Source organism: Halobacteriovorax sp. RT-2-3 (assembly GCF_047085075.1).
In the GTDB taxonomy this organism is placed as follows: Bacteria; Bdellovibrionota; Bacteriovoracia; order Bacteriovoracales; family Bacteriovoracaceae; genus Halobacteriovorax_A.
Genome location: NZ_JBKIYF010000003.1, coordinates 1 through 115,343 on the forward strand (window position 1 = coordinate 1; position 115,343 = coordinate 115,343).

Sequence of the window (115,343 nt, forward strand, 5' to 3'; positions counted from 1 at the left end):
TGGTCTTGTCAGTTCTATTTAAATCAAGGTTATAGTCAAAGTAGCGCTGAAGTGAATGGTTACTGCCCAATGGCCCGAGTATGGGATAATGACTGTGTAGGCTTCGATCTTCAATTTTCAACTGACTATACAAAAGACTTTCCGGCTTCAGCTCCAAGAATGTAATTATCTAAATAATTCAAGTGCGAGGTTTCTTTTCATAGCAGAAGAAACCTCCACCATTAATCCCGGACACGTTACGTTTACTTCCGAAATCTTTCCACCAAGAATATCAAAAGCAATTAAATCAACTCCGTCGGCCATAAGCTTTTCGCAAATATGCTGACACTCTGCTTTTACTTCAGGATCTAATTCGACGGCAGAATACTTTGCTCCTTGAGCAATATTGGCAAGGAACTCGCCTTCTTTTGGGACCTTTAGAATTGTTCCCAGTTCGTTAGCACGATAGAAAATTGTGCGAATTTCACCTTCAATAACAGAAGCATCAAACTCTTGTACAACAACTGGCCCTTTAAACTCATCGCATTTGGCCTTAAAATGCCCTTCAAATCCGTCCAAGCCTACTTTTTGCACACCAATACCCTGATAAAGATCAAGAGGCTTTAAAATCAATTCTTGGACCCCACGAGAAGCAAGAGCTGCAACAAACTTTTTAGCACCAGCAAGAGAAGTTCCTACATAGCTATCAAGGCTAAGCTCTCTTGTATAGGCCGAAAGCTTTTCATTATGTTTCATAATTCCTAATGGATTATTTAAAACCTGAACACCATACATCTCAGTTAAGAAATTAAGCATCCAAAGGTAGCGCTGATAGCGCGAATCATATGGTGGATCAATTCTCATATGAATTGCTGTATTTGAATCAATTGAAACAACTTGTGAATCATCTTCTACTTCGAAATCTTCAACATAGAAACTTTCATTGATCTTTCCACTAATGCGGTAACAGTCAAACTGAATGCCATTAGCATTTTGGACAAAGAAGTCTTTTTCAAAAAGAACATAAACATCCTCGCCTCTTTCTTGCATCGTTAGAGCAATTAAGATTGTCGAATCTTTCTTTGTGACAAGTTTTTCAATTGGATCAATAAAGAATAAGTGTTTCTTGTTTTTCATATCAAGAAAGATAACATTAATTCAGCGATTTGAAATTAAAAAGATAGTCCTCAAAGCTACCTTCCACGTCATCTTCAAGGTACTTTTGATAGCGTTGTTCAATATTTGCAAAGAGTGCTTTTAGATCACCATTAAATCTCTTAGCATATTCGCCAATTTGAGACTGACTTTTCTCATAAGTCATAAAAGCTGCCAAAGATGCTGTGTTCCACTCCATTTTTGCAGGCCAACAATTTGTGACCTCAAGACTAGAACAAAGCATACTTAGTTCTTTGGGCATTGTTATCGTAAGATAATCTTTCTTCTTACTCTCCCAGGCATCTTGTTTAAGAATTTCCTTGAGGTTTTTAGCGTGAATCGTAACGGCCTTCTTGAGCTTTGCATTTAACTCGAGATTCTTGAAATATTTGACCAGTTCTTTATCATTCTTGTAATACTCAATAAGCATTTGCTCACCAAAGTAGTTGGCAAGGTTTTCATTTAGGTCGACTTCATTCTTAGCAAAGAAGATTGTATGAAATAGTTCATGAAAGACTGTTTCAGTTAAGCTGTACTTTCCATATTCAAAAAAAGAAGAAAGAATTGGGTCATTGAAGTTTCCAAGTGTCGAATAGGCCAGTACATCTCTTGTATAAGTTTCATATCCGTCTCTTTCAAGCTCCTTTGCAAACTCCATTGCAGATTCCTCTTTGAAAAATCCAAGATAAGGAAAGCATCCATAGAAAGTGAAGCACTCTTTGCGGGCCTTTATCTCATTAGGTCTAGAAGCTATAACGAGATAAGTAACTGCACGAGATTTTAAAAGTGTCGTCTTAGAATAAATATCTGTAGTAGGCCTTTTCCAGTATTCATAGAAATACTTTTTATAGGTTTCGATTTGTTTAATTTTATTCTTATATTCTTCACTAACCTTCGGGTCTTTTAAGACATCCTGATTAGCTCGAGCACTCCAAAGAATATCAACTTGTCCTATGCCCTGCTCAGTTAGATAACTTATTTTGGCACAAGATAAACTCGTGAATAAAATTGAGAGAAGAAAAAGTCTGTTTAGAACAACCATGAGATCCCAGCATTGTAACTTAACTGATCTCTCGCTTGTTCAAATTCAAAAGCACGAAAGACCGTTCTTACTGAGCCCTTTATTGAGAAAGTTCTTGTTAGCATGACCTTTAAAGCAAATGCCCCAAACATTGCATCGTAACTAGACTTCTCTTTTCCGGACTTGATGAGATATTCGGTCGAAGTATCTAAGTCCTTAACTAAAGTTGTTGAATAAAGAGTATACTGCTGGCGACTCCAACCAAGAGAGATTAGCGGTTGAAGAAATGATTTACGACTTGAAAGAGCTTGTCTTATCCCGATACCAAAGCTTTGAGTTTTAATATTGGTGTATTCATTTTCAATTACAAGTCCTGTTGAAAGACCTGAGTTATCATATTTTCCGATAATTTCATTTTCTGACTGAGAAATATTAAGTTCGATACCTGTCTTTGAAAGAAAGTAGAAAGTAACAGAGCCTGCATACATACGAGTCGTTTCGTAAGACTCACGATCGAGACCAAAAATATTCTTCTTGTAATTAAAGTCGAGATCAAGTTCTGTTAAGGCCTGTGAATTAATCGTTAACAAAGCTAAGAACGTCATTTTGCAAAGTAAAAGTAAGCGTAATTTCATAATATCCCCAAAAAATACTCAAGGATATTTTACAACTTAGGAAGTTACTAATGCTTATTTAGGCAAAGAACTCCATTTCACTTCGTAATTACAACTACTTACTTAAGCGACGGCCATGATCTTGAAGTAGTTCACCCTGACAAGAAAGTGCAGTAGTCGACGTACACTTAACATCAACCCAGTGCCACTTAAGGTTTAACTCTTCATTTTCCTTAGGACCTTTAAAGTGAATCAGACGATTACAATTCGTTCTTCCCTTCCATTTAGTCTCACCTTTCATTGTATTTGAGCCTTCGACTAATACGCGGTACTCATTACCAACCATCTTAGCGCGAATCTTTTCTTGAATAGCAAGTTGAAAAGCTTGTACTTCGTGAAGACGTGACTTACGAATCTCTTGAGTTAGAAAATCTTCCATCTTAGCTGCACGAGTTTTACTTCTTTGAGAGTAAACATATGAGTAAATGAAATCAAATTGTGCTCTTTCTAAAAGATCTAAAGTCTCTTTGTGTTCTTCATCAGTTTCATTTACGAAACCACAGATAATATCTGTCGAAAGAACGATATCTGGTTGAGCGGTACGTAGTTTTTCTAAAAGACCTAGGTAATGCTCTTTTGTGTACTCACGATTCATTCTTTGAAGAACTGTATTTGAACCAGATTGAACTGGAAGGTGTAAATGTTTTGATAATTTCTTTGCCGCCCCATGAGCTGCGATTAGATCATCAGATACATCGTAAGGATGTGATGTTGTATATCTTAAAATCTCTAGGCCATTGATTTGATCTAGATCCATAATTAAATCAGACAGACGCTCCCCATTTTCCTTTCCAAACGAGTTTACGTTTTGGCCAAGAAGCATCACCTCTTGAACACCTTGATATTCAACAAGTCTTCTTACATCCTCAACAATCTCGGCCTGCTTTCTTGAGCGTTCGCGTCCACGAGTATAAGGAACAATACAGTAAGTACAATATTTATCACAACCCTTGATGATATTAACGAATGCTTGTGGAGTTCCATGATTAATTTTTGTTTCAATGGAAAAGTTACTAGAACGATCCCAAGTATTTACTGAAAATTTATCATCACCTGCATAAGTGCGATAAACCATATCGTTAATTGTATCAATTGTATCTGGACCAAAGGCGAAGTTTAGATGCTTGAATTTTTTTACAAGATCTTTTCCCTCTGTTTGGGCAACACATCCACCAACTCCAATAACCAGGTCATCACCTTTTTGCTGCTTTAGATGTTTAAGTTCACCTAATTGTGAATAAAATTTATTATTTGCAAGTTCTCTAACTGCACAAGTATTGAAAAGAACCAGACTGGCCTCTTCTAATTCTTCAGTATGAGAGAAATTTAAGTTTTTTAAGTGAGAAAGAATACGTTCAGTATCATGATAATTCATCTGACAACCGTAAGTTTTCATCCAAACCTTACGTGGAGGAAACGATACATCCCCTAGTTGAACAATGCGATCACCTGACTTTTCATCTATAAATGATGAAGCTACGTGATTTTGCTTACTTACGCCTAAACCAGTTGGAGAAATATCTGTTGTCATGAATTTTCCTTCTATCGCCTTTCTTTTCATTTTCCCTGCCCTACCTACGGGCAAAATGAGGAGATGAAATACATATAAGTAGCTGAAATAACGACAAAACCAAGGAAAATACTACAACGTTAAAAGTTGTAACATGTTGAAATCATTGAGTTCTTTTTATCGTAACAGCTGTAAAATCTGGCGATAATATGGTCTTTTTTTAGATGTTTTTAGGTGGAATGTAAATAGATTTGAAAATAAGAAGGCCCGCTATAAGCGGGCCCACTCATTATTGAATTAAGAAAAGTGCTTCTTACTTCTTTTTAGCAACTTTTTTTGTAGCTTTCTTAACAGCTACTTTTTTAGTCGCTTTTTTTGCAGTTGCTTTCTTAGCTACTTTTTTTGTAGCTTTCTTTGCAACTTTTTTTGTAGCTTTCTTAGCAGTTGCTTTCTTAGCTACTTTTTTCGTAGCTTTTTTAGCTACTTTTTTTGTAGCTTTCTTAGCAGTTTTCTTTGCTGCTTTCTTTGCTACTTTCTTAGTTGCTTTCTTTGCTACTTTTTTAGTAGCTTTCTTTGCAACTTTCTTAGTTGCTTTCTTTGCTACTTTCTTTGTAGCTTTCTTAGCAACTTTTTTCTTAGTAGCTTTTTTAGCTACTTTTTTTGTAGCTTTCTTTGCAGTTTTCTTTGCTGCTTTCTTAGCTACTTTTTTTGTAGCTTTTTTAGCTACTTTTTTCTTAGTTGTCTTTTTAGTAGTTTTCTTAACTGCCATTGACATCCTCCTGGTTTTTTCAATACTTATGTTTATGGTAAACATAATTTTATTTGTGTGCAAATAAAAAATTACTTTTTGATAAGCATAAGCATCTTTTTTATTTCCCTATGTTCTTTTTTAACTTCGGATTAAATTTGAAATTACTTTACATTATTTTTAAAGAAAACGTCGAAACGAGCCGACAGCACGGCTTTTCATAAAAAGATAAAACATTCAAATCTTCCTGATAGACGTTAGTTTCGAGCTTACTCTTATAAAAAAATTAAGCGAAATTTTTTTTCATTTTTTTTTCAAAGAATAAGCAAAAACTGCCCTTTCAGGGCAGTTTCATCATTTAAAAAATGTAAGTTTGATTGTTTTTAGAATGTTAAAAAGATTAGAATTTCAATTTTAAGTCATCATTTTCAACGACGACTTCTATTTTTCCACCTTGAGTTAGACTTCCGAATAAAACCTCAGTAGAAATTGGCTTCTTAAGCTTCTGATCGATGATTCGAGCGATTGGTCTAGCACCCATTTTCTCATCAAAACCATTTTCTGCTAGCCAAATTTTTGCATCTTCACTTAAAACGATCTCAATATTCTTGGCCGCTAACTTAATTTCTAGTTGTGAAACGAATTTTTCAACAATTTTAACAATGTATTCTGTAGAAAGTTTCTCAAAATGGACAATTCCATCCAAACGGTTACGAAATTCTGGGCTAAAAAAGTTCTTAATGGTCTGATCTCTCTTTCCAATATTCTTTGAAGATGTCTTGGCAAGGCCAATAGAGCCACTATCCATCTCTTTTGCACCAGCATTTGTAGTCATAATAATGACTGTATTAGTAAAGTCTGTTGTTCTACCTTGTGAATCTGTTAGTGATCCATGGTCCATAACTTGTAAAAGAATATTATAAATATCGACATGGGCCTTCTCAATTTCATCAAGTAAAAGGACAGAATGTGGGTTTTTCTTAACAGCATCTGTTAATAATCCACCTTGATCATGACCAACATAGCCCGGAGGAGAACCAATTAACTTACTGACAGAATGTTTTTCCATATATTCTGACATATCAAAGCGTTCAAGGTGACAACCAAGCTGAATTGAGAGCTGCTTCGCTAGTTCTGTCTTACCCACTCCAGTCGGCCCTGCAAATAGGAAACTCGCAATAGGTTTGCCTTCATCACCAAGACCTGACTTAGACATATAGATGGCCTGTGATACTTCATCAACTGCATGATCTTGTCCGAAGATAAGCATCTTAAGATTTTTATTTAGATCCTTTAGCTTATCTTTTTCAGTAGTTTCAACTGTTATTTTTGGAATATTGGCCATTTTAGCGACAACATCCTCAATATCCTTCTTTGTAATTGAAGACTTCTTTTTATTTTCAGGTCTAATTTGGTTTAAAGCACCTGCTTCATCAATGGCATCAATCGACTTATCAGGATTTTTACGATCCATAAGATAGCGCGATGTTAAAGCAACGGCTTCTTTAATGACACTGTCTGAGATTTTAACTCCGTGATAAGACTCGAACTTTGGACGCAATCCTTTTAAGATAGCAATTGTGTCTTCATTTGAAGGCTCATCCACATCAATTTTTTGAAAACGACGATTAAAAGCAGGATCTTTTTCAATAAACTTTCTATGTTCTGCGTAAGTAGTGGAACCAATAATTCTAACAACTCCACGACTTAAGGCCGGCTTTAACAAGTTAGATGCATCCATACTACCACCAGAGGTAGCACCTGCACCCATCACGGTATGCATTTCATCGATAAAAAGTATGGCCTTCTTACCATCTTTATCTAAATTCTCTAGATCTTTGATGACACCTTTTACTCTTTGCTCAAAATCACCTCTAAATTTTGCACCTGCTACCAAGGCGGCCATATCAAGATTAAAGATAGTTGTTCCCTTTAAAATATCTGGAACTTTTTCTTCTACAATCCTCTGGGCCAGTCCTTCAACAATTGCTGTTTTCCCAACACCAGCTTCTCCAACTAAAAGAGGATTATTCTTACGACGACGACAAAGAATTTGAACAATTCTTAAAGCTTCTTCTTCTCTACCAACAAGAGGATCTATTCGATTTTCTCTGGCAAGTTCATTCAAATTCACAGTGAACTTAGCTAAGAAAGAGTCGCCTTTCTTATTTCGTGATTGAGGCTCCTCGCCTTCAACATATTCAATGCGAGGAACTTCTTCTTCATCCTCAGGGCCAAGACCGTGTGAGATGGCCTTAACAATATCAAATCTTTCAATACCCTGCTTTTGAAGAGAGTAAAGTGCGAAACTTTCTTTCTCTTGGAAAAGAGAAACTAATAAATTAATTCCTAATATCTGACTTTTTCCGCTTGATTGCACATGAATCGCGGCCCTTTGAATCACTCTTTGAAGTGACATTGATATTTCTGGTTGATAGACAATACCATTTTCTCGTGCCAACTCTCTTAACTCATCGTTAACGAATTGTTGTTTAGAAAGTGTTTCAATTTGATCATCTGATAGAATACTAAAATTTGAATCATCGTGGATAAATTCATTTAGCTCACTTTCAATTTCTTCAAGATCGCCACCACAATATTCAATTACTTCTCTTACATTTTCATCTGCAAGAAGAGATAAAAGAACATTCTCTAGAGTCAAATATTCATGCTTCAAAGAATTTGCTCTTTGAATTGACTCATTAATGATGGTTTCTAGCTTTTTTGACATCATTTATATTTCTCCTGTGCCTATTCAGGCTCAACAGTACAAAGCAGTGGGTGACCCTCTTTCTTTGCTTCTGACATAACCTTATTCATCTTTGTCTCAGCAACCTCGTATGAGTAGGTTCCACATACTCCTCGACCATTATTGTGGACATCTAACATTATCTTCATGGCCTCTTCTTGACTCCTGTTAAAGACATGCATCAATACCCAAATGACAAACTCCATTGTCGTATAGTCATCATTATGTAGGATGACATGATATTTTGAAGGCTTCTTTACCTTTACTTTATCTTCTAGTGCTACATCACCATCCTCTTGTGTACTAAAGATGGTATTCATTTTTCTAATGTCAATATCGCCAACTTCAAACTTATTCAAATTACTTCCTCGACTTTGCTAAATTTATTTTCTTTTTTTCCATTATCGCCTATCTGTGTTACTCTTTACAAGGTATATACGACTGAAAATCTCTAAAAAAGGTCCATAATGAACTTCTTCGAATTTTTCAAATCTCTGAAGGCCGATCACGAATCAAATTCGATTAATCAGATACATTCCTATTTAAATAAGAAATTTCCTACAATGAACGATGAAAGGAAAGTTATTATATCTTGTATTTGTGGATTACTTGCTCGTATTGCCTACTCTGATTTTCACGTTAGTCAGAGTGAGAAAACGAAAATGCAAAAGATCATTACAGGAATGACTCAATTAAACTCGCAAGAAGCTGAGTTAATAACTGAATACTCAATTGAAAAAATGAAAGAGCTCTCGGGCCTTGATACGAGAAGTTACTGTAAGCCTCTTGTGGATATCATGTCTCAACAAGAGCGCTACCAAGTCCTAAAGGCCCTCTTTGCAATTGCTGCAGCTGACGGTGAAGTTGATAATGTTGAATCAAATGAGATTAGCTATATTGCCAATGCACTCGTTCTTGAAAAGAAATATTTCTTAAGCGCGCAAGCGGATGTGAAAGAGTATTTAAAAACTTTTCAAGTTTAAAACTATTCTCTACACTCTTTAAGTAATTAAAATTTATGACAAGGAAGTTTAATGAAAGAGAGTGTTGATTCTAAGAGAAATCTAGAAAACTCGTTAAAAAAAGCCGCACAATTTATGAATGATGATTTTCAAGGGAATTTCAACTTTTCAAGCCTGCTTGAAAAGAATGAGAAGAAAGCATCAAGTGGCCCAATTTCTAATCTATTACAATCCACAACACAAACGGTAATCGCCTCAGATGTTGAAACTCATGTAGCTAATATAAATAGAGAAGATAAGAAAGATAATCTCTATAAAAAGATCGAAGATCTAGAAAGAAGATTCGAAACAAAAGAAGTAAATGAAAAATTTGAAAGACTTGAGTCGCTTCTTCAATCTATTATCATTAATCAAAAGAATGTTCGTGAACAAATTGAGATGAAGCCAGCTCAAGAAGCTGATTCTTCAAATCGCCAAAAAGATCAAAAGCCCCTTTATATAGCGGCTTCAATCATTGCGACTTCGCTATTGGTTAGTGCAATGATCTTTAAGTCTGAACCAAAGACACAAGTTATTACCAAAGAGATAGTTAAGCCAGTAGTAGCAGCTGTTGAAAAAAAATATCATACGCCAGTTAAGTATCTTAACCTTAGAGCAATCCCAAGCACAAAAGGTGAAAAACTAGAGGTTGTCGCACCAAATACACGCGTAGAAATCATAAAAACTGATGGTGATTGGGTTCAAATTGAATTCAAAAACTATCTTAAAGGCTCAACTCATAAAGGTTGGGTTTACGATTCAAAGAACTTAAAATCTATTTAATTTCAATAAGATAACAAGGGAATTTCGAGCTTTCGAAATTCCCAACCTTGACAATAATTTCTTTCATCCCATCTTATAGGTACACAAAAATAAATGAGGTACCATGTTTCCAATATTAGTAATGTTATTCACAGTTATTCCAGCAATTGAGATTTACCTACTCTTTTCGATAGGTGGTCAAATTGGTGGAGGAAATACTTTTCTACTAGTTCTGATTACAGGTGTAATTGGAGCAGCACTAGCGAAGTCACAAGGAGCGGCCCTTCTCGCAAAAATTCAAGGAGAACTTTCTCAGGGGCGAGTTCCAGCAAATAGTTTTATCCATGGACTACTTGTTTTTGGAGGTGGACTACTGCTCTTAACTCCGGGTTTTTTAACAGATGTTCTAGGTCTTTCAATGGTACTTCCGTTAACTCGCCATCTTTGGCTGATCTACCTAAAGAAGTTCTTTATGAGTTCAATCGAAAGTGGCAATGTTCAATTCTATTCATTTAAAAATGGTGGTGGTTTCTCGTCTTATTCTGGCAACGCCTATAATGCTCAGGCCCGTCATGAAGGGACTAAAAATGGCCCTATTCAAATTGATGAGAACACATTTGAAGTTGATTACGAAAAGAAGTAAGATCTCCTTATGACAACAACCAATGTAACGCTAAGTGATATTCAAGATGCAAGACTTGCAATTGAAAATCGTATTATAAAAACACCACTAACCTACTCGACAACTTTAAGTGAGAAGTTTGATTGCCAGGTTTATTTAAAGCTAGAAAATCTACAGTTAACTGGAGCCTATAAAATCAGAGGCGCCCTTAATCGTCTTTCTAAGCTTACAAAAGAGGAAAAAGATAAGGGAGTCATCGCATCTTCAGCAGGAAATCATGCTCAAGGTGTTGCTCTTGCGGCAAAGCAGCTTGGGATTCAAGCAACAATTGTTATGCCAGAGTCCACTCCTCTTGCAAAAATTCAAGGAACAAAGAAATTTGGTGCTGAGGTTATCTTACACGGAAATTTCTATGATGATGCTTATCAAAAAGCCTTGGAGATTCAAAGAGAATCCGGCCAGGTCTTCATCCATCCTTTCAATGATAAAGATATTATCGCAGGTCAAGGAACTATCGGTTTAGAGATTATTGATGAACTACCAGATGTTGATCTTGTAGCCATTCCAATTGGCGGAGGTGGCCTTATCTCGGGAATCTCAACCGCCCTAAAAGAAAGTGGTAGCCGAGCAAAAATTGTGGGCGTTGAAGCAGTTGAAATGCCAGCAATGAAAACATCAATTGAACAAGATAAAATTGTTACAATTGATAAGAGAAAAACAATTGCTGATGGAATTGCTGTAACGACAGTTCTTGATAATACATTTAATACTGTAAAAAAATATGTAGATGAAATTGTAACGGTTAAAGAAACCGAAATTTCACATGCTATTGTTACACTTCTTGAGTATGAGAAGGTTCTTTGCGAAGGTGCAGGTGCAACTTCAGTAGCGGCCCTTTTATATGATCAATTCAAGGATATTAAAGGTAAAACAGTTGTCCTCGTCGTAAGCGGCGGAAATATTGATTTAAATATCTTAGATCGAATTATCGAAAGAGGTCTTATAACTTCTGGTCGCTCATGTTCGATTATTGTCAATGTTCCAGATACGCCAGGAACAATTGCTAAAATTTCTAATATTATTGGTTCTAAACAAGCTAATATTCTTGAAATTCACCACAATAGAGCATTTACGACTAGTGTACTTGGAGAAACAGAAGTTGAATTTTCACTTGAAACCAGAGGGCATCTTCATATAAAAGAAATCGTTGATGAACTAACCTCAATGGGCTTTAGTGCAAAGAGAGTCTAGGAATTCTAATGAATGAATTAAATTTCTTAAAGCTTACTCGAAAAAATGAAAATGGACTTGCGCCAAAATCATTTAATTCTAATTTTAGTGAATTTGAAATTCATGATACGGGTATTATTGAAGTTACGCCAAAGTCTATTGAGACAGATGATACTTATATTATTTCATGTGGAATTCACGGAAATGAAACGGCCCCTATCGAATTTACGAATGAGATATTAGAGAAAATATACAATGACGAGATCGTACTGACTTCCCCTACTCTTATTATCTTTGGTAATCCGAGAGCAATGAATATTGGTGAGCGTTTTAGTGAATATAATCTAAATCGCTGCTTTAACGGAGCCTATAAGAAGTTATCTGATAATTATGAAGTAAGAAGAGCCAATGTGATTGAGCAACGTTGCTATCAATTTGTAGCCAAGTATAAACAAAAACAGCTCTTTCACTTTGACTTACATTGCGCCTTAAAGAAGAGTGAAATGGAGCGCTTTGCATTAGTGCCAAAGTCTAAAGATCGTAAACGAGATGAAGAGTTTAATCTGGCCCTGGCCAATATGGAAGTTGAAGCATCTCTATTTTCACATAAAGAGTCGACGGTCTTTAGTTCGTTTACTTTCGAAAAATTCAATGCTTTTAGTGCAACAGTTGAACTTGGAAAAGTGTATCCTTTTGGCAAAAATCCAGAAGGTAAATTTAAAGCAGCACAAGAAACTATTGAAAAACTTTTAAGTTCAAAAGAACTCGTGCAGAAACCTTTTCCTAAAGCTTTTTCAATCTATGAATCAATCAATAAAGAATATGATGACTTTAGTTTCACATTTGATGAAGAAGAGAGCGCAAATTTTACGCCTTTTAAAAAAGGACATCATATTTTTACCCAAAATAACGAAGAGTACAAAGCTCCGGAAGACAATTTACGAATGATTTTTCCAAACTCTAAGGTTATCTTAGGGCAAAGAGCATTATTACTTATAAAAGAATTAGAATAACGAATCAGGAGAGAAAATGAGTGATTTTTTAATCGTCACTTCAAGTGACGGAATGAACCTTAAGATGGCAGATAAGATTCTTGAGCTAGCACAAGAAACGGGGAAGTCATTTGAAATCGTAAAACTAAGTGACTATAAGTTACCTCTATATACAGCTGAAGAAGAAAAGAATGGAATCCCGGCCGACGGTGTAAAGCTTACTGATAAATTTATCGCTGCAAAAGGATTTGTTTTCTTAACTCCGGAGTATAATGGATCAGTTACTCCTTCATTTATTAATGCAATTGCATGGATATCTCGCTCAGGTGGTGAATCTTGGCGTGAGGCATTTGTTGATAAGCCAGCAGTATTAGGAACTCACTCTGGTGGCGGTGGTCAATACGTTATTCAGGCAATGCAAAATCAACTGTCATTTATTGGTCTACATATTGTTGGACGTAAACTTCTAACAAACTACAGTAAACAATTAAATGAAGATGGTGCAAGAGATGCACTAGCTAGCCTAGTAAAGCTTGCTTAAATTTCTGATAAACAAAAAGCTCCGAAAGGAGCTTTTTTATTTCTTACATGATTTTAATAAAATTAATTTCTTTGCAGGCTCTATGACTGACGCACAACCATCACCTTGCTGTGCTCTTTTTGAGACATTAATGTAGAAACGAATGCTATCTTTCACGACACTCTTCTTCCCTTTTAAATCTTCTACATTAACAGAGTAATTTGCTTCATATGCATGAACATCTTTATCAATAAGCTTCACATCTGAAATCTTTATTGCTTTTTCTGACGTGGCCAAATATTGTAATGATTTTGGCGCATCGTAATCAGGGTCTTTATTGAAACGATAATATTTTTGATACTTTGATTTCAGACAATCATCTTTAGCACCATCTATTAACCTGATACCGCTCATCTCAATCTCTACTAATTGCGCTGCGACCTTTTTAACATCCTTATTAGATGGACAAATATCGTTAGCAAAAGCAAATTGAGCTAATATAAATGTAGCAAATAATAACCTAAACATTTTTTGCCTCTTTTAATTTGTCTTGAAGACACTGATTAATACAGCTCTCACCTTTAAGTTTTGCCGGTTCATCATAGTAGCATGCAGCGTCTTCAGAATTATGTCTTAAAATACTAAAACGTCCAGACATCATCTCATTTGAATATTCTTGTTCAGATAAAATCGCCTTACATGATGCAACTGCTTGTGCTCTTAAATTAGCAAACATAGTCGAACGATGAGTTGCATGAGTTCTTGCATCAACTCTTGCCGGGCCATAATTCTTTAAGGCCCCACTATGAATATAAGTGAAATTAAAGTCACTGATTGTAATATCATCACATCGACCGAGTTCAGAAAACTTTCTAATGGCCAGAGGGTCTTCCCCAATCGTATCAACCATAATTACGTGGCTCCCCTTCACATTAATGATATCACCTGATCGAATTGAATATGGTAATTTAAACTTAACCGGCTTAATACATGAGTTCTTACTTCTAACAGTATCATGCAAAGAAGTTGTCGTTAGTGAACGATAGTCTCTATCGTTACTAGTAAACTTAAGCCCCTCTGCTGCATATGCTGCTGAGATGAATTCTGAACAATCAATTCCTGATGCCCTAGCACCTTCTCTTGATACCCCTTGGCCTCGAGTGAACAGGTTAATCTCATTACTGCGCAGTCCTTTACGTGAGCCATAACCGTAAACAGGTGGAACCTTAGTTGCATCAATACAACCCTCACCAGGATAGCCTGAGTCTTCATCAAGTTTTCTTAAAACCTCATGAGAACGAACCATTGCTCCTACATCATGAACAACTCTTTGCTTAAAATCTGTTCCATCGCTGAAAGTCGCTTCTTGAGTTGAAACACCACTTAAGCTAGGAGTGCGCGAATCAATAACTGTATCAATTGGCTCACATGACTGATAAATCGTTGCCAAGACTTTACGTGCTCCAATAGATCCTGTTCCAACACTTCTAACAAATGACCACTCTCGCTCATGATCAGTCATTGCACACTGTGTTCCTAGTGCACTGACATTGCCATTGATGTAATCTGTAATATCGTAAGAAGTTGGAAAGTTTGTATAATTATCAGTGAGGCCACGTAGGTCTTCATTAACACCCTGGCCTTCTTCTTCACGCACGACATCGTCTACAACATCAAGGATATCACTTTCACGTGAGACTCTCTTTGCCATTCCCTGCGCCTTTCCACTTAAAAAATCACCACTAGTTAACTGACATGATGTATTTAAGGTAGCTAAAAATATAAAAATTAAAATTGTATTTTTCTTCATAAGTCTCTCATCTCAAGGACTTATCGGCTTCTCGTCCATTGAACTTTAGACGTAATTTTAGATAGTTATAAGCAAGCATAAATAATTTACATATAATGTAAGGATTTGTAATTTTTTATTGAGGGCCCTTTTCTGTACTTTTTAATGTGTCATTGATTTAATGCGCCACTCACATAATAAGGATAAATAAATGAACTTTTCACTTGCCCTGCTAGCTGCTGTTTTTACTGTTAACTTTTCAACGATGGCCATTGATAAAGTTGTTTACGGTGAAGATAATCGCCTTGATCAATTCGAAGTAACGGATCAAAACAAATTAGATGCTCAAATGTCTACTTTAGCGATGATCCCTAAGTCTAAATTAACAAAAAAGACTGAAAACACTTACCTTGCTGATGATTCAAAAATTGAATTATGTGATGGTGAGAGATTTAATAAGCAAGTTGATGTTGCTGACTGTTCAGGCTTTCTAGTAGAAAAAGATAATAAGCAGTATGTTGTAACTGCTGGTCACTGTATGACTTCAAAAGCAGACTGTTATGATAACTTTTGGGTATTTGATTATTCAAAAAAATCTCCAAAAGATGATGCTAGAACAATTCTAGAAAAAAATGTTTATAGCTGTAAGAGAATTGTTGCTCAAAGACTTGGACGCACAAGTGGTGAAGACTTTGCTGTTATCGAACTTAATCGTGAAGTAACTGATCGCAAGCCTCTTGATTATCGTAAAAGAGATGAAATCCAAAAAGGTGAACAAGTATATGTTATCGGTCACCCTTCTGGTCTACCATCAAAAGTTGCTGATGGTGCATTTGTTCGCAAGGCAAATGAATGGTTTAGCTTTTCAACTAACCTAGATACTTTTTCTGGAAACTCTGGTTCAGCAGTATTCAATGAAAAGACAGGTCTTGTTGAAGGAATCCTTGTTCGTGGTGATCAAGATTATAACTATAATCCAAGAAAACAGTGCTACGAAGCAAACAACTGTCACATGAACGGTTGCGGTGGAGAAGACGTTTTCAGAATCACAAGAATTCTATTCTTAAGAGATCCAGTTCAAGACTAATTTTAAAAACTAAATTTACCATCCAAGCAAGAGTTCACTCGTTCTTTTGCTTGGTTGATATCTTCGTTAAAGACTGCCCCAACTTCCACAGTTAAATTCTCTAAAAGCATTTCTAAATACTTTGATTCGGCCGAGCCTTTGTCCGTTATCTGAAGTAATTGTTGGATATTATCAATGAACGTTTCAATATCTTGCTTTTGAATATTTGATTTAAAGAAATTAATTCGATCCTTTTTAGAATCAAACTGCCTAATCTCTCTGTCTTGCGAAAGCTTATCGAGAGTTTCTTCTAATTCTGTTGGACTACTCAATGGTCTAAACGCATCCTTCTTAACAGTTGGAATCATTGTTGTTGAACGACCTTGAGATGATTCAATAATATAAAATTCTGAACCGCTCATATCCTTGATTTCAGTAATTACGCCAACTCCAAAGTTAATCGATACTACCTCTTGTCCTATTTCTAATTTTGGCATAAATCCCCTTTCGTTAGATATGTATTATAGCACAAGTAAGTTAGAATTTCTTGAAGGCAATCTATTCGTTAATAAGCAGCGTCAATTGACGCTCAATCCTTTTTACTTCATTACATTGGTGGTATAAACCTTCTAAAATACTTTATTTTAAGGGGATTTAAGAATGAGTACTAATAGTTTTAAAGAAGCTATATTAGAGGGTATTCCTAAGACTTTACCAAAATATAAGAAATATGAAGAGGATATTAACCACGCTCCAAAACGTAAACAAATTCTATCTCAAGAAGAAGAAAAGCTAGCGTTAAGAAATGCACTTCGCTATTTTCCAAGTGAGCTTCATGCTGAACTACTTCCAGAATTTAAAGAAGAATTAGAAAAATACGGCCGTATCTATATGTATCGATACCGCCCTGATTATAAAATTCACGCACGCTCAATTGAAGAATATCCACATAAGTCAAAACAAGCAGCGGCCATTATGCTGATGCTTTCAAATAACCTTGATTACGCTGTTGCTCAACACCCGCACGAGTTAATTACTTATGGTGGAAACGGCGGCGTTTTTTCAAACTGGGCGCAATATCTATTAACGATGCAATACCTTGCAACAATGACTGATGAACAAACGCTTGTTCTCTACTCTGGTCATCCAGCAGGATTATTTCCATCGCACAAAGATGCACCAAGAGTTGTTGTCACAAACGGGATGATGATTCCTAATTACTCTAAGCCAGATGACTGGGAAAAGTTTAATGCATTAGGAGTAACTCAATACGGACAAATGACTGCTGGGTCATTCATGTATATTGGGCCACAAGGAATTGTTCACGGAACAACAATTACAGTACTCAATGCTCTAAGAAAAATTTCCAAAGAAGCTATTACTGAAACGGCCGGAAAAGTTTTTGTTACAGCAGGACTTGGTGGAATGTCGGGAGCACAACCAAAAGCTGCGGTTATTGCAGGTTGTATTGGTGTCGTTGCTGAAGTAAATCCAAAAGCAGTTAAAACAAGACATGAGCAAGGATGGGTTGATGAAGTTTTCACTGACCTAGACGAAATCATTGCTCGCATTAAGAAAGCTCAAGAAAATAAAGAAGCTGTCTCTCTTGCTTACCAAGGTAATATTATTAACCTATGGGAGAAGATTGCAGAAAGTGATCTGCATATTGACATTGGTTCTGACCAAACTTCTCTTCACAATCCATGGGCCGGTGGTTACTACCCAGCGGATCTTTCATTTGAAGAATCAAATGAGATGATGGCAAGTAACCCTGAACAATTTAAGAAAGAAGTTCAAAAAAGTTTAGTGAGACACGTAAACGCTGTTAACAAACTTGCGGATAAAGGAATGTACTTCTTCGATTATGGAAATGCATTCTTACTAGAAGCATCTCGCGCAGGTGCTGATATTATGAAAGAAGGAAGCACTGAAGACTTCAAGTATCCTTCATATGTTCAAGATATTATGGGGCCAATGTGCTTTGATTACGGCTTTGGACCATTTAGATGGGTTTGTACATCAAGCACACAAGAAGATCTTGATCTAACAGATGAACTGGCAACACAAGTTCTAGAAAAACTAATGCAAGAGTCTCCAAGTGAAATCACGCAACAGATGCAAGACAATATCACGTGGATTAAAGGTGCAAAAGAGAACGACCTAGTTGTTGGCTCAAAAGCACGTATTCTTTATGCTGATAGTGATGGAAGAATTGAAATCGCTCTTGCTTTCAACAAAGCACTTCGCGAAGGAAAACTAAAAGCACCAGTTGTTCTAGGTCGTGACCACCACGATGTTTCAGGAACAGACTCTCCTTTTAGAGAAACTTCTAATATCTACGACGGCTCACGTTTTACAGCAGATATGGCCGTACAAAACTTTGTTGGTGACTCATTTAGAGGAGCTACTTGGATTTCTCTTCACAACGGCGGAGGTGTCGGATGGGGAGAAGTAATCAATGGTGGTTTTGGAATGGTTCTAGATGGTAGTGAAGATTGCGATCGTCGAATCAAGTCGATGCTTTTTTGGGATGTAAACAATGGGATTAATCGTAGAAGTTGGGCCCGTAATGAAGGAGCGACTTTTGCAATTAAGAGAGCTATGGAAAAAGAGCCTCTTTTAAAAGTTACAATTCCAAATTTAGTTGATGATTCTTTATTATAAGAAAAAGAAAAGCTCCCACTATGGGAGCTTACTCTTATGCCGCAGTTTTGTAGTTTAAACTAAAGGGGTAGTAAATTTCCTGGGCATCTTTATTAATAATATCCTCGACCAAGGATATAAATTCAAATTCGTCTAGGCCATTTAATGAAGCCGCTGCCCAAATTGGCGATAGTTTTTCAGAAAAAAGGTCTGCATTGAAATCTCCGTCTGATGTTGTTTCTAAATAAATCCCTTGCACCTCATTTCTTGTTTCATTTAAAAAAGTTTGTTTAAAATTGTCTTTTTGCATTCGAACGTCCCCCGTAAAGGTAAGTAACAAAGAAAAGTAACGTGTACTTTATTACTACTCATCCATTTTGCAGCAATTTTGAATTTCTAAGAATTAATTCATGCAATTCAATAAATTCAATGACTTAAATTAACTCAGATGAATAAAAATACATGATATTATCGTGAATTATTGTCAGCTTTCCTTGGCAATAAATAAAAACTAATGAACTCGTCCATCTGTCGAAACTCTTCATTGTGTTCTTTTTAAAAGCGAACTATATTGAGGCCATGAAAGGTATCATTTTATTAAGTATTGCTTGTGCAATCTGGGGTCTTGGCTTTGCTGGAACTCGATTTACACTAACTGACTATTCTCCTGTTTGGTCAAATTCACTACGCTATATCTTTGCTGGTTCATTTGCCTTTGTGATTTTATTTTTTAGAAATGATTTCAAAAAACTAGCGGGTAATAAAAAAGAAGTTATGGGTGGTCTAATTTGCTCTGCACTTCTTATGATGGCCCTTCAGCTCCAAACTGTTGGTATTGCCATGACAACAATGGCAAAGGCCGGCTTCTTTACTGTTTTCTACGCTATTATTACGCCGATTATCTCCGTTCTCTTTCTTGGTCAAAGAGTTCGTAAAACATTCTGGCTTCTACTATCAACTTCTATGCTTGGAATTATGATGATGAACGGAATGGACTTTAGTAATTTTAATATGGGAGATATTTTTGTTATTGCTTCGGCAGTCTTCTTCTCTCTTCATATTATTGCTACAGATCGCTACGCTAATGATGTTGAAGCTGTTCGCTTCAATTTTCTGCAGTGTATTTTTATGGGACTTATGGGCCTAATATTTGCTCTGATCTATGAAGGGCCGACTAGCTTATCTGTTCTTTATACAAACTCACCATTTAACTTCCCATCACCACTATGGGGATTCTTAATACTTTCGATCTTTTCTTCTTTGATTGCATTCTCGCTGCAAATAACGGCCCAAAGAAGTATCCCTGCTCACATTGTAGGGTTAGTCTTCTTAAGTGAATCAATCTTTGCAGCTTTATTTGGTTATATTTTATTTGGGGAAACGCTAGATCCTACAGCGATTGCTGGATCGGTGGTTATTGTTATATCTGTCGCACTTGTGCCAAAATTTACTAATATTAGAAAAGATGAAAGTGAATCTGAAGAATTATTAGAAAATACCGGGGCATCGTCTGTTGTCAACGATACCCGAGCATAAGTAATAACGACCTTAAGCCGCTAATGGTATATCGTTTGAAAATGGAAAAATAACGTTATCTATTTGAGTTGGGATTACTTCTTCAACGATAGTTGCGAACTCGTCCTCTGTGAGGCCATTGATTTGTGCCTCTGACCAAATGATTTCTAATTTTTCATTAAAGACATTACAATTAAACTCGCCTTTAATTTTCGATTGAGAAACGATTGATTTAATCTCATCTCTTGCATGGGCAATAAACGTCTCTCTAAAGTTTTCAATATTCATTTGTGTTCTCCTCGTCATTTAACCAAGGGGCAACCCTCTCTGGAACCCTTTTGGCTATTTAGCTATTATGCAAAGGTTTCGCTAAACTCTAACGAGAAAAATAATTTGATCTAATTTCAGATAGTTAAAATATGAACAAAGAGGTCAATCGTAGTGATTTTATTGAATTAGGTAATTTAAAAGTGCCATAGTAATATGCCAGCTTCAATAAAAACATAGACTTATAAATTCACGTAAATTTATAGCGAACAACTCGTAAGTCCTTTCTTTTTCAAGTACTTTTGGTGGTACTCTTCGGCAACGACATAATTATTCAACAATTCGAGTTTAGTAACAATTGGATTTTTAAAGCAACCACTTTCTTCAAGCTCTTTAATGGCTTTTGCTCCAGCTTCTTTTTGTGCTTCGTTACTATAAAAAATCACACTACGATATTGAGATCCAACATCAACGCCTTGGCGATTTAAAGTAGTTGGATTATGGTTATTAAAGAAGATATCTAATAGGTTTTCAAACTTTATTATTGATGGATCATAAGTAATTTTAACTACTTCAGCGTGACCAGTTGTATCAGTACAGACTTCTTCATAAGTCGTTTGGTCGCTTTTTCCACCTGCGTAGCCAACTTCAGTTTCAATGACTCCCGCAAGCTTTCTAAAGGTTTCTTCGACACCCCAAAAACACCCTGCTCCAAAAACTGCGACTTCGATATTGTTCATTGCAAACCTCCGATTTATTTCGTAATTTAACCGACATATGAGCAAGAAAACAAGAAAATTCTTAGAAAAGAAATTTGAAAAAGAACTAGAAATAGCAAAAGAAAAGGCCGTTCACGGACAACATGAGATCATCATTATTTTAGATCATCTAAAGGGTGGCTTTAATATTGGAAAGATACTCAGGTCATGTGAGATCTATAGTGTTCACGAAGTTCACATTGTTGGAACAAAGTTCTTCGATGTAACCATTGCCAAAGGTGCACTCAAAAGAGTAAAGACATTCTTCTATGATAATATTGAAGATTCGATTGAGCGAATTAATGAACTTGGCTACACTCCTCTTACTCTCGATTCAAATGCACAGACATTTTTAAATGAAAGTGAACTTCCTAAGAAGTCTGCCTTTATCTTTGGCCATGAAGAATTTGGTCCACTAAAAGAAATGCCTGGAATTGAAAGACTAAAGATCAAGCAATATGGAATGACAGAATCTTTAAACGTCTCTATTGCTGCAAGTATTGTCATGTACGAATACACTAACCAACACGCTAGCGAGTAAAGTAAAAATGATTGAAACAAATAACCTCACAAAGAAATTTACTAGTTATAAAAAAGAAGAAGGATTTAAAGGAAGTATTAAATCGTTCTTTAATCGTAACCCTATAACAAAATATGCCGTTAACGACTTTAGCTTCAAAGTTGAAAAAGGTGAAATTAAAGGCTTACTTGGTCCTAACGGAGCAGGAAAAACAACACTTATGAAAATGCTTACGGGAATTATTGTTCCCTCAAGCGGAGAAGTTACAATTGCAGGCTACAAACCTTGGCAACGTGACAAAGAATTCAGAAAGAAGATAGCTCTAGTTATGGGGCAAAAGTCTCAACTTTGGTGGGACATTCCGGCCATGGACTCTTTTCAATTACTTCAAAAGTATTATGAAATCCCAGATGACCAATTCAAAAAGAAGCTTGGTTACATGGGTGAACTTTTAGATGTAACAGAATTATTTCATATTCACGTAAGAAAGCTTTCTCTTGGGGAAAGAATGAAGCTTGAGTTAATGGCATCTCTACTCCATGAACCAGAAGTATTATTCTTAGATGAGCCAACGATTGGACTAGATTTAGTAGCACAAGAGAATATGAGAAATTTCTTAAAAGAATATCACGCAAAAAATGAGCTATCGATTATTCTAACATCACACTACATGGCCGATGTTCAGGCGCTTTGCAAAGACCTCGTTCTAATCTCAAAAGGTCAAAAAGCATATGATGGCCCACTTCAGAATCTTGAAAAGATCCTTGGAGATAAGAAATCAGTATACTTCAGCTTTGATAGGGCCATTGATACAAAAGAAGAGTTCTGGTCAAAGCTTGATTGCGACTTCTTAGATAATGCTTCAAGTGTAGAGTTAAGAGTTGATAAGGAAGAGCTTTCAGAGATTTCTGCGGCAATTCTATCAAAATATCCAGTTGTTGATTTTCATACGGAAAAACTTCCAATTGAGAAAGTTATGAAGAAGATCATGGAGAATCCGGAGATTCTAAGTAATGTCTAATCTTATAAAATGGTGGCAAACCATTAAGATCTCCATTGTAAAGTACACGGCATACCGCCTAAATTTCTTCCTCCAAATAATTGGACCGGCACTGGTGTTTCTCTTTATCAAATACAACTTGTGGACGGCAATTTTTGAAAGTACAGGAAGTGATACAATTAAGGGCTATACGCTTAAGGCGATGCTTACGTACCACGTCTGGGCCTTTGTGGTTTCACAACTTGCCCAAGGTCATACTGCACTTAACTTGGCCCTTGATATTCGAATGGGAAGGATTTCAACATATCTAATCTACCCTTTTAATTTTTGGGAGTTTCATACCGCTTCATTTATTGGCTTTCAAATTATTCAATTATTTGTAACAGGTTTTGCAATATTCTTGTTTTCGATAATTGGTATTTTACCAAGTGTCGACTTACCGACACTTCTAAATGGTGTTGGGGTTTGTCTTTTTGTAAGCCTCTTTTGGTTCTCGCTACAATACTTAACGGGTGTTATGGCATTTTGGTTAGAAGAAACATGGATATTGAGAGTTATGCTTCAGATGATCACAGTTTTCTTATCAGGTGCAATTATTCCGCTAGAACTATATCCGGACTTCTTTAGAGAAATCCTTATGTATACACCATTTCCCTATCTAACTTACTATCCAATTAAGGTTTTCATGGGAGAGGCCGTAAGCTATGCAACTTTTTTTAGTGTCCTATCTCCATGGCTAATCCTTGTTAGTGTTATCAGTGCATTAACGTGGCGTCGTGGGATTAAACTTTACACAGCGGCGGGGATGTAATGAGTTTTAGTTCGGAAATTAAACACTATCTTTCAGTATATAAGAAATTTATCTCTACAAGTACTGCCGTGGCCATGAGCTTTCGTACGAGCTTTGTTCTTATGGTTATGATGGATCTTATGTTCTTTGGTTCGGCTTACTTCACTGTTGATTTTATTTTTGATCACGTGGATATGGTCATGGGTTGGAATCGAAACCAATTCATGCTCTTTCTCTCATATGTCTTATTAGTTGATGGCTTCCACATGATTATTTTGAGTCAGAATTTTTGGCGCTTTAGCGATGATTTAAAATCAGGTCAGCTAGACTACACAATCTTAAGGCCACTAAGTTCTATCTTTAGTGTCTTCTTTAGGAATGTAAGGCCTTCCTCAATTCCGACTTTAATTCCTGCAATTGTAGTATTTAGTTATTATGCAAACATAAACAATTTCTCTCTTTTTCAGTGGTTATTAGTTCCTCTGCTGTTAATCCTATCTTTGGCCCTACTGGCAGTTGTCGAGTTTGTCATAAGCTGTGCAATGTTTTGGTTGGTAGAGGGTGTAGGTATTAACTTCTTTAGAATGCAGATGCAGCAACTTTCGCGTTGGCCGGATCTGATATATGGTGCCGCAACGAAGAGAGTCTTTTCAACTCTTGTTCCAATTTTACTTGTAGGCTCGGCCCCTATTCATTTCTTACTAGATATGAGTAAGTGGCACTACCTACTTTTAATGGTAGTTGCCACTGGTGTATTTTGGTTTATCTTGTTAAAGCTTTGGGAACGTGGACTTCAAGTCTACGACTCGGCTTCTTCATAGGCCATATTTAAGCAGCTTGTCTTCTTTCACTTTCTTCACCCAAGAAGACAAGCTCGATCTCTCCAATTGAACGATTCACAAAGCTAACTTCATTTAAAAGCTGATCTGCGATATTTGATGCACCTTTAGCAATTCCAGTATTTGACTTAGAAGAGACATCGATATTTGAAATTGAATTTTGTAACTCAGAAATCCCCTTTGATTGCTCATACGTTGCAGTAGTAATTTCTGTAATTGAGTTAGTAACATTCTCAACACTATCGACAATTTCTTCAAGAATTTGCCCACACTGATTTGCTACTTCAGAGCCAGAAGTCACACTATTTCTAACTTTTTGAACAAGATCAGTAAGCCTCATATTAGACTCTTCAACAATTGAGTTTACTTCATTAACACTTGTGCTAACCATATCTGAGATTTCAATTGAAGCATTTCCACTCATTTGGGCCAATTTACCGACTTCTTCAGCAACTACGGCAAACCCTTTTCCAGCTTCTCCTGCCCTTGCAGCTTCAACTGAAGCATTAAAAGATAAAAGCTTTGTTTGAAAAACGATATCATTAATAATTTGAGTTCTTTCCTCAATGCGATTAATTAACTCAACGATATGAAGCATCTTCTTATTGTTATCCGTAAATTCACCAACCATCACATCAATATCACTATCAATACCATTCATAGAATGAATCATTTTCTTAACAATTTTCTTACCGACTGCAGCCTTGCCTAAACTCTCCTGTGCTAAATTATTTGAAACCTTAGCATTATCAGCAGTCATCCTGACCATAGAACTAATCTCTTCTAGAGAGCTTGAAGATTCTTGTAATGATGAATCTTGTCTTTCACTAGATAGCGATAGTTCATTAGATGTCGATGCAATACTCTTTGCACTTTTTGTCAGTGATCGAGATGTATTAGTTAGAGCAGTGATCGTTGCCTTTATTTTTTGCGATATATTAGATGCATAAGCAACACCGATAGAGAAGCCAAGGATAATTCCAATTAAAGAAACGACGACTAATGTAATTTGTAAGCTACGAGCTGTTGAACTAACCACTGATGCGGAAGTGAGAACTTCTTTAGACAGTCGTTCATTGTATTTATCTAAAACTCTTTGGTAATTTTCAGCAGCTTCTGGACAGTGAATTAAGAAAATTTCTTGAAGTTCAGATCTCGCCTTCTCGTTATTAATCTTTGCAAGTTCAACTGCTCTACCACCAACTTTCTTGAAGTCATTCCACTGTACTTGAAGTTCATTAAATATTTTTTGTTCTTCTGCATTAGAAATAAGACGACTTAGTTTATTAGCAGCTAATTCATAATTATCAATCATCTTTAGAGTGTTAGAAATAGCGCTTTCTCTATTTCTTCGATCCAGGTCCTCAAGCCCAAGAGTTCTAACTTGAATTCGCGTTTTCTGATAACTAACATCCATTTCACTTAGTAATGAATTTCGAGGAATAATATTCTCGTTAAAGAAGCTTGATTGCTCACTCAATTCACTTACACCGAAGTAAGAAACAGTACTTATAACAATACTGACAACTGATAAAAAGAAACATAGTAGAATTAACTTAACTTTAAAATTCTTATTCTTCATTTATCCTCCATAACCACTTGAAGTATCGTACAGAGGCAAGTTTAATTAAAGTTTAGTATTTAAACTAAACCTATACAGAATAAAAATAAATAGAATTGGATATGTTGAATTCTAACAATTTAAGCAATAAAAAAAAATCAAAAAAAATCAAAAGTAAAATTAGTGGGACTCAATTTTTTCGCACGCGCCTTGATGTTTTATTTGCACTTTTTGGCAATTTGCGTTGCAAGCACTACCGTAAGTCTTTCCATCAACTCCACACACTGGCATCCAAATCATCGGACAGATACATGGTGCTTTCCCCTGTGGATGATGAGGCTTCATCGGAGAAGTAGCGTCGGGCCTTAGTTGTTTTTTATTTGTAGTCTTATTTTCTTTATTATCACATGCACCGTCAGAGATTTCAGTGGCCCCTGATGCTTGTGCCATACAACGATTTGAGTAAGTCTTCCCATTCCCACAAACAGGACTAAATTCTTTTGTACACTTAAATGCGTAACTATTAATTGTTAGAACAATCGCTAAAAAGAATTTCATATCTACCTACTTTTTTCGAAGTTTACACATGTACAAAGGACCTATTTCTCCCTTCGCATCCGGTAGAAATATTGTACCATATTCAGTTTTTTCTCCAAAACCGAAAGTATTTAGTTCTTGAACAAGCTCAACTTGGTCAGCTCTTTTTTTAAGAACCTTAGCTATAACTTCATCATTTTCAAGACTAGATATAGAACATGTTGAATACAGAACTTCTCCGCCACTTTTAAGGGTCAAAAGGGCCGAACACAGAAGCGAGTATTGAGTGGCCGCAAGATTCTTAGTTCTCTTCTTAGACCACATATTGAGATATTTTTGATCATTTAAAGTATGACGCTCTCCGGAGCATGGTGCATCGAGAAGAACAAAATCGAATTCATCTTTTAGGTTTAGGCCATACTTATTGCCATCAAAGCCGCGAATATCAATGACATCCCTCATCTCTTCTGGCACATACTCTGAAATAACACGGCGTAGGCGCTCTTTTCGATTTCGAGAAAGCTCATTTAAAACAAGGTGTCCCTTTCCTTGCATTTCTTCAAAAAGAACTAAACTCTTACCTCCAGGGGCCGCACACATATCAAGAACTTTGGATCCCGGAGTTGGATTTAGATTACGAGCAACGATAACGCTAGCAGCATCCATGATATAGTGGGATTTAATTTGCTGATTTTCACTCACTTCGCCATTAGCATAAACTCCTGCAATGATTTCATCGGAATCAATAAAATCACCTTCAAACCAAATATTACGACGATAGGCCTTTTCCTCTTTCTTTGTGAAAGAGTCCTTTAATGAAGGCCATCTCTGGCCCCACATTTGTGAGTAAAAATATTCAAAGCCCTCTGGGCCTTTCGTTGGTGCAGCTTGGTTTTTCATGCGCATCATGTTACTAAATAAGGCCTAAACAGCAAAGTAAAGGATCGTGAAATGGAAAAATTTATTGATCAAATTATCAAAAATTTAAGTGCCAATGGCTTCCCTGAAAAGAAAGTCTCACTTCCAACTGAAAAAATGTATGAAGTTGCAGATAATAAAGGTTTAAGCCTTAATAAAGTTCTCGAAGAATTAAGAGAAAAGAAAATGATCGACAGTGAAATCGGTCCAGAAAAGATCGTCTTTTCAATGCAAAAATTTGAAAATCAACAAGATATGTACGCTAAGGCACAAGAGATGATGTCTCAAATGTCACCAGAAGAGCTACAAAAAATGCAAGATATGATTCAAAACATGTCTCCAGAGCAGCGTGAACAAATGATGGAACAAGCAAAGAAAATGGGGATGATCTAATAGAATCATTTTTTTCTACTCCACTTTCAAGTCTAGAAGACTTCATCACAGAGCATGGATTCACAAGAGTTCATGCTCAAACGATCTATACTCAGATCTATAAGCACGGTGCAAAATCCTTTGAAGAAATTTCTGGATTACCACAAAAGCTTTATTCGTTATTAGAAAAAAAGTACTGCTTTGATTTTCTTGAGATCGCCAAAATTCAAGAATCAGTTGATGATAAAACAGTTAAGCTCTTATTCAAGTTAAGCGATGGGCGCACAGTTGAAACAGTCTGTGTCCCTTTTCAAAAGAAGTATACTCTTTGCCTCTCTTCACAAGTTGGTTGTGCAATGAAGTGTTCATTCTGCTTTACTGGAACTCAAGGACTAACACGCTCTTTAGAAAAGAAAGAAATTATTCTGCAATACATACAAGCATATGCCTATATCAAAGAGAAATTTGAGGGCCACCAAGCAGCTCCTAATATTGTTTTTATGGGTCAAGGAGAGCCTCTTCATAATATTGATAATGTTGCAGATGCCATTGAGATTCTAAAAACCACAGAGGGCATGGGACTAGGTCCAAGGCAAATTACTCTTTCAACGGCCGGCTATCTTCCAGGAATTAAAAGATTTAGTGAATTAGGAAGCGTTAACTTTGCCCTAAGTTTTCACTCTCCATTTAATGAAGAAAGAAATGAGCTTATTCCATTAAATAAAGCCTACCCTATTGCGGACCTCATCGAAGAGCTTAAGTCTATAAAGCTCATGAAGCGACAATTTCTAACTTTTGAATATTTAATTATTCGCGACTTAAATCATACGAGAAAACACGTTGAAGAAATTGGAAGGCTATTAAAAGATATGCCTGTAATTTTCAATCTAATTCCTTTTAATGAATTTCCAGGTGCACCCTATAAGAGGCCAGAGATGGCAGCAGTCGAAGAGTTTAAAGCTGGGCTTATGGAGTTGGGGTTTCATGCAATGATTCGCACAACTAAGGGCGATGATATTCTAGCAGCTTGTGGCCAATTAACATCACAAGAAACGCTTAGCTAATTCACTATCAGGAATTGGACAAGTATCCATTTCCTCACCAATTCGATATCGATTATTAGCAACTAGTTCATATAGCCAATTTCTTATCACCTTGGGAACGATCTTAAATATATTGAAATACCCATGGCCAAGCACATCCATCACAGCAATGACCGCATCCGACTTAGTAGAAAGCTTACCATTTTGATAAAAAACTACTGTCGACAGATTCTTAACAAAATCTTGTTGAAGATAATTCAAGGCCTTTGGGTCCTGTAAATTACAGAATTTTACCTTTTTCTTGTGGTCAATTCGATAAATAAACTTGACGAGCCTATTACATATTAAGCACTTACCGTCGATGAAGATGATATTCATACTATCCATTCTACACCATCTGCCAAATTGTAAAAATTATATTTGCTGAGTTAGAACTACATTGTTCATATTAAGTATGTTAGATTTTGCCAACTTTTACCCTATTATCGAGAGAGCAATCTATGAAGAAAATTCTACTTCTTGGTGTTAGTGCCATAACCCTTTTAAATCTTACGTCATGTGGGAATCGTTCAAGTATTTATGACGACAAGGGACCAACTATTAACAGTCAAGGCCTAAAAGGTGATGCTGTTGCTTCAGAAGTTTCAAATGCAAACTTTGTTTGTGACAGATTTTCAAAAAATGGATGTATTGATCAAGTCCTACTTATGGGTAAATTAAATCGTGGAAAACTTCAAACATGTGCAGCTTTCTTTGTTGGTGAAAATTTAATTGCGACAGCAAAGAAATGTCTTCCAAGCAAGCAAAAAGATCAGTCGTACTCTGACTGGCTTGACTCAGCTTGTTCGGCAGTTGCTTTCAAAGACCTTAAAGGTTTCACATATACTTGCTCATCAATTGAAAATCAAAAATATTCTGAAATTGCTCTAATCTCAACAAAGCAAAAGTCAAAAGTTGGATTTCTTGAAACAACTAATGAAGGTATTAACTTTGGTGGAAAGAACCAAATCTTTGAACTTACAAGCTTTAAAAAAGGTTTTGAAATTAACTATGCTTTATCAGAAGGTAAATACACGAGAGCAAAGAAAGAGTGTAATGGACTTACAGATTCACTTCTGACAACAATTAACGGATCAAAAGATTCTAAGAACTTTGTCCTTTCAAATTGTGCAATTGATTGGAACTCAACTGGTTCTCCAGTTCTAGTTGATGGAAAAGTTGCTGGTATGCTTCATGGTAAAATCGAAGGTGATGCAGATTTTGGAACAAAAGTGAGTGATAGAGATGGTGTTGCAGTTGCTGAAAACTTTGCATGTCAAACTAAGTTTAACGCTAATACTCCAGCTGCTTGTGATCTTCATAAGCTTGGAGATAAAATTAACAGCCTAAAAAAGACTCTAAAAAATGCCCTTGTTAATAATGGGACAGCTTTTGATGCAAATACTCAAGATATTACAATCTTTAGAAAAGATTCAAATCTAATGGTTCTAGCAACTGAAAAAGCAACGACTTGTGCAACAGAAGGTGAAAAAGGAAGCTTCCAAGCTTGTAAGGTAAACTTACCACTTAAGAACAAATTCCTTTCAACTCTTGATCTTGCAAATGTCGCTCTTGATTGTGACAACGCCGTGACAACAAATTGGAAAACAATCAAAATTGATGAGAAGCTAACAAGACAATTTAGCTTTGAAGACTATACTTTAGATGGATACCACGCTGATAGATTTTGGATAGAAATTCCAGCTTGTGAATAAGTAGTAAAAAGAAAAAAATATAAAGGCCGCTCAATCAGCGGCCTTTTTTATTTAAAGTGTATTTTGTAGAAACTCTCTCATTAATTCCCAAGACTCTTTATCTGCTTTTTCATTATAGGCCAATGGAAGATTAAATTTCTTCCCATTCTCAGTCGCCTTAGGATTCGTGAAGGCATGAGTTGCACCTGGTAGGTTCACAAATCTCATAGGAAGCTGCGATCTTCTTATAACCTTCTTAAAATTAGCGATATCGTCTTTTGACACTAACGGATCATCTGCACCATTTATTACAAGTAGCTTTGCCTTTGAGTTCTTTGTGACTTTTTTAATCCCACCTAACGAGCCGTGAAAAGAGACAACTCCCTTCAAGTCTGCTCCTTGGGTAGCATTGAAAAGAACCACAGCACCACCAAAGCAGTAACCGATCGCTCCAATTCGTTCAGCATCGACACTTGGCTGCTCTTTTAAAAGCTCCATGGCCTTATTAAATTTGGCCTTTAGAAGAGTTGGATCCTTAAAAGCTTCAGTAGCAAATTTCATTGCATCCTTAGGATGATTTGCCTGTTTTCCATCTCCATACATATCCAGTGCAATAGCATTGTAGCCAAGCTCAGCAAGTTGATCTGCTCGCTTACGAGCATATTCATTATGTCCCCACCATTCATGAACAACGACTATTCCAGGTCTCTTATCATTCTCATTTCCAGTCAGGGCCATATAGCCCTTAAAAGTCTTATCCCCTACTGTGTAATCAACATTCTCCGTTGTAACAGATGAACAGCTTACAAAGCCCATCATCATAAAAATTGGCAGTAAAATTCTCATTTTTCCTCCTAAAATATTGACTGCCACAACGCAATCAGATAATTATGCATTATGACAAAAACAAGCCTATATAATTTAACTTTAGAAAGTTTCCCATATGATGAAGCAAAAATCATGGGAAAGTGGGTCTATAAAAAGTTAAATTTTAATCCTGACACCTGGGAGAATGCTCCACGTGTACTTAGAGAAAAGGCAAAAGAATATGACCTATCACTGCTAAAAATTCTTTGGCAGGGACTTTCGAAGGACGGAACACGTAAGTTTCTTCTTGGTTTAGGTGATAAGAACTCAATTGAAGCGGTTCTTATTGAAAGTGAAAATGATAAGCGTCTAAGATCGACTCTGTGTATTTCGTCACAAGTCGGATGTGCTATTGGTTGTACTTTTTGTCACACAGCAACTCAAGGGCTCACAAGACACCTGCAAACTTCAGAAATCGTAGGACAATACCTAACTGTCTCTAAGTGGATGCAAGAGAATGTCGATCCAAAATATCAGATTTCAAATATTGTTTTTATGGGTCAAGGTGAACCACTTCATAACTTCGAGAATGTGAAGAAGGCTTGCTATCTATTAACTGATCCACTAGGTATTGCACTAAGTAAGCATAAAGTTACAATTTCAACATCAGGTTTAGTACCAAAGATCAAACAATGGGAAGAACTACCAGATGTGAATGTTGCCATCTCTTTGCATGCAATTAGAAATAATCTACGTAGTGAGCTGATGCCAATTAATAAACGCTACCAAGTTGATGATCTTCTTGAGGCACTAAGATCAATTCCAGTTAAGAACTCTCGTCGTATAATGTATGAGTACCTCTTAATTAAAGATCTTAATGATACGCAAGAAGATATTGATGGGTTGATAGAAAACCTTCCGAAGAAGGAATCAAAGATTAATATCATCCCATTTAATGAGTATCCTGAAAGTAAGTTTAAACGCCCAAGTGATGAACATATTGAATGGTTTCAAAGATCACTTCAAGCTGCAGGTCTTACTTGTACAGTTAGAGAAACTAAGGGTGATGATATTCTAGCGGCTTGTGGCCAACTGAAAACACAATACGAAAAACTTAATCTTCCATCGTAATTAGATTAGCGAGTCTTTAACAAGTGCAAGAATATCCTTAACAAGCAAAGAGTTCTTCTTCTCTACTCGATAAACTAACGCAATTTGGTCCTTAACTATCGGTGAGTTATTTACAGGAACGAGGTTCTTATAATTAGAGGCCACACGACTTGGAAGAAGACCAATACCAAACCCTTCATTTGTGAGCTTGGCAATCACTTCTAAGTTATCGCTTTCAACATGACCATCGATTTCAATCGAGTCATTTTTAAGCTTTCTTAGTAAGTCCTGACTTTGTGCTAATTGAGGATTAAAAATTAATTTATTATTTTTTCTTTTTGGTCGGCTCGACTCAAAAAGCTTAACCTCATCGAGCCCCATCTCATTAATAATAAGGTCTGGATGTTTTATAGGATTAACGACAATTCCAAAATCAACTTCAAAATCAATAACTTTTCCAGTAATGATGCGTGAAGAATCGTGAATTAAATTGAAATTTAAACGAGGATACTTCTCGTATATCGAAGGTAGAATATGTGGGAGAGAATATATTGCAACTGAAGGATGAATACCAACCTTGAACTCTCCAATAATTTCTCCACCTTCTTGATTAAAGATATTCTTAGCATCTTGCCAGTCTTGTAAAAGCTTATTTGCACGATGATGAAATTCTTCACCAAATTTAGTAAGTTCAATTCCGCTTTTAAGTCGAATAAAAACAGGAGCACCAAGTTCCTCTTCTAATCTTTTAATTGAATAACTTAATGCCGGTTGTGTTAACCCAAGTTGTTCTGAAGCTCTAGTGACATTCTTAAGCTTGGAAACAATAAGAAAATTTCTTAAGTCATCTAATTTCAAAGACATTCGATACCTACTTTATTAATTCATTAATTAATTTTTTATAATCCATTCCTGCTAATTTTGCGGCCATGGCAAATTCATCTTTTGTTGCGACATTTGGATTGGGGTTGGCCTCAATTATATAAGGAATACCTTCTGGACATACTCGCAAATCAATTCGTGCATAACCTGTTAGCTCTAATACTTTATAAGTTCTTTTACAAATTTTTATAATCTTATCTTCCAGCTCTTTTGTTATCTTAGCTTTTCCAGTCTCAATACCTTTATCCTGTCTATATTTAAGACTCCATTTAGCTTTTTCAGAGTAAAGCTTAGCAAGTGGATTATCGATATTATTAAAAGCAAGCTCTAAGATGGGAAGAACCTTCAGTCTTTTTGCTCCCATTACTCCAACGAAGAACTCACGACCTTCGATAAATTCTTCAATAATTACATCTTCCTCATATTTATCCATAAGATAAATAATGCGCTCAATTGCCTTTTCAGGAGATTTAACTATAGATGCCGAACTAATTCCAAGAGATGCATCTTGATAGAGGCATTTTACAATTAATGGATACTTTAATTTCTTCGATATTTTCGTAACTTTGGCTTTTGAGCGGCTTGTGAAAACCTGAAACCCAGGTGTCTTAATCCTGTGGTACGAAAGAAGTTTTTTGGCCAACGCCTTATCTCTTGCTATCATGAGCCCGCGTGGATTGGCCCCTGTATATTTAACTTTCAGTAATTCAAGGTAAGAAACAACGTTTTGATCAAAGAGTACTTTTCCATCAAATTCCTCTAAGAGATTAAACACAACGTGTGGCCTAAACTCTTCAATGGCCTCTCTTAATGGCATAAGATCAGAGTAGACACCAACGATATTAACTTCATGACCTATTTCTTTTAGTGTTGAAATAACATTATATTCCGTAATCCACGGTTTAAATTCAAAGTCGTCTTTTTTCTTATCTTCTTTAGATATATCAGCTGGAGGAATGAGATCAGAATGAACAAGAACTAACACTCTTTTCTTTCTTTTATGACTTTTTTCTTTCTGGCTCACATGACTATCCTGTCGCGCCCCTCTCTAAAGTATTTATCAGCATGCGATAACACAATATTTTGTATGATTTGAGGGCCATACTTATTTGGAATCATAAGCTTTTTAGAACTTGAGATACTTTCCAAATCATTTACAACAGATTCTATTTTATATTGATATTCTTTTGTCAGCAAGGATATATCCCTAACGAGCTCTCTCCTTAAACCACCGATTACTTTATCTAGCTCTATTCCTGTCGTTTCATTATGGATAAGGTACTTTTGAATATGATGTATACTACGACGTGCTTGAGAGCTTTTACGTAATTTCTTTCTTTTAAGCTTAAGATACTCTCTTACTGTTAATTCACTTTCTTCAATACTATCAATCTCTTTATAACAAATGACGTTTGGCTTTTTATTACTTAAGGCCTTCATCATATTATCAACATACTTTAATTTTTTAAGAGCAGGCCAATTTTCATAGACTCGTTTCCAATTAGAACGTGGAGTTAGCCATACTGAAAATGTTTCAGCAAAATCTTCTTCTGGATGAGCTTGTGCATAGTTGTCTTCGAGATGGTACACAAACTTCTTTGAGAACTTCTTGGGTTCATAAAAAGTAGGATATGCGATTTCATGATCGCCAAAGATTGATTTTCTCTGTTTGTCGTCTTTTAGAAAATATGCATTATCCATGACATGACCACATTCATGTCTCAAAAGCTTCATGAACCAGTCATGAGTCTCCCCCTCACAAGCACCTGTAAATTCTTTTTCTAATTCAATTAGTTTTGGATGCATGAGGGTGAAAGGAACGGCAATGCCAGAGATTGAATCTGGACAAAACCACTCGTCACTTAGCCAAACTTTTGGCTTTACGAGTAATTTCTTTGCCGAGAGCTCGCCAGTAAGTTGATCTAAACAAGGAGCAAATTTACTTTTTTCAAAGCAAATATCAAGCTCCCACAACTGAGCGTTGAGAATGTCTTCACGACAAGCGAGGTCCAAATTCAATTTAATCATATTAATCTCTTCAAAGTAGTGGCGATTATAGCCCTAACCAGAAGAAATTAAAGAGATTTTAGCGACCTATGAATTATTTATCAGTTCATAAGTCGTTAATACAAACTTGGCCGTTGCGATTGATTTTTATTTTAAAATCAACGCCTTTAATCTTTGCACGAATATGGGATAAATGCGTGTTAATTGTCTTGTTTGTAACAACAACAGGGCCCCATGTACCAAGAACTAGCTCTTCTAATGTATAGATTCGCTTTTGACTTGAAATTAAGAAATTTAAAACTTTGAATTCTGTCTTAGTTAATGAAACCTCTCCATCATCAACAAAGACTGTCTTTGTGTTGGTGTTGATTCGTAAATTACGAAATCCGATCCACTCATTTTGAAAAACAAATGACATATTTCTTTTCTCCTCCCCCCTCATTTATTTACCTTAAGGGCAAGTGAGATATTACACAAGCTGTAAAATCAACAAGTTACGAATCTTATCGCTACTAATTAAAATAAGTTTGTTTAGGCTAACAATTTTAGCCATTTGACGCTTTATTCTTTAGAGATCGTGCAAACAGATTTGATTATTTCGATTAATTCTTATTCTAAAGTCAACGCCTTTTGTTTTATGACGAAGATGAGTTAAGTGAGTATTGACAGTTTTATTTGCCACTTCCACATCACCCCAAATATATTCAACTAGTTGCTCACGCGGATAGATTCTTTTTCCGCCACTTAATAAGAAATATAGTATTTTATATTCCGTCTTTGTTAATTCGATTTTGCGATCATCCACTAGAGCAAAACGATTTTGTGGATCGAGAGTTAAATTTCGAAAACTAAGTTGCTTTTCACCCGTGGCCTTGTCATTGTCATAAGCGTGCATATTCATTCTCCTCTAAAACTGTAGTTGAGAGAATTTTATTCCATTGAACAAGTCCATGTTTTTGAGGTAAAAAAAGACACATAAAGAATATTCAGTTATTAATTTATATTAAATATTATTAATCAAAAGATAAGAGAGTTTGATGGAAAACAAGAAGGCACTTTTTTGGAGTGGTGGGCTTAGCTCACTAAGTTGCTTAAAACTTTTAATAAAAGAAGGCACAAGCAAAAGTGATATTGTTCTCATTACTCTACTTTCAAAAGAAGGTAATGAAGTTGGCCATACTGGTATACCAGAGGAAATCATCTCTCTTCAGGCCAGGTATATGGGCATCAAGCTTGTCAGGCTCTACAATGATGAAATAAGTTCTAAGGTCTTAAATAAATTGAGTGAACAGAGTTACAATTTTTATAGTGGCCAAAGAAATGATAAATTTTCAAAAAATCCTATTATTGCAAATCTAAAAATAAATACACCATTTCTCGGTTTATCTTATACAAAGCTTCTTGAAGATCAAATTAATCGAGCAATTTTAACAAGTGTGGATAGAGAAGATCATCAACGTTTTCTAGGAAAAGAACTTAAAGATATTGAGATAAATTTTGATGAGATGGATATTGATACTTTTGTTGTTTTTGATCCACTCATGAGAATTCGTATTCCTTTTTCTAAAAATATCATTATCGAAAAAGATAACCACTTTATTTGTAAAATAAGAAATGTCTAATGCCAAAGTATCATCAGAGACTTTGAAATTTCTTTAACATTACTATCATACTTGCTTGCCCCTTCAGTCATATAATCGTTAGTGATCATATTTGGAGGTCTTATGAAGAATAAAAGAAAATTCTTATTTGTAGGTGCGCGAATACTTATGGGAGCCACCCTACTTTTGGGAGGAGTTACTCCAGGACTTGGCTTACTTACAGAATCTCAATACACACCTGAAGCGTTAGCTTTCATTAATTCGCTTCAAGACACCGGATATTTATACTACATGATTAAAACACTTGAGATTGTCTTAGGTACAATGTTCTTGTTAAACTTATTTGTTCCACTAACCGCTGTTATCGCTGCACCATTAGTAATTAACATTTTATTCTTTGAGCTTTTTCTTTGTAATTCATATTTAATTGCACCGATTATTCTCATCGCTTGCGAACTTATTGTTTACCGCGAACATCGAAAATTATTTAATTGGCTATTTAAATACCAGATTCATACACACACGAATGATCTCGATGCACCAGATATGATAATTCTATCTGATTTAAAAGAGAAAGATCCAAAGATGTACCAGAACGTTGTTGATTCTCAGTATTATCATAATATTTAAAACAAATATTGAGTTGGCCCGTTATCTGTTTAATTGACAGATAATGGGCTTCTTGTAACTATCTTCCTAAATAATTTATAAAGATAAAGGTGAACTCTGTGAAATTCAGAGACTGTCCCGCAACGGTTAGAGTCCGAGCCCTTCAATTTTATTATGTCTCGGAGGAAGATCATAAAAACACTACTTTATTACGCCACTGCATTCTTACCATTAACATCAATTGCACAGATTACAATTAAGGCCACAAAGCTCGACACAAGTTCAGAAAGAATAACGAGTGCTGTTACTGTAATCACTCGTGAAGAAATTGAAAACACTGATGCCACAACACTTCAACAGCTCTTACAAAGTAAAGCAGCTATCTTTATTGGCCAGACAGGTCAAATTGGATCTGCTTCTAGTCTTCGACTACGTGGGTTGCCTAGCGGTTTCTCAAAAGTTCTCATCGACAATATTGAACTAACTGATCCTACTGATATCAATAATTCATATCAGATTAATCATCTTAATCTGGATAATATTGAGAGTATTGAAATTCTAAAAGGTAGTCAGTCAATTTTATACGGATCAAATGCCATTGGTGGTGTTTTAAAGATCAATACAAAGAAAGGTATAAAGAGCTCTAGTGTTAGAGCTGAGTATGGAAGTTATAATACGGCAAAGCTTGCGGCCCAATCGAGTGGTCACATGGAAAGGCTTAGTTACGGTGTTAATTTTTCATATCTTCAATCAGATGGATATTCTTCAGTAAATGAAGATCGATTAACAAATGCTGAAGATGACTCTTATAAGAACCTAAGCTTCTCATTAAACACGAGCTATCTAATAAGTAATCAAATGGAACTAAACTACCAAGGTCAGTTCATTGATTCAGAAATCGAAATTGATGGCTTCAATTTTGTTCCACCATTTAACCCTATTGATGTGGCAGACAATGATCTAAATAAGTACAAGCAGTACAATAACTATCTGGGGCTTCGCTATAATAGCTCAGATGAGAGATTCAGCCTTACTCCAAGCATTAGGTATTCGACAATTAGAAGAGAGGATCCTCAAGGCTTCACTCCACTATTTCGCGGTGAAGAAACTGATGTAAAGCTAGATGCCACTTATGAATTCTCTAAGAGCTTAAATTCATTCTACGGTATCCAATATCTCAAACAAGATGACTTAACACTTGGAAACTATAGTGAGCTCTTCTCTGTTTATACAACTTTCAATTACGCTTACAAGAACTGGTTTTCAGATCTAGGTGTACGCTTTGATAAATTCTCAACTTTTGATTTAAATACTATCGCTAGTATTGGCCTTGGTTATAACTTCACAAGAGAACTTTCTCTAAAGGGTCATTTTTCTGGAGGTTATAAGCTTCCTACTCTTTACCAGATTGCAAATCAATTAGAAAAACTTGACCCAACAGATAGTATCAATAGTGAACTTACACTTTCCTATAAGAAAATTACTTATCAAGCAGAACTTACTGTATTTAATTATGAGCTCAAGAATCAAATCGATTATGACACGATTAATATGGGTTATCTAAATATTGCAAAATCTGAGATTCAGGGTATTGAATTTAACTTTAATCAAGAGTTTCAAAACTCATTTACACTCGCAACTTCTTTAACAATTCAGAAAGCGACAAATAAGGTTACTAATTTGGATCTTGCTAGAACACCAAAGGCACTTGCAAGTGTAGAGTTAGGATACAGAATAAACGATTCTCAAAGAATTACAAACTGGTGGCAATATGTAGGAAAACGAGAAGACTTTGGAAGTATGCCTTCTTATGTAATCGGAAATCTTAACTATGAATATCAGAACTTTAATTTCAAAATCATTAATATCCTCGACAAGGATTATGAAAATATTCGTTACTACGGAACGATGGCACGTAGTTATTTCCTAGGCTACAAGCTCGACTTCTGATGATATTTCTTTACCATCGCAATAGCGATGGTAAAGAATATTATTGATCCAATATTTAAAAAGTAGAAGAAATTAATCGCATCCTTTGCGCCAAAATTGTCAGCAATAACACCAAAAACAAAGTGCATAATAGCAATACTTACTCCGATATAACTCATCGTCTGGGCCAATACCACGTGATTCTTTTTTGGAAAGTTATTTGAAACCCAATCAACGATAACAGGAAAACAAAAAGACATGAACAAGGCCGTCATTGGATAAAAGATATGGTGAAATTGTCCTAAACTAAAACATATCAAGCTTGTTAATAATGAAATGTAGATTAACTTATTCGATGATAATTTAATATTTAAGAAGGCAAAGCCTAGCCTTCCTAACATAAGAAATAAAAAGAAGTAAGACAGATAATTATTAGCGTTAATATCTGAATAATTATGAGCTTCAACAAGATAGAATTTCAATCGAGAAGAGAGCATGATTTCAGATGCAACATAGAAACCAGCAAATAAACCAATCATCAAATTCATTAAAAAAGCATTTGGCATTGAACCATCGTTCTCTTTTATTTCGTCATGATGAGTGTCTTCAATAAAGAAAGAATAAATAAATACTAATGCACATGGTATTAATAAGAATTTAAAGAAGTGAATCCAATCAGAATTTAAGAAATAAAATAGGGAAAGAATTTGTGGGGCCAATAAAGAGGCTACACCGTAGACACCGTGAAGTCCTGATAAGTAGCGCCTTTTATGTTCTGAAGGTGCACCATTATCAACCATGAAATTCATGGTGATACCAGTAATACCGAAACCGAATCCGGCCCACGCACCAAAGAAGAGACTCAAGTCAAAATTTAAAAAGTCTCCACCTAGTCCAATTCCAAACGTCCCTATCCCCATCATAACCATGGCCATTCGAGTTGCTCTCACAGGGCCAAAACTCGGAAGCCAAAATGAAGTAGTAAGGTATGCAATGAAAGAAGTTATGGACATCAAAGAGAATATCAATGAACCTTTATCAGGTCTGATTTGAAAATATTGTAAAAGCTCAGGATAAACACTACCGCGTCCATTATCAATAAGGCTTAAGGCCACAAGTGATAAGTATCCTAAAGAGACATAACCAAAATTTTTCAAATCAACTTCCTTCTAAATCAATTAAGCAATTAGTGACTTATCTTTGAATAGAATCCAAAGCTGATGAATTGCTCTAGTTGCAGCAAGGTGCAGTCTTTTTCTTGCAGTATTATTAACTGGATAAACATCCTTATCACAGTCAGGAATAATAACGTAATCAAACTCAAGACCTCTAATTTGCTCAACTGTTGTCACATCTACACCTGGTCTCAACGAAAAGTTCTCATCAAGTACAAGTCTAATACTTCCAACTTCTTCAATCTCTGAGTATAGCTCTCTTGCAATACTTTCTTTCGAACAAATAATAGCAATTGAAGCTTTCGGTTCACGGTTCATTAGTTCTACAAGTGCACTACTGATGAGCATTGAAGCATGCTCAAGGTGCTGCACAGACGTTTCAATGATCGGTCCTCCATCTCTTTTCGATTCAGGAAGCTCTTTTGGAGCCAATGGCCCAAGAACATTATGTGCAAAAGAAACAATTTCTTTTGGAGAACGATATGAAACATTAAGTTCTTCAACTTGCATATCATCCACATCAAGCTCAAGTGTATGACAAACATCGTGCCATGAAGTGAATTCAAAAGTGCTATCAATTTGTTGAACACTATCTCCTGCAATCGTGAAGTTTCCTTCTTGATGTTTAATTTGCCCAAGCATAATTAGTTCTGATTTTGAAAGCTCTTGTGCCTCGTCTAAGAAGATATGGCGATACGATTTAAACTCACGTCCAAAGTAGCGAAGGTGACCAAATTGCTTAACAATTAAGTAATTAAATAGTGGAAGATCATACTTATCAACAAATCCTGAAACATCTTGTCCATGATTTGCATAATCCGAATCTTTATCTAGTCCTTGAATTTGTTTGGCCGTATAAAATTTTAAATCATTTAACATGTGAGTCGTTACCATACGATTTGTCATCTCAGGTAGCCTCTCCATACGCTTTGAATCAGAAAAGATATTAAGTAATTCTTCTCTTACATTTTTAAAGCCATTTAAAATCTTTTTCACTTCAACTTTTAAAACAGAGTCACGTGTATTTTCATAAAGGTTCTTAACACGAACATAAAGTGGACGAGTGCGATCTTTAGTAAAAAACTCAAGGTCTGTCCCTTTAAGCTTCTTTTCAATATTTAATTCTTTTTCTGCTAAGTACTCATCAATAAGCTTTAGTAGCTTTGGATTTCTTTTTATTGTAACGATTGAATCAAGAGGATTATCTTCGATCTTCTTAGGAACCGAGCGCATATTTTGGAAGACAATCTTTTTAATTAGATCATCAAGAGTCGATACACGTACTTTTTCAAGTTGTGATTCAATTAAGAGTTTCTTTGATAATTTCACAAGTCCGTTATTTGGAACGATTACCATAACTTCTTCTTGGCGAATTCCATCTTCACGACAAAGCTTTGCAATTCGATATAAAGCAACTGTCGTCTTACCACTACCAGCACCACCTGTAATAAGAAGAGGTTTTTTAGCACTTTGATTAACGAGATCGTACTGAGTCTTATCAAGTAGAGAAATAACTTCTGGCCCATCAAATCCAGTGCGTCCACTACCAAGACTCTGGTTAGCACTCCCTTCTCCACCAGCAAGTTTTTGTGTTGATTCACTTAAAGAAATCCATTCTCTATCTCTTAGAACATTTGTGTTTCCTTCTCGATCAATTCGCACAAGTTGCTTGTCTCTAACAGTTAGGATTGATTTTTCTAATATATGCCCTTCGATAATTCGATCATCTAAGTCGAAATCAAAATCATCCCCCTCACCAAATTGATAGAAGATTCTCGCCATCGGTGACTTTTTCCAGTCAATAATTTTAAACTTTAACTCTTTATGTGAAAAAGGCGTATGCCCAATAAGAAAGTCTTTTAACTTTCCATTTTGTTCAATCTTAAAATGACCAAAGAACGGCGACTCTGCATTAGGTAAACTCTGGTGTTGCTCATAACGATCTGCTAGTTGATTAAGAAGGTTCATTTGCTGGATAATTCCAGGAAGGTCATCTTCCTTACAATTAAGAGATTCATCTCTAAGGGCCTTAATATTCGCTGCAATATCGGCTAATGCTGCAGCATTCAAATCTGGAACTCTATTAATTAAATCAACAGTTTGCGCAAGGAAATCATTGATCTTTTGGATATATTCTTGATTTACTAATTCACTCATTCTTTATTTGCCTTTAATCATCTAGCTTGTTAGTGTTGACCTTTAATTTTTTATATTAATAATCAACAATTAGAGGGCCCTATTATGCCAAAAGTTATCGGATTTCACTACACATTAACGAACTCAAAGAACGAAGTTTTAGACAATTCTGCTGAACATGGTCCACTAGTTTTCTTAGAAGGTGTTGGTCAGATCATCCCAGGTCTTGAAAAAGAAATCGTAGCAATGAATGTTGGTGATAAGAAAGTTATCAATGTACCTGCTGCTGACGCATACGGTAATATAAATGATGAACTAGTTATTACTGTGCAACGCTCACAATTCCCAGAGGATGCACAACTTAATATTGGTGACGTATTCCAAGTTAACCAAGACCAAGGACTTCCTCCATTTGCAGTTATTGCAATTGAAGGCGATGAAATTACTTTAGATGGTAACCACCCACTTGCAGGTGAAGACCTAAACTTTGATATTGAAATCACTGAAGTAAGAGAAGCAACAGAAACAGAACTTGCTCATGGACATGCTCATGGACAAGGTGGATGTGGCCACTAATCAATCTTTACCTTTTTTAAGTTAGAATATCGCATAGAACCTTACTAAAATTAATTTATCGATTATTGATTTGAGTGAGGATTCTATGTGGGTTAATAATTTAAGAAGGTCTCTCGCATTTTCTATATGCGCGAGTTCATTTCTTTATTCAAGTACAATCACAGCTAAGAACCTCGGCGATGACTTCAGTCTCTACGGTAAAATATCCATGGCGGCCATTGGTCAAGATGGAGCTCAATCATTAAATAATAACTCTTCTCGATTTGGTTTTAAATATAAGAGAGATGGCCTAATCGAGAAATTCACCACTGGTCTTCGTGCTGAGTTTGGAATCAATACCAGCAATACGAGCCAGAGCATACAAAGCATCCCCAACACCACGGGACGCTTTCAAGTTGACAATACTAGCGACCGGCCCTTTTCTACTAGGCTAGCTTATCTTTGGATTGAAAACGGAGATTTCAATGCCACAATAGGAAAGAACTGGTCTGTCTGGTATGACGTAACAGAAATGACTGATATCTTTATGGTCACTGGTGCCTTTGCCTCCTCTACTTTTACTGCTAATAGTGAAGTCATTGGAACTTCTCGTGGTGTAGATCTTTTGGAATTTCGCTACAAAATTGGTGACCTACATTTTGGGGCCCAAACAAAGTTTACAGGAGATGAAACGGCCGAATACGATTCTGATGGCGATGGAATTGACGATGCAGTCCTCACTCTTGAGCATTCAATTGCCGCCTCTCTAAGAGTTGTTAAAAAAAATTACAAAGTTGGAATTGCAGCGATTAATTTAAATTCAAATAATAATGGAGTTGAAATTGCGAAACTTTCAGTTACCGTTGGAGCAAATTATTATTTTAAAAACCTTTTTATCGCCGCAGTCTACGGTGACACAAAAGACCTCGAATTAATTGATGGCAGATTCGTAAGAACTGATAATGTCGAGGCAATTATGGGTTGGCGCTTCAACCCATTTCACCAGATAATGATTGGATACAATTGGCAAACTTCTGATGACGATGGACTGGATGATTATGAAATGTCTAAAATTCTTGGATCATATATGTATACAAATGATCAGTATGAATTAGGTATTGAGTATGTATTTGATGATAGTGTCGATGTCAGTGGAATGCGCCCAAAGAACAATCAGCTCATTTTAGGCGCAACCATGTATTTCTAATAATTTTCAGGTGGAACTTTTTTAAACATAAAGGCCGGTATTACACTTGAAACAAGAGTGTAGATAACAAGACCTGAAATAATCTCTAAAGGAACTTCAAAGCGCTCCTTAGCAATCTGGGCCATTACTAAACCAAAGATAAGTGTCGGTAGTAATGAAACAGTAATCTCTTTACGGTCTGGCCAGAAATCCTGCATAAAGAATTTCATATTTGAGTATGTATTGAAGATTCTAAGAGGAATGAAAATTCCTAAGAATGCTAATCCAATATATAGTCCATCCATTGTAAATAGATCTTCAGTAAAGCCTACACCGGCCTTAAAGAAGTAGAATGGAATGAAGAAAGAAAAGAACATCTGTAGGTTCTTTAAAATTTCTTCTGACTTCTCAGATTTTCCAAAGTGCTTAAATTCTGAAGCAATAAATCCAACAAGGAATGCCCCTACTAGATAGTAAGTTCCGATTTTCTTTGTGATAACACCACAAATAAGTGCAGTAAGAATTAAGAAACCAACTTCTGAATCCTTTGCATATGGAGCGATATATTTGAAAAATAATTTGTAAGAAAGGGGTAAAAAGACACTAAGGGCAACTAAAATAAAGGTAGAACTACCAAGGTTAACTAAGCTCTCCGACTGAAGAGTAATAAATAGCAGTAAGATGGCAGAGATCTCCTTAGAAATTGCTTTTGATCTAATCCAGTACTCCTGCCCTTCACTAAATCCATAATTCTTTAGTGAGTTTAAGATGAAGCCTGTTGAAGGAGTCATGATACCAAGTGCAATTAAAGTTGCTGCACGGAAACTAATTGAAAAGAAGAAGTGAATCCCAAAAGCAACTATAAGTGTGATGGAGATAGTCTGGGTAACCCCGGATAGGAGCTCTTTCCAATTCTGCTTCAGTTCTTCAAATTCAACTTCAAAACCTGCGAATAAGAATAAAGATGTGATCCCCAAGCGAGAAAGCATTAGTAGTAGATCATCATTTTGAAACCATCCAAGCCCAAGACCAGCAGCAATCCCTAAGAAGATTGATGAGATACCAATTGGGATTTGGAATCGAAGTAAAAGTTTTGGAAGAATGAGAAGAATTGTAAACAGTAATAAGTACTGTACTTCCGTATTCTGCAAGTTAACCATTATTGTCTCTCCATGTATTCAACGTATGATCCCGGGAAGATGCGAACTTCCCCCTTATCCACTTCGTAAACATTTTCAGCTAATTCACTAAGAAAGTGTCTATCGTGGGATACAAACATTACTGTTCCCTCATAACGTTTAAGTGCATCCAGTAGAACCTCTCTTGATTTAATATCAAGGTGGTTTGTCGGCTCATCTAGAACTAAGAAATTATTATTTTGCGAAAGTAGTACGGCCATAACAAGACGAGACTTCTCTCCCCCTGAAAGGTACTTAACTTTCTTATCAACGTCTTGGCCTCTAAATAAGAAGGCCGCAAGTAGGTTTCTAACATACCCATCACTTGCCATTGGTAGATCTTTTCTAACTTCATCAAAAACACTTGATTCTGGATTTAGAACTTCCAGTGAGTATTGAGAGAAGTATCCGATCTTGATACTAGGGCCAATCGCTACTGTTCCAGCAGTTGGTTCAGTATGAGCAGTAATACACTTTAAAAGCGTTGACTTACCCGCACCATTTACACCAACTACGGCGATTTTATTTGTTCTTTTAACTGTTGTTGATAGTCCATGAAAGACTTCATGCGCACTTCCGTCAGACAGTGGCCATGATTTTGAAAGATCTTTAATGATAACAACATCATCCCCACCTCTTGGAGGCGTTGGGAATTGAAAGTTAATCGTTTCTTCCTCAGCAGGAACTTCAATACGATCAATTTTTTCAAGCTTCTTCACTCGAGATTGAACTTGAGCAGCATGTGAAGCACGTGCCTTAAATTTTGCAATGAACTCTTCTTCTTTTGCTAGCATATCAGCTTGACGAGAAGCTTGAGCAATTAATTGTTCACGACGAAGGTCTCTTTCTTTCTCGTAGAAGTCGTAATTACCTGTATAAGTCGTAATTCTCTTATGAGCAATTTCCACAATCTTATTACAAACATTATTCATGAAATCACGATCGTGGGTCGTCATAAAGATTCCGCCCTTAAAATTCTTTAGCCAGTCTTCAAGCCAAAGAATCGATTCCATATCGAGGTAGTTGGTAGGCTCATCCATTAGGATAAGTTCAGGATTAATTACAAGAACACGAGCAAGAGCAATACGCATCTTCCATCCACCAGAGAAGTCTTCAATCATCTTATTATGATCAACAGGCATAATCCCTAGTCCTGTTAGAACTTCCTCAGCACGTGTTTCAAGATCATAGCCACCACGCTTTTCAAACTCTGACTGAACGTCTCCCATTTTCATCAGGACATCATTCATCTCATCGTCACTCATATTGGCACAATCAGCTAACTTGTCTTCAAATTCTTTAAGCTGTTGTGCTAGCTCAGCAACTTTTACGTCTCCAGACATAACGACTTCTTTTGCCGTCTGCCCTGCCATCTCCCCTACTTTTTGAGAGAAATAGGCCCAACGCAATTTATCAGGAAAAGAGATTTGGCCTTCATCAGGTTTCTCCTCACCAATAATCATACGAAATAAAGTTGTTTTCCCAGCTCCGTTTGGACCAACTAGCCCAACCTTTTCGCCAGGATTTATTTGAAAGCTTCCACCGCTATACAAGGTTTCACTACTTTGGATTTTTGAAATATTGGAAACATTTAACATATGCTGTAAATCCCACTCAACTTTTAATATTTATTTAGCTGCTATTTAATCTGAATATACGAATAAGTTCAGTCTAGCATGGCACTTCTAAATATGTCTTTAAGATTCGACACTTTTAACGCATTTAATCGTTTGGAAATCAGCTATTTAGCCTTATAATTTGCCTATGACTTTAGAAAATATATTCGTTGATACACAAGGTGAAATTAAAAAATCAGTTTATGTCACATTAGTACTGATTCTTTTCTATTTAACTAACCATATCTTTTCTTTCATTTTGAAAAAGACTAGTAGCATAAATATTGAAACGAAAAGACGCTATGTTGTTAACACAAATATTTCGTTAACGATTATCTTCGTCTTTATTACTCTTTATATTTATTCAACTGAGTTGAAAAACCTGGCCTTCTCACTTGCCGCCCTAATGGTTGCCATAGTCCTCATCACAAAAGAGCTCTCTCTTAATATTATGGGTGGTATCTATAAGACGTTTTCTGGTGGATTTATTATTGGGGATACTATTGAGATTGATGGCAAGCGCGGAAGTGTTATCGACCGAGATCTATTCACGACAACTCTATTAGAAGTTGGACCAAATAAAACATCTCACAACTATACAGGACGCTCTGTTATTATTCCAAACTCAATATTCTTAACAAATCGAGTAACGAATGAATCATTTTTAAAGAGTTTTGTTCTTCATACTTTTAAAGTTGTTCTCTCTCCAGATTGTGATTGGGAAAAAGCGGAGAGAATTCTTCTTGAGAAATCAGAATTCTATTGTTCTGAATATTTTGAGCAGGCCCAAGTTGTTTTAAACAAACTATTCACAAAATCTCACTTAGAAACACCTATTCTAAAACCACGTGTTCAAATCAATTTTACTAGTAAAGATGAGATCGAACTCAATGTTAGAATAACGGCCCCAGCAAGAACGAAAGGCTCTGTAGAACAGAAGATTCTTAAAGATTTCTTGCGAGAATTTTATAAGTAAGAGACTGGTGCCAAACTGTCTCTAGACAGCGACTTTCAATATAAGATATTTAACCCCTACAATTTCAGTAGGGAGAAATTATGAAAAATATCTTAAGAATATTCTTATTCACACTAATCTCAATTACGTGTATTCAGGCCAATGGAGCTCCTACAGAGCTGGCCCCATTTGATCAAGCTGGTTCATATTTTGATGAAGACCAAGGGCTTATCATCGGAAGTGATGGACTTAGATACTGGCACCAATCTAACAATACAATGAAGAATGAGAATGGTGTTATTTTCAAATTCAGACTTTTCTCGATTAAAGCATCCGATGGTAAAAGATATAGGAAAGCATCAAAAACTCATATCAAAGAAAATTGGGAAGCTAAGCGCTATCCAGTAAAACTTAGTCAACGTATGCTAACAATTAGAGAAGATGCTGGAGTTGATTTTAAAGAACTATCTAATGCCATTGAAAATGGAGATAGCATCTATCTTTCTAAGCAAGAAAGAGATTCACTATCGGCTTACTTAAGGGTTAGACAACATGAGCAAGATAGCTGGGATGGTAGCTTTAGAACGAATCGTACAGGTAGAACGACATGTACAACTCATGGAATGAATACAGTTTGCACAACAACTTCATATTAAAAAAAGCCTTCTTACGAAGGCTTTTTTATTTTTTAATTTAAATCTTTATTTAATTTTTTAAATTCTTCACCAATTCGTATTTCAAGCTTCTTATCTGATTCGTTAAACTCTTTTACGATAGCATCAGTTGTCGTTAGACGATAGGCAAAGACAGCAAGCTTATTCGCTTTATTATTCTTATACTCTTTATCCATACTCTTCATATGCTTTAGACGATCATCTAAGAAGAAGACTGCTTTATACTTCTTGTTAATCCCTGGACGATTAATTAAGTGAGTAAGCATTTGGCCCTTATTAAGTCCTGAAGTCATAAAGATACCATCAGCATAACGTACTTCTCTTCCTTGTAACTTTGTCATAAATGGAAGTCTTGGGGCATTTACTTTATTAAGATTAATTCCATTCTTATTCATTTCTCGAACTGTTGCAGGATAATTAACAGGACCTCTAGAAGTGATAGAAGTTACTCCGTAACCTGTCTCTTGTAGTTTTTCGATCAGTCTTGGAATTTCTTTTTCAACTAGAATCATATCAGAAATAAATGTTGCTTTATAAGAGTACTCAAGCATTTCATTAACTGACTTGGCAATACAATGAACCGGACAACCATTGTTAATTTGTTCCTTCTGCCAGTTATACCACTGATCACTACCGAAGCTTGTTTTGAATCTTAAAAGAGTGTTATCGATATCATAGACAACAAGAACATCACTTGTTTTTAATTTATTCTTCTTAGTATACTCAACAATCTTCTTATAAAAGTCAGAGTGAGAAGCTATCTCCTGATAAGATAGGGCGCTAAAAGCGATTAAAATAGAAATTATATATTTCATCATGTCTCCTTTTCTTGACCAGCAAGCATACCAGTAAAGGAGGCAAAATAAAAGCCTTCCATAACGGAAGGCTTTATATGCAAAATATACAGAAAGTATGTTTATATTGACTGATTAAGACGCCATATCATCATAGTCCATCCACGCATCGTTTGGTTCGAGGATTTCCATGTCTTTGTGAGCCATCTTTTTCTTATTAAGCATTTTTTCTTTCTTTCTTTGTACCTGTTTTTCAATCTTAGCAACAACAAGATCAATGGTCTTATATAGGCTATCAGAGTGAGCTTTCGCATGGTAATCGAACTTCGGTCCAATTACTTCGACTTCGGCATAGTGTTCGCGACCATCCCTAACCTCACAACTCCATTTTAGATGTAGATTTCCATCAAGGTACTTTGCGATTTTTTCTGACTTTTCTTGGATTCTCTCATCAAGTGCTGGCGTATGATCTAGGTGTCTAAAACTTACTGTTACTTTCATAAAATACGTTCTCCTCTATGTGTATAGTATCTTGGCTAAACCTATCGGCAGTTTCTCCAAAATATCGAGCTATTTTACTTTTCTTTTTGACGACGACAAAATCCCAAGCATTTCTCTATACTTAGCGACTGTACGTCTCGCAACCTTCACATCTTCTTGGCTCAAAAGGTCGGCAATCTTTTGATCCGATAAAGGTTTCTTCTCATTTTCATTGTCGATAAGTTCCTTAATTTTTAATTTTAGAACTTCACCTGCAACGTCGATTCCACCTTTGTCTCCACCGATTCCCGCATTGAAAAAATACTTCAATTCAAATAGGCCAATTGGTGTATGCATATACTTATTTGAAGTAGCACGAGACACTGTTGACTCGTGAACTCCCAGCTCATTAGCAACATCTTTTAGAACCATAGGCTTTAAATGTTTTGGTCCCTTCTTAAAAAATTGCTGCTGCTTTTTCACAATTGATTTTGCCACTTGATCAATTGTACGCTGTCTCTTATTTATAGACTTTATTAGCCATAAAGCCGACTTAAGTTTTTCTTCTACGAATTCTTTAGCTTCTTTATTTTTCAGGGATTCTGCTTGATTAAGCATATCCTGATACATTTTAGAAATTCTTAATCTTGGTACACCATCGTCATTAACCTGAACAACGAACTCTCCCCCTACTTCAACAACAAATACATCAGGTGTTACGTAATGAGTATCTCCACCACCTACAAGACGTCCTGGTTTAGGGTGAAAATTATGAAGCAGTTTTGCTGTTTCAATAATCTGTTCTTCTGATACTCCAGTGTCTGCAGTGATTTTCTTATAATCTCTATTTTTTAGATTTGTTAAATGAAAACGAATTAGCTTCTCTAAAAGCGGTGAACGCTCTTCTGCAATTCTTGCTTGAGCTAGCAGACAGTCGACAAGGTCTTGAGCACCACAGCCAACTGGATCAAGACGCTGAACAATTTCTAAAATATCTAGACAGTGCTCACGCTCTAATTTTGTTTTTTCAATAAGTTCATCAAATGGACATGACAGATAGCCATCATCATTGATATTTCCAATAACCTCAATGGCAAAATCAATTTCGACATCGTTTAAAGCTTCCATACGAAGCTGCCATTCAAGGTGTTCAGCAAGGGACTCTCCCTTTGAAACCATATTTTCATAATTAGGCATATCGTCTGGACTAAGAGAAGGTGCGGCCATATTTGGCTCGTATGTCGTCGAGTTATAACTATCGACATACTTTTGCCAATCCATATCATCGCCACTACTCATCATGGCCTCTTCTTTAAAATCGTCGGCCTTAGCTTCTTTAGTTTGACTCTCTAATTTATCAAGTTTGTAATCACTTTCACCAGGTGAAAACTCTTCCAGCATTGGATTTTCTACCATCTCCTTAGCGATGACATCTGTCATTTCTAAATGGCTTAATGTCAGTAATTTAATCGCCTGCTGAAGCTGCGGCGTCATCACGAGCTGCTGAGTTTGACTGAGATTCTGCGAAAGTTTTGTGGCCATATTGGTTCCTTATTCTTAGTAACCAGACCAGCTTATTTGCTTGGTCTAGCTACATTCTAAATTCTTCACCAAGATAGAACTTCCTTGCTCTTTCATTGTTTACAATTTCATCCGGTGTCCCACTTACAAGTAATTCTCCACTACTCATAATAAACGCGCGATCAACTACTCCTAATGTTTCTCTCACGTTGTGGTCGGTGATTAGTACACCGATATTCCTTCTCTTTAGACTGTTAATAACACTTTGAATGTCATTAACTGCTAACGGGTCAACTCCAGCAAAAGGCTCGTCGAGAAGAACAAACTTAGGCTCAAGTGCCAGAGTTCGTGCAATCTCAACTCTTCTTCTTTCACCACCGGAAAGAGCTGAACCAAGAGATTTTCTAATATGTCCAAGTCCAAAGTCTGCTATCAAGTTATCAAGAAGTGTCTTCTTCTTGGCCCTTGGTAGTTCTCGATTTTCTAGTACCGAGAAGATATTGGCCTCAACTGTTAAATCTCTAAAGATGCTGGCTTCTTGTGGAAGATAACCAACTCCCTTTAATGCCCTAATATGAATTGGTTGCTCTGTTAAGTCTTCGCCAGATAAATCTATTGTTCCTTCATCTGCCTTAACTAGCCCTACCATCATATAAAACGATGTTGTCTTACCAGCACCGTTTGGGCCGAGTAGTCCTACGACTTCTCCTTGCTTAACATCGATTGAAACGCCTTTTACGACTTCTCTGCCGCCGTAGACTTTCTTTAAACCATGAGCTGATAATTGTGCGATTTCTTCAACCATGCTGCTATTACCTTATTTTAAAGTTCGTATTAGCATCATCAACTTCTATGGTCTCGATGTCACGCCTAAGAACAATTGTATTTCCTTTTAAAACGTCTTTCTTTTGATAAACCCGTGGGAGACCAAGCAGAACAATTTTATCCTCTGCCATATATCCCTCAAGTCGCTCACTAAAAGCCTTTCTTTTAAAAGGAACTTGTCCCTTAGGAGAAACAGTTTCCTCAATGACCACATCGTCATATAGTGCATAATACTTGAGTTTTTTATTGTAGTTATCTAGATAGATTTCGCCATTTCGGGCACTTGCAAGTAGTTGAGATTTCTGAAATTTTACATTTCCACTCATGTTGGCATTGCGATTGCTCTTATCAACAATAATTGAGTCTGCAAAAAACTTAACCGAGTCCTCATAGGCCCTCACTCTTTGCACCCTTCCCTCAACATTTCCGTCATAAGTTCCAACTTCTGTCACAAGATTATAACTTAGCTCATCTGCATTTACCGCGACTTCATAAGCCGAATCAAAATCTTTTGAAATCGATTCTGTCTTGCCACGGAAATTCACAACCTGAGAATTATCTGAATAATTCATACTCTCTGACTTAATACTCATATTGCGATTTCTAAGAACGACCTTTCCTCTAAGAGAAAGATATTTTTCCTTCGCGTTCAAGACACCAGTGTAAGCATCGTAATACATTGGCTCTGCTTGATGATCGTTAATAAGAACCCCATTAGGCTCTGTTAGAATAAGAACATCTGTTGTTAAATTTTGAGAAACCTCTGCCGCTTCAAGGTGATAGCGAGCATCTTTATCTGTCTTTTTAAAGTACTTAACATTTTTAAAATACGAATAAATATCTTGGTTCAAAAGATCCGTCATCGACTGTTCTAAGTCCTCGTCTTCGTAACGGCTAAAGAGTCCAAATAATGTTGATGTCATGATGCCAATAAGAAATAACCAGATTGACAAACGTTGTCCAACGCTTAGCAAAAACAACTTCCTTCAGTTTATGTAAATAATCAGCTATTTACGTCCTTCTATTTTACGACAAATAAGTGCGTCATGCCAATTGTAAGTATTGAAGTCTTTTCCATTGGTGGTGTATTTGGTAGACTTAATCGCTCAAGAATACACAACACTTAAGGGAATCAATAACATGACTTTAGAGATTGAAAAAATCGTTGCCGAAGGCGTAAAGCTTACACCAATGATGGCCCAATATCACGAAATCAAAGTGAACTATCGTGACCATATGCTAATGTTTCGCATGGGTGACTTTTACGAAGTCTTCTTTGAAGATGCAATCAATGCATCTAAAATTCTAAATATTGCACTCACTCACAGAGGAAAACTTGGTGAACACAAAATTCCTATGGCAGGAATTCCACACCATGCAGCTGCAACTTATATCGATCGCTTCTCAAGCGAGGGTCTTAAAGTCGCAATTTGTGAACAAGTCGAAAACCCAAAAGAAGCAAAAGGGATTGTTAAAAGAGCTGTTACTCAAGTTGTCTCTCCAGGGATGCCTTACGATCTCGATAAAACAGATTCAAAAGAAGACCAATTCATTCTTGCCTGTAATGAAGTAAATGGCCGCTTTGAAATTGTTGCCATTGATTTTACAACTGGATTCTTCAAAGGTTTTATTCTTGATAGCTTTGAAGACTTTATTGAAAAAATTCGCGTCCTTCATCCTAAAGAGTTCATTACATACTTAGGACAGTGGGATAAGTATGAGAGTGTCGCTACTCTTAATGAGCACAATGGAACTCTTGTCACTCACCTTTCAAAAGAATATTTTAATGAAAAGTACTCAAGTGTTTATCTTGAAAAGTTAATTCCAACTTATAAACGTGATCAACTTTTAAATGAAAACCAAAGTGTTCTAGGCCCAATTGGAGCGCTTTCATATTATATTTGTTCGACTCAAAATCATGAAGAGTTCACTCACCTCCACGCTTTCAGTCTATCTGATCGCACGGGTAGCATGAAGGTTACAATTCCTACTCTTACAGGATTAGAGATACTTCCAAAGTCACGTGAAACTTATAAAGACTCACTTCTTGGCTTTATGGATAAGACAAAAACATCAATGGGTTCAAGAAAACTAAAAACTGTTTTCACAAACCCACTAACAGATCGAAAAGAAATCACAAATCGTCTTGATACAATTGAGTTCTTTTTAAAACATGATGATCTTTTACAAGATACTCGCGAGGCTTTAAATAACGTTCGCGATCTTGAAAGAATCCTAGCGAAGGCTGCGACAAACCGTGCAAATGCTGGGGACCTTTTAAATATTTCAAGTGCAGTGGATGTGTACGAAGAATTAACAAATTCGCTAAGTGAGCTTCCAACTAATGTCTTTAAAGAAATGAAGACGGAAGATAAAACGAATTTATTCAAGCTTCGTGATGATATTAAAAAGACAATTAACGATGAAATAGGTGCGAATCTCGATAAGGGTAACTTAATCAGAGAAGGCGCAAATGAGACACGTGACCACCTTGCAAAGATTTCTCAAAATACGGCCCAAGCTCTAGTCGAACTAGAAAATCGCTACCGCGAAGAAACAGGAATTCAAAAGCTACGTATTAAATCAAATAATGTTGCTGGCTACTTCATTGAAGTTTCTAAAACTCATTCAGATAAAGTTCCTGCAAATTTTATTCGCAGACAAACTCTTGTTAACTCTGAGAGGTACGTAACTGAAGAGCTAACTCAATTTGAAAAAGAAGTTGTTGTTGCACGCGAAAAGCTAGAAAAACTTGAAAGAGAAATCTTTAAAGGACTAATTAAGCAGATCACGGATTTAAGCCATGCAATTCAAATGCTAGCAAATATCCTATCTGCAACAGATACTCTTCAATCACTTTCTTGGATTGCACGAAACGAAGAATTCTCAAGACCAACTATTTCTGAAAAGTCTCGTGACATGGATATTCGCGGAGCATGGCACCCACTAATTAAAGCTGCCATCAAAGATCAATTCATTCCGCACGACCTTAAACTTAATGATGAAACATACTTCGGTCTTATTACTGGTCCCAACATGGCCGGTAAAACAACAGTTATGCGTGAGATTGCTATTATCCAACTTCTAACACAAATTGGATCATTCGTTCCTGCAGACAATGCCAAAGTTAGTATTTGCGACTTCCTATTCAGTCGTCTTGGTGCAAGTGATGACATCCTAAAAGGACAATCGACTTTTATGGTGGAAATGGCCGAAACAGCTGAGATCCTAAGACACGCAACAGATAAGTCACTTATCATTCTTGATGAAGTGGGACGTGGTACTTCAACTTATGATGGCCTTTCAATCGCTTGGGCCCTAGTTGAACACTTCATTGAGAACACAAAAGCACTTTGTCTATTTGCAACTCACTACCATGAGCTAATTGATCTTGCGGATCGCTACCCAGAGGCAAAAAACCTTACAGTAGAAACGCAAAACCATAGAGGAAATGTTAAATTTCTATACCGTCTCGTTGAACAAGCCGCTTCACAATCATTTGGTATCTACGTTGCCAAACTTGCAGGCCTTCCTCCAACTGTACTTAAGCGTTCACAATCAATTCTTAAGAGCATGGAAAAGGAATCAAGCGTATCTCAAGCCTTACTTGATAGTGATCATAGCGAACAATTAGATTTCTTCAGTGTACAAACACCAGCAGAAATACCTGAGTACTTGAAACAAGTTGAGGATCACTTATCAAAAGTCGATATCAACAACTTAACTCCTATTCAGGCCCTTAATAAGCTTAATGAATTAGTTGATCAAATTACTTTAAACTAGAAATATTTGCCAAGGGCGCTTTCTTAAGCGTCCTTTTTTTTACTCTCCTGCGTTCATACCGATAAACACTGTATGAGCACGAATAATAAGCTATCTGAAATTTACGATTACTACAAAAAAAGCAAAGCCGCTAAGAAGATAAGACAAGATCGTCTTAGAAAGAGATTCTATGCTTTTATCCTAGATATTTATCTTGTGGTTTTTGCCAATAAGGCACTAACTTTTATTTGGCTTTCATTTGTAAATAATTTCATTTCAAATATTTCGACTTCGCCAAAGGTTTCATCAATGGCATTTCAGAGTCAGACAACACAGCTATCACTTGCAATCATGTTCTTTAGCTACTTCTTCTTTTCTTACTACTTAGGAAATGGACAGACTTTAGGGAAAGCATTTTTCAAGTTAAAGGTTGTGAAGTCACACGATGTAACTGAGCCATTAAGTGCCCTTGATTGCTTTGGACGCTCAATCGGCTATGTTTTCGCTAACCTACTTTTCTTTTTACCACTTGTGATCAACTTCTTAAGACATGATCAAAAAGGTGTGCAGGACTTCATCTCTCAAACTCATGTGATCAGTACAGAAGAATTCGCTTATGCACTAGCAGAGATCCAAGCAGATACCGAGCCAGTTGAAGAAGTTGAACAAATCAGCCTATTCGGTTAGGGGCGCGGGTACCAATCGAGAATTCGGATACTTAACTAAGAATTACTTCTTAAATTCACAAAAATACAATAACGAACACTCCATAAAGCGATGCTTCGAGGCTAATTCATTAAAAATTTCATGGAAAAGTGAGAATTAGATATGATTCTCTCTTCTATATAATTGAATTCTCGATTGGTACCCGCGCCCCTAAAGTTCGAGATTGGCGAAGATCTCGCTGGCACGGCCCACGACACGTGACTTTAGTTTTTCGTCACAGCTCACTGACTTACTCGGACGACTCCCCTCACACTCTTTTTGATATGGCTTCATAACTGTCTTATTAGCAACCTTAGACTTGTTATAGCCTTCACTACTTCCATTAAAGAGATCACGCTGAGAACTATCACTTGAATCCCACGGTCTTTTCACACAGGCCTTATGCTCACCTTTTTGCGTACGACGAGAACGCTCCTCTTTATGATCGAGTATAATCTCAAGTAAAGATTCATCAGAATTTTCAATACGATTTTTAATCTTATTCTTTGTCGTTTTAACAAAAGTTTTTTCTAAACTAAGGGCCATAATATTCTATTTTATCTGCCCCTATGATTTCGTGCAACAAAGAACTTACTGGTCTCCGTAAAGGCTATTAATACTGGCCTTTAGCTTCTCCATGCTCTTGGTTCTTAAAATTACTTCATCACTATTTAAGAGAACTTCAACTTCTCGATCAACTGTCTTTCCACCTTTTCTCACAATATTATCTAGAACAGAAATGCTACAACCATTTCTCCCCTCAATATAATTGTGTTTTACATTTGAGTTTTCTGTACGCTCAGACATTTGAAGATTTCGCCTGGTCTGTCTTTCAAGAATATATGCAATTGAAGCAGCATCACATAACTTCGCTAACTCAAGACGAGAAACATCTTTGTAGCAATCATCCTGAACAAGTCCAAGGATGATGAGCTCTTCTTTCGCAAAATTATCAAGAAGCCCTTCTCTATGAGCAACTTCGAGGTAATCCCTTGGGTACATACCATCAGCACAAACCGTATCAATACTTCCACCTAGGGCCTGGTAATGAAGAAGATTATTCATATTATTAAAAATGGCAGAGCTTTTGAGATCTTCCATGATGGCCTGCTGCTCATAAGAGCCAAATAAATTACTAGAAGTGGCCATTGCTGGATATGTAGAACTTATCGTTTCTTTCATATGATTAGTATTGAGATAAATCCCTTTAGCAAATTCACATGCCAGATTATCTCCTAACCCATTTCGATAAGACTCTGCCACATCAATATGCTTTGATATTAAATCAGAAATCGGAGATGGTTTCCCTCCAAGTGATCTTGAAAGAATCTCTTGTCTAATTAACTCCATAACCTTTGTATCATCAAGTCCCCCAGATTCGAGAGAAAGCTTTAATAATTTATAATAGTCGTCTGAAAGGTTTCCATTGGCATCCATACCTATATAACGAGGATATTGATTTGCTGCCTTTGCAAGTTTGGCCCCTTTGTAATTTTCTTTAAGATAACTAATTAGTCCATCCACATCACCTTCGAAAGTAATATAGGCCTTTGCTAACTCAAGATCTTTATACGACTCATTATCGACAATATAGCCAGAAGCTTGGGCCGAACGAATAAGACGTTCGATAGCGGGATTTACTTTATAGAAACCAGTATTTGTTTCTACATTATATTCATAGTATGGAGCTGTGGAATTACTTATAATCTCAGTTACCAATTTTTCACGCTCACTACGACTTAACTCATTCTTTGGATCAACACTTGCGAAATAACTTTCTAAGTCCACTGTATCATTAGCTGAATGGGATATATGATACTGTAATTGATTTTTTGCAAATGCAGATGCAATCGCTTTTTTATCTGGCATTTTCAGATTAACACCGTAATTCGTAAAGCTGCCCCCCATGCCCATTCCCATACCAGGATAGCCCCCCCCAGAAGAGTTCATATTTTGATTCTGTTCTTGAACCATGACACATTCAACACATGCATCCATCTCGGCAAAGTCTTCGAACTTATCATCAAAGGCAAAGGTTAAAAGAGAACAAATTGATATCGTGGCGATTTTAAGTGCTTTCATACTCGACTATTCGGAGTGAGTAATTTGTACGCTTAAATAATTAATGAACTAAATAAAATTAGGAAAAATCATCCAAGCTAAGACATTATCACAATTAGGGACAAACTAATAAATGCCACAATATTGAGAATAACGCCAAAGCTAATCATACGATTCATAGGGACGAGACCTGTTCCATAGACAATTGCATTTGGTGGTGTGGCAACTGGTAACATAAAGGCCATATTACAACTAAAGGCCACGACAAAAGCCGCAGTAATACTTGAATAATTTGCTTGAGTTGCTGCTGCAATTAGAATTGGAACTAAAACATTGGCCGCAGCAGTATTGCTTACAAGCTCAGTGAGTAATATTGAAATTCCAACAACAAGAACAAGAAGAGCAGCAAAGCTCCAGTTACTAAAAATACTAATCAAGTTATTTGCCACAAAATCGGCAATTCCTGTTTTAAAAAGTGTCGATCCTAGAGAAAGACCAGAGCCAAAGAGTAACAGTGTTCCCCAATCAATCGTCTTAATATCATCTTGATCCAATAATTTTGTACGACTATAAATTGGTGTCATAAAGAGAGTACAAGCAGCAATGATAGCAACCATCCCCGCTGTTAAATATTTTTGTACATATATTGAAACGATATGCCCCTTACCTAATATGAGTGAGCATAAACTTGGAGCAAACCATAAGAAAATTGTAATCGTAAAAATGAGCATTAAGCGTATTTCGTTATTTGTAATTTTATTATTCTTACCTAAGCTCATCATGAGATCATTCTTATCAACTTTCTTAATATCTTCAGTAATTTTTCTCTTTGCATAGAAGAATAAAATTATTGAAAAGAAGATTGTCAGGGGAAAGCCAAACTTGCACCAATCCCAAAAAGTTAAAACTTGATTTGTATGCTGCTCAAGTAGTCCCATTGTAATAAGGTTTGGAGGAGAACCAATTGGAGTGGCCATTCCACCAACGGATGCTGCATAGGCAACAATTAATAAAAAATACTGCTTTGTCTTTTCTTCTTTCACTTTAAAAGACTTAAGTAAGCCAAAACCGATTGGCAGCATCATTGCAGTTGTAGCGGAATTTGAAACCCACATCGAAAATAGACAAGTGACACCAATAACGACGGCCAGAGTACGATTGAAGTCACCATCAATGAAGCGAGTATTTAGAATCGTCACCGATAATTTTCGATCAAGTCCAAGCTTCTCCATCGCACGCGCTAAAAGAAATCCTCCCATAAACAGAAAGATAATCTGAGAGCTAAAACTACTGAAGGCTTCTTCAAAAGAAACCACACCAAATAGAACAGTCAGAGCAACTCCCATCATTCCTGAAATAAATAAAGGAGTACTTGAAAGAAGCCATTGAATAACAACATAAGAAAATATTGCTAAGAATGTTTTTGCATTAGTTTCGAGCTGTAAATCTGAAGTATAGACTAAGAAGAAAGCGACGATTCCAAGAAATTGAAAAACCACCGACATTGTCGAGCTATGTTTCCACTCATGTAAGAATTCACGGTACAAGCTTTTAAACATAGATCAATATTCCAAAAAAGAGGCCCTCCTAATAAGAGGGCCTTCTACAATTATTTTAAGAAACCAAAGTGTAGTTCATCAGTCTGCTCTTTTGAAGGAACAGATGGTGCATTCGACATCATATCACTTGCTGTCGTTGTCTTAGGGAACGCGATTACATCACGAATATTATCAGTTCCGGCCTTAACCATTGTGATACGGTCTAGACCTAGAGCAATACCGCCATGTGGAGGTGTTCCGTACTTAAGTGCATTTACAAAGAACCCAAATTGATTAGCAACTTCTTCTTCACTCATACCAAGAACTTCAAACATTCTTTCCTGAACTGCACCGTTGTGAATTCTAATTGATCCACCACCAAGCTCGTACCCGTTACAAACGAGGTCGTATGCTTGAGCAGGAAGGTCGCGAAGAGTTTTATTGCTAACATTGATCTCTTCGTTCATAAATTTATCCATTTCACTAATCTTAGGAGAAGTGAATGGGTGGTGTTTTGCATAGAATCTTGATTCATCAGTTTCAAAACATGGGAAGTCATTTACCCATAGGAATGCGTAACCGTCTTTGATTAGACCAAGCTCGCGCCCTAGGTGGCGACGAAGAGCGTCTGCACTATCGTGTACAATTCCCTCTTGATCTGCAAAGAATAGCCATGTTCCATTTTTCGCATCTCCATCTAAATCAGAAAGACTTGATAAACTTGCAAGAACCTCTTCAGTAATGAATTTAGAGATACCACCAGAAACGGCACCATCTTCAACTTTAAAGAATGCAACACCTTTTCCACCGTGAGGTTTTACAACATCAACGAATCCATCAAGAATCTTACGAGAAAATGTTCCCATTGAAGCTGGTACGAACATCGTCTTAACCATTCCACCACTTTCAATTGCTGATTTGAAAACACCAAATTCAGTATCTTTAAAAATGTCTGAAACAATATGTTGCTTTAATCCAAAACGTACGTCTGGCTTATCTGAACCGTAGTCTCTCATTGCATCGTTGTAATGCATAACTGGAATTTCAAAATCAGCGCCTAATTCAAAGATATTTCTCATAAGATCAGTTGCGATATTTTTCATATACTCTTCAGTAGCAAATGAAACCTCAATATCGATTTGAGTAAACTCTGGCTGACGGTCAGCTCTTAAGTCCTCGTCACGGAAGCACTTACAGATTTGGAAGTACTTATCAGTTCCACCAATCATAAGAAGTTGTTTAAGTGTCTGTGGCGACTGTGGAAGAGCGTAAACGTGACCAGGGTGAACACGAGATGGAACAACGTAGTCACGAGCACCTTCTGGTGTCGACTTATAAAGAATTGGTGTTTCAACTTCGATGAAGTCGTTTGCACTCATTGTATTTCTTACGTCTAGAGTAATTTTAGAACGAAGCTTTAGAATATCTTGAAGCTTCTTTGTTCTTAAATCTAGGTAGCGGTACTTAAGCTTGTTATCTTCTGTCGCTTCAGTTGCACCATATGGAAGAAATGGAATATTATTAATATCACACTCTGATAGAACTTCTAGTTCAGTTACGTGAACTTCAACTTCTCCTGTGGCCATATTCTTATTTAGCGCTTCTTCAGGACGTCCTGCAACAGTCCCAATAACCTTGATAACTGATTCAAGATGACATTTTTTAAGAAGATCAGCGTCGCCCTTGAAGTTTGTGAAGTTAAGTTGAGTTACACCAAATTTATCTCGTAAATCGATAAAAGTTAGACCACCTAGGTCGCGGTTCTTATTTACCCAACCGCATAGTGTTACTACATTACCGATGTGCTCGGCCCTTAATTCTCCTAAATTGTGAGTTCTCATCAAACCCTTAATCTGTGACATGCTAATCCTCTTGATATATAGTTTTTTGGTATGAAATTTATAACAAATTCTTCACATATTCTCAGTACATTTTTTGTATTTCTACTATTAACGCTAGGCACACATTCACATGCCCAATTTATTAATCCGAAGTGGGCCGAGAAGATCATGATTACGCCAAAGAATAATGAGATTAAAGTCTCTTGGGCAGTATCAGAAGAGGAAAAGCAACAAGGCCTAAGTGGACTAAAGGCCAACAAGATGAAGAAAAGTGAAGGCCTCGTTTTTGTCTATCAACAAGAGATGCCACTAAAGTTTTGGATGCCTGATACTTACTTTGATCTCGATATTATTTTTTTAGATAAGAACTTTAAAGTTATTGCTATTGAAACACTACCTCATTATCCAAGTCGCAATGAACCGCAAAAGATTCCAACAACTAAGGTTTATCAAGGTCAATTTGTTTTAGAATTGCATGCCGGTATGGCAAAGAAGTACGGAATTACTAAGGGCTCCCAACTTAAATGGAAGAAAGCCCTCGATCAGAAGTTTCAGAAGTCTCTGGGAATAAAATAAGATACTCATCACGAGCGATATAGCCTAAGTGATCACGGACAAGTTTCTTTTTATAGCGGTGATTATTTCTGATTAAATCAAGCTCTTTCATTAGGCCATCATTCTCTGCTTTTAATAGAGTCACTTCATGGTAAGCCTGATCAAGCGTCGATTTCTTATCAAAGTATTCAATTACCCCACCCTGAGAAAAAACTAAGCGGCCTAGAAGGAATAAGCAAAATCCCCAACATAACTTCACACCCCAGTGCGTAAGCTCACCTTTCTTTTTAGATTTAGATTTTACTTTTCTCTTAGCGCTTACCGCAGTCTTGGCCTTAGCAATTGCCTTTACTGGTGTTTGGTCAGCATAATTAACAGCTGCAGGAGCTGTTGTCTTCTTTCTAAGAGGTGAAGACATTTCAATATTATCTGCTTGAGTAATTGGTTTTCTTGTTGGAGCTGCACTTGGTGAAGCTGAAACTGATGGTTTTGGTGCTGCACTTGCTTCACGTTGAGCTCGTTGTGCTCTAAGTTTCGCCAATACAGACGATCCGGATTCACTTGATGCTCCTTCATCACGAGATGGAGCAGACATTGGTCTTGGACGAGCACTTGTTGCAGATGCCCTAGGCATTGGAGGCGGCGTTCCCATTGGGGCAGAAGCACGACTCGGTGCACCTGCAGGAATCCCTCTTTGATCTTGTCTCGAGGCCATCTTTGCACGATTTCTTTCAATCGCTTTTTGCATTGCTGCACTTCTTGAATTTTGCTCTGAACTACTATTAGTCGTCGATGCAGACCCTGACGCAGAAGGTCCACGATTTCTTCCTAGTGAAAACTGCAAACTTACATCCTGTTTTTTGCGAAGTATTCCTCATGAATACTTTTTTTCCCAATATCAATATTTTAATGCGTTTCAAAATTTCACACAAGTAGTTTTCTCACGGAAAACTTATCGTGACAAAGCGCACAAAGGCGATTCGAAGTTTTTTTATTCGTTTACGAAAGAAGATTTTGAGAAGTCGAATAATCAAAATTTGTGTTTAAAGACTCGATTTGAAGCCAAAACTTTCTGATAGTTGCCAACTCAATTAGATATAATTTCAAAGTCTCATCAAGTCCTCTTAGAATCTGAGCATCACTATCAAGCTCTCCTTCTTCAAAAACTAAAGATAATTCTTCAAATATTCGGTGAAAACGATCTTTCGGCTTTAGAATGAAATGCTTTTCAGAAATACTAAACTCTAAAAGATTCATTTTCTCTTCTAGGGCCTTTTCCAGACGTGTGAAAAGAATACTTGCGATACACACATCGCCAATTGGACCTAGTTTCAGTCTTTGTCCGCTCCCCTCAAGCTTATGGCTTTTAAAGTTAATGCGAATGGCATCGTCACTTCTTTGATACCACCAGCTAAAGCCCGGGTCAGAGATATTGCAAATTAAATCTTCCTCTAAAGGGAAGCGCTTATTAAAAATTTGATCATAAATAACTTGAGCAAGATCTAAGTTAGGAATTTCGTAGTAAAGAGATTCGGCCACTTCACTCTTTTCAATTCGTAGTGACTTAAGTGTCGATACATCGCCAGAGCTAGCTAATTCGAATGTTTCACTAATATTATCTGTAATTACACCACGAATACTAAAAGTCGAGCTACTTTTAACGATATTGTATACGAAACCAGAGGTTTGAGGATATTCAACACATGATTCTGATTCAGACTCTAAACTTTGTGAGCCAAAAAGAAATTCATTGCGAAAATCTTCATCAGCTAAAAATTGTTCTTGTGTATTAAGATTAAAAGTCTCTTGTGTAAGAAAATCAAACTCGTTGTGCACTAACCCCTCCATAGGCAATACATATAATTATAATTTAATAACTTTTGATACGTATTGGCAAGAATTTGAAATTACAAAGAAACTAAAAAACTGCGACGAAAATCTTTAAAAATAAAATCACAATCATCGGAGAGATATCAAATGGAATATCCATTTCTGGCAACATACGACGAACAGGGCCACATGTGTAATCAGAGAGCTGCTTTATTCTTACACAAATTGGATGTGATTTATATTGAGGGATATAAGAAATAATCACATCAATAATGAGAATAAAAATATAAATATCAATTAGTGTTCGAATCAAAATACAACCCCTTTGAACTGCTAAATAGGATATATAAGAAGCCTAAAAAGTTCAAGGGATGGTTAGCAAATAAAAGCTTACCTATTTCACGATACTGGCCGGAATGCCCCTTCCAAGCTTGTTGCAGGCGATTTCATATTTATTCTGACAAGATAGCTCAAGATACTTTTGTGCCTTAGCATACTCCCCATCTTCCTGATAAATATCAGATAATAAGAAACAGGCCGGAGCATTATTTTCTTGTTCACAAACATATAAGTAGAAATCGCGTTTGAAAAAAATGTAAAAGATTGCCATGATAAAAAAAACAGAACCCATGAAGGCCCAGTTCTTCTTATAGCTTCTTTTTGGTGCTGTATATTCTTGATCGCTCATTCAAATAAACTCATTTGTGAACCCATGACAATATCGTCAAAGGAGATACCCATAAATTTTAGCACATCAGTTGCAACTGGTGATAACTGTTTATCAATATAATGCTGATAATCGATGTCCTTAGGCGCAAAAACAAGAGGAACAGGGCCATGAAGCGTCATTAAGTAATCGATTTTTCTGATGTTCTTATCAGGTTCTCTCTCCTGCAATAACCTAGCGGCCTTTACATGAGGAGGATTTGTTTTTGTGTATTCGCTGATATCTTTTGATAATCGTTTTGAATAAACCAATTGCCTATCAAAAAAACCATTCTTTAAATCATTAACGTAATTCTTAATATATTCATTTAAAGACTCTGAATTAAAAAACCTCTTATAGATTTCATACTGAAAGCTTTTAGCGGCCTTCGTCCAATCAGAACGAACAAACTCCATTCCAGAAAAATATAATTCACCATTTTCAAAAATTCCGGCATAGCGCTTCTTTGCACCCATTTCAGAACTTCGAGATTCAGGGATAAACAACTTCTTAAAGCATTTCTCATATTCCATTTCAAGATGAGACTCGAGGTCGTAATCTCTTTCGATTAACTCCGTTAAGTGAGTTGTTATTTTACGAGCTAGATCTGTACCGGCCTTATCCTTTTGAGATGATTCTAAGAACTTTAATTTTATGAAAACAGAATCAGTATCACCATAGACAACTTCGTAGCCAAGAGAGCGTGCATAATTCATGGATTCATTAAGAAGCCACTGACCTGTTGATGTTATCGATGTCGCTAGGTCCGCGTGATAAAATCGGCAACCACCAGAGCCCATTACACCATAGAAAGAATTCATGAGAATTTTAACGGCTTGAGATAAGTTCTTATCCTGCCTTGTTTTTGCTATTTCACGCTGTTTTAAAAGAAAGTCAATTTGTTCTGGAAGAATATGCTCTGTCTTAGAGAAAGCAACTCCATTTTTAAGTATTGTTGAATTCACATCCCCTTTTAAGCGCGAAAGTGGATCAATCTTAAAAGTTTTAATAATTGTTGGGTAGAGAGATTTAAAATCTAAGACCACAACATTTTCATGAAGGCCTTTCGTTCCTTCAATAACAAGTCCACCCAGAGATGCACTTTCCTTATCAATATCTAAGGTATTTCCCGCAATAAAACCTTTACGGTGTAGGCGTGGTAAATAAATATGATCAAAAGCACGTGTTGAACTTGATAAACGATCAATTAACATTCCACTTAATTGTACGCGACGATAGAGATGTTCAATAATTTCTAACTTTTTATAAATATCTAAAACAAGAGTACAGTCGAGAATATTATACTTTGCAAGAGCATGCTTTTCTTCTAAGAAACGTCTTGTAATTTCTTCAACTTTATCCATTCCTGTTTCGGTAATATCTTTATTTGCACCAAGAACTTCAGTTGCAACAGTATCAAGTTTAAAGTTTTCAAATTGATAAAATGCTGCTCTTAAAGTTGGAGGGCCATCAATAACCTGACGACCAGCTATTGTTGAAAACCAACCGGCTCCCTTTCTTTCTCTAAGACGTACTTGCGAGCCATCACGGCCAAGATTAAATTTAATGCCAAATTGTTGGCACTTGCGCTCTAAAAATTTTAAGTCAAAACCGATAACATGCCATCCGACAATGAAGTCAGGGTCATAATCAGGAAAATCATTAATGAATGCAATCATTAACTCTTTTTCACTTCGATAAAAAGTTGTTAACTCATCATTAGTATATTGGCCGCTTTCATCAACCATATAAACTTTCTTAATATCGCGATCACCTATTTGATGTATCGCAATCGAATACAGATCATTGCCCATACTCGTTTCAATATCTAAGGACATGATATTAAAATTAGGCGTTGGTTTTTGGGCGGACTCATGAATTCCCAAAGCCTTCATTTGAGGATTGTGGAAGACACGCATATTGCCAATCATTTGAACTTGACCTTGAATAAGTACTTCTCCATTTATGAATCTCTCCATAAGGAAGCGCTCATTTGGCCTAACGTCACTTTCATAGGTACGAATCCCATTTTTATGAAAGTGCTCTCTCGTATCCATAAGATCTTTATGACGATTAAAATAGATACCATCTAAAGTTCTGCCATTAAAGGCCTTAAGGTTTAACTTCTTTCTTTCTCCTTGAAAGCTAAGATTTAAATTAGCATCACCTTCAATAAAAAAGAGAGGTCTTTCATTTGAAATAATTACTTTGATCACATCCTCTGATGTCTTAATCCAGAAGATTAAATCCATATGATTTGCCTGATCAACGACCTGATCGTGAATGATAAAACCTTGTGTACTCGTGATATTCGTCATAGACAGAGCGTAGCTTATTTAAAGCAATTTGTTAAAGAGGATTTAGCCTTTTTTAGCATTTTCTTAAGTTTAGACATTGGTAAAAGCCCCGATATGCAGGGCATGACAATAACAATCGTATTCACAGTATTCAATTTAGTTTTTTTAGTGGATTTCTTTTCGGAGAAAGATGACAAGGGCAAGAAGTATCGCTTACTAAGCTATATGTTCTTTGGTGTCTTGGCACTCTTATCCATTCAAGTTTTCCAAAACCCTGTAATGAGCGTGGTATTTACAGCACTATCACTTCTATCCCTAGGATTCGCTCTTTTAAATGAATTCTTAAATCCCCCTAAGAGTTCGAAAGAGAGGGTCTACAATGGTCTAGTGAATATGCTCTTACCAGTTGCGATTTACTTTATTGCCCTAAGATGGTTCCCTTCACAAGGAAATCTCGTGGCAGCAGAAGGAGGACAAGATATTAATCGCAATATCTTCATTATCCAAACTCTTCTTGTTCTGGGCGTAGCTTTCAAGTATTCCCCTACCCTCATCTTTACCAAAAAAGCTACGAAAGAACTTAATGAAGATATCAAAACTATCAAGTTATAGTCCCATCTGGGGCTAGATCATGTGGCCATGATTACCCGATCTATGCTAGTGTGTAGATACTTAAACGGAGATAATTATGGCCACTTTTAAATCAACAAAACACTTCTATGGCTTCCCATGTACACACCGTCAATGGAAAGCAGATTCACATTGTCGATTCGTTCACGGATACTCACGCTCATTCCACTTTGAATTTGAATGTTCACAGCTGACTAAGGAAATGTGGGTAATGGACTTTGGTGATCTTAAAGACGTTAAAGCTTGGCTTGATGATATGTTTGATCACACTTTCCTTGCATCACAAGACGATCCATTTATGGAAGAATTTAAAAAACTTGATGAAGCTGGTGTTGTTCAACTTCGAGTGCTTCCAAATGCAGGAATGGAAGGAACGGCCGAATTTGTTTATGAGAAAATGTCTGAACTAATTAAAAAGAAGACAGACGGTCGCGTTTGGATTTCACGTCTAGAAGTGAAAGAAAACGAGAAAAACTCAGCTATTTATATTCCATAATTCTTGTCGTGGGTTCATTATATTTCGAGTATATTGGGCCCATAACTATCCCTAAGCAAATAATTCCATTTAGAACAAATAAACACTGAATAAATTAAGAAAATTTAAGTCAATTTCGATGAGTTAAAGACTTGAATAGTATTGTATTGAGTAATATAAATTTATCTTAATACTTGACCGAAAAGAAAGCCTAAAGGATGTCACATGAAAATAGCGCCACTAAACTCTTGGATAAAAATTGATGAAAAACCGCTTGTTATCGCAGGCCCGTGTTCTGCGGAAAGTGAAGAGCAAGTATATCAAATTGCAAAAGAGCTCGTGGAGAATGGCAAAGTGGACGCCTTTCGTGCAGGAATTTGGAAGCCAAGAACTCGCCCTAATACATTTGAAGGTGTAGGTCTTGTTGGTCTTCCTTGGATGGAACAAGTTAGAAAAGATTTTAATATTCCAATTACAACTGAAGTTGCCAATGCTTCTCACGTTGAATTAGCACTAAAACATAACGTTGATATTCTTTGGATTGGGGCACGTACTACTGTTTCACCTTTTGCTGTTCAAGAAATTGCAGAAGCTCTTAAAGGTGTCGATATTCCTGTTATGGTGAAGAACCCAATCAACTTAGACCTTGCTCTTTGGATGGGTGCTATCGAAAGGTTCTCAAATGTAGGTCTTGATAAACTTGCTGCGATTCACAGAGGTTTTTCAAGTGCAGAAAAAACGAAATATAGAAATAAGCCTTACTGGGCAATTCCAATTGAATTAAAAAGACTTATGCCTGAGCTTCCAATTATCTGTGACCCTTCACACATTGCAGGGAATCGCAACCTAATTGGAGAAGTCTGTCAGAAGGCCATGGATATGAATATGGATGGTGTGATGGTTGAAACTCATATCACTCCAGAAAAAGCATTAAGTGATGCCGCTCAACAGGTAACTCCAAAAATGCTTCACGATATCATCACTCACCTACAAGTAAGAGATGCTATTGGACACAATGATGGCTTTGAAGACGAACTTAATAAACTTAGAAATAAAATCGATCAAATTGATAATGATATCCTAGAGTTTATGCATATGCGTATGAATATCGTTAAGCAGATTGGTGCACTTAAGAGTGCAAATAACGTAACTCCACTTCAAGTAGGAAGAATGGATACGCTAATGAATGATCGTATTGCTAAGGGTGAAAAGCTATCTCTTGATCGCAGATTTGTTGAAGAGCTATACCACGCAATTCACACTGAATCAGTTAGAGAGCAAACTCGAATGATGAATGATTTTAAGAAAGAATCTTAAAAAGTGATATAATTAAATTATGAAAGTATCTGAAAGAGTGGAAGGAATTGCTCCGTCTGGAAGTATCCAGATATCGGCACAAATTACAAACCTTAGAAATCAAGGAAAGGATATCATCGGTTTAAATATCGGTGAACCTGATTTTCTACCAAAAGAAAGTATTCTTGAAGCAATCTATGAGGCCCTCAAGAAAGGGAAAACTAAGTATTCTTCAGTAAGTGGTGAGCCAGAGTTAAGGCAAGCTATTGCAAGTTACTTTAACAAACGTTGCAATACTCAGATTGGCCCTCAAAATATTCTCGTAGGTAATGGCTCAAAGCAAATTATTTTCAACTCTTTTCAATCAATTCTAGATGAAGGTGATGAAGTTATCGTCCCTATCCCATATTGGGTAACTATTCCTGAAAGTATCAAGCTAGCTGGAGGAAAGTCTGTTTTTGTTAATTCACAAGAAGATTTTCACCTTGATCTTGATGCAATTAAGAACGCTATTACACCTAAGACAAAAGCAATCTATATCAATACACCAAATAATCCATCAGGTGCTGTGTATACAAGAAAAGAATTAACAGAACTTGGAGAGCTTGCTATTGCTCATGATTTAATTATCGTAAGTGATGAAGCCTACGAGTCTCTGACTTATGACTGTGAATTCGTCTCACCTCTTATGCTTGGTAAAGAAATCGCAGATCGTTCAATTTCAATTCAAAGCTTTTCAAAATCATTTTGTATGACAGGCTTTCGTGTCGGTTACATGATTGCCAAGGAAGAATTCATTAAGAAAGTTGATAGTTTTCAAGGTCATCTTTGTGGAAATATTCCACCTTTTACTCAATATGGTGCAATCAATGCCATTGAGCATAGTGATGAAATTATTGGAGATATGCTTAAGACCATGCATGAGCGAAAAGCTCGTGCCTATGAATTATTTTCTCAACTCTTTAAAGTCTCTAAGCCTCAAGGAGCATTTTATCTATTCTTAGATATAAAACCATTTATTGAAAAAGGTATCGTAAAGGATTCTATTGAGATGGTTCAAAAGCTAATTGAAGAAGCTGGTGTCGCTCTTGTTCCAGGAAAGTTTTTTGGTCAAGATGATTATATTCGCCTAGCTTTTACAGATTCTGTTGAACGTATTGAACAAGCTTATGAAAATATAAAAAAGGTTCTTTGTTAATGAAAGTTGGAATAATTGGTTTCGGACGACTTGGAAAGTTAATTTCAAAATACCTAGAAGAAGATTTTACAGTTGAGGTTTATGACATCAACGAAAGTGTAAAAACGGAAGTTGAGGCCATGGGTTGTCACTTCAAGTCTCTTAAAGAAGTTGCAAGTAATCCAATCGTCATCCCTTTTGTTCCAATGAATAAATTTGAAGCAGTCATTAAAGAAATAGCACCAATGTTATCAAAGGATGCTCTCGTTGCTGATGTTTGTTCTGTCAAAGAAATGCCTGTTGAAGTGATGAAGAAATACTTACCTGAATCAGTAAGTATCCTTGCAACTCACCCAATGTTTGGACCGGACTCAGCAGGTGAAACATTATTTGGAACAAAGATAGCGGTTTGCCCTGTTCGCATTGAAGATAAGTATTATCAAAAGATCTGTGCCTTTATGCGTTTTCATGGAATTAAAGTTATTGAAACAACTGCCGCAGAACACGATAAACAAATTTCGCACTCTCTTCTACTCACTCACATGATTGGGAGAACGCTAATGGATATGGATGCGAAAAAACTTCCTATCGACACTAAAGGTTACCGAAGACTTTTAAAAATTCTCAAGACTGTCGAAAATGATTCATGGGAATTATTCGCGGATATGAATGAGCATAATCAATATGCCAAACAAACCCGTGAGGACTTTATTGAATCATTTAATAAAGTAGTTAAAAGGCTTGAGAATTGAATAAAGGCATGAAGGTAGCATTTCAAGGCACCAAAGGTTCTTACTCAGAAGAAGCACTCTATAAATATTTTGGTAAAGACGTTAAGGCCGTGGGCATTGCCCTAAGTGAAGACGTATGTAGCGCCCTTGAAAATGAGGAAGTCGCTTGTGCCATCTTACCTATCGAAAATAGCATCGTCGGAAACGTCGATATCAATATGGATTTAATTTTTAAACATGACTTCTTTGCCATTGGCGAACTCTACCTAGAAATTAACCATTGCCTTATGGCCAATCAGGGTGTTGATGTAGCGGACATTAAGGCCGTCTACTCTCACCCGATTGCCTTGGCCCAATGCCATGGCTTTTTTAAAGATCAAGGCCTAAAACCTGTTGCTGAATTCGACACTGCAGGTTCTGCCAAAATTATCTCAGAGTCGAAGTCTTTGAATGAAGCCTGTGTTGGATCTCGTCTATGCGCTGACTACTACGGCCTTAATATCATTCAAGAAAAGATTCAAGATGAAGCGGCAAACTACACGCGCTTTCTAATTTTCGTCAAAGAAAAGAATATTCCAACAGGAATTGGGAAAGAAAAAACAAGTATCGCTTTCACAACAAAGCACCACCCAGGAGCACTTCTTGGTTGCCTACAAGTTTTCGCTGACTACAGCATCAACTTAACAAAACTAGAATCCCGCCCTATTCCACACGAGCCGTTTAAATATATCTTCTACGTGGACTTCATGGGTGCCCTTCACAATGACAAGGTTCAAGAATGCCTTAAAGAGTTAAAGCGCGACGCTAATGACATTAAGATTCTTGGAAGTTATCCTGCTGGACAATTCTAAGCCTTAACCTTTCGAATCGCGATAAAAGAGATGTCATCGTACTTAAGCCAAGCATCTTCGTTTTGAATTTTACAAAACTCAGCGAGGTTTTCAAATGACTTATCAAAAATCCCCTGTCCAATAAGTTCAGTAAGGGAGTCATGAGGGATATTGTCGAATAAACCATCACTTCCAATGAGAATGGTGTGACCTTTTTTAATATTGGCCCCAGAAGTTGATTCAATTTTAATGACGTCATCACCCATGAGGTTATTAACGTAATTTCTTTCAGGGTGAGCAAGGGATTCTTCCTGACCTAGAACTCCGGCCTTAACCATGTGGCCAACTCCAGAGTGTGGAGTAGAAGTATAGATTTCATTGCCGTGGGCATTCCAATAAAGAATTTCCGAATCCCCAACGTGGTAGAAGCGAACCATATCATCTTTGATCTGGGCAAAGGCAAGAGTTGATCTTGCTCCGGCCTTAAGGTCAGAGACGTGTTGATTGGCCGTTTCAATAAGTTCAATACAATTACTTCCATCTTTATACTGGGCCACAGCTTCAACGATAGCAACGGCCGCATCTCGGCCACGTGGATGTCCTCCAGCACCGTCAGAAACTCCAACAACAAAAGATTTCTCTTCACCACTAATAAAGAGTGCATCTTCGTTATTGTCATTAGTTTCTTTTAGTTTGTGTTTAGCTATGAAGTAACCAATTCGATAATCACCAAAATCGAAAATTTCATGTTCAAATTCTTGTATATCGGAAACAATTTTCTTAAACGGCATCTGACCAATCCATGGTTTCTAGGTGATAGCGAAGCATACTAATATTCTTAAAACGATTTAAGATCATCCCACGTTTAAGTCCACAAATAATGTACTTAATCGATGGTGATAGCTTTTTATAATGCTTCTGTCCTCCTAGGATATCATAGAAAATTCTGATGATTTTGATAATATCTTCATCGCGATTATCTTTTTTCGAATCGCCCCAGTGGTGAAGATCGATAATCTTTAAATCAAACTCTAATCCAAAGCGACGAATAATAATATTTTCAGTATGAAGGTCACCATGATACTCACCTTCTAAGTGGATTGATTCAACACCGACAACAATCGAATAAAGTAAGTGGATGGCAGAAAAGATTTCCAGACGCTTATTCTTTTGTTTTTGAATAAACTCTCCAAGCATCTCCCCTTCAATAAACTCAGATGTTAGGCAGGCAACTTTTTGACCTTTAAGAGTAATTAATTCATGCGATAGGCAGTCCATAACAATTGGACTATGTTTAAGCTTTTCAAGCTTCAATGAATATCTAGTGCTTACCTTGAATTTCTTATTTCTTTGCGGGAAGTAAATTTTTACGGCCCTTTCAATATTGGTGTGTTTTTCTCTTACGCGGTAAACTTCACCTTCGTAACCAGAACCAAGTTTCTCAATGACAACATAACGCCCGGCAAGGGTGCGCCCAGGAGCAATATCAAACTCTTCAATCTCAACTATATCGCCTGTTTTAGTCAAATGGTCCTCCACGGTGTGTATGTAGCATATCGGCTTGAGAGTGCATTTGCTCAAGCATAATCTTCTTAACCTCACGTCTTATTATAATAATTTCTAAAACAAGAAAGACGGCAAAAACGATATAGAAACCGATGGATTTAAAGAAGGCCCAACGTGAAGTTGATTCATAAATAGCAAGGTAGCCCATAAAGATTCCATTAAAGAGTAAGAAGTAAGCCAAGTGGTACTCGATCTTTGTCATGATCTCTTCGGGAATATTTGCTTTCTTTTCCATATCTTCCATCATGGTAAGCATTAAGCTTTTTCCTTGCCTAAGATTAAAGATCAGAAAGCCACTTAGAAAGAGGCCTGTAAAAAATGGCTGAAGCTTAAACCACACACCATCGTGTCCAATTAAAGAGATTGGTCCAAGAACTAGAATGATAATGAAATTTAATTTAGAAATAGAGTGAATATGTTTAAAGAAGATCTTTTCAAATATGATTTCTATAATCGCCAGTGAAAGACCACCAATAATGGCAATCTCCACTGTCTGTGTTTCTTCCAGATACCAATAAAGAAGCGCTGGGAGAAACGATATTAGAAATAAGTTATTCTTTTTCATCTCATATCGGATTATGCAGCATTTCTTCTTTTCTGGCAAAACTCCTCAAATTCTTCTTTAATACAACTTGGTTCAAGAATTTCAATTTGATCACGCATTGAATATAGCCAGTCAAATAAGTATAGCGACTTTTCAACTGAGGCCGCCCAAATGATTTCTCCATACTGATTTGTTGTTGAGTATGGATGACCAAGAAAGATTAAATTACTAATTGGAGGTAACTCAAAGCCATAATTTAACTTTAGGACTAAGCGCTGGTCACTTCCATCAATATGTCTTAAGGCATTGATATATTCTTCAATTTCAAATCGTGAATACATGGAAGAGTAGTCGAATTCTTGAAATTCAATATCATCGACTTCGTTCATATCAATAGTGATTAATTTCTTAGTCACAACATCTTCACTAATGACTTTATATAGATTTTGAGAAAGAACGACTCGCCAAGGTCTAACTTTCTTTTTTGATTGATCTAAGAAAGTAAACTCACACACTCTTCCTTCTTTACAAGCGGCCTGGATATCTTTGATCAATTCACGATGTGAAGTATTCTCCAGTAATACATCTCCATAATCTCTACGCCAAGAAAGTGGCATTAATAAGAATTCATCATCCTTAGGGCGCAGATCAATCGACAACCCATAAAAGTGAGACTTCTCATAGAACATATAGAATTCATCTCGATTAATGTGATTTTTTCTTAGGAAAGTAACCAAACTGATTGGCTTTCTAATTTCTTCTAAATTAAACAAAATATTCCAAAAATTTTGATCTTCCATAGACGAAAATGACGTCATTACAGCTCCTTAAATAACCTACTATATTTATCGGATATGGCCATCATTTCCTTTAGTGATTTTTATAAAATTTAGTGCGATAATATTGCTATGGTATTGAAATCACTACTTAGAAATCCAGTACTAGGATTCGGAATATTAATATTTATTATCTTTATCTTTCAGTTAAGAGAAAACGGTGCCTTTCAAAAAAGAGCGGATAGTATGCTTGCAACTTCATGTCGTTCAGTAAAAGTGCGTCTTGATAAGTATATGCACCCTTCTTGGAAGATTGAATGTAATAAAAATAATCTCGAAGTGACAATTCCTGTTGATGAAAAGATCGTACCAGAAGGCACTGACAAAGAAATCCTTCGCCAAGAAATGTATAAGGCGTTGGCCAATTCTTATATTTCAATTTCACGCTATGCTATGGATGAAAGTCTTGAGCGTACGATGATGGTCGTTGTGAAACTTGTTCACCCAAAAATGATTCTCTCTTCTCTTTCAGAAGGGAAATATGTCGTGAAGTTAAAGACTCTTAAGAATAAGAATAACCTAGCTCGCCACATCCATCAGACTATCCAAGTCCAAGAGGTCGCAGAATAAGTCTGCCTTCTCTGCTTTAAAACAAGTCGTGTGTCCATTAACGTCTAAGCAATACTGAAATGCGTGTAAATAAAGACGCTTATCTTGTTCTTTATTATATTCTTCGTTATAAAGCGGATCCCCGATAATTGGAAGGCCAGCATTAGAAAGTTGAACACGTATCTGATGGCGATGTCCTTCGTTGAGTGTAACCCTAACCAACGTAAGATTCTTTCTTTCGTGATAGTAGAGAGAATCTACCTTTAAAGTCGCTTCCACTCCAACATCATTCACAATCATCTTCTCACCTTTAATTCCACTTGAAACGAGACGATCTGTTAGATGTAAACTCTCTTCAAGCTTGCCACTTACGACGGCCAAGTAAATCTTCTCTTTTGCAATTTGAGAAAAAGAATTACGAAGATTCTCATGGATGAGCTCATCTTTAATATAGATAAGCACACCACTCGTTAACTTATCAAGGCGATATAAAAGGCCCTTCTCATAATCCGAGCGAGGGTTTCCAAGGCTTGGAAGATTAAAGTGATCACGCATGAAATTAAGAACAGTATTTGTTTCACTATACTCCATAGGGTGTCCGTGGATCCCCTGTGGCTTATTTAAAACGATAAAAATATCATCCTCATAAATCACTTCAATAGCAACTCCTGTGTAGATAGGATTGACGTGATAGCGATTTAAAAGGTCTCTTGGCAGATATAGCTCACTCTTAGGAGCAAGATGCGACTGTAGCGCAACCTTTGATATATAAGAGGTCTTGATTGCTTTATTGGAAAAATGGAGCTCCCCTTTAAGGAACTCCTTTAATGTATCTTTTTCAGTGAGATTACAGAAATTATTATTGTGCTTCAACTTTGTGGCCATTATCTTCTAGATCACGTTTTCTTATCATAAATTCAACTTTACGATTTTCATTATCAATCTCCATTTGAGATCGACCAGGAAGATCAGTTAAACGAGTATCACCATAAAATACCGTTGAAATTCTTTCTGGATTGATCCCTCTTCTAATGAGAGATTTTGTGGCCGCAGTGGCACGGGCCGATGATAACTCAAGAGCATCACTCTTACCATCATTAGAAACTTCACCGCGAGCAGCATAACCCATAACAAAGACTTTCCAATTTCGCTTTTTAAGAAGATCAATCATTCGCTGATAAGAAGATACCGCAATCTTTGTTGATTCAATTTCAACAGAGCCGCGTTTAAAATAGATTTTATCTTTTATACGAACAACGATCCCTTCAGATTGTTCATATACTGTCACATTTTCGCTTAAGTTAAATTCCTTAAGGTCGTGGCGCATATTTTTTAAAACTTCTTCAGAGCCACGATTAATTTCGTGTTTATCAAGTAACCCTTCCATTGTAAGAAATTCAATTGGAAATGGTTTGATTGGAGTTTGTGATTCCATCATTGTTGGAAAGTTATCAGGAGACTTCCCCTTTTGAATAACTTCACCCTGCTGAAGAACGTTACCACCAAAGGCATTGCGAATTGAACCAAGGGCCGCTTCATACTTAGCAGTCTCAGTCTTTGCAAAAGAAAGAAGTAGTACGAAGAATGTTAGTAGAAGTGTTACAAGGTCAGAGAATGTAGCCATCCACCCCGGAAGGCCAGGAACACACTCAGGACACTTTGCTTTACCACCATCATCTACTACTGCAGCACTATCATCTGCCATTTCTTACTCCTTGATTACCTTTAGTATTTATTCCTCAAATACTGGTTTTTTTATTGGTTTTAAGCCTATTCTTCACCTTCATCCGAAGCAGATCTTTCACTTGGCGGAAGGAATGAATTAAGTTTTTCAATAATCATACGAGGGTTTTCACCTGCAACAATTCCAAGTGTTCCCGCTACTACAATACTCATGGACATAAGTTCCATTTGTGATCGGTATGAAATTTTATTTTTAACAGGTCCTGCAAAAACGTTGGCAATAATCGCACCATAGAACGTTGTCAGAAGGGCAACGGCCATGGCCGGACCAATCGCCGACGGATCTGAAAGGTTCTGAAGCATCTGTACCAGACCGATTAGGGTCCCGATCATTCCCATAGCAGGGCCATCTGCCGCAACACCATCAAAAACATCTGCCCCAGTCTTGTGACGAGACTCCATTGAATCAATATCCATTTGGAGAATCGAAGCAATAACTTCAGGAGGTCTGTTATCCGCTGCAAGAGTCATCGCCTTCTTCATAAACGGATCATCAATTTCAGCTTTCTCTAAAGCAAAAACTGACTCACGTCTGGCAAGCTCTGCTAGTTCTTTAATTTTGTTAATTTTGTCTTTAGGATCAACTGGCGTGAAGAAGATCGATTTCATTGCAATTGCAACAAGACCTTTTACAACCTCCATTGGCCAACGATAAAGAGTTACTCCGATTAGACCTAGACCAACAACAAGTACTGAAGGGACATCAATGAAAATTGAGATCGCCCCACCTGACATAATGGAACCCATGATTCCACCTACTGCTAATACTAATCCAATGACTGATGCTATATCCATACAACATTCCTATGAAAATTTTCCTATTTCATTCTAAGTATCGGAAATGAGAAGTCTTACCTTAATAAAATTTTAGTAAGCACTTTAAATTGCATAGTTGTGGAAATTTCTACCGATTGAAGATGTTCAGTAAGGAGAATAAAAAAATGCCCCTCTCACTAAACCTAAGCTTAATAAGAAGGGCATTAAGGAGATTATTGAGAAACAAGTCCTATGTTTCCAAAAGATTAACTGACTATTTTACTTTAGAAGTATCGACACCATTCTCTTGAAATGTTGTGTCGAGAAACTTAAGCATTTTTGATCTCAATTCATCCATTGAAACAGTATCATCAAGCATTAACTCTTTCTTAATGAAATCAGTTGGTACACCTGAGATTTCAACTAAATCATTTAATTGCACCATAACGTCCTTGTTGTGAGTATCTTTGTTCTGTGTTGTCTGTGTTGTGTTGTTTGTCATATCCATTGACTTCCCTCTCCTGCGACAAATTTTCAACGATCCATGTTGGAGCAATCCTTTGCTTCACTTTGTCACAAAAAAATCATATCTAGCGTGATATTTGAATGTCAAAACTAACAAAACAGATGTAAGAATTTATTAGATTTTTACATCCTTAAAGAAAACCTTAAGAAAGCTATTAGCTTTGGCTTTTAGTTCGAAGAATTCGCTCTCAGCGTCACTTAGTAGAGTGATTCCTCCTCCTGCCCCGTATAGAGCGAGGTTAGAAGATGATGCAATATCTAAAGAACGGATATTTATAGATGATTTATAAATATTGTCAAAATTTAAAATGGTAGAACCTGTGTAAATTCCTCGGTCTTTATTTTCGATATTTTTTATCAATTCAACGACTCTTTTCTTCGGTGCACCAGTGATACTTCCTCCTGGAAACAGGGAGGTAACTAAAGAGAGGTTGTTGTACTCTTCTAGCTCTACACTTATTTTAGAGTACTGATGAATAAGTCCTGGCACATAAAAAAATTCGCGCATTGATTCAACTTTTGAAAAGTTTTTTCCAATGGCAGACAGATCATGTCTTAAGAGGTCTGTAATTATATTGAGTTCACTTGTATTTTTGACGTCGTTAATTAAGAAGTCTTTGCCAAGATGATCGGCCACAGTTCCCTTGATTGGTCTTGTTGTGAGTTTTTTTCTTTCCTGGTCATACTCGTATAAGCATTCTGGAGAATTACTAATAACGAGACGCTCTTCAAATGGAAGACTTAGGATATGTGCAAATTCACCGAGCTTGGGATAAAGCTCTATACTTAAAAATGTATTAATCAGATCATCTGTATTTGAAATTTTTAACTCGATAAGAGAAGTTAGATTTAGCTGGTAACAATTTCCGGCCAATAAATTTTCATATGTCTTATGAAATAGATTTTCATACTCATCTTTAGTAATAATTTTTTCTACTGTAGCTGTCGTTTTCTTATGGGCTTCTGTAGGCCTTATAATGCTTTTCTCTTCAAAGTTTATAAGTGTTGCAAGGCTTAGCTCTTCTTCAAAGTAAGGGGCATCAGACAAAAAGTAATGGCCTAATTCATAATGCAGAGATTGCACATGCCAGCAGTGTCCTAATAAGTCTTTTAAAGCAGCAACAGAGAAGTCCTGTTCAGTTTGACGGAGTCGATCGTAAATTTTCTTATTTGTTATATGAAGGTATTTTGAAGGCCTCTCAAGTTTTAAGAAGCCTTCTTCATGTTTAAAGAGAGCGTAAGTCGATTGACTAGTTTCTGCCATCGTCTTGTGCATAGGCGATATTTTCGAAACTTGTATGCGCACCAACGAATGTTAGCTTTGCAGTTCCAACTTCACCACCACGGTTTTTACCAACGATAACTTCTGCAATCCCCTGATCTTTTGTATCAGGGTTATAATATTCATCACGATATACGAACATAATAATATCCGCATCCTGCTCAATTGATCCAGATTCACGAAGATCCGAAGTCATTGGACGTTTGTTAGGACGAGATTCAACCCCACGGTTAAGCTGTGAAAGTGCGATTACCGGACACTCAAGTTCTTTGGCCATATTCTTTAGGCCCCTTGAAATTTCCGCAATCTGCTGTTCACGAGGAAGCATCTTATTGTGTGAACTCATTAGCTGAAGGTAGTCGATAACCACAAGTCCCAGACCTTCAGATGCTTTGATCTTACGACAAGCAGACTGAATATCGAGAAGGTTTGTCCCAGCATTATCATTAATATAAATTGGCATATCAGCAAGTTGCTGAATCCCCTGCCCAATTTTTCTTAAATCTGTTTCAAGGAACTCTTTTGTACGAATTCTTTTTGAATCGATCTTCGCACGTTGAGTTAGAAGTCTCATTGAAAGTTCCTTGGCCATCATCTCCAGAGAGAAAAGAGCAACTGGAAGTTTTGAGAACTCACAAGCATTCTGTGCAACGTTTAGAGCAAGAGCAGTCTTCCCCATGGCAGGACGGGCAGCTAGAATAATTAACTGACCAGGTTGCATACCAAGTAATAACTTATCAAGGGCACCATAACCAGTCGGTACACCATGAATCTCACCGGCAACGCGCGATGTATCTTCAATTTCTTTAATGTTTTCTTTTAGACACTCATTAAGCTTAATCATACTTCCTTGTTTGGCCTCGTTTGTAAGACCAAAGAAGATTGATTCTACTTCCTGAATGAAGTCTTGTGCATTTCCAGAGAAAGTTGCACCTTTGTCCGCTACCTTTCTAGCTTGGCGAACGAGGTCTCTAAGAGACGCCTTGTCTTTTACAGTCTTTGCATAGTGACGAAGGTTTGCACTTGATACCTGATCTTCTGTAATATCAAGAATGAAGTTCTGACCACCAATTTCATCAAGGCGATTGTGGTCTGAAAGATATGAACAAATTGTTACGTAATCAACAGGGTTATTCGAGTGAACCATATCTTTAATGGCATCGAATACAATTCCATATTTCGGATTATAAAAATCCTTTCCCTCTAATTTTAAATCAGAGATTTCATCAAATGACATACTATCTAAAATTAAGCATGAAAGTAGAGATTTCTCAGAAAGAGTATCGTTTGGAAGTGTTCTTGCGTTGTTCGAGTTGTTTTGCTCAACCATATTCTGCCCCATAATATGATTAGAAAAAAGAAGGGAGGCTTAAAGCCCCCCTCTTTAATATAAGAAAAAAATTAGCTTCTTAGGATTCTATTAGCTTCCATCTTAAGCTTTTCTTCTTCAGACATCTCACCTGAGTTGTCACCAGAAGCAGCAGCTTCAGCAGCTTCTTTAGCAAGAAGTTCTTGAGCAGCTTTCATTGCAGCAAGTTCTTCAGCTTTTTTCTTGTTTTCTTCTTCTTGAGCTGGATCCATTTTTACAGTTACTGTAAAAGTAGCATCTACACCTGCGAAAACTTTAGCTTTAACTTCGTAGCTACCAATCGCACGGATTGGGTTTTCTAGAAGAAGGTGTCTTCTTTCTACATCGTGACCTAGTTTACCTAGTTCAAGAGAAAGTTCGTGAGTAGTAACAGAACCAAATAGTTTACCGTTAGTACCAACTCTTTTGATAAGTTCAATGTTTAGTCCATTGATTGCACCAGCAACTTTTGTTGCAGATGCTTTATCAGCTTCAACTTGCTTAGCAAGTAGTTTCTCAAAGTGCTTAACCTGAGCTGTGTTTGATTCATCAGCTAGAACTGCAGCACCATTTGGAATTAGGAAGTTTCTTGCATAACCAGCTGAAACGTTAACGATCTCACCAACGTTACCAAGAGACTTTACAGTTTCTTTAAGAATAACTTTCATTTTATATCTCCTTATTATTTTTAAAAAATCTTCTAAAGTTGACCCAATAGTCTAATAGGCCAACAATCGCAATAAAACGATGAGCAAAGAAAATAGTCATAATCGCAAGAATTGAGCGAACAAACCCAGTCACCTTAATATATTTTAAGAAGTCTAAGTAAACACCCATTCCTTGAAAGAAATAGAATATTCCTAAGCAAAGTAAGATATTAAGGCCAATAACCTCAACAATCTCACCACCAATATACTCTCCACCTAAGAAGAGAGCTAGCCCAATAACTACGATAAGGGCAAAGTACTCTGGCACTTGAAAGCGCACAAAGTGCTTTAGACCAAATTTGTAGCCATGAAGCATTTTCCATAACTTTGCATTTCTTAAAAGCATGAAAACTGTTAACCATAAAATAAAGAACGTACTTACAAAAATAACAGAGAAGCCCCATTGATAGATTCTCTTAATGATATCTTCTGGGTTTTCAAAAACACTTTGGTAAGTTGCTGCGACTTCACCACCGCGAGCAATTAATTCTTTATAATCTGGTGAATTCTTTAATTGTGACAAACCTTCATTTACTGAAGTTGTAATCGTCGTCGAGATTGTTGAAGGAAAAATCACTTCAATTGTTCCCAAAAGTCCGAAGATCACAAGTAGAAGTATAAATCCTCTCTTTAATAATCCTTTTACAGGATCTTCATTGCGTAAAATCGTAGCGGCACTCAAGTAACCAATGATAACAGCGTAGAATAAAACGTACGCCGAGTTAGCAAGGATTAAGAAATTGTCGTTTGATTGTGCAGCAACAAAACAAAGAACGATCGTTACACCGAAAGTCACAAGCGTCTTTAAGTTTCCATAGATTAAGAAAGCGAATGCCACTGGAAGTGGTGAAAATACACCTAGTGGATAAGCAACGCTTAAAATCAAACTCACAACACATAAGAAAAGTAACTTCCCAATAGTGAAGTTATCTTTCGAAATAAGTGTAAATGTATTTGGTTTCTTATCGTTCATTATCTTTTTCTAATTCCCTTAAGACTAAGTTCTCAACGCTCTTAGTGAGCGAAGTCACCTCTAACGTGAGATACTAGACCAATATTTCTTGCTCTCTTAATTGCAGATTGTGCCCATCTGTGGTGCTTAGTAGAAACACCTGTAACTCTTGCTGGTTGAATTTTACCAAACTCGTTGATAAGCCAGTTGTAAGTTTTTGGATCTTTCCAGTCTGCAGTGATGCTGTTTGCTTTGAACCAACAGTTCTTTCTCTTAGCAAATCTTCTCTTATCTTTTTCTGCACCTTTTTCTAGTTCATCAGTTTGTGAACCTGGGTGAGCTTTTGAGAATGGAGTTTTGTAAGCTTTAACAACAGCTTCTGCGTCTGCGTTGTTGTCTGCTAGTTTAATGATTAGATACTTGTGAACGTCTTCGTTGATTTTGAAACGTCTTTGAAGTTCTGTGTTTAGGTCTTTGTTACCTGAAACGATGAAATAGATGTAGTTACCTGTTTTAGCACCGTTCTTGGCAGTTTGAGCAAATGTTCTCATTCCCCAATCATCAGTTAAAAGGACTTCACCTTCGTAATTTTTTACAACTTCTGCTACTAGGTTTTTAAGGCTAGTTTGTTGCTCTTCAGTTGCGCCCGCGTGAGCTACTAATGCTAACTCATAAATCATACTTTATCTCCTGGACAATAGTTATTATTGGCCTCCCTACCACAGGGAAGCGAGTAAATTAACGGTCAAATGTGGTGCTAATCTATCAGCAACAGCGCTTTGTGTAAAGCGACTTCGGGTACGCGCCACCTTTACGTGATTACAATACGTTGGACAATACAAGGAGGGGCAGAGGTATGTAGTTTCAGACACTTAGATGATAGCGACGGTAATAATATCCCTCGAATGAGCGTAAAATAGCCTAAATATGCGAATTTTTTTCAATTTATTCAAAAGAGAACAACCTAAACTACTGAATTCTCGAAAAGGTGGCGCGTACTACTTTAGTCGAGCCATTCAAGAAGGACGTCGATCTTAGCGTTGATATCATCGATTTCAAGAATTCCCTGCTTTAGATCTGGCGAAGTAACCACAAATTCAGTAATGGCCCCGATTAAAACAACAGGATCTTTTGTTGCTTCCATGAGGGCATCGTACTCAACTTGATTTTTAAAAAATGATTTTGCCCAATGACGAAAAACGAGACCAAGCCTTTGCAGTGAAATCATGTGCTCAGGCATCACTGTTAAAAACTCTGTAATCGGGTCGACTTCAATTGTATTAAATGGAAGCTCTTCATTATAGACGTCCATGATGAGACCTTTAAAAAGAGGCTCAAGAACAACAAGCATTGTTCCATCTTTTGATTTTTGAAGAATTTGTACGCGGCCAAGCCCCACAACTCTCTTTACCGCATGATACTTTTCATGGTCAATTCCAATGGTATCAGCTTCTTCATCAGCATCTTGCAAAGTCGCATAGGCCAAAGCGACAGGTGTATTAGTTTTCTCTGCTTCATGAATCATATGAATGTAGCGTGGTTCAAAAATATTGAGGGGCTTTTTTAAGATCGCCTGATATGAAACTTTATGTAATGGGAATAGAAGTGCTCTCATATCAGTAAAACCTTAAAAGCAAGTAAGGGTGCCTTAGGCACCCATGCAGCTAGAATATTTCGTATTGTTCAACGTGATAAGAGTTCTCCGAGCGAATCTGAAGATTAACGCTGAATACCTCTTCCATCGTTTCGATAATATCAAGCTCTTCACCACAAAGAGATGCCGTCACTTCTGGGTGAGCATAAATTGATATCTTCTTTGACTCTGGATTGTTGCGAATTTTCTTTCCAAGTTCACGAACAATCTCATAGCAAATCGTATTTACTGTTTTTACAATTCCATTTCCTTCACAGTATGGACAAGGCTCACACATGATACGTGTAAGAGTGTCACGAGTTCTCTTTCGAGTCATCTCAACAAGCCCTAGTTCGGAAATAGGAAGGACTTTTGTTTTTGAACGATCTTTCTTAAGAGCGTCTACTAGTGAGTTATAAACAGCTTCGCGGTTTTCAACTTTTTCCATATCGATAAAGTCGATAATAATAATCCCACCACAGTTTCTAAGTCTTAGCTGATAAGCGATCTCTTTAACTGCTTCAAGATTAGTGCGAAGAATTGTTTCTTCTAATGTTTTTCGTCCGACAAATTTACCCGTGTTAACATCGATTGAAACAAGGGCCTCTGTTTGGTCGATATTTAGTGAACCACCTGAACGAAGGTAAACCTTATTGCTTAGTCCCCTTTCAATTTCAATATCAACACCAAATTTTTCAAAGATCGGATTTGTTTCATCAAAGAATTTTGCCTTCCCCTTAATTTGTGGAAGATACTTTGTTGCAAATTTTTCAACTTCTTTCACACCGTCTTTATCGTCGATAATAATATTATCAACATCTTCATCTGTAATATCTCTTAAAACTCGTTGAATAAAAGTTAAGTCTTCATAACAAAGCGCAGGTGCTTTTTCTTTTTCAGATTTCTTTTGCACCTCTTTCCAAATTTTTGTCAGCATATCGTAGTCAGACTTAAGAGTTTTATATGAGCTTCCTTCCGCAACAGTACGAGCAATAACACCCTTACCTTCTGGACGAATTGTCTCAAGCATCTCTTTTAGACGATCACGCTCTTCCTCATTTTCAATACGGCGAGAAACACCAGTGTGCTCAATAAAAGGCATATAAACAACATAGCGCCCAGGGATTGTTACATGACGAGTAACACGTGGACCTTTAGTTGAAATAGGCTCTTTTGCAACTTGAACAATGATCTCATCCCCTTCTTTTAAGAATGATTCAATCGTTGCAGACTCTGGACGCATTTTCATATCCATCGATTCTGAAAGAGTTGCTAACTCATCAGGAATCACAAGACCATTTTCTTTCTTCTCTTTCTTAATTTCCTCGGCCTTCTTTGCCATCTCTCTTTGCTCATCAAGAGTCGGAAGATAAGCATCATCAACGTAGAGGAAAGCTGCTTTTGAATAGCCGATGTCAACGAATGCAGACTGCATTCCTGGTAAAACTCTTAATACTTTTCCTCGGTAGATATTCCCAAGGCGTGGATGCGGCGTTGTCGTTGGCTTAGTTCTCTCCATTAGGAAGTCGAGAATTTCACCATTCTCCATCAAAACAGCACGCCACTCGTTAACTGTTTTGTTAATAATTAAATCTTTAGACATATATATTCCTTTTAAACTCAAATCGAAATATGCAATAAAAACACGAGGCAAGTCGGCGAGCATAGCTCAAGCCAAAGACTTTAACCTACTAATAATTGTACGTCTGGGCAAGGTTTTGCGCTAGAAGATATAATATTCCGCGTTACCCTACTCAACTAATCAATCATTAAAATAAATTAGAATTAAATGAAGATACCAGCGATACAGGCCGTCATGAAACATGCAAGTGTCCCTGCAATTAGAGACTTCACACCTAGCTTTGCAAGGTCTTGCTTACGGTTTTCAGCGATCCCACCGATTCCACCAATTTGAATCCCAATTGATGAGAAATTGGCAAAACCACAAAGGGCATACGTTGCAATAGTAATTGAGCGCTCCGATAGGTTACCCATATTCGCCTTAAGGTCTAAGTAGGCCACGAACTCATTTAGTACTAACTTCTTACCAAGAAGCATTCCCACGATTTCCGCATCCTTCCACTCAACACCTAATAACCAAGCAAATGGAGCAAATAATTTACCCATGATTAGCTCAAGAGTAATTCCTTCAAAACCAAACCAACCTGTGATTAGGCCAAGAGCACCGTTGAACATTGCTACAAGAGCAATGATTGCAATCAACATTGCACCAACATTAATGGCAAGCTTTACACCTTCACTTGCACCATTGGCCGCAGCATCGATTAAATTTACACTGTTATCTTTTAAATCTAATTTTAAGTCACCTTGAGTTAGAGACTCTTGTGTCTCTGGCACCATAAGCTTGGCACAAACAAGTGCCGCTGGAGCCGACATAACTGATGCCGAAAGTAAGTGTGCAGCATCAATTCCAAAACCAACATATGAAGCAAGAACCCCACCTGCAACAGTGGCCATTCCACCAGTCATTAGCGCCATAAGTTCCGATTGTGTCATTTTTGAAACCAGTGGCTTTACCACAAGTGGTGCCTCAGTTTGCCCAGCAAAGATATTGGCAGCGGCCGCTAGAGACTCAGCTCCCGATGTCCCCATCACAACTGACATAACTTTAGCAAAAGCCTTAATAACAACCTGCATGATACCTAAGTGATAAAATACACTCATTAATGAAGACATAAAAATAATTGTCGGAAGAACCATGACAAAGAAAATAAAGCCGAATTTTGGAACATTTGAAAGTGGACCAAAGATAAAGCCTGAACCTTCGTTAGTATAATTTAGAATTGCAGTGAAAAAACCACGTGCACCTTCAAAGAAGTTTTGCCCTACATCAGTTTTTAGAATGATGAGACCAAAGAAGATCTGAAGAGCTAGCCCAGAAAGAACGAGACGCCAATTAATTTTCTTACGGTTATTTGATAATGCAAAAGCAACACCAACCATAACGATCAAACCAAATGCCGAAATAACTCTTTCCATGGAATACCCTATAACTAAATTAAATTAATTCTAAAATTAGCCTTAGAGTATAGGTTTGAGCATAAATGGACAATAAAAAAGAATAATTAGAAGTTAAACGACCAACCAACTTTTGGATTTACAGCATTAAACTCTTTGATATCTTGTGCCGTATTTGACGCATGCCAATTAAGACGACTAGTCGTATCAAAGTCACGGTAGCCCGTTTGACGAATTGTCGCCTGCGACTTTGCAGCTTGATTGTAGGCCACAACACCAACACCAACAACAATCCCTACAGCAGCACCAACGAGAATATTTTTAAGGTGATCCTTAGGCTCCTCAACAAAAGATAATGTCGACAGACCAAGAATAGCTCCACCAAGGCCAAGACCAGCAACAGTTGTTAAGTCACGTAATCCTTCTTCCTTAAAATTTGTTTGTGCAAATGAAGAGAATGAAAATGTAAGAGCTAAACATATAATGATAATTTTTTTGAACATTTCTAAAACCTTAAAATCCCTGCGCTACGCATTAAGTTTCATCATTGCCACCTCTAATGGCCGTGTCTATAATGACCCTTTTACTATTCTATACGCATAAGTAATTTGATGCAATAAATGCACAGGAATTATTAGGGAATTAAATTTTTAAAAGGAATACTATGTCGGAAAATTTTAGCGCATATCAGATCATCTCAAAAAAAAGAGATGGTAAAAAATTAACAGATGAAGAAATTAAGTGGTTCATAAATGGGATTACAAATGGTGACGTTGCTGACTATCAAATGTCTGCACTACTAATGGCCATTTACTTAAATGGTATGAGCGTAAAAGAAACTGCCGCTCTTACAGATGCCATGCTTTACTCTGGAAAGACGCTAAAGTTCTCAGGAGTGAACGTGATCGACAAACACTCAACTGGTGGTGTTGGAGACAAGGCATCGTTCATTCTTGGCCCAATCGCTACGGCATGCGGAGTTAAGGTTCCAATGATGGCCGGACGTGGTTTAGGCCATACAGGTGGAACAGTTGATAAAGTTGAATCGATTAAAGGATTCAAAACTGAACTAACTCTTGAACAATTCAAAAAGCAACTTAATAAAGAGAAGATCGTTCTTATTGGTCAAACAAAGGATATCGCTCCTGCTGACAAAATCATCTACGGTCTAAGAGATGTAACGGGAACAGTTGAATCAATCCCATTAATTACAGCATCAATCATGAGTAAGAAATTAGCAGAAGGTGCTAATGGTATCGTAATGGATATTAAAGTTGGTGACGGTGCATTCATGGATAATATCAAGGATGCAAAAGCACTTGCAAAAAGTCTTCGTGATACAGCAAAGCGCTTTGATAAGCGTATGATCACAATGATTACAGATATGAATCAACCACTAGGTCAGTATATTGGTAACTCTCTAGAGATCATCGAATCAATTGAAACACTAAAAGGTAATGGCCCAAAAGACTTAACTGATATCAGTGTTAAGCTTGCTGGTGCCATGATCTATATTGCAGGAAAAGCTGATTCACTTAAAGAAGGTGAAAAGAAAGCGCAAGCAGTAATTGATAATGGAAAAGCACTTAAAGTTTTCAAAAACCTTATTAAGGTTCAAGGTGGAGACGAAAAAGTTTGTGACGACTACTCTCGCCTACCTCTAGCAAAAGAGAAGACTGTATTTAGCGCAACTAAGAATGGTTACGTTTCTGCGATTGCTTGCAAGAACATGGGCCTACACTGTGTAAGCCTTGGTGGTGGACGTGCAAAAGCAACTGATAAGATCGACTTTGGAGTTGGTTTTATTCTTAATAAGAAAGTTGGTGACAAGGTTTCTAAAGGTGAAGCACTTGTTGAGATCTACCATAACAAAGATCAGAAGAAACAAGTTGAAACTATCCTTGCAGACTTAAAGAAAGATATTAAAGTTACAACTGCTAAGCCTAAAGCAAGTAAGTTAATCTTTGAAGTGAAGGAAATCTAGAGGTACGTATGCACGCAATTTTTAAAAGACTAGAAGAGACAAAAAGTTATATCCAAAGCAAATATGACAAGGCACCTGATATTGGAGTTATCCTAGGTTCAGGACTTGGTGAATTTGCTAACCTTTTAGAAAACAAAGTTGAAATCAGCTACGAAGAAATCCCAGGTTTTAAAAAGACAAAAGTTAAGGGCCACAAAGGTCAACTTGTTATGGGTGAGCTAGGTGGAAAAGTTGTAGCTGTTATGCAAGGACGTATTCACCGCTATGAAGGCCACTCTCTTGATGAAGTTGTTTTTCCTGTTCGCGTTTTAAAAACACTTGGTATTAAGAATCTAATCATCACAAATGCTGCTGGTGGAATTAATTTAAATTACAGCTCTGGTTCACTTGTTCTAATTACAGATCACTTAAACTTAACTGGTGAAAACTGTCTTGTGGGAGAAAATATTGAAGAGCTAGGAACTCGTTTTCCAGATATGACTTATGCATGGTCACCTGCTCTTAAAGAAATTGCACATGCTTCGGCAAAGAATATTTCATATGATCTTAAAGAGGGTGTTTATGTTGGTGTAATGGGACCAACTTATGAAACACCTGCGGAAATTCGTATGTATCGTAATTTTGGTGGAGACCTTGTTGGAATGTCGACAGTACAAGAGTGTATTGCTGCTAACCACATGGGACTTGATGTTCTTGGTATCTCTTGTGTGACAAATATGGCAGCAGGGATTGAGAATACTAAACTAAATCACGATGATATTAAGCACGAGGCCGCTCGTGTAATGAAGAAATTTCTAGAGCTTCTTGAAGAAGTTATCTCAAATATCAAATAAAAAAATCATAATTTCTCCCTACCTCGGTGGGGAGAACTTTGCTATAATCTATTCAATACCTAACCACGAGTGAATACTCGGCTTTCATGGATTATTGATGGAAACACATTCTTCAAAGAAAATGCTAGCAGACATGAGCTTCTGCGTCTTCGATTTAGAAACGACTGGTGGAAACCAGAAAAAAGATAAAATCATTGAAATTGGACTTGTCCAAATCGATAACCTGGAAGTAGGAGCTCAAAAAAGCTTTCTTATCAATCCAGAAAGAAAAATCCCAGACTTCATTCAAAAGCTAACTTCCATCACACAAGATGAAGTTGAGGGCGCACCAATAATTGATGCCGTTATTGATGAAGTTCTAGAGTTTATTGGTGACCGAGTTCTTATCGCTCACAACTCTTCATTTGATATTCCATTTTTAAATTCAGTTTTAGAAAGGCTTGGAAGAAAGCAACTTGAGAATAAGGGTTTGTGTACAAACCTTATGACGAAGTATCTTATTCCAACTCTCATGAACTCGAATCTAAACTATATGTCGCGTATTTTTAATATTTCTCACCAAAAGGCACACCGTGCCCTTGATGATGCTATCGCGACGGCCCAACTCTTCTTAAACTATCTCAATATCTTTATTGAAAAAGACATTAAGAAGATCAATCATCTTTACTACCCTAAGAATCGCTACGAGCTTGATCTTTGTAACTTTAAAAAAGATACAAGTGAGCACGAAGAGATCGTAGCAAAGATGAAAAAGATTTTTGCTCCTTTTGTTATTACAGTAAAAGGACAAAACGGAGTGATCCTCTTCTCTTTCCCATGTACGAACAAAGATAATGAGATTCAATTCATTAGTGAGCGTATTAAAGATCTCGAATGGCAAACTATTTCCATTAAACTTAGTGGACCAATTCTAGAGGCCCTTATTCGCTTTAATCATTCATTTAATAAAATGGATGAAGCCGATCAAGAAGAGGCCATCACAATGCTTCGTCAAAACCTGATTGGCGATGGTACGAAAGAAGAACTAAACGCCGAGTACAAAGAAGAGCTTCAAAAAATCAAGCAAGCTGACTTCGTTCTTATGAATCACCTTGTGCCAGAACAATATACAATCTACCCTCTTGGCGCCCTAGGGATTAGACAAGGTTTAATCTTTCGCTACCCTGGTCACGACAAGAAGCTAATTCAATATATCAACTCAAAGTCTAATCGCAAGAAAGCGCAGAAGCTTAAAGAAATTCACTTCCCTGAAATGCTGCAGGAACTTGTTAATCTTTATATGGCAAAGAACCTGCGCCAAGAACGCGAGCTTATGATCTTTAAGGATTCATTTGCCCTTAAGAATAAGGACTTCTTCTTTACTCAACTTGATAAGTTCATTGAAGTGAATCCGAATAAGTATAATTATCCGGAAGCGTTTATTTAATCAGACCAAATTATAAATCACAATATCCTGCCCATGAATTTCAACCCGTGAATTTTCAAGTGCAAGTAAGTGGATGATTAAGCGGTTTAAGATCTTACTCTTTTGTCCTTCGATATTGAGATTCTTAACCGTAAGAATGATATCGTGTTCACTACGATAGAAGTTACAATCGATTGAGTTAGAGCTAGCATCAATTAAGAGTTCGTGATTTTTAAGCGTCATCATCTCACTTAGGATTAAGTAGAGAATGATTGGAAGACTCGCACCACTGATGGCATGTTCTTTGAGATCATTTGAAATATTTGTATGAATCGATATTCCCGATTCGATTTTTCGATTGCTTAGTAGCGAGATCGCCTGTTGAAGAATGCTAGAGAAAGTACTTTGGCGACTTAGCTGATCGTTAACCTTGGCGAAACCGAGGAAGGTATTGATCAAATTTTTACAACGATTTGCTGATGCCTTCATTTCATTTAGGATTGTTAAATCGTCTTCTTCCCACTCTTCAAGTTCTAACATATTAATGGCAGCAAGAATTCCCGCTAGCGGGTTATTGAGTTCGTGGGCAATCGAGCTTGTAATAATACCAAGTTCAGAGTGAGACTTTGTATAATTGAATTCCTGTTTAACAAGACAAATTGTTTTTAAATTTGAAGTTGTACTTGAGAGAATTTTATACTTTTGATCACCAATATCTAACCATCCTGAATCAATATTCTTAATAAGATTATTTGGTGTGATACCAAGCTTTAGAAAGTGATCATTATGATAGTGAACGATACCATCATCACTCAAAATAACAACAGGATATGACAATTTGTTAATTAGGTCTGTAACACCTAACTGCTCACTTGAAAGCTCTTCTTGGTTAACATTAATTAATTGAATAACATTGGCGATCGCTTGTGCGGCCAAAAAAGCTTCTTCCCTATCCCCTTTAACAGTAAGTAGATAATAAGAAGTACTATCTTCAAAGCAATAGTCTTCTTTAACAGGGTAAAGATGTGAATCGATCTTATCGATTACCTTAATATTAAATTCATTTTTGACTTCAGAAATCTTAAAAAGTTCAGCTATAAAATTCTCATCATTATCTTGATATACCTTTTCAAGATAAAGACCTGCGATTTCCATTTCATCTAAATTGGCACTGGCCATACTAGAGTTTAATTTAAAGACTCTTGCAAGCTCTCTTTTGAAATGAAGAAGCTCTTTAAGATTCTCGATGGTTTCAATCTCAATAATGTGGTCTTCTAACTTAACAATTAGAGGGATACTAGATTCAATTGAAAAATCAAATTCATAATCACTAGAGCTAAATCCAGAATAGTTTAGATTGCGCTCCAGCTCTTCATCAATCTCTATATTTGAGTGGTAGTAAAAATTTTGTTTAGGCGAATTAACTTCACTATCTTGAAAGCCAAGAGATGCACTCACTAGTTAACTCCTTTATGAAGAGTCACCTTACCGTCAGCGTAGTGAATATCCACATCGACATTTTCAAGCTTTGCCATGTCTTTGGCACTACTGATAACTTTATCGCCAATTTGAGTATAGGCATATCCACGAGTTAGAACATTTTTAGGATTTAAGGCACCGAGAATTTTTTCAAATTCCATATTCTTATTTTTATAATTCACAATTTTATTTTGGATTGCTTTTACGAGCTGACGACTAAGGCGATCAAGCTCAAAAGTATATTCATAAAGAGATAGGATCTGTTCTTTTCTCTTAATAAGATTTAGCTTCTCAAGCTCATGCTTATAATCTGAAATTTTCGATTTAAGAGCAATGAGGAAACTCTTCGGTGACGTTTCAGAAAGAACATCATAGCGACGACGAAGTTCCATATTCATGGCACCTTTTAAATCCTTACGAATGCGATTCATATCAGAATCTAAGGCCATAAATTTTTGAGTTAAAACTTCTGCAGCAGCTGAAGGCGTCTCCATCCTAAGATCGGCCACATAATCAGAGATGGTAAAGTCCACTTGGTGACCAACGGCACTAATCGTTGGGATTGGGCAATTATAAATATCCCAAGCAAGTGCTTCGTCATTAAACGCCCAGAGGTCTTCCATCGACCCACCACCACGAGTGAGAACGATGACATCTAACATATCTTTAGTACGCCCCTCTTCTTTTGCCTTTAAATGATAAGCAATGAGTTTTTCAAGGGCCTTACGAATTGAGGCAGGAGCATTTACTCCTTGAACCAGGGCCGGTGAAAGAAGAACCTGATGATACTCAGATCTTCTTTGAGATACATTTAAAAAGTCTTGCAGGGCCGCGGCTCCCTTTGCCGTAATTACACCGATGCGTTTTGGCATCGTCGGTATCGGCTGCTTTGAACTCATATCAAAAAGACCTTCTGCTTGAAGTTTCTTTTTTAATAATTCAAATTGTTCCTGAAGATCACCCTTACCCGCCGGCACAATACGCTTAACAATTAACTGAAAAGTTCCACGACTCGGATAAACAGAAACAGAACCAGAGACAATAACTTTATCTCCTGCACGAATATTTTTAATGACTGGATTTCTCATGGCATCCATTTTAAAGAGGGCCATTTGCATGAGGGCACTGCCATCACCAAGTGAGAAATACCAATGTCCTGCACCAGAGGAGCTAAGGTTTGAAACCTCTCCTGTTACACTAATATTTTGATAATTAGACTCGAGATTTTTCTTAATGTGATTTACGAGTTGTGAGACTGATGGGACTTTATTATTCATCCCTTAATGATGTTAAAAAAGGCACAAAGTGGGAAGACAAAGAGCGTCATCCCACTGTGATTTCAACTAGATATTTTGAAATTTATTGACTGCGTTTAAAAATTTAATTGCCTGAAGAACTTGGTAGTCTTTGTCGGCCGAATACTTTCTAGCTACCGATGATTCATCTTTCTTTTGATTGATTTCTTTTGCTCTTTCAATTCTTTTTAGACGTGCTGCTTTTTCACGCTTAAGACGAGCTTCCTTTTCTTCTTCAGTTTCAACAGTGGCCGTTAAGTGATTTCTAAGATCGACTTCTCTTACTCCACCATCATCATACATATGCTCTTCAACAAATTCACCTTCGACTTGTGAAACTTGAACATCAGGCCTAATACCAAGGGCCTGAATTTTTCTTCCTTTTGGTGTCATATACTGGGCAATTGTAAGTTTAATCCCCTGCTCTTCTGAAACTTGAGAAACGGTTTGTACACTTCCTTTTCCAAAAGAATTTGTCCCAACAATTAGAGCACGCTTGTGATCTTGGAGAGCACCTGCCACAATTTCAGAAGCAGAAGCACTTGAGCCGTTAATTAATACAGCAACAGGTATCTCTAGTTCTTTATGGCCACTCTTTTTAACATAACGAATTTCTTTATTCTTTGGATCACGACCTTCAGTCGAAACAACTACTCCATCATTTAAAAAGATTGAAGCAAGATTTACTGCTTCATTTAAAAGTCCACCTGGGTTCGAGCGAAGATCTAGAACAACTCCTCTAAAATTCTTTCCAAGTTTCTTTTTTTCTTTTTTAAGCGCCTTTACTACATATTCAGCTGCATCTTTTTGAAATTGGCTTAAACGAATAACAGCATAGTTATTTACTGCAAATGACTTAACTGGCTTAGTCTTGATCTTTTGGCGCTTTACCTTGAAGTTACGAATATCTTTTTCACCAGCTCTTAGGATTCCTAGGTTAATAACAGTTCCAAGCTCACCTTTCATACGATCAACGGCTTCATCAAGAGTGATACCAATTGTTGACTCATTATTAATTTCAACAATTTTATCTCCTGGCAGAAGGCCCGCTTTTTCAGCAGGAGAATCCTCGATTGGAGTTGTAATGACAAGAACACCATCTTTTTGCGTAACTTCTATTCCAAGTCCACCATACTCGCCACTTGTGTCTTCTTGCATCTTCTTGAATACTTCTTCATCTAAAAATGCAGAGTGAGGGTCTAATGTTTGAAACATTCCCTTTAGTGCTCCATCAATGAGCTTATCAATATCTACCTTTCGGTAATAATTTGTTTCGATGATATGAATAACTTTATTGAAGAGTTCGAGCTTTTCAAAACGCGACCTCTCAGTTTGCTTTGCCTGAGCAGGTGCTACAAATGCCGTAAGCATAAGAGCAACAAATAGCTTTTTCATTATTATTCCTAATTTTAAATATTAATTTTATTATTAATTAGTTGTGCTGTATTTTGTGCTGTATTTTTCTTTCTAATTTCAAAATAAACTTTACTTAGATTCCCCTTCTTAATTGAGAATCTTGTTTTTGCAACAGATGAGCCAAGATCAACAGCTTGTCCCTTTTTTACGCTTGCTGCGAAGTCACCAAGATAGATACTACGAATATCATTTCCATGATCCACCATAATCACATTACCTACGTTGGCCAGTGAACCTACATATTCAACTTTTCCAGCTTTGGTTGCAAAAATTTCTTGTCCACTCTTAACAGTATAAGTAATTCCTTTCTTGCCATTTTCTGTCGAAATAAATTTTTTAACAGGAACAGCAAAATTAGCAACTAACTTAGTCGAAGAGCTACTTGCTTTGTTTTTACTTACTTTTAGTTTTGCTTGAGCTTTCTTTTTAGCAAGTTGTTGTGATTTTCTTAACTTACTATATTCTGATTTTAACTTTTCGTGATTTTCTTTTTCAGTTAAGAATTCTTGAACAGTTGAGCTTTTACGAGTTTCAAGCTCTTGTAAAAGAGTATAAAGCTCTCTTTCTATTTTTACTGTTTCACTCAAACGAGTTCTAAGTTCAAATGTCTTCTTTTTTAGGTCTGTACAATAATCAATTTTTGATTGAATCTCTTTCTTTTCATTCTTTAGAGACTTTAAAAGAAGCTGACTTTTCACAAGGTCTTCGTGCGTCGAGTTTTCCATGTAACTTAAGGCAACATGACGAATCGTCTTTTTTACACGAACTTTATCTGATTCCAGGTCAAATAAAGATTGATTAAGATTTTTTTCTAATTCAAAAATTTGATAATCAAGATCTTGTCTTGATTTCATGGCCTGAAGATAGTCTTCATTCTTTGTCTGTAATTGTGTTTCGATTGATTGAATCGACTTTTTGTAATTGTCGATCTTGCTGCGAGAATCAGTTACCTGCCCTTTAATCGCATTCAAGTTTGGTGCCGCCTCGGCCCTCATTGAAGCTGAAGTAATTAATAGAACTGTGAAAAGAACTAAGCTTTTTGCCATTCAAGTTTCCCGATCGTGTACCACGCAGAAGTTGTTAATAATGCTGCACTTACTATTAATGTAAAAACTTCATCCGGAGAGAAGAAGGCAAATGATAGAGCGCAACCAATAAGAGTTGATGCGATAATATTAACTGTGTACATTTTGAAAGCTACATTCTTCTTTCTTTGAAACTTTTCAATAAGGTAAGAAACCTGCTTTAAGTTGCGCTTAATAGTCATAAAAGCAACAACCCAAAAAAGAGCTAGAACAGTGATTAAAACTTGAAGCGGTCTTCTCTTTAGTTCATTCATTACATTTTTCCAAGATTGTGAATTTGAAATTTTCTTTCTCACACTTCCTAGAACAACATTGTCCTTACCTGTTAAACGAACTAAGTATTCTCTAATAAGGTTAGTCGAACTCTCCGAAACTTTCTCATCTAAAATAATTTTTAAACCCTTCATTGAGATAATTGAAGTAATTTCATCTTTTCCAAGTTCTAGAACATCTTTAAGTTGGTTTGTTACGGCCATGCTCTTTGTTGCACTGATCGCTTCAACACCCTTTACTCCAGGTAGTCCCTTAATCTTTCTAGAAATACTTGATGTGTTTAAATCCCCATCAACGAGAGCATTAAAGTAATACTCATTTTGAATTGCAGGAAGCGCATTTGAAATCTTCTTTTTAAAACTGTCATAGTTAGAAACAGAAATAACAAGAGAGATTGTTAAAAGAGAAAAAAGCGCTTGCCCAAAAAGATTATTTTTTGTGAAACGAGCTAATTCTTTTAAATAAAACATGCATGCCCCGAGTGGATTAGACGAGAGTTATCTAGGTGGATAATTCGTCCCGTGAAACGTTGTACTAATTCGCGATTATGAGAGGCCCAAATAATAGTTGTCCCTCTTTTCGCATTATAGATATTTAATAAATCAAAAAGTCTTTTTGTATTATCAAAGTCTAGTGAACTTGATGGCTCATCCGCAATAAATACGTCAGGCTTTGCAAGTAGCGCGCGAATGATGGCAACTTTTTGTCTTAGTCCCCCATTAGCATCCTTGGCCTTAAGTTTTACGCGATTTTTAATTCCTAGAATTTTAATTAGCTCGTTTAAGTCGCTCTCAAATTCTTTGCGAGAACGATACACACTTGGATCAAATGCAAATTGTAAATTATCGATTAGACTCATATTTTCAATCAGTCTTAAATCTTGAAAAACTTGTGTTGTAAAAACTCGATCATCAATTTTAATCGTTCCGCTCGTCGGTGAAACGTTTCCTGCAAGAACATTTAGAAGTGTTGTTTTCCCTGCTCCAGAAGCCCCGGTAACAAAGACAATTTCACCTTTTCTAATTTGCAAATTGATATTGGAAATGGCCTTGATTCCGTCGAAATCAACAGTGACATTCTCCAGCGTAAAATACATATTCGTATTTAAATTCTGGTTTCCAAATAAATTACTTGCTTGATTCGCGTAACTGCTTGAGATCATTGATATGAGTCCTTCATTTAAATATTCAAATCTTCCTAACTTGAATTGGGCAAAAATCCTCTTTGCCACTCTATAATTTTATAACAAAATCAAATTTTAAGCAAAGGTAGATAAAAAGACCGACCATGCGCGTCAAATAAGTAAATCTTTATCTTTCACCTGTTGAAGGAAACAAATTTTATACGTAGAATCAGGTGCAAATCAGTTAAAGCGAGGTCAAAGTGCTTGAAAAAATTAATGGAAAGCAAGTCGATGCCCATCTACTGTCTTCCCTCTTACAAGACAGTAGTGTTGATGGAGATTATGAAATTCGAAATCTTTCATTTTATGACATCATCTATGTCATCGACACAGCTGTTGATATTGGCCCGCGATTTAGAACGAAGCGAATTGATGAGGTCGGGATTAATGTGACCCTGGCCTTTACAGATAAAACACTTTGCAATGAATATCTTGATCAAAACAGTCGAATACGTGCAATCACTGTTGGAATGTTATGTGCAGAAGTTGAATCTAATTTTATTGAGGTCATCGCTCTTAACCCAAATTTATCTGGCCGATTCGAAGAGTTTATCTTTGTTCCACCCTACGACAAGCTAACTTGCCAATACATTCTCTCGCCTCGTGATGAAACAATTTCTCTGTTATCAATTGATAATGAATCTCATCGCTTTATGGGTGTTGAGGCAACTTTCTTTTCAATCACAAATAAGACGATGGTCACTTTTGGGCAAGAACAGAGAGAAGAATATCTAAATAATCTCATTGAGAATTTAAGTTTTATCATTCCTCGTATTCCACAAAGAAAAGGAAGTGCTAATATCATTTGCTTACTTTTAAATTTAGAGAATTCTATTGAAGAAAAAGCCTTTGTAAGGGATTACCCAACTTTTGAAGGCTATACTGAAGTACTTTTTGTGAACTCGAATCTTGAGCTACTAACTGGGAAGCTATCAAAAATTGAATACGATGGGGCAAGTCTTGAAGGTATCTACTTACCCCTAATCGAAAGGGCAAAAAAACTTAAATCACACCTTGTTCTTTAAGTAATTTATACGCACCGTCTGAGCAGAAGCAATTCGGTGTATAGCTCATAGTATTTGAAAGCTTTGAGATTATTGAGTTTTCAACATCAGCAAGTAGCTTAACCTGGCCATCATCCAATCTTATTTTAACTGGATCACGCTCTAGTAATAAGTTTGTTAATGTTGTCTTCTTTGCGAGCTCTCTTGGACTCTTAACAAAGATAATCTTCTTTTTAGGAATATCTGGAATAACCCAATCAGCATCACTTCCATTTTCTTTTACGAAGTTAACGATATCAGTGGCCTTATTACCAGTCTTCTTAAAGAGTTTATCATTGAATCCAATATTATCTTGTTCAAGCAAGCTTTGTGAAAAGTCACTTGTATCGATATTCTTAGCGCCATGTCTTAGAAGAAGGATACGTGCCATATCTTTAATATCTGCATACTTATCAAATTGTCCATCTACAAGAAGCTTATGAATTGTATTCATAAAGTATGAATCATTGAATCCGTAAAAACGCATAGGATCGTTACTGATAATATCGAGAAGATCACTGTAGCGATAAATATGACCTTTTTCTAGCATGTGATAGCAAAGGGCATCTGCAATTGCATCATACTTTGATCCACGTGGAGAGCGAATAACTTGCGAGTACCAAGCAAAGCGTGCACTTAAAAAGTCTTCCACACAGTGAAGAGCATTTTCTTTAATTGCAAGAATGTCGTGACCTGCTACCTTCTCTGTTGTGAAGTGATGAAGTAGATATTCCCTATCATAAGTTCCATACTTAAGACCTGTGTAGTGAGCATCTCTTAAAAGATAATCCATGCGGTCACAATCAATTTCAGAGTGAAGAATTTGATTAGCAAGGATTGACGAGTGTGTTCCTTTAACAAGATCTGAAACTTCTTGTGGATCAATTCCATGATCTTTTAGAATTCGTGTTAGGCCACCTTCATAGTCAGTATTCTTGATAATGAATGAGCCTAGGTTTTCGTGATCGTCTTGTAATCCCTTTCCACCTTTCTTATTTGTTGTCTCCCCTATCTTGATATAGGCCATCTCAGTTGTATGAGAAAAACAAAATGTTCCAATATCATGAAGAAGAGCTGAGACTCGAATGGCCTGATGATACTTGGCCTCTTTTGATTTCTGCTCTTTTACAAAGAGTTCATTATCTTCAACACCACGGCCAACTGACCTTAGAATAAGATGAGCATTATTAAGTACGCCAATACAATGTCCATAGCGAGAATGCTCGGCACCGTGAAAAACGTAGAATGAAAATCCTAATTGTTTAATCCAACGCAGCCTTTGAAAAAATGGGCTGTGGATAATCTCCATCTCAAGTGGAGTTAAGTCGATGAATCCATATAATGGATCATAAACTTTTAGACCTAATTTAGCGTTTGAGACAACTTCCATGTTGATCCTTTAATATAAATGTACTTGGTTCACTCTCGGCTCCTGCCTCCGTGGACATACCGTACATCCTGTACATAAAAAGCCCGTTAATTAACGGGCATCTTATATTTTATAATGAATTTGTTGATAGATACAAGGATTAAGACTTTTTCTTTCTTCCTCTTTTCTTTACAGGAGTTGTAGCGACTTTTAACGCTTCAAAAATTTTCTTCGCTTCACTTCTTAAGTTATTTTCATAGATAAAGCGGTAGAAATTCTCTAAATCTGGTGAATTTCTGAAGTTCTTTGGTAGTCTATTGTCTTCTGTTGACATGGGCTCTCCTTATTAGACTGACATATTAACTTCAAAAGTACGCTTTATCAATTCTCTTTAAGCTTCTTTAAAGGTTGATTAAGCTTCTTTTGCTTCAATCATACCGTAGCTGTGCAGCTTGTTATAAAGAGTCTTAACTGTAATTCCAAGAACCTTAGCTGTTTTAGTCTTGTTACCACCTAGGTGATCTAGAGTTTGACAGATATGTTCTCTCTCAATTTCTCCTAGCGTCATTTCTCTAAAAATTCTAATTTCTTCTTTTTCTTCATTAATTTCAGCTTGCTCAACTTTAATGCTATCTGCAAGGTGATCTCTTTCAACAATCATTCCCGGAGATAGAACATATGCTCTTTCCATGATTGAGTGAAGTTCTCTTACGTTTCCTGGCCAGTTGTAGTCTTCAAGAAGCTTAACAACACCTGGAGACATAGACTTTTGAGCTTCTGGTAACTTTCCTAGGTTTAGGAAGTGGTTAGCTAGAATTTCAATATCTGACTTTCTCTCTCTTAGTGAAGGAATTCTTAAACCAATTGTTGATAGGTTGTAGAATAGGTCTTCTCTAAAAGTTCCTAGTGCAACACTTTCTTTCATGTTTAGAGAAGAAGCTGCAATAATTCTTACGTTTGATCTTAGTTTTTCATGAGTTCCAACTCTTGAGTAAGCAAGGTCGTTGATAAAGCTCATTAGTCTTGCCTGTACTTTAACTGGCATTTTATCAATATTGTTAATGAAGATTGTTCCACCATTCGCTGCTTCTAGAGCACCTTTTTTAATTCTGAAACCTCTTACAGCATCAACTTCTTCTTTTCCGAAGATTTCTGATTCTAGGTACTCATCATTACCCATTGAACAGTCAACTACGATGAAAGCGTGATTCTTTCTCTCTGAACGACAGTGAATTCTTCTAGCGATCATCTCTTTACCAACACCAGTCTCACCTGCCATGTAAGAGTTAACATCTGATGCAGCTACACGATCAACTGCAACTAGAAGCTCTTGCATGATTTCAGACTTACCGATGATCTCTTTCTCTTGAGTTGTTGAGCGAGATAGAGTTACACCTGGTACAGAGTTCTTTAGTTCAATTTCTTTTTCTTCGATCTTCTGCTTTAGTGATTCGTTAAGGAACTTAGCAGATAGATACATTTTCATATTCTTAAGTGGCTTTTGGATAGAGTTTAGGCTATCGATAACCATGTTAATGTCTTCTTTCTTAAAGTTAACTTCTTCGCTATTTCCTTTGAAAGAAATAGTACCGATGATTACACCATCGATGATCATTGGAACACACAGTTCAGAGTGAGATACTTCTGTTTTTGTCGAAGCAAATAGAGGATCTCTTTGTACGTTGTTTGAGAAGTAAGCACGCTTAGTTTTGATTACGTGTCCTACTGCACCAAGACCTTTTGAAATTCTTTGTGCGTTCTTTACAGCGCGAGCATCTTTAGCAACCATGCGACAGCTTCCGTCTTCGTGTGCAAGGTTTACGATGATTTCATCACAAACGATTTCTGATTTAAAGAATTTTGATAGTTCAGAAAAGAAAACCTGCTCATCTAAAGTTGTAAGAAGTGTAGACAGTAGATTTTCAATTTTTGTTGATTCTTTTTTCATTTCGATTGTCATGTATAAACTCCCGTGTAATTTTTAGTGTGTGTTTTGCGAAGCGTTAATCTAAGTTCATGATACAGCGCGTCTGAATTTTTTACAAGACTAAAATACTCGGTTGTTCAAAAAAAATATAGATATACTGTGATTATAATGACTTAAGCCATCTACCACTTGTACACTTTCCGAAATTTGAGGTCAGTGGCCCTAGGATTTTACCCCAAGTGTCCATAATATAGACACTTTGAGTGGCCTTAGACTGTGAAAGAACCCTCAAACTTGTAAAAATAATGAACTGTCCATCTTTTGAATACTCTGGATCCTCATTTGAACCGAAATCCTTTGTTAATCTAACGAGATTTTGGCCATCAGAACCAACCTTAAAGAGGTCAAAACGATTATCTAACCAGCTTGAGAAAACTATTTCTGAAGCACTTGGGTGAAAACGTGGAGTTGCATTGTATTTACCGACATAACTAATACGCTTCACATTCTTCTCTAGTCCACCTGGATCCATTGTGTAGATCATTGGCTTCCCAGGTCTTCCCGATAAGAACGTTAGGATTGAACCATCCGCACTAAGTGATGGATCAACGTCAGGAGCATAGCTTTTCGTTAGGCGTGTGATCGCACGAGTGTTTAAGTTCATACGGTAAAGCTCAGCATTACCTTGATGTGATAGCGTAAGAATAATTTCATCACCATTATTCGTAAAGATTGCACCAGAGTTAATCCCTTGCCTCTTTGATAGAATACTAGTTTTCTTAGTTGCTACATCATAGAGCATTAGGTTGACGTTCTTCTTTGCTCCTTTAACTGACTCATCAATCAAACTGTAAACGATTTTAGATCCATCGTGTGAAACCGCAGGAGAAAGTACAACACCATTGTGCCATGTTAATCTCTTTGGATTGGCACCATCAAAATCCATCATGAATAGTTCTTTCTTACCATCTGGCATTTTATAATCAGAAACGAAAACAATCTTATCTTTGAAGATAGAAGGCTTGCCTACTATTGCACGATAAATCTCATCTGAAACAGCGTGAATGGCAGCTCGATCATTGGCATCATAAGGAATCGACTTTGATATAAGCTCTTGTTCCGCAGCGATATTCCAAAGCTTATACGATAATGTCGTTTGCGTTGCACTTCTAATAATCTTAAATCGAACTAAGAAGTTCGTTTCTTTCGTTTTATAATTTGTAAATCGTACATTATCAAAAGATGTCTGAGAGATACGACGTGGCAGAACGTTGAAATAATTCTGATAAAACTTAAAGTCATTTCTTACTATATTGATGTAATTCTCTGACTGCTCGACTTCATTAGGTGTAAAAACTCCTTCAGAGAATATTTTTTCAACTAATAAGCTTTCTTTAACAACTTCAGCATCTCCTACAGAGACGACAGTCAGTCCACCATCAGCAATAACGTTAAAACATATAAGTAAAAAAACTAAATACTTCATAAAAACTCCTATATAGGAAAGGCAAGAACGAGTTCACCTGCCACTAGCCTATTAGTAATTTCTTTCTTCGGACGAGGAAATGAGCCTACCGCGCGTATTGATCCCACGGCCTTGCTATCATATTCCGCATTCCCACTCGATTTTATAATTTTATATTCTAATAATTTACCCTGTGAATTGATGAAAACCTGAACGTGACAAGATAATTCAAGATTCGCTAGATACGCTGGAAGTCTCCAGTGCTTTCTAACGGCTTCCATTACAGAGATAACATAATTGTCAAAGTCACCTTGTGCCTGGGCGCTACCAGTTCCTGTATAAGAGGACCCCTCACTTAACTTATTTCCAGCTGCAATAATGTTGCTATAGTCAGTTGTATCTTCAACGACCTTTTGCTTAGGCTTTACTTTTGATTTCGCTTTCGTATCTGTTTTTACGTTACGGTTCGCAAATTTTGACAGCATATCTTTTAAAGACTTTTGCTTTGCCGCTTTTTCAAGAACGGCCTTATCGCTTCCGCCTGTCTCCTTTGCCTTTTCCTTAATCACTTCAACTTTTTCTTGAGGCGGAGGAACCATTTTTTTTAGCTCTTGATAAGTCATTTTTGGCATGGCCACAACATCAACCTTAATGGCCTTTCCAATTACACGCACCTTATCTAGGTTGGCCCTCTTTGGATCAAAAGGTGTTCCTAGTTTGAAGATCGATAGAAGATACAGTCCTAGTATTAGGATTGCATGGGCCCCTAATGAGATAGAAATGTATTTATTAAAACTCTTTTCGATACTACTTATCCTCTAACTCTGTTACCAGAGCAATATCATTTATATTATTTGATTTTAAATAAGACATAAGCTTTGCTACCTTACCGTATTCAAGCTGATAGTCAGCTCTAAGGAAAAGAGTCTGTGATTTAGTCTCCTTTAACTTATTTGAAAGTACTGCAATTAGCTCACTTAATAGGATTTTATCCTTTCCAACATAATACTCTTCTGAATTTGTAAAACTTAAAACAACCTGAGAAGAGTTTAAGCTCATGACATTTACTTCTTTCGTTTTTGGTAAAGTAAGTTCAATCCCATTTAACATCAAGGGCGCTGTAATCATGAAGATAACAAGTAGAACTAACATAACATCAACAAGTGGTGTTACGTTGATCTCTGATACCGGTCCATCTCCATTACCACCAGAATTCATACCCATTGCTTACCCCTAAATTATGATTTTGAAGAAATATATCTTTCAACTTCGTTGATAAATTGATTACCAAAAATATGAAGTTGTTCTTTTAACTTATTTCTTCTTTGTCCAAATTTATTAAAATACCAAGTTGCAGGAATTGCAGCAACGAGACCTACTGCAGTTGCAACAAGTGCTTCTGCAATACCTGGAGCAACTGTTTCAAGAGTTGCACCACCGCTTGCAAGTCCAGAGAATGAATCAATGATCCCCCAAACTGTTCCAAATAACCCAACAAATGGTGTAATCGAGCCAATTGAAGCAAGAGTTGTTAGCCCATTGCTCATTTGCTGATCAACTTCAACTGCCTCGTTTGATAGAGCACGCTCCATTGATTGGTTCGCAATAGACGAATAATGTTCTTTAATAAGTCCATAGTTTTCACCTAAAGCAATTTCTGTTTTTTTAAGTTCTCTATAACCTGAAAGAAATAGTCTCCTTAAAGGACTATCTTCAATTGTTTGAGCATCATGATAAGCCTCCTCTAACGAGTTAACACCACTAAAGAATGTTTTGAACTCACGATTGGCCTTTTCTGTTTTATTAAAGAGTGATCTCTTTTGAAAAATAATAGTCCAAGAAAGCACAGATGCCGCGATTAAAAGAAGTAAGTCTAACTTAACAACAATGCTTGAATCTAAAAGGATTTGGAAAATATCTAAATTATGACCTTCCACTATACTTCTCCTTGCTTTTTTAAAATATATGAATATGCGGATGTAACAATTAATAAACTAATAGCTGGTACTATTAGGTTGCTTAGTTTTGAAAAGAATATCGAATAATATGTACCCCATAATGGGTCATGACCCAAGAAGGCAAAAAGAGGTACAAAGACAATTGATATAAATATCATTCCCTTAAGAACTGAATAATTAAATAAATAAAGATGAGCATAAGCTAAGAAAAATAAGAACATATGCCCAATTTCGAGACTTGTATTTCTTGGGAATAAAACAAAAAGAGATAGATATAAGAAAGATCCCTCAGTTAGAATATGAAATCCCTTACCTACTCTTCTAGACTTTAAAAAGATTTTTGAATTTAAGAACTCAAAGAAGAAAAATACGAAGATTAAGATATTATGAACAACTAATTGCCAAAAACTAAATTGAACATTCTCCATATGCGAAGGTCGACTAAAAAATACAAAGACAATCAAAGTTGCGATCGAAATTAAATAAGTTGGAACATTTACACTATTGTACCAATCGAAAGATAGCTGACTCTTGATATCTTTAAATTTCATATCTGAGAAAAAATAGATTGAAACGAGATATCCCAGAACTCTGGCCGTTACTAAAACTTGCCATGAAAAATCATAAAGCCAATTCTCTACAATTATAAGCTTATGCCCAAGCCTAAAGTGGAAGAACGTAATAATTGAGACAAGAATAAAGTAAATAATCCAGTATATTATTGTCGATGTGGCGTACTTTGCCAGATAAATAGATTTTTCTTTGGCGAATAACTTCATACTAATTCGTCGTTGGGTTTATCCAATTCAATTGCAGCTCAGGCGCTGGATAAATCTTTGAATAATTCTTATAAAGTAAATTCCCTTTTGTTAAAGAATCGATTTTCTCTAATAAGTGATAATAGTTTTTCCAATACTTTGGATTATTTTTTAAAATAATATCCATTTTCTTAGTTGTCTTGAACTGATCTTTGAAAGTAAAACCAGTGTTAAAAACAATATCACTGAATCGAGCCAATACCTTATGAAATTCTTCTTTTGGAAATTGCTTCTTATAAAAATTATTATTCATTAATTTCAATAGTGTTTCATCATCAAATTTTTTAATAAATTGTTGATCCTCTAATCTAAGTAAATCCTCAAATAGTAATAGAGATATTTGTAGTTTCGATAAATCCATTGCCCTAATAAATGGGACACTAATAACAAATAAATAGTGATTAGTTGATAGAGGAAAACCAAAGTGTGTCACATTAGGTGAGTTTAAATATAAAATATCAAACTTAATACCAAAATAGCCTACTTCCTTGAGAAACTTTGCATAATATTCACGAACACCAAAATCCGGCTTATGGAAATCCCATTTAAGAACACCAACATTTTTTACTAACCAATATTGTGTCATGATATGCCAAAAATCTTTTCCAGCAGGTGTATTATAAAAGGCCTTCTTTTGAGCATCGACATCAACTTGCTTTTTCTTTGCTTGCTTGGCCTTCTCTTTTGCAGCTTTTTCAAGCCCGTCTTTTTTTAGAACTTTTTGAATTTTATTAAAATTCACAAATTCATTTTCAACAGGAAGGTTGTCTTGTGCATTTATGTTAAATAAAAGGAGAAATGATAAGAAGTATTTCATTACTTACTCTCCCCTTTAATAAGAAGGTCTTGAAGCCTTCCCCAGTAATGTATTTCAGTAACACCGATATCAATTTGATCAAAAAATCGTCGATACATATCTTGCCAGCAGCTACTTGGTTTTGTCTGCGCCAAAACATTAGTACTCATAAAGCCTTTATAATTCGAATACTCTACTTGATAGAACTCTGAGATTGGTGAACTTAATACATAAAAAGGTTGTCCACACTCAAATGTAGAAAGTACTCGTGAGAACTTTGATGGGTTTTGATGCAGTTGAGAATAAACTGACTGCACGTAGTAAATCGTCTTCTTCTGCTCACTAGTAGACTGAGCCTTAGTTTGAGCAAAGGCCGGTAGAAGAAGAAAAAATACTACAAATATTCTCATTAAACTTTCCATCTAAATTGAATTGTTTCCCATTCGTGACATTGAGGACAACGCCAGAAAATTTCATCTGAGTTGTATCCACATTCACGACAGTAGTGCTTCGTAAGAGTTTGGTGCATATTTTCCAGAAGATCCTTTGTCTGAGTTACAGCCTCTTCCTTCTTTCCAAGCTCAATTAAAATTTTAATATATTCTGATTTTAAAGCTTGTGAAGTTGCATTTGATTTCTTATCCCACTCACTTAGCAACTCGTATGCTTTATGTAGTTTACTTTGTTGTTTATAAAGTCTGATTTTAGTAAGAATGATAGATTCATTAGAAAGTAATTCTTCATCATTCATTTCTAAAAAGTATTCAATCAGTAAATTCAATCTTTTAAAGTATTTCTCTTTTTCCTCTTCACTTCCCTTAAAACCTTCTTCAAGTGATTCAAATGCAAATGAAGCATACATTGGTTGCTCTTTTAATAGCTCAACAAGATAAAACTTCGCCTCATCTATATTTCCTTCATGAAGAAGAATTCTAAGTTTTAAAATCTTTGCTGAAACAGAAGGAGCAAAACGAAAACCATCTTCTAAATCCTCAATAGCTTTTGATAGTTGCCCATTTTCAAAGAACTTCTTGGCCTTTTGAACTAGAATATGTGAAATCGTTTCTGATTGATTCTCATGCCCTACTTTTGAAAGCATTATGCGGTAATTATAAGCTTGGTCCCAGTCCCCAATATCTTCATAGATACGGCAAAGAGATTGGATTACATCATATTCATCGCGGTTAATTTTTAAGACATCTTTATAAGTTTCGATGGCCTTATCAACAAATCCACCCTTATCAAAGTCAATTGCTAATTCCTTTAGGGCACGAATACGATGAGATTCGGAAATATTATCTCTGGCAATAAGGGAGCGGTGAATACTGATTGCTTTTTCAATTTCACCATTACTTCTAAATAGACCACCAAGTGCAAAATAAGTATCTATTGTTTCTCTATTAATATCGACTGCACTTAGAAACTCTTTAATCGCAAGGTCGCGATTTCCAGAAATTAAGTACTGAGTTGCATTTAGGAATACTTTTGATTGGGCTTCAAAAATCGAGTTACGATATCTTTTCGATAGTTTTACACCTGTGTCCTTCTCACTAAAATAGTGATAGATCAGAATAAGTGTAAATACGAATGCTACAACTGCTAGGATATGATCTTGTAGCCAATTTAAGTATATATGCATTATGCCTCTATTATTTGTACATTAATGTTGTCGAGCTGTTAGCCTTAACAAAGTTTTTAACGGCCCCTTTAACATCTTCTAAATCTTCTATAATTGAAAAGAAATTAGCTTTCTTTTTAATCTTCATTTCTGAAAGGTTTAAGTCCCCTTCTAGTTCAAGTTTTGCATGAAGTTGGCGAGCACATGGCCAAAGTCCAACAAGATCGTCAACAAGTCCAAGCTTCTTAGCTTGTGCACCTGAGAAAACTTGACCTTGAGCAACCTCATCTATTTCTACTGTGATTCTTTCACTACGCTGTGCTGCTACATCGTCTTTAAATTGCTTATGAACATCAAGAGTCATCTCAGTCATAAGAGCTCTTTCTTCCTTTGTCATTGAGCGATTTGGTTGACCAATATCTTTGTAGCGTCCGGCCTTAATTGTTTGTGGGTTAACCATGGCGAATTTATATAATTCAGAAAGGTCAACAAATTGCATGATCACACCAATTGAACCAGTAAGAGTTCCTGGTGATGAACAAATCTTCTCTGTTGCCGCACCAATATAGTAACCACCACTTGCAGCAATCGAAGAGAAAGAAGCATAGATTGGCTTTGGATTCTTTGTTACTTCAGCGTAACTTCCCGCTCCTCTAATTCTTAAAATTTCTTGATAGATTTCTTGAGTAGGTGCAACAGCTCCACCTGGTGAGTTAACTCTTAGGATAATTCCCTTTACCGATTCATCAGCTTCTGCACGATGAAGAAGTTGAATAGTCTTCTTCGCGTCCATGATGACACCTTCTACCTCAATCAGAGCAATCTTATCCTTAGACTTCTTACTCGACGAAGCAAGATCATTATTTCCTTTGAAAATTGTTACCGTATAAGCGGAAAATAAAATTAATACGACAAAGAAAACTGCAACCATTGCCATAAGGCCTATGACCGCACGATCTTTTGATTTTGATTTCGACAAAGCATCCTCCCTGAGCTTATAAATCCTACCCCTCTATCTTCCCAAAAATATTGGATTTCGTAAACTTTTTAACAAGTTACAAACTTGCCGATTAAAGTAAATTTGTCCCTATCCGAAAAGGTATAGGAATCAAACCGCAAATGCGAAGTGAGGGATATATGAAAGGTTTCAGCATTAAGACAATTGCCATAATTACTCTAGTAATTCAGTCTAGCATTGTATTTGCTGAGAAGTATGAAACACCCGCATTTTATCAAGAAGCGCAAAAGCCAATTTCATTCAAAAAGAAAGTAGTTCACCATAAGAGTCAAGAATCTTGGGAAGACTCTTATCAAGTGGAAGATGACTCTAAATCAGAGAAGTCAAAGCGTCTTCCATCTTCAAAGAATACAAAAGTTAAGTATTGGGATTACGAGAATAAGAAGTAATCTTACTTCCAAAGATTTAGATCTTTTTCAAGCTCACTCTTAAGCTGGCCGCAGGCAGCTAAGATATCACTCCCCTTTGTCGTACGAATTGTCGTCGTGATTCCACCATTATCGAGTTGATTTTTAAACCAATTGATACGACTTACACTCGGGCGCTTAAAGTTAGACTCGGGATACTCATTAAAAGGAATCAAATTCACTTTTGATACTTTCTTAGGGAGTAGCTTTAAAAGTGCATCGACATCTTCGGCACGATCATTATATTGATCGATTAAAAGATACTCATATGTAATATAACGATGGGCCTTAAGAGGAATCTCTTTAATGGCCGTTAGAAGTCTATCGAGATCATACGCCTTATTGATTGGCATAAGTTCTGTACGAATTTCATTGTGAGCTGCATGAAGTGAGATTGCGATATTAACAGGTGGAAACTCTTCTAATTTCTTGATAGCCGGTACTAGTCCAGATGTTGAGATCGTCACTCGTCTTTGAGAAAGACCTAATGCCTTTTCATCAACCATAAGCTCTGTTGCGGCCTTTACTTGTTCAAAGTTATGAAGAGGCTCTCCTTGACCCATGAATACAACATTTGAAAGTCTTTCTTCAGGTCCAACGTTTTCTCTTAGGAACTTAGTTACGGCAAGGAATTGTCCAATGATCTCCCCTGCTTCAAGGTGGCGCATAAGTCCCATTGTACCAGTATGACAAAATGTACAACCAATAGCACAACCAACTTGTGATGATACACAAAGTGTCTTGCGATTTGAGCGAGCTGGGATCATAACTGTTTCAACAGTTTTCCCATCTCTCATGGCCACAAGAAACTTTCTCGTTCCATCTTTAGATAGTCCATTCCAAACAATTTTAGGAAGTGTGAAATCAAAGTTCTCCTCTAAGAGCTCTTTAAGATTCTTAGAAATATTTGACCATCCCTCAGGATTATATTCGTGTTTTTCATAGACCCATTGAAGAATTTGATTTGCTACAAAAGCCTTCTGACCATTCTCAACGAGGAATGATTTCAAAGACTTAGGTGAAAGCGAGTAAAAAAGCTGCTTTTGCATATGATTCTCCAATATTAGGTGACATTTATATGGTCAGGGACTAAATATTACAAGCTCCTCTGTAGAATTTTTGCTATTTAGCCTATTCTTTGGTCTATTAAGGTTGAAATACAACAAAATCTGATGACATCAGGACAGATAGGAACTGAGATGAAAAAAATTAGCCTATTAATAACTTCCCTACTTTTACTTCAAGGCCATGCTCTGGCCGGAAATAATATGGCCAACCTGGTTTATAAAGTTCCGGCAAAAAATAAAATACTTTCAACAAAAGGCTCTCTTAACTGTTTCGATTGTAAAATGCCCTCTAAATTTACAGTCACGATTTGGAATATGTATAAAGGTAAAGAAGATTCTTGGTCAGCAGATTATTTAAAATTAGCTAGTGAGAGTGAAATCATCCTTGGGCAGGAGTTCTTACTTCAAGGTGAAATGAAGGACGTCTTATCTAATGCTAATCGCGAAAATATTTTGGCAACTTCATTTTATGATACGAATGGACAAGCAACTGGAGTTTTTACAAGCTCAACAGTAAAGGCCGTAAGTAAACAAGCCTTTCAAAGTAGCGACCGTGAGCCTATAGTTAATACACCAAAACTAGCGCTAATCTCAAAATACCCTGCTGATAATGGACAAATCATTACATTTATAAATATCCATGCTCTAAACTTTGTGGGAATCCAACCTTTCACAATTCAAATTGCAACACTTCTTAGTGCAATTAAAGATAATGCAGGACCAGTTATATTTGCAGGAGACTTCAACACAAATGCTCCGACAAAAACTCTCATAATGAATATGTTATTTAAGAAAGAAGGCTTCAAACAGGCCCGATATACTGGCAGAGATGATCGCATGACTTTTCTGGGACAACCTCTTGATCATATTTGGTATCGAGGGCTAAATCTTATTGAAGCAAGAGTTCTTGGTGAAATCGAAGGCTCCGATCACAAACCTATGCAGGCAGAGTTCGAGCTAATTGATTAAGTATTAGCTTTGACAGTTTAGCTGATAAAAAGAAAAATTCAGCTGCATTTCTTTGCACATTTGTGCTCACTTATAGATAATTAAGATTAAGTATATTCAAACAAAAGGATTTGTTATGAAAAAGCTTATGATAAGCTTAGCCGTTGCTTTATTTGCAACTCCATCATTTGCCCAAGAAAAGCTCGTACACAAAATACCAAGCGAAGATAAAATCATTCAAGTTAAACAAGGACTTTCTTGTCATGATTGCCCATTTCCTAATGAATTCAAACTGACGGTTTGGAATATGTATAAAGGCAAGAAAGATAGTTGGCAAATAGACTTTGAAGAATTAATGAATGAAAGTGATATTCTTCTAGGACAAGAATTTAGCTTTAAAGGAAAAATGAAAGCGCGTCTCTTTAATCCGGAAGATGAAGAGATTATTCTTGCAACTTCATTTATTAGTTGGGGTAAGCACAATACAGGTGTAACTAATATTTCTAAATATCCAACGATTCAGATAACTCCTCTACGAAGTAAAGTGAGAGAACCATTTATTCGCACACCAAAACTATCTCTTGCGAGTCAGTATAAACTTGAAGACGGTAGGAGTATTACTTTTATCAATATTCACGCTATTAATTTTGTAAAAAAGAAGTCTTTAAAAAAACAAATCAATCAAGTCGTTAATTACATTAGAACAACAAACGGTCCAGTCATCTTTGCCGGTGACTTCAACACCAACTCTAAATCTAAAATAAAAATGATGAGAAATATTCTAAGTAGTGAAGGTTTTCAGGAAGTTAAATATACTGGTGAAGATGATCGTATGAAGTGGCTTGGTAATAAACTTGATTATATTTGGTACCGCGACCTTGAGCTAATTAGCGCTAAGGTTCGCGGAGATGTAGAAGGCTCAGATCATAAGCCTTTACAAGCAAGTTTCAGAATTCCTATCGAATAAAACTCGATAGGAATCCTTTCTTTGTTCTTTCTGGATTCTCTAAGACATTGCCATGTTCAATGAATGCTTCTAATAGCCCACCAATTTTCTTAGTAACTTCTAATACTTTGTTGAAACACTCTGGGGAAATAAGACAAACCTTGTCTTGCTTTAGTCGATCACTTAAATCATAAGCAAATTTCGTAAGCTCCTCTTCATCGAAGAAACCACTTAAGTAGCCATCAGAAGTAATTTCCATACGGGGACCAAGCTCAACTTCATTAAAATCAATTGATGACTTTGCAGTAAATATTGATCGGATAAAGAAAAGACTGTGCTCTTCACTATAGACATAACTTACATATAAAACTTTATCACTTCCACCCATCTCTACTCCGAAATTATCCCAAAATCTAATGAAATACTTCCCTTAGGCATAAAGCTTAGCTCGATCTCATGTGGAGTATTATTAATCTCAACATGATTTTGATCAATCATTTTTTGGAAAACGTATTCCGATGGATATTTAATATTAAGTTTCTGTTTATAACTTGAAGGATTAAAAAAGCTGATGCGCTTTACCTTATCATACTTAAGGTCTGAAGACGCAACCGCCCTCTCCTGCCACTTGTATCTAACTTCACCACTTTGAGAAATATCACATCCAACATAACCTATGCTCTTTGTAACTTTTGACCAAAATGTATTTAACTCATCATCACTACACTCTTGAAAATCATTTGAATTAAAAATAAGAAGTCTTCCCTCACCCATTGTGACAGTATTGATCTCAGTTAGAAAG

General features: G+C 36.5%; 120 protein-coding genes and 1 riboswitch (1 of these 121 running past the window's edge). Of the genes, 41 read left to right on the forward strand and 79 right to left on the reverse strand.

The annotated features are described in order from the left end of the window. Nucleotides 1–165: 165 nt before the first annotated feature. The 7 genes from ACMAYX_RS10495 to clpS form a co-directional block, all read right to left on the reverse strand. Nucleotides 166–1,116 carry a hypothetical protein gene (locus tag ACMAYX_RS10495; RefSeq protein WP_412471934.1) on the reverse strand — a complete coding sequence of 317 codons (951 nt, stop codon included), beginning with the start codon at nt 1,114–1,116 and terminating at the stop codon, nt 166–168. A gap of 16 nt (nt 1,117–1,132) precedes the next feature. Continuing rightward, nucleotides 1,133–2,176, reverse strand: a complete 1,044-nt coding sequence (locus tag ACMAYX_RS10500; RefSeq protein WP_103216469.1) for an aminopeptidase — start codon at nt 2,174–2,176, stop codon at nt 1,133–1,135. Then, entirely contained in the window at nt 2,164–2,790 is a 627-nt protein-coding gene (locus ACMAYX_RS10505) for a hypothetical protein (protein ID WP_103216468.1), read from the reverse strand. Before ACMAYX_RS10505 ends, ACMAYX_RS10500 begins: the two co-directional genes overlap by 13 nt. A gap of 94 nt (nt 2,791–2,884) precedes the next feature. Continuing rightward, nucleotides 2,885–4,390 (reverse strand): tRNA (N6-isopentenyl adenosine(37)-C2)-methylthiotransferase MiaB, encoded by a 1,506-nt coding sequence (gene miaB / locus ACMAYX_RS10510; RefSeq protein ID WP_412469857.1) that lies wholly within the window; start codon nt 4,388–4,390, stop codon nt 2,885–2,887. A 262-nt stretch (nt 4,391–4,652) separates the two neighbouring features. Then, nucleotides 4,653–5,108, reverse strand: coding sequence for a hypothetical protein (locus ACMAYX_RS10515; protein WP_412471935.1), 456 nt, complete (start codon nt 5,106–5,108; stop codon nt 4,653–4,655). A 379-nt stretch (nt 5,109–5,487) separates the two neighbouring features. Continuing rightward, the gene (gene clpA, locus ACMAYX_RS10520; protein ID WP_103216465.1) at nt 5,488–7,821 is read right to left on the reverse strand and encodes an ATP-dependent Clp protease ATP-binding subunit ClpA; all 2,334 of its coding nucleotides are present in this window, start codon (nt 7,819–7,821) and stop codon (nt 5,488–5,490) included. 17 nt (nt 7,822–7,838) lie between these two features. Beyond that, complete coding sequence (gene clpS, locus ACMAYX_RS10525; protein WP_255407607.1) at nt 7,839–8,195, reverse strand: ATP-dependent Clp protease adapter ClpS; 357 nt, start codon at nt 8,193–8,195, stop codon at nt 7,839–7,841. A 204-nt stretch (nt 8,196–8,399) separates the two neighbouring features. Here clpS and ACMAYX_RS10530 point away from each other — a divergent pair, with 204 nt between their 5' ends. The 6 genes from ACMAYX_RS10530 (at nt 8,400) to ACMAYX_RS10555 (ending at nt 12,984) form a co-directional block, all read left to right on the forward strand. Further along, nucleotides 8,400–8,819, forward strand: a complete 420-nt coding sequence (locus ACMAYX_RS10530) for a TerB family tellurite resistance protein (RefSeq protein ID WP_158246760.1) — start codon at nt 8,400–8,402, stop codon at nt 8,817–8,819. A 51-nt stretch (nt 8,820–8,870) separates the two neighbouring features. Continuing rightward, nucleotides 8,871–9,620: an SH3 domain-containing protein gene (locus ACMAYX_RS10535; RefSeq protein ID WP_392991008.1), complete on the forward strand. Its 750-nt coding sequence runs from the start codon at nt 8,871–8,873 to the stop codon at nt 9,618–9,620. A 103-nt stretch (nt 9,621–9,723) separates the two neighbouring features. Further along, nucleotides 9,724–10,242, forward strand: coding sequence for an FxsA family protein (locus tag ACMAYX_RS10540; protein WP_103216462.1), 519 nt, complete (start codon nt 9,724–9,726; stop codon nt 10,240–10,242). 9 nt (nt 10,243–10,251) lie between these two features. Next, on the forward strand, nt 10,252–11,472 hold the full coding sequence (ilvA, locus tag ACMAYX_RS10545) for a threonine ammonia-lyase (RefSeq protein ID WP_412471936.1): 1,221 nt from the start codon (nt 10,252–10,254) through the stop codon (nt 11,470–11,472). An 8-nt stretch (nt 11,473–11,480) separates the two neighbouring features. Next, nucleotides 11,481–12,464: a succinylglutamate desuccinylase gene (locus ACMAYX_RS10550; protein ID WP_412471937.1), complete on the forward strand. Its 984-nt coding sequence runs from the start codon at nt 11,481–11,483 to the stop codon at nt 12,462–12,464. Nucleotides 12,465–12,480: 16 nt separating this feature from the next. Continuing rightward, on the forward strand, nt 12,481–12,984 hold the full coding sequence (locus ACMAYX_RS10555; RefSeq protein ID WP_103216459.1) for an NADPH-dependent FMN reductase: 504 nt from the start codon (nt 12,481–12,483) through the stop codon (nt 12,982–12,984). Between the two features lie 36 nt (nt 12,985–13,020). Here ACMAYX_RS10555 and ACMAYX_RS10560 read toward each other — a convergent pair whose 3' ends face one another. Beyond that, nucleotides 13,021–13,491 (reverse strand): hypothetical protein, encoded by a 471-nt coding sequence (locus tag ACMAYX_RS10560; protein WP_103216458.1) that lies wholly within the window; start codon nt 13,489–13,491, stop codon nt 13,021–13,023. Then, nucleotides 13,484–14,773: a hypothetical protein gene (locus ACMAYX_RS10565; RefSeq protein WP_412469861.1), complete on the reverse strand. Its 1,290-nt coding sequence runs from the start codon at nt 14,771–14,773 to the stop codon at nt 13,484–13,486. Before ACMAYX_RS10565 ends, ACMAYX_RS10560 begins: the two co-directional genes overlap by 8 nt. Nucleotides 14,774–14,963: 190 nt before the next feature. Between ACMAYX_RS10565 and ACMAYX_RS10570 the strand changes: the two genes are divergently transcribed. Then, entirely contained in the window at nt 14,964–15,839 is an 876-nt protein-coding gene (locus tag ACMAYX_RS10570) for a trypsin-like serine peptidase (RefSeq protein WP_412471938.1), read from the forward strand. A 2-nt stretch (nt 15,840–15,841) separates the two neighbouring features. Here ACMAYX_RS10570 and ACMAYX_RS10575 read toward each other — a convergent pair whose 3' ends face one another. Further along, nucleotides 15,842–16,315, reverse strand: a complete 474-nt coding sequence (locus tag ACMAYX_RS10575) for a CarD family transcriptional regulator (protein WP_103216455.1) — start codon at nt 16,313–16,315, stop codon at nt 15,842–15,844. A 163-nt stretch (nt 16,316–16,478) separates the two neighbouring features. Here ACMAYX_RS10575 and ACMAYX_RS10580 point away from each other — a divergent pair, with 163 nt between their 5' ends. Further along, nucleotides 16,479–18,482, forward strand: a complete 2,004-nt coding sequence (locus tag ACMAYX_RS10580; protein WP_412471939.1) for a urocanate hydratase — start codon at nt 16,479–16,481, stop codon at nt 18,480–18,482. Between the two features lie 34 nt (nt 18,483–18,516). Here the strand turns inward: ACMAYX_RS10580 and ACMAYX_RS10585 are convergent, their stop codons facing one another. Next, entirely contained in the window at nt 18,517–18,771 is a 255-nt protein-coding gene (locus ACMAYX_RS10585; protein ID WP_412471940.1) for a hypothetical protein, read from the reverse strand. Nucleotides 18,772–19,040: 269 nt separating this feature from the next. On the opposite strand from ACMAYX_RS10585, the gene ACMAYX_RS10590 reads away from it, so the two are divergent. After that, nucleotides 19,041–19,997, forward strand: coding sequence for a DMT family transporter (locus tag ACMAYX_RS10590; RefSeq protein ID WP_412470863.1), 957 nt, complete (start codon nt 19,041–19,043; stop codon nt 19,995–19,997). Between the two features lie 12 nt (nt 19,998–20,009). Here ACMAYX_RS10590 and ACMAYX_RS10595 read toward each other — a convergent pair whose 3' ends face one another. After that, nucleotides 20,010–20,264 (reverse strand): hypothetical protein, encoded by a 255-nt coding sequence (locus ACMAYX_RS10595; protein WP_103216451.1) that lies wholly within the window; start codon nt 20,262–20,264, stop codon nt 20,010–20,012. A gap of 239 nt (nt 20,265–20,503) precedes the next feature. Then, nucleotides 20,504–20,983, reverse strand: a complete 480-nt coding sequence (gene msrA, locus ACMAYX_RS10600) for a peptide-methionine (S)-S-oxide reductase MsrA (RefSeq protein WP_412462930.1) — start codon at nt 20,981–20,983, stop codon at nt 20,504–20,506. Between the two features lie 37 nt (nt 20,984–21,020). Here msrA and ACMAYX_RS10605 point away from each other — a divergent pair, with 37 nt between their 5' ends. From ACMAYX_RS10605 to ACMAYX_RS10620, 4 genes are read left to right on the forward strand one after another with little or no spacing between them, the layout of a single operon-like run. Continuing rightward, on the forward strand, nt 21,021–21,542 hold the full coding sequence (locus tag ACMAYX_RS10605) for a TrmH family RNA methyltransferase (protein ID WP_412469865.1): 522 nt from the start codon (nt 21,021–21,023) through the stop codon (nt 21,540–21,542). Between the two features lie 7 nt (nt 21,543–21,549). Continuing rightward, entirely contained in the window at nt 21,550–22,542 is a 993-nt protein-coding gene (locus ACMAYX_RS10610) for an ATP-binding cassette domain-containing protein (RefSeq protein WP_103216448.1), read from the forward strand. Beyond that, nucleotides 22,535–23,332 carry an ABC transporter permease gene (locus ACMAYX_RS10615; RefSeq protein WP_103216447.1) on the forward strand — a complete coding sequence of 266 codons (798 nt, stop codon included), beginning with the start codon at nt 22,535–22,537 and terminating at the stop codon, nt 23,330–23,332. Before ACMAYX_RS10610 ends, ACMAYX_RS10615 begins: the two co-directional genes overlap by 8 nt. After that, nucleotides 23,332–24,132 carry an ABC transporter permease gene (locus tag ACMAYX_RS10620; RefSeq protein ID WP_103216446.1) on the forward strand — a complete coding sequence of 267 codons (801 nt, stop codon included), beginning with the start codon at nt 23,332–23,334 and terminating at the stop codon, nt 24,130–24,132. The genes ACMAYX_RS10615 and ACMAYX_RS10620 overlap by 1 nt, the downstream gene beginning before the upstream one ends. Nucleotides 24,133–24,139: 7 nt before the next feature. Here ACMAYX_RS10620 and ACMAYX_RS10625 read toward each other — a convergent pair whose 3' ends face one another. The 3 genes from ACMAYX_RS10625 to ACMAYX_RS10635 all read right to left on the reverse strand — a co-directional run bounded on the left by ACMAYX_RS10625 (nt 24,140) and on the right by ACMAYX_RS10635 (nt 27,148). Beyond that, a complete protein-coding gene (locus ACMAYX_RS10625; RefSeq protein ID WP_412470865.1) occupies nt 24,140–25,732 on the reverse strand; it encodes a methyl-accepting chemotaxis protein in 1,593 nt (530 codons plus the stop codon). Nucleotides 25,733–25,891: 159 nt separating this feature from the next. Beyond that, entirely contained in the window at nt 25,892–26,269 is a 378-nt protein-coding gene (locus ACMAYX_RS10630) for a Kazal-type serine protease inhibitor family protein (protein WP_103216444.1), read from the reverse strand. Nucleotides 26,270–26,275: 6 nt separating this feature from the next. Beyond that, nucleotides 26,276–27,148 carry an RsmB/NOP family class I SAM-dependent RNA methyltransferase gene (locus ACMAYX_RS10635; protein ID WP_158246759.1) on the reverse strand — a complete coding sequence of 291 codons (873 nt, stop codon included), beginning with the start codon at nt 27,146–27,148 and terminating at the stop codon, nt 26,276–26,278. Nucleotides 27,149–27,199: 51 nt separating this feature from the next. On the opposite strand from ACMAYX_RS10635, the gene ACMAYX_RS10640 reads away from it, so the two are divergent. Then, complete coding sequence (locus ACMAYX_RS10640; RefSeq protein ID WP_392990989.1) at nt 27,200–27,559, forward strand: hypothetical protein; 360 nt, start codon at nt 27,200–27,202, stop codon at nt 27,557–27,559. Nucleotides 27,560–27,603: 44 nt separating this feature from the next. Further along, nucleotides 27,604–28,602: a 23S rRNA (adenine(2503)-C(2))-methyltransferase RlmN gene (rlmN, locus tag ACMAYX_RS10645; protein ID WP_412472122.1), complete on the forward strand. Its 999-nt coding sequence runs from the start codon at nt 27,604–27,606 to the stop codon at nt 28,600–28,602. Here the strand turns inward: rlmN (ACMAYX_RS10645) and ACMAYX_RS10650 are convergent. Beyond that, nucleotides 28,582–28,959: a thiol-disulfide oxidoreductase DCC family protein gene (locus tag ACMAYX_RS10650; RefSeq protein WP_412469867.1), complete on the reverse strand. Its 378-nt coding sequence runs from the start codon at nt 28,957–28,959 to the stop codon at nt 28,582–28,584. The genes rlmN (ACMAYX_RS10645) and ACMAYX_RS10650 overlap by 21 nt on opposite strands. A gap of 122 nt (nt 28,960–29,081) precedes the next feature. Between ACMAYX_RS10650 and ACMAYX_RS10655 the strand changes: the two genes are divergently transcribed. Next, complete coding sequence (locus ACMAYX_RS10655) at nt 29,082–30,335, forward strand: hypothetical protein (protein ID WP_412462934.1); 1,254 nt, start codon at nt 29,082–29,084, stop codon at nt 30,333–30,335. A gap of 51 nt (nt 30,336–30,386) precedes the next feature. On the opposite strand, the gene ACMAYX_RS10660 is transcribed toward ACMAYX_RS10655, so the two are convergent. Further along, entirely contained in the window at nt 30,387–31,160 is a 774-nt protein-coding gene (locus tag ACMAYX_RS10660) for a dienelactone hydrolase family protein (RefSeq protein ID WP_103216438.1), read from the reverse strand. A gap of 51 nt (nt 31,161–31,211) precedes the next feature. Between ACMAYX_RS10660 and rlmN (ACMAYX_RS10665) the strand changes: the two genes are divergently transcribed. Further along, nucleotides 31,212–32,252, forward strand: a complete 1,041-nt coding sequence (gene rlmN / locus ACMAYX_RS10665) for a 23S rRNA (adenine(2503)-C(2))-methyltransferase RlmN (protein ID WP_412469868.1) — start codon at nt 31,212–31,214, stop codon at nt 32,250–32,252. On the opposite strand, the gene ACMAYX_RS10670 is transcribed toward rlmN (ACMAYX_RS10665), so the two are convergent. The 5 genes from ACMAYX_RS10670 to ACMAYX_RS10690 form a co-directional block, all read right to left on the reverse strand. Next, the gene (locus ACMAYX_RS10670) at nt 32,253–33,095 is read right to left on the reverse strand and encodes a LysR family transcriptional regulator (protein ID WP_103216436.1); all 843 of its coding nucleotides are present in this window, start codon (nt 33,093–33,095) and stop codon (nt 32,253–32,255) included. Between the two features lie 7 nt (nt 33,096–33,102). Continuing rightward, entirely contained in the window at nt 33,103–34,137 is a 1,035-nt protein-coding gene (locus ACMAYX_RS10675; protein WP_412462935.1) for an ATP-grasp domain-containing protein, read from the reverse strand. Continuing rightward, the gene (locus ACMAYX_RS10680; RefSeq protein WP_103216434.1) at nt 34,134–35,141 is read right to left on the reverse strand and encodes a putative zinc-binding metallopeptidase; all 1,008 of its coding nucleotides are present in this window, start codon (nt 35,139–35,141) and stop codon (nt 34,134–34,136) included. Before ACMAYX_RS10680 ends, ACMAYX_RS10675 begins: the two co-directional genes overlap by 4 nt. A gap of 85 nt (nt 35,142–35,226) precedes the next feature. Continuing rightward, a complete protein-coding gene (locus ACMAYX_RS10685) occupies nt 35,227–35,538 on the reverse strand; it encodes a winged helix-turn-helix domain-containing protein (RefSeq protein ID WP_158246757.1) in 312 nt (103 codons plus the stop codon). Between the two features lie 150 nt (nt 35,539–35,688). Continuing rightward, on the reverse strand, nt 35,689–36,015 hold the full coding sequence (locus ACMAYX_RS10690; protein ID WP_158246756.1) for a winged helix-turn-helix domain-containing protein: 327 nt from the start codon (nt 36,013–36,015) through the stop codon (nt 35,689–35,691). 142 nt (nt 36,016–36,157) lie between these two features. Here ACMAYX_RS10690 and ACMAYX_RS10695 point away from each other — a divergent pair, with 142 nt between their 5' ends. The 3 genes from ACMAYX_RS10695 (at nt 36,158) to ACMAYX_RS10705 (ending at nt 39,280) form a co-directional block, all read left to right on the forward strand. Continuing rightward, nucleotides 36,158–36,742: a hypothetical protein gene (locus tag ACMAYX_RS10695; RefSeq protein WP_412472274.1), complete on the forward strand. Its 585-nt coding sequence runs from the start codon at nt 36,158–36,160 to the stop codon at nt 36,740–36,742. Between the two features lie 102 nt (nt 36,743–36,844). Next, nucleotides 36,845–37,351 (forward strand): hypothetical protein, encoded by a 507-nt coding sequence (locus tag ACMAYX_RS10700; RefSeq protein WP_103216430.1) that lies wholly within the window; start codon nt 36,845–36,847, stop codon nt 37,349–37,351. A gap of 71 nt (nt 37,352–37,422) precedes the next feature. After that, a riboswitch (adenosylcobalamin-variant (AdoCbl-variant) riboswitch) is annotated at nt 37,423–37,549 on the forward strand. Then, the gene (locus tag ACMAYX_RS10705) at nt 37,505–39,280 is read left to right on the forward strand and encodes a TonB-dependent receptor plug domain-containing protein (protein WP_412471941.1); all 1,776 of its coding nucleotides are present in this window, start codon (nt 37,505–37,507) and stop codon (nt 39,278–39,280) included. It overlaps the preceding riboswitch by 45 nt. Here the strand turns inward: ACMAYX_RS10705 and ACMAYX_RS10710 are convergent. Both ACMAYX_RS10710 and ACMAYX_RS10715 read right to left on the reverse strand, forming a co-directional pair. After that, nucleotides 39,262–40,416 carry an MFS transporter gene (locus ACMAYX_RS10710; protein ID WP_392990974.1) on the reverse strand — a complete coding sequence of 385 codons (1,155 nt, stop codon included), beginning with the start codon at nt 40,414–40,416 and terminating at the stop codon, nt 39,262–39,264. The genes ACMAYX_RS10705 and ACMAYX_RS10710 overlap by 19 nt on opposite strands. Before the next feature lie 21 nt (nt 40,417–40,437). Continuing rightward, a complete protein-coding gene (locus ACMAYX_RS10715) occupies nt 40,438–42,591 on the reverse strand; it encodes a UvrD-helicase domain-containing protein (RefSeq protein WP_412469872.1) in 2,154 nt (717 codons plus the stop codon). 84 nt (nt 42,592–42,675) lie between these two features. On the opposite strand from ACMAYX_RS10715, the gene ACMAYX_RS10720 reads away from it, so the two are divergent. Then, nucleotides 42,676–43,146, forward strand: coding sequence for an FKBP-type peptidyl-prolyl cis-trans isomerase (locus tag ACMAYX_RS10720; protein WP_103216426.1), 471 nt, complete (start codon nt 42,676–42,678; stop codon nt 43,144–43,146). Between the two features lie 85 nt (nt 43,147–43,231). Continuing rightward, the gene (locus ACMAYX_RS10725; RefSeq protein WP_412471942.1) at nt 43,232–44,332 is read left to right on the forward strand and encodes a porin; all 1,101 of its coding nucleotides are present in this window, start codon (nt 43,232–43,234) and stop codon (nt 44,330–44,332) included. Here the strand turns inward: ACMAYX_RS10725 and ACMAYX_RS10730 are convergent. Both ACMAYX_RS10730 and ACMAYX_RS10735 read right to left on the reverse strand, forming a co-directional pair. Then, a complete protein-coding gene (locus tag ACMAYX_RS10730) occupies nt 44,329–45,471 on the reverse strand; it encodes a cation:proton antiporter (RefSeq protein ID WP_412469873.1) in 1,143 nt (380 codons plus the stop codon). The genes ACMAYX_RS10725 and ACMAYX_RS10730 overlap by 4 nt on opposite strands. Further along, nucleotides 45,471–47,087, reverse strand: a complete 1,617-nt coding sequence (locus tag ACMAYX_RS10735) for an ABC-F family ATP-binding cassette domain-containing protein (protein ID WP_103216423.1) — start codon at nt 47,085–47,087, stop codon at nt 45,471–45,473. Before ACMAYX_RS10735 ends, ACMAYX_RS10730 begins: the two co-directional genes overlap by 1 nt. A gap of 166 nt (nt 47,088–47,253) precedes the next feature. On the opposite strand from ACMAYX_RS10735, the gene ACMAYX_RS10740 reads away from it, so the two are divergent. Both ACMAYX_RS10740 and ACMAYX_RS10745 read left to right on the forward strand, forming a co-directional pair. Continuing rightward, nucleotides 47,254–48,081 carry a mechanosensitive ion channel domain-containing protein gene (locus tag ACMAYX_RS10740; protein WP_103216422.1) on the forward strand — a complete coding sequence of 276 codons (828 nt, stop codon included), beginning with the start codon at nt 47,254–47,256 and terminating at the stop codon, nt 48,079–48,081. Nucleotides 48,082–48,161: 80 nt separating this feature from the next. After that, nucleotides 48,162–48,716, forward strand: coding sequence for a hypothetical protein (locus ACMAYX_RS10745; RefSeq protein WP_103216421.1), 555 nt, complete (start codon nt 48,162–48,164; stop codon nt 48,714–48,716). Nucleotides 48,717–48,748: 32 nt separating this feature from the next. Here the strand turns inward: ACMAYX_RS10745 and ACMAYX_RS10750 are convergent, their stop codons facing one another. From ACMAYX_RS10750 to ACMAYX_RS10770, 5 genes are all read right to left on the reverse strand, one after another. Then, complete coding sequence (locus ACMAYX_RS10750; protein ID WP_158246755.1) at nt 48,749–49,549, reverse strand: DUF2608 domain-containing protein; 801 nt, start codon at nt 49,547–49,549, stop codon at nt 48,749–48,751. Between the two features lie 114 nt (nt 49,550–49,663). Continuing rightward, a complete protein-coding gene (hpf, locus tag ACMAYX_RS10755; protein ID WP_103216419.1) occupies nt 49,664–50,029 on the reverse strand; it encodes a ribosome hibernation-promoting factor, HPF/YfiA family in 366 nt (121 codons plus the stop codon). 69 nt (nt 50,030–50,098) lie between these two features. After that, nucleotides 50,099–51,550 (reverse strand): RNA polymerase factor sigma-54, encoded by a 1,452-nt coding sequence (gene rpoN / locus ACMAYX_RS10760; RefSeq protein ID WP_103216418.1) that lies wholly within the window; start codon nt 51,548–51,550, stop codon nt 50,099–50,101. Between the two features lie 49 nt (nt 51,551–51,599). Then, nucleotides 51,600–52,334, reverse strand: coding sequence for an LPS export ABC transporter ATP-binding protein (gene lptB / locus ACMAYX_RS10765; RefSeq protein WP_103216417.1), 735 nt, complete (start codon nt 52,332–52,334; stop codon nt 51,600–51,602). 7 nt (nt 52,335–52,341) lie between these two features. Beyond that, entirely contained in the window at nt 52,342–53,277 is a 936-nt protein-coding gene (locus ACMAYX_RS10770; protein ID WP_392990962.1) for an LptA/OstA family protein, read from the reverse strand. A gap of 166 nt (nt 53,278–53,443) precedes the next feature. On the opposite strand from ACMAYX_RS10770, the gene mutS reads away from it, so the two are divergent. After that, complete coding sequence (gene mutS / locus ACMAYX_RS10775) at nt 53,444–56,137, forward strand: DNA mismatch repair protein MutS (RefSeq protein ID WP_412471943.1); 2,694 nt, start codon at nt 53,444–53,446, stop codon at nt 56,135–56,137. Between the two features lie 72 nt (nt 56,138–56,209). Beyond that, the gene (locus ACMAYX_RS10780) at nt 56,210–56,803 is read left to right on the forward strand and encodes an RDD family protein (protein ID WP_103216414.1); all 594 of its coding nucleotides are present in this window, start codon (nt 56,210–56,212) and stop codon (nt 56,801–56,803) included. A gap of 189 nt (nt 56,804–56,992) precedes the next feature. Here ACMAYX_RS10780 and ACMAYX_RS10785 read toward each other — a convergent pair whose 3' ends face one another. From ACMAYX_RS10785 to aspS, 4 genes are all read right to left on the reverse strand, one after another. Beyond that, on the reverse strand, nt 56,993–57,367 hold the full coding sequence (locus tag ACMAYX_RS10785) for a hypothetical protein (RefSeq protein WP_103216413.1): 375 nt from the start codon (nt 57,365–57,367) through the stop codon (nt 56,993–56,995). Nucleotides 57,368–57,412: 45 nt separating this feature from the next. Then, on the reverse strand, nt 57,413–58,903 hold the full coding sequence (locus ACMAYX_RS10790) for a hypothetical protein (protein WP_392990960.1): 1,491 nt from the start codon (nt 58,901–58,903) through the stop codon (nt 57,413–57,415). 77 nt (nt 58,904–58,980) lie between these two features. Beyond that, nucleotides 58,981–60,441, reverse strand: a complete 1,461-nt coding sequence (locus ACMAYX_RS10795; protein WP_412469877.1) for an SLC13 family permease — start codon at nt 60,439–60,441, stop codon at nt 58,981–58,983. A 50-nt stretch (nt 60,442–60,491) separates the two neighbouring features. Further along, complete coding sequence (gene aspS / locus ACMAYX_RS10800) at nt 60,492–62,282, reverse strand: aspartate--tRNA ligase (protein WP_392990956.1); 1,791 nt, start codon at nt 62,280–62,282, stop codon at nt 60,492–60,494. Between the two features lie 30 nt (nt 62,283–62,312). On the opposite strand from aspS, the gene ACMAYX_RS10805 reads away from it, so the two are divergent. Next, nucleotides 62,313–62,837, forward strand: coding sequence for a DUF192 domain-containing protein (locus ACMAYX_RS10805; protein WP_412462941.1), 525 nt, complete (start codon nt 62,313–62,315; stop codon nt 62,835–62,837). Here the strand turns inward: ACMAYX_RS10805 and ACMAYX_RS10810 are convergent. The 5 genes from ACMAYX_RS10810 to ACMAYX_RS10830 form a co-directional block, all read right to left on the reverse strand. After that, entirely contained in the window at nt 62,782–63,660 is an 879-nt protein-coding gene (locus ACMAYX_RS10810) for a septum formation initiator family protein (RefSeq protein ID WP_412470874.1), read from the reverse strand. The two genes, ACMAYX_RS10805 and ACMAYX_RS10810, sit on opposite strands and share 56 nt — an antisense overlap. A 155-nt stretch (nt 63,661–63,815) precedes the next feature. Further along, nucleotides 63,816–64,652: a hypothetical protein gene (locus ACMAYX_RS10815; protein WP_103216408.1), complete on the reverse strand. Its 837-nt coding sequence runs from the start codon at nt 64,650–64,652 to the stop codon at nt 63,816–63,818. An 82-nt stretch (nt 64,653–64,734) separates the two neighbouring features. Then, nucleotides 64,735–64,959, reverse strand: a complete 225-nt coding sequence (locus ACMAYX_RS10820) for a YggT family protein (RefSeq protein WP_021266446.1) — start codon at nt 64,957–64,959, stop codon at nt 64,735–64,737. 81 nt (nt 64,960–65,040) lie between these two features. After that, nucleotides 65,041–65,334: a hypothetical protein gene (locus ACMAYX_RS10825; protein ID WP_412469879.1), complete on the reverse strand. Its 294-nt coding sequence runs from the start codon at nt 65,332–65,334 to the stop codon at nt 65,041–65,043. Beyond that, nucleotides 65,331–67,670, reverse strand: coding sequence for a DNA polymerase II (locus ACMAYX_RS10830; RefSeq protein WP_412471944.1), 2,340 nt, complete (start codon nt 67,668–67,670; stop codon nt 65,331–65,333). The genes ACMAYX_RS10825 and ACMAYX_RS10830 overlap by 4 nt, the downstream gene beginning before the upstream one ends. Before the next feature lie 102 nt (nt 67,671–67,772). Between ACMAYX_RS10830 and ACMAYX_RS10835 the strand changes: the two genes are divergently transcribed. From ACMAYX_RS10835 to pheA, 6 genes are all read left to right on the forward strand, one after another. Beyond that, the gene (locus ACMAYX_RS10835; RefSeq protein ID WP_146037740.1) at nt 67,773–68,261 is read left to right on the forward strand and encodes a hypothetical protein; all 489 of its coding nucleotides are present in this window, start codon (nt 67,773–67,775) and stop codon (nt 68,259–68,261) included. Between the two features lie 76 nt (nt 68,262–68,337). Next, nucleotides 68,338–68,775, forward strand: a complete 438-nt coding sequence (locus tag ACMAYX_RS10840; protein ID WP_103216403.1) for a 6-carboxytetrahydropterin synthase — start codon at nt 68,338–68,340, stop codon at nt 68,773–68,775. A 204-nt stretch (nt 68,776–68,979) separates the two neighbouring features. Next, nucleotides 68,980–70,071, forward strand: a complete 1,092-nt coding sequence (locus ACMAYX_RS10845; protein ID WP_103216402.1) for a chorismate mutase — start codon at nt 68,980–68,982, stop codon at nt 70,069–70,071. Nucleotides 70,072–70,090: 19 nt separating this feature from the next. Further along, nucleotides 70,091–71,248, forward strand: a complete 1,158-nt coding sequence (locus ACMAYX_RS10850; RefSeq protein WP_412471945.1) for a pyridoxal phosphate-dependent aminotransferase — start codon at nt 70,091–70,093, stop codon at nt 71,246–71,248. Next, on the forward strand, nt 71,248–71,979 hold the full coding sequence (locus ACMAYX_RS10855) for a prephenate dehydrogenase/arogenate dehydrogenase family protein (RefSeq protein ID WP_392990944.1): 732 nt from the start codon (nt 71,248–71,250) through the stop codon (nt 71,977–71,979). Before ACMAYX_RS10850 ends, ACMAYX_RS10855 begins: the two co-directional genes overlap by 1 nt. An 8-nt stretch (nt 71,980–71,987) precedes the next feature. Then, nucleotides 71,988–72,809, forward strand: a complete 822-nt coding sequence (gene pheA / locus ACMAYX_RS10860; RefSeq protein WP_146037739.1) for a prephenate dehydratase — start codon at nt 71,988–71,990, stop codon at nt 72,807–72,809. Here pheA and ACMAYX_RS10865 read toward each other — a convergent pair. The 4 genes from ACMAYX_RS10865 to ACMAYX_RS10880 are packed head-to-tail and all read right to left on the reverse strand — an operon-like array spanning nt 72,806 to nt 75,716. Then, nucleotides 72,806–73,579: a PP2C family protein-serine/threonine phosphatase gene (locus tag ACMAYX_RS10865; protein WP_103216398.1), complete on the reverse strand. Its 774-nt coding sequence runs from the start codon at nt 73,577–73,579 to the stop codon at nt 72,806–72,808. The two genes, pheA and ACMAYX_RS10865, sit on opposite strands and share 4 nt — an antisense overlap. Further along, nucleotides 73,569–74,315, reverse strand: coding sequence for a protein kinase domain-containing protein (locus ACMAYX_RS10870; protein WP_412469883.1), 747 nt, complete (start codon nt 74,313–74,315; stop codon nt 73,569–73,571). The genes ACMAYX_RS10865 and ACMAYX_RS10870 overlap by 11 nt, the downstream gene beginning before the upstream one ends. Further along, the gene (locus tag ACMAYX_RS10875; RefSeq protein WP_103216396.1) at nt 74,308–74,919 is read right to left on the reverse strand and encodes a septation protein IspZ; all 612 of its coding nucleotides are present in this window, start codon (nt 74,917–74,919) and stop codon (nt 74,308–74,310) included. The genes ACMAYX_RS10870 and ACMAYX_RS10875 overlap by 8 nt, the downstream gene beginning before the upstream one ends. An 11-nt stretch (nt 74,920–74,930) precedes the next feature. After that, a complete protein-coding gene (locus ACMAYX_RS10880) occupies nt 74,931–75,716 on the reverse strand; it encodes a WYL domain-containing protein (RefSeq protein ID WP_103216395.1) in 786 nt (261 codons plus the stop codon). 90 nt (nt 75,717–75,806) lie between these two features. Here ACMAYX_RS10880 and ACMAYX_RS10885 point away from each other — a divergent pair, with 90 nt between their 5' ends. Continuing rightward, the gene (locus ACMAYX_RS10885; RefSeq protein ID WP_146037738.1) at nt 75,807–76,304 is read left to right on the forward strand and encodes a hypothetical protein; all 498 of its coding nucleotides are present in this window, start codon (nt 75,807–75,809) and stop codon (nt 76,302–76,304) included. Here ACMAYX_RS10885 and ACMAYX_RS10890 read toward each other — a convergent pair. The 13 genes from ACMAYX_RS10890 to ACMAYX_RS10950 all read right to left on the reverse strand — a co-directional run bounded on the left by ACMAYX_RS10890 (nt 76,254) and on the right by ACMAYX_RS10950 (nt 88,711). Continuing rightward, the gene (locus ACMAYX_RS10890; RefSeq protein ID WP_412469884.1) at nt 76,254–77,168 is read right to left on the reverse strand and encodes a pseudouridine synthase; all 915 of its coding nucleotides are present in this window, start codon (nt 77,166–77,168) and stop codon (nt 76,254–76,256) included. The genes ACMAYX_RS10885 and ACMAYX_RS10890 overlap by 51 nt on opposite strands. Then, nucleotides 77,143–77,988 carry a flagellar motor protein MotB gene (locus ACMAYX_RS10895; RefSeq protein ID WP_103216392.1) on the reverse strand — a complete coding sequence of 282 codons (846 nt, stop codon included), beginning with the start codon at nt 77,986–77,988 and terminating at the stop codon, nt 77,143–77,145. The genes ACMAYX_RS10890 and ACMAYX_RS10895 overlap by 26 nt, the downstream gene beginning before the upstream one ends. 65 nt (nt 77,989–78,053) lie before the next feature. Continuing rightward, on the reverse strand, nt 78,054–78,821 hold the full coding sequence (locus ACMAYX_RS10900; RefSeq protein ID WP_103216391.1) for a motility protein A: 768 nt from the start codon (nt 78,819–78,821) through the stop codon (nt 78,054–78,056). Nucleotides 78,822–79,056: 235 nt separating this feature from the next. After that, a complete protein-coding gene (locus ACMAYX_RS10905) occupies nt 79,057–79,290 on the reverse strand; it encodes a hypothetical protein (RefSeq protein WP_021266251.1) in 234 nt (77 codons plus the stop codon). Nucleotides 79,291–79,422: 132 nt separating this feature from the next. Beyond that, nucleotides 79,423–80,583, reverse strand: a complete 1,161-nt coding sequence (locus tag ACMAYX_RS10910; protein WP_412471946.1) for a chorismate-binding protein — start codon at nt 80,581–80,583, stop codon at nt 79,423–79,425. Next, a complete protein-coding gene (dnaB, locus tag ACMAYX_RS10915) occupies nt 80,558–81,919 on the reverse strand; it encodes a replicative DNA helicase (RefSeq protein WP_233189671.1) in 1,362 nt (453 codons plus the stop codon). Before dnaB ends, ACMAYX_RS10910 begins: the two co-directional genes overlap by 26 nt. 71 nt (nt 81,920–81,990) lie before the next feature. Continuing rightward, the gene (gene rplI, locus ACMAYX_RS10920) at nt 81,991–82,605 is read right to left on the reverse strand and encodes a 50S ribosomal protein L9 (protein WP_103216388.1); all 615 of its coding nucleotides are present in this window, start codon (nt 82,603–82,605) and stop codon (nt 81,991–81,993) included. 1 nt (nt 82,606) lies between these two features. Beyond that, the gene (locus tag ACMAYX_RS10925; RefSeq protein ID WP_412471947.1) at nt 82,607–83,617 is read right to left on the reverse strand and encodes a DUF2232 domain-containing protein; all 1,011 of its coding nucleotides are present in this window, start codon (nt 83,615–83,617) and stop codon (nt 82,607–82,609) included. Between the two features lie 41 nt (nt 83,618–83,658). Continuing rightward, a complete protein-coding gene (gene rpsR, locus ACMAYX_RS10930; RefSeq protein WP_103216386.1) occupies nt 83,659–84,276 on the reverse strand; it encodes a 30S ribosomal protein S18 in 618 nt (205 codons plus the stop codon). A gap of 323 nt (nt 84,277–84,599) precedes the next feature. Beyond that, complete coding sequence (locus ACMAYX_RS10935; RefSeq protein ID WP_103216385.1) at nt 84,600–85,211, reverse strand: LON peptidase substrate-binding domain-containing protein; 612 nt, start codon at nt 85,209–85,211, stop codon at nt 84,600–84,602. Nucleotides 85,212–85,260: 49 nt separating this feature from the next. Then, a complete protein-coding gene (locus ACMAYX_RS10940; RefSeq protein ID WP_103216384.1) occupies nt 85,261–86,832 on the reverse strand; it encodes an Rne/Rng family ribonuclease in 1,572 nt (523 codons plus the stop codon). Nucleotides 86,833–87,014: 182 nt separating this feature from the next. After that, entirely contained in the window at nt 87,015–88,229 is a 1,215-nt protein-coding gene (locus ACMAYX_RS10945; RefSeq protein ID WP_103216383.1) for a NupC/NupG family nucleoside CNT transporter, read from the reverse strand. Between the two features lie 86 nt (nt 88,230–88,315). Next, nucleotides 88,316–88,711 (reverse strand): hypothetical protein, encoded by a 396-nt coding sequence (locus ACMAYX_RS10950; protein WP_103216382.1) that lies wholly within the window; start codon nt 88,709–88,711, stop codon nt 88,316–88,318. 161 nt (nt 88,712–88,872) lie between these two features. Between ACMAYX_RS10950 and ACMAYX_RS10955 the strand changes: the two genes are divergently transcribed. The 3 genes from ACMAYX_RS10955 to ACMAYX_RS10965 all read left to right on the forward strand — a co-directional run bounded on the left by ACMAYX_RS10955 (nt 88,873) and on the right by ACMAYX_RS10965 (nt 92,451). Continuing rightward, nucleotides 88,873–90,192 (forward strand): thymidine phosphorylase, encoded by a 1,320-nt coding sequence (locus ACMAYX_RS10955; protein WP_412470880.1) that lies wholly within the window; start codon nt 88,873–88,875, stop codon nt 90,190–90,192. 8 nt (nt 90,193–90,200) lie between these two features. Beyond that, entirely contained in the window at nt 90,201–91,025 is an 825-nt protein-coding gene (locus ACMAYX_RS10960) for a purine-nucleoside phosphorylase (protein ID WP_412471948.1), read from the forward strand. Between the two features lie 97 nt (nt 91,026–91,122). Next, a complete protein-coding gene (locus tag ACMAYX_RS10965; protein ID WP_392990931.1) occupies nt 91,123–92,451 on the forward strand; it encodes a PolC-type DNA polymerase III in 1,329 nt (442 codons plus the stop codon). On the opposite strand, the gene ACMAYX_RS10970 is transcribed toward ACMAYX_RS10965, so the two are convergent. The 6 genes from ACMAYX_RS10970 to ACMAYX_RS10995 all read right to left on the reverse strand — a co-directional run bounded on the left by ACMAYX_RS10970 (nt 92,452) and on the right by ACMAYX_RS10995 (nt 99,209). After that, nucleotides 92,452–93,888, reverse strand: coding sequence for a histidine kinase dimerization/phospho-acceptor domain-containing protein (locus tag ACMAYX_RS10970; RefSeq protein WP_412471949.1), 1,437 nt, complete (start codon nt 93,886–93,888; stop codon nt 92,452–92,454). After that, nucleotides 93,888–95,186, reverse strand: a complete 1,299-nt coding sequence (xseA, locus tag ACMAYX_RS10975; RefSeq protein ID WP_392990927.1) for an exodeoxyribonuclease VII large subunit — start codon at nt 95,184–95,186, stop codon at nt 93,888–93,890. Before xseA ends, ACMAYX_RS10970 begins: the two co-directional genes overlap by 1 nt. 66 nt (nt 95,187–95,252) lie before the next feature. Continuing rightward, nucleotides 95,253–96,599 (reverse strand): S41 family peptidase, encoded by a 1,347-nt coding sequence (locus ACMAYX_RS10980; protein ID WP_412469892.1) that lies wholly within the window; start codon nt 96,597–96,599, stop codon nt 95,253–95,255. A 14-nt stretch (nt 96,600–96,613) separates the two neighbouring features. Beyond that, nucleotides 96,614–97,666: a murein hydrolase activator EnvC family protein gene (locus ACMAYX_RS10985; RefSeq protein ID WP_392990925.1), complete on the reverse strand. Its 1,053-nt coding sequence runs from the start codon at nt 97,664–97,666 to the stop codon at nt 96,614–96,616. Then, nucleotides 97,651–98,448 (reverse strand): hypothetical protein, encoded by a 798-nt coding sequence (locus ACMAYX_RS10990; protein ID WP_103216374.1) that lies wholly within the window; start codon nt 98,446–98,448, stop codon nt 97,651–97,653. The genes ACMAYX_RS10985 and ACMAYX_RS10990 overlap by 16 nt, the downstream gene beginning before the upstream one ends. Beyond that, a complete protein-coding gene (locus tag ACMAYX_RS10995; RefSeq protein ID WP_146037737.1) occupies nt 98,436–99,209 on the reverse strand; it encodes a cell division ATP-binding protein FtsE in 774 nt (257 codons plus the stop codon). The genes ACMAYX_RS10990 and ACMAYX_RS10995 overlap by 13 nt, the downstream gene beginning before the upstream one ends. Nucleotides 99,210–99,361: 152 nt before the next feature. On the opposite strand from ACMAYX_RS10995, the gene ACMAYX_RS11000 reads away from it, so the two are divergent. Beyond that, nucleotides 99,362–100,186, forward strand: a complete 825-nt coding sequence (locus ACMAYX_RS11000; RefSeq protein WP_412469893.1) for a hypothetical protein — start codon at nt 99,362–99,364, stop codon at nt 100,184–100,186. Here the strand turns inward: ACMAYX_RS11000 and ACMAYX_RS11005 are convergent. The 12 genes from ACMAYX_RS11005 to sppA form a co-directional block, all read right to left on the reverse strand. Next, complete coding sequence (locus ACMAYX_RS11005) at nt 100,164–101,594, reverse strand: HD domain-containing protein (protein ID WP_103216371.1); 1,431 nt, start codon at nt 101,592–101,594, stop codon at nt 100,164–100,166. The two genes, ACMAYX_RS11000 and ACMAYX_RS11005, sit on opposite strands and share 23 nt — an antisense overlap. Before the next feature lie 139 nt (nt 101,595–101,733). After that, nucleotides 101,734–101,907, reverse strand: coding sequence for a hypothetical protein (locus tag ACMAYX_RS11010; RefSeq protein WP_158246753.1), 174 nt, complete (start codon nt 101,905–101,907; stop codon nt 101,734–101,736). A gap of 78 nt (nt 101,908–101,985) precedes the next feature. Next, nucleotides 101,986–103,533 carry a sigma-54-dependent Fis family transcriptional regulator gene (locus ACMAYX_RS11015; protein WP_103216370.1) on the reverse strand — a complete coding sequence of 516 codons (1,548 nt, stop codon included), beginning with the start codon at nt 103,531–103,533 and terminating at the stop codon, nt 101,986–101,988. Between the two features lie 130 nt (nt 103,534–103,663). Continuing rightward, nucleotides 103,664–104,986 (reverse strand): TolB family protein, encoded by a 1,323-nt coding sequence (locus ACMAYX_RS11020; RefSeq protein ID WP_392990921.1) that lies wholly within the window; start codon nt 104,984–104,986, stop codon nt 103,664–103,666. Nucleotides 104,987–104,994: 8 nt separating this feature from the next. Then, nucleotides 104,995–105,639 (reverse strand): TonB family protein, encoded by a 645-nt coding sequence (locus tag ACMAYX_RS11025; RefSeq protein WP_392990919.1) that lies wholly within the window; start codon nt 105,637–105,639, stop codon nt 104,995–104,997. 133 nt (nt 105,640–105,772) lie between these two features. Continuing rightward, the gene (locus ACMAYX_RS11030; RefSeq protein WP_392990917.1) at nt 105,773–106,189 is read right to left on the reverse strand and encodes a biopolymer transporter ExbD; all 417 of its coding nucleotides are present in this window, start codon (nt 106,187–106,189) and stop codon (nt 105,773–105,775) included. A gap of 14 nt (nt 106,190–106,203) precedes the next feature. After that, a complete protein-coding gene (locus ACMAYX_RS11035) occupies nt 106,204–106,902 on the reverse strand; it encodes a MotA/TolQ/ExbB proton channel family protein (RefSeq protein WP_158246752.1) in 699 nt (232 codons plus the stop codon). Then, on the reverse strand, nt 106,902–107,702 hold the full coding sequence (locus tag ACMAYX_RS11040) for a hypothetical protein (RefSeq protein ID WP_103216365.1): 801 nt from the start codon (nt 107,700–107,702) through the stop codon (nt 106,902–106,904). Before ACMAYX_RS11040 ends, ACMAYX_RS11035 begins: the two co-directional genes overlap by 1 nt. A gap of 1 nt (nt 107,703) precedes the next feature. Beyond that, nucleotides 107,704–108,558 (reverse strand): hypothetical protein, encoded by an 855-nt coding sequence (locus tag ACMAYX_RS11045; RefSeq protein ID WP_103216364.1) that lies wholly within the window; start codon nt 108,556–108,558, stop codon nt 107,704–107,706. Further along, complete coding sequence (locus tag ACMAYX_RS11050; protein ID WP_103216363.1) at nt 108,558–108,947, reverse strand: SH3 domain-containing protein; 390 nt, start codon at nt 108,945–108,947, stop codon at nt 108,558–108,560. Before ACMAYX_RS11050 ends, ACMAYX_RS11045 begins: the two co-directional genes overlap by 1 nt. Continuing rightward, on the reverse strand, nt 108,947–110,176 hold the full coding sequence (locus tag ACMAYX_RS11055) for a hypothetical protein (protein WP_103216362.1): 1,230 nt from the start codon (nt 110,174–110,176) through the stop codon (nt 108,947–108,949). The genes ACMAYX_RS11050 and ACMAYX_RS11055 overlap by 1 nt, the downstream gene beginning before the upstream one ends. A gap of 10 nt (nt 110,177–110,186) precedes the next feature. Continuing rightward, a complete protein-coding gene (gene sppA, locus ACMAYX_RS11060; RefSeq protein ID WP_392990913.1) occupies nt 110,187–111,134 on the reverse strand; it encodes a signal peptide peptidase SppA in 948 nt (315 codons plus the stop codon). Between the two features lie 158 nt (nt 111,135–111,292). Between sppA and ACMAYX_RS11065 the strand changes: the two genes are divergently transcribed. Then, nucleotides 111,293–111,562, forward strand: coding sequence for a hypothetical protein (locus ACMAYX_RS11065; RefSeq protein WP_146037736.1), 270 nt, complete (start codon nt 111,293–111,295; stop codon nt 111,560–111,562). Between the two features lie 2 nt (nt 111,563–111,564). Here ACMAYX_RS11065 and rlmN (ACMAYX_RS11070) read toward each other — a convergent pair whose 3' ends face one another. Continuing rightward, the gene (gene rlmN, locus ACMAYX_RS11070; protein WP_103216359.1) at nt 111,565–112,629 is read right to left on the reverse strand and encodes a 23S rRNA (adenine(2503)-C(2))-methyltransferase RlmN; all 1,065 of its coding nucleotides are present in this window, start codon (nt 112,627–112,629) and stop codon (nt 111,565–111,567) included. Nucleotides 112,630–112,779: 150 nt separating this feature from the next. Here rlmN (ACMAYX_RS11070) and ACMAYX_RS11075 point away from each other — a divergent pair, with 150 nt between their 5' ends. Together ACMAYX_RS11075 and ACMAYX_RS11080 are read left to right on the forward strand one after the other, a co-directional pair. After that, nucleotides 112,780–113,616: an endonuclease/exonuclease/phosphatase family protein gene (locus ACMAYX_RS11075; protein WP_412462950.1), complete on the forward strand. Its 837-nt coding sequence runs from the start codon at nt 112,780–112,782 to the stop codon at nt 113,614–113,616. A gap of 115 nt (nt 113,617–113,731) precedes the next feature. Beyond that, nucleotides 113,732–114,562, forward strand: coding sequence for an endonuclease/exonuclease/phosphatase family protein (locus ACMAYX_RS11080; protein WP_412470885.1), 831 nt, complete (start codon nt 113,732–113,734; stop codon nt 114,560–114,562). Here the strand turns inward: ACMAYX_RS11080 and ACMAYX_RS11085 are convergent. Further along, nucleotides 114,552–114,929, reverse strand: coding sequence for a hypothetical protein (locus ACMAYX_RS11085; RefSeq protein WP_103216356.1), 378 nt, complete (start codon nt 114,927–114,929; stop codon nt 114,552–114,554). The two genes, ACMAYX_RS11080 and ACMAYX_RS11085, sit on opposite strands and share 11 nt — an antisense overlap. Nucleotides 114,930–114,931: 2 nt before the next feature. Next, nucleotides 114,932–115,343: the 3' portion of a hypothetical protein gene (locus ACMAYX_RS11090; protein ID WP_103216355.1), read on the reverse strand. Its footprint extends 1,316 nt past the window's final position; only the last 412 of its 1,728 coding nucleotides appear in the window; its start codon lies beyond the right edge, outside the window; its stop codon occupies nt 114,932–114,934.

Bases quoted from the DNA above. Each gene is read 5' to 3' on its own strand.
- ACMAYX_RS10495 (WP_412471934.1), bottom strand. From the start codon at position 1,116: ATGAAAAACAAGAAACACTTATTCTTTATTGATCCAATTGAAAAACTT.
- ACMAYX_RS10500 (WP_103216469.1), bottom strand. From the start codon at position 2,176: ATGGTTGTTCTAAACAGACTTTTTCTTCTCTCAATTTTATTCACGAGT.
- ACMAYX_RS10505 (WP_103216468.1), bottom strand. From the start codon at position 2,790: ATGAAATTACGCTTACTTTTACTTTGCAAAATGACGTTCTTAGCTTTG.
- miaB (WP_412469857.1), bottom strand. From the start codon at position 4,390: ATGAAAAGAAAGGCGATAGAAGGAAAATTCATGACAACAGATATTTCT.
- ACMAYX_RS10515 (WP_412471935.1), bottom strand. From the start codon at position 5,108: ATGGCAGTTAAGAAAACTACTAAAAAGACAACTAAGAAAAAAGTAGCT.
- clpA (WP_103216465.1), bottom strand. From the start codon at position 7,821: ATGATGTCAAAAAAGCTAGAAACCATCATTAATGAGTCAATTCAAAGA.
- ACMAYX_RS10530 (WP_158246760.1), top strand. From the start codon at position 8,400: ATGAACGATGAAAGGAAAGTTATTATATCTTGTATTTGTGGATTACTT.
- ACMAYX_RS10535 (WP_392991008.1), top strand. From the start codon at position 8,871: ATGAAAGAGAGTGTTGATTCTAAGAGAAATCTAGAAAACTCGTTAAAA.
- ACMAYX_RS10540 (WP_103216462.1), top strand. From the start codon at position 9,724: ATGTTTCCAATATTAGTAATGTTATTCACAGTTATTCCAGCAATTGAG.
- ilvA (WP_412471936.1), top strand. From the start codon at position 10,252: ATGACAACAACCAATGTAACGCTAAGTGATATTCAAGATGCAAGACTT.
- ACMAYX_RS10550 (WP_412471937.1), top strand. From the start codon at position 11,481: ATGAATGAATTAAATTTCTTAAAGCTTACTCGAAAAAATGAAAATGGA.
- ACMAYX_RS10555 (WP_103216459.1), top strand. From the start codon at position 12,481: ATGAGTGATTTTTTAATCGTCACTTCAAGTGACGGAATGAACCTTAAG.
- ACMAYX_RS10560 (WP_103216458.1), bottom strand. From the start codon at position 13,491: ATGTTTAGGTTATTATTTGCTACATTTATATTAGCTCAATTTGCTTTT.
- ACMAYX_RS10565 (WP_412469861.1), bottom strand. From the start codon at position 14,773: ATGAAGAAAAATACAATTTTAATTTTTATATTTTTAGCTACCTTAAAT.
- ACMAYX_RS10570 (WP_412471938.1), top strand. From the start codon at position 14,964: ATGAACTTTTCACTTGCCCTGCTAGCTGCTGTTTTTACTGTTAACTTT.
- ACMAYX_RS10575 (WP_103216455.1), bottom strand. From the start codon at position 16,315: ATGCCAAAATTAGAAATAGGACAAGAGGTAGTATCGATTAACTTTGGA.
- ACMAYX_RS10580 (WP_412471939.1), top strand. From the start codon at position 16,479: ATGAGTACTAATAGTTTTAAAGAAGCTATATTAGAGGGTATTCCTAAG.
- ACMAYX_RS10585 (WP_412471940.1), bottom strand. From the start codon at position 18,771: ATGCAAAAAGACAATTTTAAACAAACTTTTTTAAATGAAACAAGAAAT.
- ACMAYX_RS10590 (WP_412470863.1), top strand. From the start codon at position 19,041: ATGAAAGGTATCATTTTATTAAGTATTGCTTGTGCAATCTGGGGTCTT.
- ACMAYX_RS10595 (WP_103216451.1), bottom strand. From the start codon at position 20,264: ATGAATATTGAAAACTTTAGAGAGACGTTTATTGCCCATGCAAGAGAT.
- msrA (WP_412462930.1), bottom strand. From the start codon at position 20,983: ATGAACAATATCGAAGTCGCAGTTTTTGGAGCAGGGTGTTTTTGGGGT.
- ACMAYX_RS10605 (WP_412469865.1), top strand. From the start codon at position 21,021: ATGAGCAAGAAAACAAGAAAATTCTTAGAAAAGAAATTTGAAAAAGAA.
- ACMAYX_RS10610 (WP_103216448.1), top strand. From the start codon at position 21,550: ATGATTGAAACAAATAACCTCACAAAGAAATTTACTAGTTATAAAAAA.
- ACMAYX_RS10615 (WP_103216447.1), top strand. From the start codon at position 22,535: ATGTCTAATCTTATAAAATGGTGGCAAACCATTAAGATCTCCATTGTA.
- ACMAYX_RS10620 (WP_103216446.1), top strand. From the start codon at position 23,332: ATGAGTTTTAGTTCGGAAATTAAACACTATCTTTCAGTATATAAGAAA.
- ACMAYX_RS10625 (WP_412470865.1), bottom strand. From the start codon at position 25,732: ATGAAGAATAAGAATTTTAAAGTTAAGTTAATTCTACTATGTTTCTTT.
- ACMAYX_RS10630 (WP_103216444.1), bottom strand. From the start codon at position 26,269: ATGAAATTCTTTTTAGCGATTGTTCTAACAATTAATAGTTACGCATTT.
- ACMAYX_RS10635 (WP_158246759.1), bottom strand. From the start codon at position 27,148: ATGAAAAACCAAGCTGCACCAACGAAAGGCCCAGAGGGCTTTGAATAT.
- ACMAYX_RS10640 (WP_392990989.1), top strand. From the start codon at position 27,200: ATGGAAAAATTTATTGATCAAATTATCAAAAATTTAAGTGCCAATGGC.
- ACMAYX_RS10650 (WP_412469867.1), bottom strand. From the start codon at position 28,959: ATGAATATCATCTTCATCGACGGTAAGTGCTTAATATGTAATAGGCTC.
- ACMAYX_RS10655 (WP_412462934.1), top strand. From the start codon at position 29,082: ATGAAGAAAATTCTACTTCTTGGTGTTAGTGCCATAACCCTTTTAAAT.
- ACMAYX_RS10660 (WP_103216438.1), bottom strand. From the start codon at position 31,160: ATGAGAATTTTACTGCCAATTTTTATGATGATGGGCTTTGTAAGCTGT.
- rlmN (WP_412469868.1), top strand. From the start codon at position 31,212: ATGACAAAAACAAGCCTATATAATTTAACTTTAGAAAGTTTCCCATAT.
- ACMAYX_RS10670 (WP_103216436.1), bottom strand. From the start codon at position 33,095: ATGTCTTTGAAATTAGATGACTTAAGAAATTTTCTTATTGTTTCCAAG.
- ACMAYX_RS10680 (WP_103216434.1), bottom strand. From the start codon at position 35,141: ATGATTAAATTGAATTTGGACCTCGCTTGTCGTGAAGACATTCTCAAC.
- ACMAYX_RS10685 (WP_158246757.1), bottom strand. From the start codon at position 35,538: ATGTCATTTGTTTTTCAAAATGAGTGGATCGGATTTCGTAATTTACGA.
- ACMAYX_RS10690 (WP_158246756.1), bottom strand. From the start codon at position 36,015: ATGCACGCTTATGACAATGACAAGGCCACGGGTGAAAAGCAACTTAGT.
- ACMAYX_RS10695 (WP_412472274.1), top strand. From the start codon at position 36,158: ATGGAAAACAAGAAGGCACTTTTTTGGAGTGGTGGGCTTAGCTCACTA.
- ACMAYX_RS10700 (WP_103216430.1), top strand. From the start codon at position 36,845: ATGAAGAATAAAAGAAAATTCTTATTTGTAGGTGCGCGAATACTTATG.
- ACMAYX_RS10705 (WP_412471941.1), top strand. From the start codon at position 37,505: ATGTCTCGGAGGAAGATCATAAAAACACTACTTTATTACGCCACTGCA.
- ACMAYX_RS10715 (WP_412469872.1), bottom strand. From the start codon at position 42,591: ATGAGTGAATTAGTAAATCAAGAATATATCCAAAAGATCAATGATTTC.
- ACMAYX_RS10720 (WP_103216426.1), top strand. From the start codon at position 42,676: ATGCCAAAAGTTATCGGATTTCACTACACATTAACGAACTCAAAGAAC.
- ACMAYX_RS10725 (WP_412471942.1), top strand. From the start codon at position 43,232: ATGTGGGTTAATAATTTAAGAAGGTCTCTCGCATTTTCTATATGCGCG.
- ACMAYX_RS10730 (WP_412469873.1), bottom strand. From the start codon at position 45,471: ATGGTTAACTTGCAGAATACGGAAGTACAGTACTTATTACTGTTTACA.
- ACMAYX_RS10735 (WP_103216423.1), bottom strand. From the start codon at position 47,087: ATGTTAAATGTTTCCAATATTTCAAAAATCCAAAGTAGTGAAACCTTG.
- ACMAYX_RS10740 (WP_103216422.1), top strand. From the start codon at position 47,254: ATGACTTTAGAAAATATATTCGTTGATACACAAGGTGAAATTAAAAAA.
- ACMAYX_RS10745 (WP_103216421.1), top strand. From the start codon at position 48,162: ATGAAAAATATCTTAAGAATATTCTTATTCACACTAATCTCAATTACG.
- ACMAYX_RS10750 (WP_158246755.1), bottom strand. From the start codon at position 49,549: ATGAAATATATAATTTCTATTTTAATCGCTTTTAGCGCCCTATCTTAT.
- hpf (WP_103216419.1), bottom strand. From the start codon at position 50,029: ATGAAAGTAACAGTAAGTTTTAGACACCTAGATCATACGCCAGCACTT.
- rpoN (WP_103216418.1), bottom strand. From the start codon at position 51,550: ATGGCCACAAAACTTTCGCAGAATCTCAGTCAAACTCAGCAGCTCGTG.
- lptB (WP_103216417.1), bottom strand. From the start codon at position 52,334: ATGGTTGAAGAAATCGCACAATTATCAGCTCATGGTTTAAAGAAAGTC.
- ACMAYX_RS10770 (WP_392990962.1), bottom strand. From the start codon at position 53,277: ATGACATCAACATTATTTGGACTCTTTAGCCGTTACGAAGACGAGGAC.
- ACMAYX_RS10780 (WP_103216414.1), top strand. From the start codon at position 56,210: ATGAGCACGAATAATAAGCTATCTGAAATTTACGATTACTACAAAAAA.
- ACMAYX_RS10785 (WP_103216413.1), bottom strand. From the start codon at position 57,367: ATGGCCCTTAGTTTAGAAAAAACTTTTGTTAAAACGACAAAGAATAAG.
- ACMAYX_RS10790 (WP_392990960.1), bottom strand. From the start codon at position 58,903: ATGAAAGCACTTAAAATCGCCACGATATCAATTTGTTCTCTTTTAACC.
- ACMAYX_RS10795 (WP_412469877.1), bottom strand. From the start codon at position 60,441: ATGTTTAAAAGCTTGTACCGTGAATTCTTACATGAGTGGAAACATAGC.
- aspS (WP_392990956.1), bottom strand. From the start codon at position 62,282: ATGTCACAGATTAAGGGTTTGATGAGAACTCACAATTTAGGAGAATTA.
- ACMAYX_RS10805 (WP_412462941.1), top strand. From the start codon at position 62,313: ATGAAATTTATAACAAATTCTTCACATATTCTCAGTACATTTTTTGTA.
- ACMAYX_RS10825 (WP_412469879.1), bottom strand. From the start codon at position 65,334: ATGAGCGATCAAGAATATACAGCACCAAAAAGAAGCTATAAGAAGAAC.
- ACMAYX_RS10830 (WP_412471944.1), bottom strand. From the start codon at position 67,670: ATGACGAATATCACGAGTACACAAGGTTTTATCATTCACGATCAGGTC.
- ACMAYX_RS10835 (WP_146037740.1), top strand. From the start codon at position 67,773: ATGACAATAACAATCGTATTCACAGTATTCAATTTAGTTTTTTTAGTG.
- ACMAYX_RS10840 (WP_103216403.1), top strand. From the start codon at position 68,338: ATGGCCACTTTTAAATCAACAAAACACTTCTATGGCTTCCCATGTACA.
- ACMAYX_RS10845 (WP_103216402.1), top strand. From the start codon at position 68,980: ATGAAAATAGCGCCACTAAACTCTTGGATAAAAATTGATGAAAAACCG.
- ACMAYX_RS10850 (WP_412471945.1), top strand. From the start codon at position 70,091: ATGAAAGTATCTGAAAGAGTGGAAGGAATTGCTCCGTCTGGAAGTATC.
- ACMAYX_RS10855 (WP_392990944.1), top strand. From the start codon at position 71,248: ATGAAAGTTGGAATAATTGGTTTCGGACGACTTGGAAAGTTAATTTCA.
- pheA (WP_146037739.1), top strand. From the start codon at position 71,988: ATGAAGGTAGCATTTCAAGGCACCAAAGGTTCTTACTCAGAAGAAGCA.
- ACMAYX_RS10865 (WP_103216398.1), bottom strand. From the start codon at position 73,579: ATGCCGTTTAAGAAAATTGTTTCCGATATACAAGAATTTGAACATGAA.
- ACMAYX_RS10875 (WP_103216396.1), bottom strand. From the start codon at position 74,919: ATGAAAAAGAATAACTTATTTCTAATATCGTTTCTCCCAGCGCTTCTT.
- ACMAYX_RS10880 (WP_103216395.1), bottom strand. From the start codon at position 75,716: ATGACGTCATTTTCGTCTATGGAAGATCAAAATTTTTGGAATATTTTG.
- ACMAYX_RS10885 (WP_146037738.1), top strand. From the start codon at position 75,807: ATGGTATTGAAATCACTACTTAGAAATCCAGTACTAGGATTCGGAATA.
- ACMAYX_RS10890 (WP_412469884.1), bottom strand. From the start codon at position 77,168: ATGGCCACAAAGTTGAAGCACAATAATAATTTCTGTAATCTCACTGAA.
- ACMAYX_RS10895 (WP_103216392.1), bottom strand. From the start codon at position 77,988: ATGGCAGATGATAGTGCTGCAGTAGTAGATGATGGTGGTAAAGCAAAG.
- ACMAYX_RS10900 (WP_103216391.1), bottom strand. From the start codon at position 78,821: ATGGATATAGCATCAGTCATTGGATTAGTATTAGCAGTAGGTGGAATC.
- ACMAYX_RS10905 (WP_021266251.1), bottom strand. From the start codon at position 79,290: ATGGATATGACAAACAACACAACACAGACAACACAGAACAAAGATACT.
- ACMAYX_RS10910 (WP_412471946.1), bottom strand. From the start codon at position 80,583: ATGCACAAGACGATGGCAGAAACTAGTCAATCGACTTACGCTCTCTTT.
- dnaB (WP_233189671.1), bottom strand. From the start codon at position 81,919: ATGGTTGAGCAAAACAACTCGAACAACGCAAGAACACTTCCAAACGAT.
- rplI (WP_103216388.1), bottom strand. From the start codon at position 82,605: ATGAAAGTTATTCTTAAAGAAACTGTAAAGTCTCTTGGTAACGTTGGT.
- ACMAYX_RS10925 (WP_412471947.1), bottom strand. From the start codon at position 83,617: ATGAACGATAAGAAACCAAATACATTTACACTTATTTCGAAAGATAAC.
- rpsR (WP_103216386.1), bottom strand. From the start codon at position 84,276: ATGATTTATGAGTTAGCATTAGTAGCTCACGCGGGCGCAACTGAAGAG.
- ACMAYX_RS10935 (WP_103216385.1), bottom strand. From the start codon at position 85,211: ATGAGAGCACTTCTATTCCCATTACATAAAGTTTCATATCAGGCGATC.
- ACMAYX_RS10940 (WP_103216384.1), bottom strand. From the start codon at position 86,832: ATGTCTAAAGATTTAATTATTAACAAAACAGTTAACGAGTGGCGTGCT.
- ACMAYX_RS10945 (WP_103216383.1), bottom strand. From the start codon at position 88,229: ATGGAAAGAGTTATTTCGGCATTTGGTTTGATCGTTATGGTTGGTGTT.
- ACMAYX_RS10950 (WP_103216382.1), bottom strand. From the start codon at position 88,711: ATGTTCAAAAAAATTATCATTATATGTTTAGCTCTTACATTTTCATTC.
- ACMAYX_RS10955 (WP_412470880.1), top strand. From the start codon at position 88,873: ATGTCGGAAAATTTTAGCGCATATCAGATCATCTCAAAAAAAAGAGAT.
- ACMAYX_RS10960 (WP_412471948.1), top strand. From the start codon at position 90,201: ATGCACGCAATTTTTAAAAGACTAGAAGAGACAAAAAGTTATATCCAA.
- ACMAYX_RS10965 (WP_392990931.1), top strand. From the start codon at position 91,123: ATGGAAACACATTCTTCAAAGAAAATGCTAGCAGACATGAGCTTCTGC.
- xseA (WP_392990927.1), bottom strand. From the start codon at position 95,186: ATGAATAATAAAGTCCCATCAGTCTCACAACTCGTAAATCACATTAAG.
- ACMAYX_RS10980 (WP_412469892.1), bottom strand. From the start codon at position 96,599: ATGAAAAAGCTATTTGTTGCTCTTATGCTTACGGCATTTGTAGCACCT.
- ACMAYX_RS10985 (WP_392990925.1), bottom strand. From the start codon at position 97,666: ATGGCAAAAAGCTTAGTTCTTTTCACAGTTCTATTAATTACTTCAGCT.
- ACMAYX_RS10990 (WP_103216374.1), bottom strand. From the start codon at position 98,448: ATGTTTTATTTAAAAGAATTAGCTCGTTTCACAAAAAATAATCTTTTT.
- ACMAYX_RS11005 (WP_103216371.1), bottom strand. From the start codon at position 101,594: ATGGAAGTTGTCTCAAACGCTAAATTAGGTCTAAAAGTTTATGATCCA.
- ACMAYX_RS11010 (WP_158246753.1), bottom strand. From the start codon at position 101,907: ATGTCAACAGAAGACAATAGACTACCAAAGAACTTCAGAAATTCACCA.
- ACMAYX_RS11015 (WP_103216370.1), bottom strand. From the start codon at position 103,533: ATGACAATCGAAATGAAAAAAGAATCAACAAAAATTGAAAATCTACTG.
- ACMAYX_RS11020 (WP_392990921.1), bottom strand. From the start codon at position 104,986: ATGAAGTATTTAGTTTTTTTACTTATATGTTTTAACGTTATTGCTGAT.
- ACMAYX_RS11030 (WP_392990917.1), bottom strand. From the start codon at position 106,189: ATGGGTATGAATTCTGGTGGTAATGGAGATGGACCGGTATCAGAGATC.
- ACMAYX_RS11040 (WP_103216365.1), bottom strand. From the start codon at position 107,702: ATGAAGTTATTCGCCAAAGAAAAATCTATTTATCTGGCAAAGTACGCC.
- ACMAYX_RS11045 (WP_103216364.1), bottom strand. From the start codon at position 108,558: ATGAAATACTTCTTATCATTTCTCCTTTTATTTAACATAAATGCACAA.
- ACMAYX_RS11050 (WP_103216363.1), bottom strand. From the start codon at position 108,947: ATGAGAATATTTGTAGTATTTTTTCTTCTTCTACCGGCCTTTGCTCAA.
- ACMAYX_RS11055 (WP_103216362.1), bottom strand. From the start codon at position 110,176: ATGCATATATACTTAAATTGGCTACAAGATCATATCCTAGCAGTTGTA.
- ACMAYX_RS11065 (WP_146037736.1), top strand. From the start codon at position 111,293: ATGAAAGGTTTCAGCATTAAGACAATTGCCATAATTACTCTAGTAATT.
- rlmN (WP_103216359.1), bottom strand. From the start codon at position 112,629: ATGCAAAAGCAGCTTTTTTACTCGCTTTCACCTAAGTCTTTGAAATCA.
- ACMAYX_RS11075 (WP_412462950.1), top strand. From the start codon at position 112,780: ATGAAAAAAATTAGCCTATTAATAACTTCCCTACTTTTACTTCAAGGC.
- ACMAYX_RS11080 (WP_412470885.1), top strand. From the start codon at position 113,732: ATGAAAAAGCTTATGATAAGCTTAGCCGTTGCTTTATTTGCAACTCCA.
- ACMAYX_RS11085 (WP_103216356.1), bottom strand. From the start codon at position 114,929: ATGGGTGGAAGTGATAAAGTTTTATATGTAAGTTATGTCTATAGTGAA.